Genomic DNA, 115,343 nt, shown 5'->3' with positions numbered 1-115,343 from the left:
ACAAGATGTTCATTGAATAAAGAAACGTTATTGAGAGTTATTAGGCGCCTTCTCTTTGTGCAAACTGTCATTCATATCCAGTATATTGTTTGCGTCAAACAGTTCAGGCGCCGGTCAATGATGTTCATTGCCCGGTGTGTCTCAATGATGGTCACCTGGTGGTGAATGTCATTCAATCAGTCGGTCGACTCTTGGGCTGCTTAATATAGGTAGTCTTCAGGCGGCGGATATTCGACTCGGCAAATCGGATGCCTGGAGTTTTCTATGAACGGTGACATGCAGACCCGGATAAAACAGCTGCTCTCACCCGCCATTGCGCGTGTGCAATGTATTGCCATCGTGTGTTGGCTGATTGTTCTCTCGGTCACGCCATATCTGCAATTCGGTCCGCCGGAAATGCTGCTGACCCTTGGCCTGCTGGGGGCGTGCGCATTGCAATACCGGGCGGTCGACTTCAGGGTCTGGCGCTGTGTGGGCATGGCATTCGTGATCATTGTGGCACTGTGCTTTTCAAGGGCGGGACATTTACGCACCGGGACGGACATCAACTGGTCACTCTCGGTCGCCGTGATGATTATCCTGTGTTCGACATTGTTAGTGGTGTATACCCGGGATTATCTTCTGGTGGCGGTACTCGCCTGGTGTATTCTCTCTCCCGCCCAGGGGGTCGATACCGACAGTGTTGCGACTGTGTTCATGACACTGTTCTTTATCACGTCGGTCAGTCTGGGCAGTGTGATGAATCACACTTACACGCGCACACTTCGTACCGTATTGAGTCTGGAACATCAGTTTCGTGAACTGTCGCTGACCGATGACCTGACCGCTATATTGAATCGCCGTGCACTGATGCAGGCACTGGATAATCATGTGCTGAATAACTCCGCGGGTTATTTTCTGATGCTCGACATTGATGACTTCAAAACGATCAATGATCAATTCGGCCACGACGCCGGTGATCAGGCGCTTCGCGTGATGGCTGGCTGTCTGCAAAAGACCGTGGGCAGTCTTGCCTTTGGGCGAATGGGCGGAGAGGAGTTCGGCGTGATCCTGCCAATGTGCAGTGAAGATGACGCTCGGGATTATGTGCTGAGCCTGCTGGACTGCATCAGGAAGTCATCCGCTGTGAGCCCGCTGACCTGCAGTGCCGGGCTGGCAGACATCCCGGCGGCAGCGGACAGCTCGGCAGTGCTCAAGACCGCCGACATCAATTTGTATCAGGCCAAGCGCGGCGGCAAGGACCGGGCATTCTGGCGAGGTGCGCAGATAGGCATTCTTCAACCCGGCAGCATGAGTCCGGAGTACGATGAAACCACCGCGTTGACCCGCTAGGCTCCGGCTTGCGTTCCGCCACCCGTGCAAAAGCCCGCAAGGTCCGCGACGTGCTTTTTACACCCCGGTTTGCTGCTGTCAGGCCCTTTCGCCCATAATCACGTTTTTCAAGTCGTATCGAACCCGCAGCAGGAGCCTCATGGAGCAATTTCGCAATATCGGCATCATCGGTCGCCTGGGCAGTGTTCAGGTGCTCGAGACCGTTCGCCGACTCAAGAGATTCCTGCTGGATCGCCATCTGCACGTCATTCTCGAAGAGACGATCGCCGAGGTCCTGCCCGGTCATGGCCTGCAGACCTCATCGCGCAAGATGCTCGGCGAGGTCTGCGACATGGTTATTGTGGTCGGCGGCGACGGCAGTCTGCTGGGTGCGGCGCGGGCACTGGCCCGGCATAACGTTCCGGTGCTGGGCATCAACCGTGGCAGCCTGGGCTTTCTGACTGACATACGCCCCGACGAGCTGGAGGTCAAATGCGCCGAAGTGCTCGATGGGCATTACCTGGTTGAAAACCGCTTCCTGCTCCAGGCCGAAGTGCGTCGCCACGGCGAGGCCATCGGCCAGGGCGATGCGCTCAACGACGTGGTGCTGCATCCCGGTAAGTCCACGCGCATGATCGAGTTCGAGATCTACATTGACGGGCAGTTCGTGTGCAGTCAGAAGGCCGACGGCCTGATCGTCGCCACGCCTACCGGGTCGACGGCCTATGCGCTGTCGGCAGGCGGGCCGATCATGCACCCCAAGCTCGACGCCATCGTCATCGTGCCGATGTACCCGCACACGCTCTCCGGGCGGCCTATCGTGGTCGACGGCAACAGCGAGCTGAAAATCGTGGTGTCCAAGGACATGACCATTTACCCGCAAGTGTCGTGCGACGGTCAGAATCACTTCACCTGTGCGCCGGGTGACACCATTACGGTCAGCAAGAAACCGCAGAAACTGCGTCTGATCCACCCGTTGGATCACAATTATTACGAGGTCTGCCGCACCAAGCTCGGCTGGGGCAGCAAGCTCGGCGGCGGGGGCGATTAATGCTCGATCCGGCGCGTGGCTATGATCTGATCGGTGACGTGCACGGGTGTGCCCATACCCTCGAGCACTTGCTGGAGCTTCTCGGTTACCGTCTGCAGGCCGGCGTGTGGCGCCATCCCGAGCGCATCGTCATTTTCCTCGGCGACATCATCGACCGCGGCCCGCGTATTCGCGAATCGCTGCACATCGTCCGCGACATGGTTCAGGCCGGTCAGGCGCTGTGCATCATGGGCAACCATGAGTTCAACGCGCTGGGCTGGGTGACACCGGCCCTGTCCGAAAGCGGTCACCAGTTCGTGCGCGAGCACACCCCGCGTCATGCGCGGTTGATCGGCGAGACCCTGGCGCAGTTCGAGCAGTATCCTGATGAGTGGAGCGAGTTCGTCAACTGGTTCTACGAATTACCGCTGTACCTCGATGCCGGTCGCTTCAGGGTCGTGCACGCCTGCTGGGATGCGACGCTGATCGATCCATTGCGTGGCCTGCATGGCACAGGGTGTATCGACAAGCATTTTGTCCAGGCGTCGGCGGTGCCCGGCAGCTTCGCCAGTAATGTCTTCAACCGTCTGCTGCGTGGCACCGACATGCGTCTGCCGCACGGCCTGACCCTGACTGGCGGTGATGGACTGACCCGCGAATTCTTCCGCACCAAGTTCTGGGAGGATGACCCGCAGACCTATGGCGACGTAGTCTTTCAGCCCGACGCGTTGCCCGAAGGGGTCGCCAAGACGCCGCTGTCCACGTCGGAGAAGAACGCCTTGCTGCGCTACGGCATCAATGAGCCGCTGCTGTTTGTCGGTCATTACTGGCGCAGCGGCATCCCTGCGCCTATCCGGCCGAACCTGGCCTGTCTGGATTACAGCGCCGTACTCTACGGCAAGCTGGTCGCCTATCGGCTGGACCAGGAAACACAGATCGATCCGGACAAATTCGTCTGGGTCGACGTGCAGCGTCCCGAGGTTTGAGAATGAGTCCTGTCGCTGTCCTGCGTTTGCCGCTGACCACCGACCTGAGCGGTTTTGTCAGGCTATTGCTGCGCTTGCAGATTCCTCATCGGGTCAGTGAAGAGGCTGGCGAGCAGGTCCTGTGGGTGCCGGACGCGCCGCGACTGGTCGAGGAAGTGCGCGAGTTGTACACGCGCTTCCCCGAAGGCGACGAGCACGTTCAGCTGGCGCAAGACATCGGGAGCTCGACCTACAAGCCGCCCGGCCTGATCGAGCAGTTACGCAACAGCCCGGTGACGGCCCTGGTGTTGCTGGTCACCTTGCTGGTGGCCGGCATGACGCTGCTGGGTGATAACCTCGAAGCCGTCCGCTGGCTGACCTTTCAGGATTTCCGCATCCATGGCGAGTACGCAACGTTTCTGCCGTTGTCCGAAAGCCTGGCGTCCGGGCAGTGGTGGCGGATCATCTCGCCCATGCTCATCCACTTCGGCATCCTGCATCTGGCCATGAACGGCATGTGGTTCTGGGAGCTGGGGCGGCGGATTGAAATTCGCCAGGGCAGCCTGTCGCTGCTGTTGCTGACCCTGCTGTTCTCTTCGGTTTCAAATTACGTGCAATACCTGTTCAGCGGCCCCAGCCTGTTTGGCGGACTGTCCGGCGTGCTGTATGGCCTGCTCGGGCATTGCTGGATTTTCCAGATGCTGGCGCCCAATCCGGTCTATCGCCTGCCGCGCGGGGTGTTGATCATGATGCTGGTCTGGCTGGCGTTGTGCCTGTCCGGGCTGGTGAGCATGCTCGGCTTCGGCGAAATCGCCAACGGTGCGCATGTCGGCGGGCTGATCATCGGTTGTGTCACCGGGCTGCTGGGTGGTGCGATTGCGCGCCGCAAGGCCTAGAATTACCCGCTATTTTCTGGAGTGCGCCATGTCGTCTTTTATAGAAATGATCGAAAACATCACCCCGGATATCTACGAGAGCCTGAAACTGGCTGTGGAAATCGGCAAATGGTCCGACGGTCGCAAGCTCACTCAGGAGCAGCGGGAGCTGTCCCTGCAGGCGCTGATCGCCTGGGAAGTGCAGAACCTGCCGGAAGACCAGCGCACTGGCTACATGGGGCCGCAGGAATGCGCCTCCAAATCGGCACCAGTGCCCAATATCCTGTTCAAATCGGATGCTATTCATTGATCGAAATTGGTCGCGGAGCAGTCAACAAAATGTCGGCGCGTCAGGATGACACGTCGTGTGTGCAATACGCTTTTCGCCTCGGCGAGACCGAGATAGCGGTCAACCCGCTGATCGGCAAGACGCTGCGTCTGGAGTTTCTCGGCGCCATTCATTGCAGTCATTGCGGGCGCAAGACCAAGTCCAGCTACAGCCAGGGTTACTGCTACCCGTGCATGCTCAAGCTGGCGCAGTGCGACCTGTGCATCATGAGCCCGGAAAAATGCCATCACGATCAGGGCACTTGCCGTGATCCGGCGTGGGGCGAGCAGTTCTGCATGACCGATCACATCGTGTACCTGGCCAACTCGTCAGGCGTGAAGGTCGGTATTACCCGCTCTACGCAGTTGCCGACCCGCTGGCTGGACCAGGGTGCAAGCCAGGCACTGCCGATCCTGCGCGTGGCAACCCGTCAACAGTCCGGCTTCGTCGAAGACCTGCTGCGCAGCCAGGTGGCTGATCGTACCAACTGGCGTGCCCTGCTCAAGGGCGATGCTCAACCCGTTGACCTCAAGGCCATTCGCCAGGAGCTGTTCGACAGTTGCGGCGCAGGGCTGCTGGGATTGCAAGAACGATTCGGGCTGCAGGCCATCCAATTGCTACATGACGCCGAGCCTGTCGAGTTTCGTTACCCGGTCGAGGCGTATCCGACCAAGATTGTCAGCTTCAATCTGGACAAGAACCCGATTGCCGAAGGCACGCTGCTGGGGATCAAGGGCCAATACCTGATTTTCGACACCGGCGTGATCAATATTCGCAAATACACGGCCTATCAGCTGGCCGTGCATCAGTAGAAGGATTCCAGCATGCGCACCGAACAACCGAAAATGATCTACCTGAAGGATTACCAGGCTCCCGAGTACCTCATCGATGAGACGAACCTGACCTTCGAACTGTTCGACGACCACTCGCTGGTCCACGCGCAGCTGGTCATGCGCCGCAACCCCGAGCGTGGCGCAGGCCTGCCACCGCTGGTGCTGGACGGCCAGCACCTGGAACTGGTTTCGGTCAAGCTGAGCGATGTCGAGCTGAGCGCCACGGATTATCAGCTGACCGACGACCACCTGACCCTGCACCCACAGGCTGACAGCTTTACGGTCGACAGCACCGTACGCATCCATCCGGAATCCAACACCGCGCTGGAAGGGTTGTACAAGTCCAGCGGCATGTTCTGCACCCAGTGCGAGGCCGAAGGCTTTCGCAAGATTACCTATTACCTCGACCGTCCTGACGTGATGAGCAAGTTCACCACCACCGTCAGCGCCGACAAGCAGGGCTTCCCGATCCTGCTGTCCAACGGCAACCCGGTGGCCAGTGGCGAAGAAGAGGGTGGCCGGCACTGGGCGACGTGGGAAGACCCGTTCATGAAACCGGCCTATCTGTTTGCGCTGGTGGCCGGTGATCTGTGGTGCATCGAAGACACATTCACAACCAAGAGCCAGCGGGAAGTGATCCTGCGCATTTATGTCGAGCCGGAAAACATCGACAAGTGCCAGCACGCCATGACCAGTCTGAAAAAGTCCATGCGTTGGGACGAAGAGACCTACGGTCGCGAGTACGACCTGGACATCTTCATGATTGTCGCGGTCAACGACTTCAACATGGGCGCGATGGAAAACAAGGGCCTCAATATCTTCAACTCCAGTGCCGTGCTGGCGCGTGCCGAGACGGCGACCGACGCGGCACACCAGCGTGTCGAAGCGATCGTCGCCCACGAATACTTCCACAACTGGTCGGGCAACCGCGTGACCTGCCGTGACTGGTTCCAGCTTTCGCTCAAGGAAGGCTTCACGGTGTACCGCGACGCCGGTTTCTCGGCCGACATGAACTCGGCCACGGTCAAGCGTATTCAGGACGTTGCCTACCTGCGTACCCACCAGTTCGCCGAAGACGCAGGCCCGATGGCGCACGCCGTGCGCCCGGACAGCTTCATCGAAATCTCCAACTTCTACACCTTGACCGTGTACGAAAAGGGCTCGGAAGTGGTCGGCATGCTTCACACCCTGCTGGGGGCTGCAGGCTTCCGCAAGGGCAGTGATCTGTATTTCGAGCGCCACGATGGCCAGGCCGTGACCTGCGACGACTTCATCAAAGCCATGGAAGACGCCAATGGCGTCGATCTGACCCAGTTCAAGCGCTGGTATAGCCAGGCGGGCACGCCGCGTCTGGCGGTCAGCGAGTCGTACGACGCTGCGGCCAAGACCTACAGCCTGACCTTCCGCCAGAGCTGCCCGACCACACCAGGCCAGCCTGGCGATCAGAAGCAACCGTTCGTGATCCCGGTCGAACTGGGGCTGCTGGACAGCAAGGGCGGCGAGATTGCCCTGCGTCTGGCGAACGAAACAGCGGCGACCGGCACCACGCGGGTGTTGTCGGTTACCGAAGCCGAGCAGACGTTCACCTTCGTCGATGTCGCCGAAAAGCCGCTGCCTTCGCTGCTGCGCGGCTTCTCTGCACCGGTCAAGCTGAGCTTCCCGTATGACCGCGATCAACTGATGTTCCTGATGCAGCACGACAGCGACGGTTTCAATCGCTGGGATGCCGGGCAGCAGTTGTCGGTTCAGGTATTGCAGGAACTGATCGGCCAGCATCAGCAAGGCCAGCCACTGGTCATGGATCAGCGTCTGATCACTGCACTGGGCACCGTGCTGGCGGATGATGGCCTGGATCAGGCGATGGTCGCGGAAATGCTTTCGTTGCCGGGCGAAGCCTATCTGGCCGAAATCAGCGAAGTGGCCGATGTCGATGCCATTCACGCTGCTCGCGAGTTTGCCCGTCAGCAGTTGGCAGAGGGGTTGTTCGACGGGCTGCTGGCGCGCTATCAGGCCAACCGTGAAGTGTCGAAGGTCACGCCTTATGTTGCCGAGGCCGCGCACTTCGCCCGTCGTGCGCTGCAGAACATCGCGTTGTCGTACCTGATGCTCAGCGGCAAGCCGGAGGTACTGGCAGCCACTATCGATCAGTTCGACACCAGCGACAACATGACCGAGCGCCTCACCGCGCTGGCCGTGCTGGTCAACTCGCCGTTCACTGCGGAGCGTGACAAGGCGCTCGCCGTGTTTGCCGAGAACTTCAAGAGCAATGCGCTGGTCATGGATCAGTGGTTCAGCGTCCAGGCAGCGAGCACTCTGCCGGGCGGCCTGCAGCGTGTGCAGGAACTGATGAAACACCCGGCCTTCAGCATCAGGAACCCGAACAAGGTGCGCGCCTTGATCGGTGCCTTCGCCGGGCAGAACCTGGTCAACTTCCACGCGGCAGATGGCTCCGGCTATCGTTTCCTGGCGGACCTGGTCATCGAACTGAACGCGCTGAACCCACAGATCGCCTCTCGTCAATTGGCACCACTGACCCGCTGGCGCAAATACAACAGCGCTCGTCAGGCGCTGATGAAAGCCGAGCTGGAACGCATCCTCGCCTCCGGCAAACTGTCGGCGGACGTGTATGAAGTAGTAAGCAAAAGCCTGGCTGAATAAGGGTTGCCCAGTGCCTGACAGGCACTTGTGACAAAGGCGCTGTCCGCTGCTGCGGACAGCGCTTTTTTTATGCGAACTGTGCGTCGCCGGTCGGGTTTTGATGTGACGCAGAGCGTCACGAAATGCATTACCACGCGGAGCGTGGGAACGAGAATTGTCGCGGCTCGAAAAATCTCACATGTGATGCATATCTATCTTTAGAAACATCTGCTACGTTGCTCACCTGATCCACGGCCAGCAGCAGAGGGGAGCGCCAATGCCTCGTAAAACCCAGGGCGACAACGCAGCGGTCCCGGCCAAGGTTTCCAAGAGCTCCACCGATTACATGCGTGAAATGCGCCTGCGGCTCAAGGAGGCGGGGCTGGTGAAGCGCGAATTCTGGATCCGGCCGGAAAATGTCGATGCCCTGCGGGGTATCGAAAAAGCCTTAAGACAGCCCTTTTTGGGCGACAGAATAAAACTGGAGGACTTCATGACCGAGAATACCCACTGGACCATCAGCTCTCTGCAGAAGGCCCTCAGCGAACTGGAACTGGTGACGAACGGCAAGATCGAGCTCGACGTGACCGAGGGCGATGCCTCGGGGATCAGGCTGACCATGGCCGACTACGGCGACCTGCCGATCTACATCGCCGTGGAAGGCGAGCAGATTCTCGCCGATGCGACCTTGATCGAAGTGAACAAGATCAAGAACGTACAAGTGTTCAACGATGTTGTCCTGCGCAGCCGCGATCTGTTTCCGTTGTCGTCGGTCGGCATCGAAAAGCTGGGCGGCGGTCAGGAAGTCTACTGCCTGTTCGGCGCATTGAGTGCGGCATCGTCGCTCACGGTCGTGGTGCAGGAAATCCTCACCCTCGCGGACAACGTCATTCGCGCGGCCGATGCTTTTGAAGATCATTTCATCTACTGAACAGCGCTGTCAGGCGGAGAACATTCATGACTACAAGTATCTGGAAAAAACTGGTGACCGCTGTTCGTGGCGGCGCTTCCGAAGTGGGCGAGTCGATTGCCGACGCCAACGCCATCCGTATTCTGGACCAGGAAATCCGTGACGCCGAGAACGCGCTGGTCAAGGCCCGCGACGGGCTGATTACTATCAAGGCCAAGCACAAACTCTCGGCACAGCGCCTTGAAGAGCACGCCACCAGCATCGCCAACTGGGAAGGTCGCGCCATGCAGGCCCTGAACAAGGGTGAAGAAGCGCTGGCCGTAGAATGCGCGAACAAGATCGCCGAAATCGAAGCCTTGCGTGATCAGGAGCAGGAGCTTGCCGACCAGTTCAGCAAGCAGGTCAACCTGCTGCAGGATCAGGTGATCAAGGCCGAGTCGCGAATCAAGAGCCTCAAGCAGCAGGTCGAGATGGCCAAGGCCCGTGAAACTGTACAAAAGGCCCGCGTCGCGACGGCCACCGCAACCGGTGGTGCCAGTGGCGCCGTGGAAACTGCAGTCGGCTCGCTGGCGCGCCTCAAGCAGCGCCAGGATGAACAGGACGCCAAGCTCGAAGCCGCTGAAGAACTGGCCAGCCAGTCCAGCGGCAGCGATCTGGAGCGTCGTCTGCAGGATGCCGGAATCGGTGCCAAAAGCGGCGGTGCGCAAGATGTTCTGGCGCGCCTGAAAGCCAAAAATCAGACGCCGGCTCAGTAAGCGCTGCAACAAGGCAGGCGAGGGTGGTTAATGGCGTTTTCCCGACGACTCAAGGTCATCCTCGTCCTGTCGGCCGTGTTGATTGCGGTACAGGCAATCAACTCGATCACCGGCAACAGTCTGGTCCATTTCGGTATCATGCCGCGCAGCCTCACCGGGTTGCGCGGCATTGTGTTTGCCCCTTTTCTGCATGGGTCGATTCAGCACTTGCTCAGCAATCTGTTGCCGTTCATTGTGCTGAGCTGGCTGGTGGCGACCGAGGGTGTCAGGCGTTATGCGTGGGTTGCCGGGCTGGTCTGCCTGCTGGGCGGGCTGCTGGTCTGGAGCTTCGGTCGCAGCAATATCCATGTCGGCGCAAGCGGTCTGATTTTTGGTTTGTGGGCTTATCTGCTGGCACGTGCGTGGTATCAGCGCAGTATCGCCAGCGTGATGATCGCGCTGCTGGTACTGGCCGCTTACAGCGGGCTGGTATTCGGCTTCGTTCCGGTGGCCGGCATGTCGTTTGAGTCACATATCGCTGGTGCACTCGCGGGCGTTTGTGTGGCCTGGCTGATGCATTCCAAGGCATTGCTGGCGGAGAACTGAGCCATTCGCGCGCAGGCAGTGCGCCTGTTGCGCCTGTTGCGCTTGAAGAGCGTTATATATCGTCACCCGTCGACTGCAAGGAAATGGATTATGAGTTGGTTCAAAAGGGCCATGGGCCTGGAAGCCCCCAAGGCATCAGGCCGGGACGGCGCACAACCGGTCAGCACGGTCTGTCCGTTGGGGCTGGCGTCCGGACGGATGCTGTGCCTGGACAGTTCACTGAAGCTGTTGCTCGACGGTCACTCGGAAGTGGTCGTCCCGGGCGATGAAAAGGTCTGGTCCGTAGGGCATATCGATCTTGGTCAGTCCATGGCGCTGCATCGTTTTTACCTCGATAACGAGGACTACTTTCTGCAAGTGGTCAGCGACGGCCCCAACCCGGAAGACGTGCAGGACATCATCCTGTTCGGCTACTACAGCGCCGAGCCGATCACCAGCAAGGATGAATTGCTGCGCCTGACCGGCCCGTCGTCGAAGATCGGTCTGCCGACCTACGAGCACGACGGTGAGGTCTTCGAGCGGCAATGGGGGACTTCACCCGGTCAGACCGAACTGACGCCACTCGATGAAGACATCGTCAGTCCTGACGCGACTTATCGCGTCAAGCACCTGAGCATGCTGTACGCCCGCGAAACGGGACTGATCAACCGCCGTGAGTTTCTGCTGTTTTCCGTAGAGGAAGACGAGGAGGGCAGCATCACGCTCACCACGGCGGTCGGCATAACGCTGCAATCCACTGATATCAACGTTCTTTGACAAGGAAATCCTCATGATCGACGCGCTGCGTATGTCGCTCAATGCCACCGCTGTGTTCGGCTTCGTCATGTACATCCTGGTGGCAGCGATTCTGTTCGCGCTGTTCCAGTTCATTTACAGCCGGATCACGCCACACAAGGAATTTGCGCTGATTCGCGAGAACAACAGCGCCGCCGCGCTGGCGTTGGGTGGTTCGCTGATCGGTTTCGCGCTGCCGGCCAGTAACATCATCAGCTACAGCATCAGCATTCTGGACGTGATCGTCTGGGCAGTGATTGCCGCCGTTGTGCAACTGCTGGCGTTCGGCGTTACCAGCCTGGTGCTCAAGGGCCTGTCGACGCGTATCGCCAAGGGCGAAATGGCAGCAGCCATCTATTCGGCCAGCGTCGCGATCAGCGTCGGTCTTCTCAACGCAGCCTGCATGACCCCGTCGGTCTGACGGCAGCCTTGAACAAGGAGACTCACGATGAGACGTAGTTCAGTAAAACTGGTGCTCGCCGGCGCGCTGCCGCTGGCCCTTGCCGGGTGCGGTCCGTCCGAGCAGAAGGATACCGTCAACGCCAAGGCCAACTTCAGTTCGGTGCAGGAGTGCGTCGACGCCAAGGTGCCGGTGAATGTCTGTTCGGATGCCTACATGCAGGCGTTGTCCGATCATCGCCGCATTGCGCCGACTTATGATGACAAGGCGTCCTGCGACGCGGACTTCGTCCCGGATTATTGCCAGGTCACCTCTGACGGCAAGTACATACCCAAGCTCGGCGGCTTCGAACTGGGCTTTTCCGGACAAGTGCCGAAAGAGGCACTGGACCGGGCCAATCAGGAAGTCAGCCAGTCTGCTCCGGCAGGCATGAGTGGCACCACCGGTCTGATGGCCGGGCTGCTGATCGGCAATCTGCTCAGCAACGGCTTCGGTAATAACCGCTACTACTCGCAGCCCATCTACCAGACGCGCGATGGCCGGGGTGGTTATTACAGCTCGTCCCTGCCCAGTCAGATCGATCGCGGCAAGACCTTCGGGCGCTCGACCCAGGCGCAATCCAGCCCGGATCGCAGCTACGGCAAGAGCACCCTGGGGCGCAACCTGGGCAGCTCGGGGGCCGGCTCGTCTTCGGTGTCATCGACCATCTCGCGCGGCGGCTTCGGCAGCCAGGCCTCGGCGCGCAGTGGCTGGGGTGGCAAGAGCAGCGGTGGCAGCAGCAGTTTCGGAGGCTGACGGTTCGCGGCATGAAAAAGATCAGCATCGAGGAACGTCCGGACTGGCGTTCGACCGCCGAACGTGAAGGGTTCAACTTTCACACCATCGACGGTGAGCGTTACTGGGATGAGCGCGGGTATTACCTGTTCAGCGAACAGCAGATTACCCGCGATCTCGAAGCGCCCACTCAGGAGCTTCACCAGATGTGCATGGACGCTGTGGCGCGAGTGGTGGACAGCGAAGCGCTGCTCCATCAACTGGCGATTCCGGAAGCGTTCTTCGACGTGATCCAGACCTCATGGAAGGAGGGACATCCGCATCTTTACGGGCGCTTCGATTTTGCCTACGACGGTACGGGCCCGGCGAAGATGTACGAAATCAATGCCGATACGCCGACCAGTCTGATGGAAGCCGGCGCGGTGCAACTGCTCTGGCTGGAAGAGCAGATGGCGCGCGGCGTGTTGCCTGCGCGTGCCACCCAGTTCAACTCGATTGCCGAGGACCTGGTTAGGGCCTTTGCCGAGTTTCCCGGTACGACTCCGTTCTACTTTTCGGCGATGTCCGGTTCCGTCGAAGACCGTGGCACCACCGATTTTCTGCGGCGCATGGCGGCACACGTTGGCATCGATGCGAGGCACATCGATATCGAAGACATCGGGCTCAGCGCTGACGGGCGTTTTGTCGACCTGGACGGGCGCTGGATCGAGCGCTTGTTCAAGCTGCACGCGTGGGAGCACATCTTTCACGAGGAATTCGGCCAGCACGTGTCAGCCAGTGGTACCCAGTTTGTCGAACCCGCGTGGAAGGCAATTCTCAGCAACAAGGGAATCCTGCCGCTGTTGTGGCAGTTCAACGAAGGCCATCCGAACCTGCTGCCTGCACACGTCGACCGGGACCCGAGCAAAGCGGTCCCCAAAGGCTGGGTGCGCAAACCGTATTTTTCCCGTGAGGGCGCTAACATTGAAATGCGCACGCCCGGCGATGAGGTGATCTCGGTCGATGGGCCCTACACCGATGCGCCCTACATTCTGCAGGCGTACTCGCCGCTCCCGCGTTTTGGCGACAGCTACACGCTGATCGGCTCCTGGGTCATCGGTGATCTTGCGTCCGGGATCGGTATTCGTGAAGACGACAGCCTGATTACCAAGGACACCAGTCGCTTCCTGCCACACGTCGTCATCGACTGAGCCCTGCCTGTCGTCACCCGGTGTTACTGGCTTCGAGCACGTAACACTCTTGTTGTTACCAAGCGTTCATATCCCCGCTAATAAACAGTCATAACGAGTTGCCTTGTGAGTGGGGTGTCTGACAATCAAACAGAGTGTGTCGTTGTTTTTTATTCTGGTCATCACGCGGGCGCACGACGTTTCAAATCTGTACCTTATATAAGTTGCGATCTGTTCTTTATGGCCTGTTGGCATTCACGTTGCATTACTGTGGGCGATTCCGGGTGCCTGTTCCATTGGTGTTTAACAGCGTGTTGTCCATTCTTCTTATTCTGTGAAGTTTCCTACAGACGTATACCCGGTAAATAACCTGTTCGCGATAAGAATACGTGAGCAACTCTGTTTGCCTGTTAAACACACGGTTATTGGCCAATCGTCAATAACCGTGTCGCCCTTACAACATGCCGTTTACACGGAACTATTCCCGGCCTGGACGCCAGACACGCGTCCCGACGTGGCCATGCAAGGAGAGCCCACATGCTCATGAAACAACGGCTGGGCGGCGCGCTGACGCTGCTGTTCGCGATCAACACCTGCCAGGCAGTCGATACCACGTTGCTCGGGAGCCGTTTGACCCCGCTGGGAGGCGAGAGGGCAGGTAATGCCACGGGGACCATTCCGCCCTGGACGGGCGGGATCACCCGGCCCCCACCCGGATACAAGGGCTCGGGTACTCGGCATGTCGATCCGTATGCCGCTGACAAGCCCTTGTTTACCATCACCCACGCCAATATGCAGCACTACCGCACGCACCTGACGCCTGGGCAAGTAGCGATGTTCGAAGCCTATCCCGACAGCTACCGTATGCCGGTATACCCGACCCGGCGTTCCGGATCGGCGCCGCAATGGGTGTACGACAACACCCGCCGCAATGCGCAGAAAGCCAGATTGATCGGCGGCGGCAACGGTTTCGTCGATGCCTACGGTGGCATTCCATTTCCCCTTCCGGAAAAGGGTATTCAGGCCGTGTGGAATCACATCGCCCGGTATCGCGGCCATTACGCGGTGCGGCGCACTTCGGAAGTCGCGATACAGCGCGACGGCAGTTTCAAGCTGAACACTTCGCGTCAGGAAGTGCTGTTTCGCTTCTACGATCCAGCGGGCAGCTTTGCCAGTCTGGATAACGTGCTGTTCTATTACCTGTCGTTTATCCAGTGCCCGACGCGTATGGCCGGTTCCGCCGTGCTGGTCCATGAAACACTGGACCAGATCCAGGAACCCCGCCAGGCTTGGACCTACAGTGCGCGGCAACGTCGGGTACGCCGGGCGCCGAGCCTGGCCTACGACATGCCGATCCCGGCCTCTGAAGGATTGCGCACGGCCGACGACACCGACATGTTCAACGGCTCACCGGATCGTTACGACTGGACGTTACTGGGCAAACGCGAGATTTATATTCCCTACAACAACTACCGGATTTCCAGCCCCGACATTACCTATCGACAATTACTGCAGGTGGGTCATCTCAACCCGGCCTATACGCGCCATGAGTTGCATCGTGTATGGGTGGTGGAGGGCACGCTCAAACCGACCGCGCGTCATGTCTATTCAAGACGCACGCTGTACCTGGACGAGGACAGTTGGCAGGCTGCAATCGTCGATCAGTACGATGCTCGGGGGCAGTTGTGGCGGGTTTCCATGGCGTACCTGAAGAACTATTACGAACTGCCGACGACCTGGTCCGCACTGGACGTTTTCCATGACTTGCAGGCGCGGCGTTATCACGTACAGAACCTCGACAATCAGGAGCCTGGCACCAGTGATTTCTCTCAGCCGGTGCCCAGCGTGAATGCTTTCAAACCAGCGGCCTTGCGGCGCAGGAGCATTCGCTGAAAGGCGTCTGGTCAGGCTGCCCGATCAACCGTCGTGATGATTCATCAATCACATTCAGCGCGCTTAACAAAAGATAACGACATGTCGATTGTCAGGCATTTGCAAAGCTGCCTAGGATGGCTGAGCTTCCAGACAGGTAACGCCCTACCGCTGCGGGCGTCGGCATCGACAAGAACGGTTCGGCACCGGCACCCGATAACAGCCACCTGATAATAATAAGAGCGGAAAAGTCCATGCGTGAGTCTTTCCATCGTCGCACCCGGTTATGCGCGGTCATGTCCCTGGCTATTGTTTCGTCATCTTTTTTTGCGCTGCCAGCCACGGCCGGGTCCGAGCCGGTATCTACTGCCGCAGCTGCAGACACTCCCGTTTACGCCATCGAGTCGGCCAAGGCCTCACGCACGTTGCTGCTGGACGTCGCCCATGCGGGTGCGCGGCTGGTCGTGGTGGGTGACCATGGGCATATTCTGCTTTCCGATGATCAGGGCAAGACCTGGAGTCAGGCCCGCGTGCCTACCCGCCAGTTGTTGACGGCCGTATTTTTTGTGGATGAACAGCATGGCTGGGCGGTCGGTCACGACGCCCAAGTACTGGCCAGTAGCGACGGCGGCAAGAGCTGGAACAAGCAGTTCGAGGACTTGAAGCGCGAGGCTCCGCTGCTGGATGTCTGGTTCAAGGACCTCGACAACGGCCTGGCCATCGGTGCCTACGGCCTGCTGCTGAGCACGGCCGATGGCGGGCAGCACTGGGAAGATGTCAGCGACCGGCTGGACAACGAAGACCAGTACCACCTGAACGGCATCGCTCAAGTCAAGGACGCCGGCCTGTTCATTGTCGGCGAAGCGGGCAGCATGTTTCGCTCCCGTGACGAGGGGCAGACCTGGGAGAAAATCGACGGTCCGTACCAAGGCTCGTTATTCGGCGTGATCGGCACGGCTCAGCCGTCCACGCTGCTGGCCTATGGTCTGCGCGGCAATCTGTTTCGCTCCAGCGATTTTGGTGACAGCTGGCAACCGATCGAACTGAAGGGCGCGCGCGGGCCGCTCGAGTTCGGTCTGGCCAGCGCCACGCTGCTGGCCGATGGCTCGCTGGTGCTGGTCGGCAATGGCGGCAGTGTCATGCGCAGCACCGATGACGGTGAAACATTCGCGGTCTTCAATCGACCTGATCGCATCTCGCTGGCCGGGGTCACCGGCAACCCTCAGGGCAATCTGATTCTGGTAGGACAGGGCGGCGTTCGCCTCACCTCGCCGACGGGCGCCGATACGACCCAACAATAAGACCTTTCAGGGCGGGGATATTCAGGCATGAGCACGCACCAACACGCGCAAGATTCGGATGAAAAGGCAACCTTCCTTGAACGCCTGATTTTCAACCATCGCCCGGCAGTGATCATCCTCTGCCTGCTGGCCAGCCTCTTTCTGTTCTGGCAAGCCACGCAGGTGCGGCCTTCCACCAGTTTCGAGAAGATGATCCCGCTGTCTCATCCGTTCATTCAGAACATGCTCAAGCATCGCAACGACCTGGCGAACCTTGGCAACACGGTGCGCATATCGGTCGAGGCGGTTGACGGCGACATCTTCTCCAAAGACTACATGGAGACCCTGCGCCAGATCAGCGACGAGGTGTTTTACATCCCCGGCGTGGACCGCTCCGGGCTCAAGTCGCTGTGGAGCCCCAGCGTGCGCTGGACCGAAGTCACGGAGGAGGGCTTTGCGGGAGGCGAGGTGATACCGCAGAGTTACGACGGCTCGGACGCCAGTCTGGATCAGTTGCGCAATAACGTGCTCAAGTCCGGGCAGGTCGGGCGTCTGGTCGCCAACGATTTCAGGTCGAGCATCATCGACGTTCCGCTGCAGGAGTTTTACCCGGACCCGGCAGACCAGGGCAGGTTACTGGCGCTTGACTATCAGCAATTCTCCCACCAGCTCGAAAAAAAGATCCGCGACAAGTATCAGGCGCAAAACCCCGACATCAGGATTCACATCGTCGGCTTCGCCAAGAAAGTCGGCGATCTGATCGATGGCCTGTTCATGGTGGTGATGTTCTTCGGCATCGCCTTTCTGATCACGCTGGTGCTGCTGATCTGGTTTACCCGGTGTATCCGCAGCACGGTGGCGGTACTGAGCACCACGCTGATTGCGGTGATCTGGCAATTGGGGCTGATGCATGTGGTCGGCTTCGGTATCGACCCTTATTCGATGCTGGTGCCGTTTCTGATCTTCGCCATCGGCATCTCCCACGGTGTCCAGAAGATCAACGGTATTGCCCTGCAATCCAGCGAGGCCGAAAACGCCCTGACCGCTGCACGGCGGACGTTTCGTCAGCTGTTTCTACCCGGCATGATCGCGATTCTGGCCGATGCGGTGGGCTTCATCACGCTGCTGATTATCGACATCGGGGTGATCCGCGAGCTGGCCATCGGTGCTTCCATTGGTGTGGCGGTGATCGTGTTCACCAACCTGATCCTGCTGCCGGTAGCGATTTCCTACGTGGGTATCAGCAAAAAGGCCGTGAGCCGCAGCAAGCAGGATGCGGTCTCCGAGCATCCTTTCTGGCGATTGCTGGCGAACTTTGCCAGCGCCAGAGTCGCGCCGGTTTCACTTGTGCTGGCGCTGCTGGCCTTCGGTGGCGGGCTCTGGTACAGCCAGAACCTGAAGATCGGCGATCTGGATCAGGGCGCGCCAGAACTGCGCCCCGACTCGCGTTACAACCAGGACAACGCGTTCATCATCAATCATTACTCGACCAGTTCCGATGTGCTGGTGGTCATGGTCAAGACAGCCCCAGAGGGGTGCTCGGCGTATTCGACCCTGTCAGCGATCAACGAGCTGGCCTGGAAGATGGAAAACACTCAGGGCGTGCAGTCGGCCATTTCGCTGGTGACGGTGTCGAGACAGATGATCAAGGGCATGAACGAGGGCAACCTGAAATGGGAGAGCCTGTCGCGTAACAAGGACGTGCTGAACAACTCCATCGCCCGCGCCGACGGTCTGTACAACACCGATTGTTCGTTGGCGCCGCTGCTAGTGTTCCTTAACGACCATAAAGCCGAAACCCTCGACCGTGCGGTGCATGCAGTGCAGGACTTCGCCAAACAGAACGACACGCCGGACCTGCAATTTCTGCTGGCTGCCGGCAACGCCGGCATCGAGGCCGCGACCAACGAAGTGATCAGGCAGTCCGAGCTGGTGATTCTGGTGCTGGTCTACCTCTGCGTGGCGGCGATGTGCATGATCACCTTCCGCTCATGGGCAGCCACCCTGTGCATCGTCCTGCCGCTGGTGTTGACCTCGGTGCTCGGTAACGCCCTGATGGCCTTCATGGGGATCGGCGTCAAGGTCGCGACCTTGCCTGTGGTGGCGCTGGGCGTGGGCATCGGCGTCGATTACGGCATCTACATCTACAGCCGTCTGGAAAGCTTCCTGCGCGCCGGCCTGCCGTTGCAGGAGGCCTACTATGAAACCCTCAAATCCACCGGCAAGGCCGTGCTGTTCACCGGCCTGTGTCTGGCCATCGGTGTGTGCACCTGGATCTTCTCGGCGATCAAGTTCCAGGCCGACATGGGCCTGATGCTGACCTTCATGCTGCTGTGGAACATGTTCGGCGCACTATGGCTGCTGCCCGCGCTGGCGCGGTTTCTGATCAAACCGGAGAAAATGGCGGGGAAGGTGGGGAATTCGTTGTTTTCGCATTGAGGCTGTGGCGGCCTGTAACTCGGTGTCCTATTCACTATCGTGCCAATGCGGAGCGTTGGAACGATCATTTAAAAATGTCCAGCATCGTAATGCTCTCGTTATTGAGGGTTCACGCGAGCAGGGTGATCATTCATGCAGTCAGGGATATTGGGGCCAATTGAGATCATTCCAGCCGATACCTCACCCGATCCGTCTCCCCAGTCCAGCGGTCCGCTCGCTGACGCCAGATCGTAAACCTCGGTCTCTGGAATCAACTCTCCAGTGCGATGATCGTAGAGCCGAAAAAACGCAGGGTATTCCCACCAGGGTAGCCACCTTCTTGGGACCTCACTATCCGGATGCGGCATCGAATGAAACATCATCGGAAGAACCCAGAATGGTTTGAACAGCTCTACTCGGTAACAGCCTCCAGGGCTTATGTCAGGTTCGCCAGAGCGTTCCGCTAATCCTTTTCCCACCATTCCGATGCGTTCCAGAGACTGCCTGCGATAGTTATGTAGGCCAGAAAAAATACCCAGCGTCCCGATGCCACTTTCATTGAGGCTTTACGCGAGTAGGGCGATCACCCATGCAATCAGGGAGATTGGGGCCAATTAAGATCAAACCGGACATTACCACTCCCGATCCACTTCCCCACGACAGTTTATCGCCCGCTGATTCCAGATCGTAAATCTTCGTCTCTGAAATCAATACGCCAGTGCGGTGATCGTAAAGTCGAAAAAACGCCGGGTAGCCCCACCAGGGAAACCACGTGGGTGGTTGATCTTCGTTGGGATCGGATTCTCGATGAAACATCATAGGTAAGACCCAAAATGGTTTAAATATATCTACTCGATAACATCCACCCGGACTTACATGCGGGCCGCTCGATTTTTCAGCCAGTCCTTTTTCCCACCATTCAGAAGCGATCCAGAGACCGCCTGCGATGATGACGTATGACAAAAAAAATACTATTGTGCGAGATGGTTTTTTCATAGCCATGTTCCTAGCTCAATGATTTGATCGGATTTCTTCCACATGATGTCCGAATAAATTATGAAGTCGCCCCCTTTGATTTGTTCTACACGATAGTTTCGAAAGTTTGCGTTTGTGATTGCAGCAAAGGGCCCATCTTTCAATCTGATTATCAAGTTTCCTTGAGGGTGCAAGGTTATGAGTGTTTCCGATTTGGTGAGTACGCGATCTTCTGTCCATGTGCCCAAGTATTGTATGCCATTGAAGTCGTAATGATCTCGGATATAAAGACCTACATGCTCAACGTGAAAGTAGTGTTGACGATGTTGGGTGCCAGAAATTTCCTTGCTGAAGGTTTTTCCTGTTACACCTACTTTCATCGTTGCAAAGCCCAATGCTCCGTACATATCATCCAGCGTGCTCCATGCACTACCGAATTTAGCGAAGTTTACTTGAGCACAAGCGTCCATTTGTCTGGCGGACATCGTTTTTGAACCCAGTTGGCAGTCAATGTGATCACGCCAGCCAGCTTCTTTTAGCAGTTCTTTCAATCGATTGACGGCGTTAGCTGTGTTCAATCTTGACTCAGCCACCTCAACAGCCTGCCTGCATCGCTCAAACTGCATTGCCCATTCCATCTTCACGATGCTTTCATCGCACTGCGCGGGAGACAGGCTCATTGGGTCTGGCTGCGTTTCTCGCTCCTTCCACTCCTCCGGCATCTCCCACGCTGGACTGTCAAACCATCGCTGCATCAGCGCTGCCGCCGTATTCCAACCCATGTTGCGCATGGCTCCGGGGATGCGAGAGAGGGCCAGGCTTTGAATAATGACTTCTTTGGCCGGGGTGTCTGTCGGGGCGTAGGTGTGTGAGGCGCCTTGGGGCAACGCGAAGTAGGTGTCGGGGCCCAAGGCGTTGGTGCGCTGGAAATCGTTCAGAGACATCGTGATCACTCCATGACCGGCCAGGGTGCGGTGGTTGCGAGTTGTAGAGCGATGACCGCAGGGCTTTTATGGCTGCGGCTGTAGCCCTGCAGGTCAAGCGCACCAACGGCAGTGCAGCGTTGATCTTGCATGACCACATAGCCCAGATGGCCAAGGCTGGAACGCTGTTGGTTGAACAGACGAAAACGTTCGTCGCATGCCATTGAGTTTCGCTGGCTCGGCAACGAATCAACGGCCTGCACACCGCCATCGAACGCACCTTCGCTGGCCAGCTCCTGATGATGACCAGCCGAAGTATCGGGCGCAGACTCCACTGCACTGGACCGCCTCTCGACCCGAAAGAAGCTTTGTTGCCTGGATATCAACCGGGCCCCGCAACTGGTCAGGTCGCCTTCCAGGGCGATGATGTTTCCGTCGATATGGAAGTTGTTTTCTTCGCCGAGAATTTTGCTGGCGCCATGCAGCGGACAGATGACGTCACAGCCCCTGTGTGCTATTTGGAAACCGTTAATACGCTTTGTTCGATCGCCGTTGATAACAGACCCTCCGTGGTCTGTGGTATCGCCCTGAACGATGGCCAGAAGTTTCATGCAATGCTCCCTGCACACTTTTTTATCAGCTGCACGAATCCCTGACGTTCGACAGGTTTAATCGACGTGTATGAACAGGCGCAGTGCGTTAATTAATGTGCAGGGAGAGATATCATTACTTTATATGTTCGCAAATAGCAGATCGCTATCTGGAGTGATTAAGGACTTAGCTTACGCCGGGCTAATAAATATCTTACTAATGGGCTGGATATTTCCCACGGGAATAGAAAGTTCAGCGGCGGGTTTCAGCAATCGTCAGGGTTCGCCATGCCTGATTGATAAACACGACGCATAGACAGGCGCAGGAAGTTCTCGATTCAGTCGAACCTGTCGATCAACCGCCCCCGAGCACCACACTCAGCGCATTGCGCGCATCGTCCAGTTGCACCAGTGACGCGTGGCGTGCGCCCAGCGCGTCGCGGTTCTGGATGGCGGTGAGGATCGCCTTGTGGCGTGGCATGGCCAGTTCGTGCAGGTTGGGGCGCTTGTTGGAGTATTTGAGCGCTTCGCGCAATGCCAGTGACAGCATGTTGCACAAGTGCGCCAGCAGATCGTTGTGGGTGGCGTCGGCGATGCGGCTGTGGAAGTCGAGGTCGGGTTGCAGCAGGTCTTCCGGCGTCGGTGCAGCTTCCATGCGCAGATAAGCTTCGTGGATCGATTCGATCTCTGCGTCGGTGGCATGCTGTGCGGCCAGCGCTGCAACCGCCGGCTCGATGACCGCGCGTACGCTGGTCAGCAGATGGAAGAACTCATTCTGCGGCGAGCTTTGCATGACCCAGTGCAGCACGTCCGGGTCCAGCAGATGCCATTCGCGGCGCGCCTTGACCACCGTGCCGACACGCGGGCGCGAATAGACCAGACCCTTGGCCACCAGAACCCGTGTCGCTTCACGCAGGACCGGGCGGCTGACGGCGTACTCTTCGCAGAGCATTGCTTCGGCAGGCAGCTTTTCGTCAGGCTTGAAACGGCCGGACACGATTTGCATGCCCAGTTCCTGGACAATGCGTGCGTGCATGCTTTTTCGGTCGGAAGGCTTTCGATAATCCATGGGAACGCTGGTCGGTCCTGGCGGTAATTGCTGGGCATCATACCATTGCGTAACACTTGCGGCGGCTGCCTGCGTCAGGCAGCCGCCGTTTCGTTTAGTGCGAGTGACGAGGGACTTCGGCGCCTCTGCAACCGACCAGGAAGTCGAAATCGCAGCCCTGATCCGCCTGCATCACCCGGTCTACGTACAGTTGACGATAGCCACCAAGCAACAGTTGCGGCGGTGCCTGCCAGTCGGCGAGGCGTGCCGCCAGTTCGGCTTCCGGGATGTCCAGATGCAGACGCCCGCCAGCGCAGTCCAGCTCGATCCAGTCGCCTTCCTTGACCACCGCCAGCGGGCCGCCGGCTGCGGCTTCCGGCGCCACATGCAGAACCACTGTGCCGTAAGCCGTGCCGCTCATGCGCGCATCGGAAATGCGCACCATGTCAGTCACGCCCTGCGCCAGCAGCTTGGCTGGCAAGCCCATGTTGCCGACCTCGGCCATGCCCGGATAGCCCTTGGGGCCGCAGTTCTTGAGCACCATGACCGAGTTGGCATCGATGTCCAGATCCGGGTCGTTGATCCGCGATTTGTACATCTCGAAATTCTCGAACACCACTGCGCGGCCACGGTGCTGCATCAGTGCCGGCGTCGCGGCCGAAGGCTTGAGCACGGCCCCCAGCGGCGCGAGGTTGCCGCGCAGCACGCAAATCCCGCCGTCGGCGCGGATCGGGTTGTCCAGCGCGCGGATCACCTGATCTTCGCCATAGATGGGGGAGTTGCAGGTGTTTTCACCGATGCTTTTGCCATTGACGGTCAAGGCATCCGGGTTGGGCAGCAGCTTGGCTTCGTTCATGCGCCGCAGCACGGCGGGCAGGCCACCGGCGTAATAGAACTCTTCCATCAGGAAGCGCCCCGAAGGTTGCAGGTCGACAATCGTCGGCATGCCCCGGCCCATGCGTGACCAGTCATCCAGATCCAGGTCGACGCCGATGCGTCCGGCGATGGCTTTCAAGTGGATGACGGCGTTGGTCGAGCCACCGATGGCCGCGTTGACCCGGATGGCGTTTTCGAAAGCGGCCTTGGTGAGAATCTTCGACAGGCGCAGGTCTTCGCGGACCATGTCGACGGCACGCATGCCGGACATGTGCGCCAGCACGTAACGCCGCGAATCCACCGCCGGAATGGCCGCGTTGTGCGGCAGCGAAGTGCCCAGCGCTTCGGCCATGCAGGCCATGGTCGAGGCCGTGCCCATGGTGTTGCAGGTGCCTGCCGAGCGCGACATGCCGGCTTCGGCGGAGAGGAATTCATCCAGGCTGATGGTCCCGGCCTTGTAGGACTCGTGCATCTGCCAGACGATGGTTCCGGCGCCGATGTCCTTGCCTTCATGCTTGCCGTTGAGCATCGGTCCGCCGGTGACGACGATGGCGGGGATGTCGCAACTGGCAGCCCCCATCAACAGGGCAGGGGTGGTCTTGTCACAGCCGGTCAACAGCACGACGCCATCGATGGGGTTGCCGCGAATCGCTTCTTCAACGTCCATGCTCGCCAGGTTGCGGGTGAACATAGCGGTAGGGCGCAGGTTGGATTCGCCGTTGGAAAACACCGGAAACTCGACCGGCCAGCCGCCTGCTTCGATCACGCCACGTTTGACATGCTCGGCGATCTGCCGGAAATGCGCGTTGCAGGGGGTCAACTCCGACCAGGTATTGCAGATGCCGATGATCGGCTTGCCCTGAAACTGATGGTCGGCAATGCCCTGATTCTTCATCCAGCTGCGGTACATGAAGCCATTCTTGTCGGCAGTGCCAAACCACTGGGCAGAACGGAGGGGCGGTTTTTTATCGGAGTCAGACATGATCGGCTCTCTTATTGTAAGACTTAATGGCGATACTGCTGGCTAAGGTAAGCCTAAAAAACGCGTATTGGAAGAGTTGTCAGTTTAAATAGTATTACTATATAGTCGATTGTAGACGAGGGATCATCCTGGCGCATGTGCAGCGTTATTCAGCCCCCAGGCACAGAGGCGATCCCCGCAGGTTCCATAACAAAAACAATGGGAGACCGCCTACATGAGCCAGGAACTGCGGCTTATACGCCGCATCACGCTGAAACTGATTCCTTTCCTTATCCTGCTGTACCTGATCGCTTATGTAGACCGCTCTGCCGTGGGCTTTGCCAAGCTGCACATGGGCGCGGACATCGGCATCGGCGACGCGGCCTACGGGCTGGGTGCCGGCCTGTTCTTCATCGGTTACTTCCTGCTGGAGATCCCCAGCAACCTGATGCTCGAACGTTTCGGCGCGCGTCGCTGGTTCGCGCGGATCATGATCACCTGGGGTGCGATCACCATCGGCATGGCCTTCGTCCAGGGGCCGCACAGCTTTTACGTGATGAGGTTTCTGCTCGGCGCTGCCGAGGCGGGCTTCTTTCCTGGTGTGCTGTACTACATCACCCAGTGGTTTCCGGTGCGCCATCGCGGCAAGATTCTCGGCCTTTTCATCCTTTCGCAACCCATCGCCATGATGATCACCGGGCCCGTTTCCGGCGGTTTGCTGGGCATGGACGGCATACTCGGCCTGCATGGCTGGCAGTGGCTGTTCATCGTCATCGGCACGCCGGCGATTCTACTGACCTGGCCGGTGCTGCGCTGGCTGCCGGATGGTCCGCAGCAGGTCACATGGATGGACCAGGCCGAGAAGGACTGGCTGACCGGTGAGCTGAAAAGGGATCTTGAAGAGTATGGCCAGACTCGCCACGGCAATCCGTTGCATGCCTTGAAAGACAAGCGCGTGCTGCTTCTGGCGCTGTTCTATCTGCCGGTGACCTTGAGCATCTACGGTCTGGGCTTGTGGTTGCCGACGCTGATCAAACAGTTCGGTGGCAGTGACCTGACCACCGGCTTCGTGTCTTCGGTGCCGTACATTTTCGGCATCATCGGCTTGCTGATCGTGCCGCGCAGTTCCGACCGCCTCAACGACCGTTACGGGCATCTGGCGGTGCTTTATGTGCTGGGCGCCATCGGCCTGTTCTGCAGCGCCTGGCTGACCATGCCGGTGGCGCAGTTGGCCGCATTGTGCGTCGTGGCGTTTGCGCTGTTCTCCTGTACGGCGGTGTTCTGGACCTTGCCGGGGCGGTTCTTTGCCGGTGCCAGTGCCGCAGCCGGTATCGCGCTGATCAATTCGGTCGGCAACCTGGGCGGCTACATCGGTCCGTTCGTGATCGGTGCGTTGAAGGAAATCACCGGCAGTCTGGCATCGGGCCTCTATTTCCTGTCGGGTGTCATGGTCTTCGGGCTGCTGCTGACCGGCATCGTTTATCACGTGCTGGAGCGCAAGCATGTGCTGCCAGTGTCCGACTTCGCGGCGAGTGCCAAGGCGAGATAGGTTTTCAGCGGCCCATTATTCTGGAAGGAGAATTTCATGCGGTTAGTACAGTTTGAATTGAGCGATGGCCAGCGCCGTGTAGGGCTGGTGGACGGTGACCAGGTGCGTGAGGTCCAGGGTGTCGAGAGTGTTCGCGAGCTGGCGCTGGCGGCGATCGAGGCAGGTTCGGCTCTGGCGCATCAGGTCGAGCAGCGTGGCGTTGGCGAGACGCACGACTATTCGCAGTTGCTTGAGGAGCTGCGGATCCTGCCACCGCTCGACCATCCTGATCCGGCGCACCTGCTGGTCAGCGGCACTGGACTGACACACCTGGGCAGTGCGTCGGCGCGCGACAAGATGCACCAGCAGTCCGGCGACGAAGCCTCTATGACCGACACCATGCGTATCTTCAAATGGGGCGTCGAAGGCGGCAAGCCGTCGGCGGGGCAGGCCGGTGTTCAGCCAGAGTGGTTCTACAAGGGTGACGGCAGCATTGTCGTACGCCCCGGACATTCTTTTTCGCTGCCGCCGTTTGCCGAAGACGGCGGGGAAGAACCCGAACTGAGCGGCCTGTACGTGATCGGTCATGACCGCAAGCCTTATCGACTGGGCTTCGCCATCGGTAACGAATACTCCGATCACGTCATGGAGCGTCGCAACTACCTGTATCTGGCGCATTCGAAACTGCGCGCCTGTTCGTTCGGGCCGGAGTTGCGCGTGGGCGACTTGCCGCAAAGCCTGTCGGGCACCAGCCGGGTCTGGCGCGACGGCAAGGTGCTGTGGGAGAAAGAGTTTCTCAGTGGCGAAGCGAACATGTGCCACAGCCTGGAAAACCTCGAATACCACCACTTCAAGTACGCACAGTTTCTCAGGCCCGGTGACGTGCATGTGCATTTCTTCGGCACTGCGACCCTGTCGTTCGCCGATGGCGTGCGCACACAGCCGGGCGATCGTTTCGAGATCAGTCAGGCCGAGTTCGGTCAGCCGCTGGTCAATGGCCTGGCACCGAGCGAGCCGGTGTTTCAGCCGGGCGGCATCGGCAAGTTGTAAGCGCAGAGGCGCAGTACCTGTTTGATTGCTCACCGTGCCAGCGCCCGGCGTTGGTACGGCTCTACTTCCGCTCCGACTGTATCTGCGCCTGCCTTTTGCCCTATCATTCGCGCTTTTGCTGGCCGGATGAATTTCATGACTACCACACCCACCACACTGCTCGCCGCCCTCGAAACCACCACCATGCTGGAAATCGACGGTCTGCACGCCTGGGAATTCTCTCTGGGCGAGGAACTGAACGTCGAATGCATGGACGGCCGCGAGCGCAAGGTATGGCGCTTCACCAAGGCGCAAGTCGACGCTGCGACCTTCGATGAGTCCCTGCAAAGCTGGGTGATCAATGACGGCAACGCCGATCACCGAATCATCTGCCTGGATGCCTTTACCCCCTCCGATGAAGATGATTCCGCGCAGGATTGAGTAAATGCGGGCTGGCGCTGTCATAGACCCCGACAGTGCCGTAACAGGCATCAATAACTTCGATAACAAGGGATGCCCCCATGCCCCATAAATTTCTGCCGTGGCTGGCGATTGCCAGTGCTATGAGCGCATTTACCCTGCAGGCCCAAGCCATGCCCGATACTGAATTGCTGATGGGTTCCTACACGCAAGGAAAGAGTGAAGGGATCTATCGTTTTGCCTTCGACAGCAAAACCGGGATGATCGACGCCAAGCCGCTGCAAGTGGTCAAAGCCGAAAACCCGTCGTGGCTGACCGTCTCCAGAGACCAGCGCTATCTGTTCGCGGTCAATGAAAACGGCCCTGGACAAAAAGACGCGGTCGGTAAGGTCAGCAGCTTCGCGATCGACCCGAAAACCCGTCAGATCACGCCGATCAATCAGGTTCAAAGCCGCGGTGAAGAACCGACGCATTCCAGCCTGAGCTACGACGGCCGCTACCTGTTCGTGGCCAACTACGCCGTAAACCCTGACCCGGGCGGCGCGCTGACCGTGGTGCCGGTGGGCAAGGATGGCACGTTGAGCGAAGCCGTTCAGGTGCTGCCGCTGGGGCCTGGAAGCAAGGTCAACAGTGAGCGGCAGATGTCGTCACATGTGCACCTGGCCGTGCCGACCCCGGATGACAAGTACGTGGTGACTGCCGACCTGGGCGCTGACAAGCTGTTCGTGTATCAATACGACGCAAGCCAGGCCAAGCCACTGCAGCCAGCCAAGGTGCCGTTCGTGCAGTTGCCGGGCGGTTCCGGACCCCGTCATACGCTTTTCAGCGGCGACGGCAAGCATGCCTGGCTGGTACTGGAAATGACCGCCCAGGTCGCGGTGTTCGACTACCATGACGGCGGCTTCAAGCAGACCCAACTGGTCGACATGAAGAACAAGGGCGTGGAAGAGAAAAACGGTGGTGGCGCCTTGCACACTTCACCGGATGGCAAGTTTCTGTACGTGACTAATCGTGGTGACGCGAATCAGGTCGTGGTGTTCCGGATCGATCAGGCCAGCGGCAAGCTCGAAGAAATTCAGCGGCGTTCCCTGGAAGGCAAGGAGCCACGCGAGTTCGCGTTTGATCCGAGCGGCAAGTTCATGCTGTTCGCCAATCAGAAGAGCAACCAGATCGTGACCGTGCGCCGTGATCCGCAGAGCGGGAAGATCGGTGAAACGGTACAGAAATTTGATGCAGATGCACCGTCTTATCTGCGTTTTCTGACCGATAAGTAAGCCGCCCCGGCTCCAGCCCGCGCGATACAAGGGCTGGAGACGTTATCATTCTTGATGATATGGGTTAGTGCTACAAAAGATTTCTGCTGAACCACCCTCGGGCGTAAGTTTGAGTCACGGCCATAACGGTCAGGACTTCAAACCAGCGTAAAGACAGACAAGAGGGGTGACCGACATGAATTTCAATCTTTTCTCCATCATCGCTGCATCTGCTATCTCGGCAAGCGTCGCTCTTCCGGCCAGCGCCAGCGTCGAAGTGAACGACAAGAAAGCTCACGCCGCTCAGACCTACACTTCGACCTACACCAGCAAATACCTGCAACAGAGCGCTAATTTCTACGCAGCGCTGGATCACAAATCCGCTCAATGATTCATAGCCGTCACGCTTTCGCGAGCATGTTCGCCCACACAGGTCCTGCGACCACTGCCCAATGCGTGGCAGACCATGCGGAGACTGTCAGGCGAGCCTGTTCGCGAAAGCGCTGATGGCACAACATTCAAGAGCGGACGCAGAGCGTCCAGAACGGCATTCCCACGCGGAGCGTGAGGAGCGATAACCAACTGCCGTGCCTCACGTCCCGCGTCACAGGTCTCTCAGTGACCCACTTCGATGGTGCTCAATCCATTGCCCTGACGACGCACCTTGATCTGCACCGGGATTCGTTCGTGCATTTCCTGCACGTGGGAAATCACGCCGACCTTGCGACCCTGCGCCTGCAAGCCGTCGAGGGCGTCCATCGCCAGTTGCAGCGACTCCGGATCGAGGCTGCCGAAGCCTTCGTCGATGAACAGTGACTCGATGCGCAAGGTGCTGGACGCCATGGAGGCGAGGCCCAGCGCCAGTGCCAGCGAGACAAGGAAGGTTTCCCCGCCGGACAGCGAGTGAACCGAGCGCAGTTCGTCGCCCATTTCCGTGTCCATGACCAGCAGGCCGAGCATGCTGCCGCCGCGTTTCAGGCGGTAGCGGCGCACCAGTTGCCTGAGCTGTGCATTGGCATGATGGACCAGCAGATCAAGGTTGTAGGCCTGGGCGATTTTGCGAAACCTGTCGCCTTCTGCCGAGCCGATCAACGACGCCAGACGTGCCCAGCGCAGGTATTCGCTGTTGGCATCGGCGATGCGCGCCTGCAGTTCGCTGTTGGCGTTGCGGCGACGCTGGTCTTCACTGAGCTCGGCACGCAAGTCGGCGCAGTGCTGCTCACTGAGCGCCGACTGTTCATGGGCCTGTTGCAGCGCTGCCGCCAGTTGCGCACTGTCGGTCAGGTCACTGTGTTGCGCCTGATGCTGTTGCAGGCGCTGATCGCGCTCCTGCAGCAACACTTTTGCCTGCTCCAGCGCCTTGTCGGTGCTGCTCAATTGCGCACGCAGTTGCTCGACATGCGCGTCGTCGTAGGTCAGCAAGGTGTCCAGGGCGCTATCGTCCAGCTGCGGATGCTGAGCACGCCATTCGCTGATCTGCACGTCAAGTTCAGCCAGTTCCTGTTGCAGGGACTGCTGTTGTTGCTGTCCGGACTTGAGCTCGGCAGCCAGTTGAATCAGCTGATTGTGGATGTCCTGCAGAGCCTGCGCCGCCAGACTTTCCGCCTGTCTGGCCTGCTCGATGGTCTGCTCCAGCGCCTGCTGCCACTGCTCTGCGCTGGCGTGGTCGCCCAGCAGACCTGCAAGCGTCTGCTGACTGGTCTGCTGTTGCTCGCCGAGCCGGGTGACTTCCTGCGCCAGTTCGGTCTGGCGGTGCAGGCGAGTCTGTTGCTCGACCTGCTGCTTCTCGATCTTCTGCTGGCGCTCGGTTTGCTCCTGCTGCTCTTCATGTTGCTGCTCCAGCTGATCGAGACGCTGGGTCACCTGCTGTTCAAGCCGCAGCACGGTTGCCGATGCATCGCTGCGCAGCCCTTCAAGCACCTGGGGCGATACCAGCGGCGTGAATGCCGTCAGTTCTTCTTCCAGTCGCTGCCCGTCGGTCTCCAGTTGCTTGAGCTGCTCGGCAACATGGCCCGCAGCGGTCTGGCTGGCTTCGGTCGCCACCTGAAGCTGCTGCTGCAGGCGCGCAGCGTCTTTTTGCAGGGTCAGCAAGGCTTGCTGACGTTGCTCGTCACGGCTGATGACTTCGCTCAGTTGACTCAACTGCTGGCTCAACCAGCCGTCGCGCTTGTCGGCGTCGCGGTCGAGCAACTGGGCGGCGAGGGGATGTGACTCCAGGTCCGGTGCCAAAGCCTGATGGCGCGCGGTGAGCTGCTCGTGCTGGCGCAGCAGCTCTTTCTGCCGGGCGATCACGCCGCCAACCTGCTCGCGCAACTGATTGCGTTGCTCGGTCAGCAGGTCCACGGCTTTCTGCGCGCTGGCCTGCTCGTTGTCGTCGTGTTGCGTGAGGCTTTCGAGCAGCGCCTCCGGCTGATGCCAGGGGTGTTCGATGCTGCCGCAGACCGGGCAGGGCTGGTCGTCCTGCAACTGCACGCGCAACTCCTCGACACTGGCGCTGCGGGCCAAGCGCTGGCGCTCCAGCAGTTGCCGGGTGACGCTCAGGGTCTGCTCGGCGACGGTCAGTTCATCACGAACGCGGATGCCTTCGCTGTTGAGCTGTTCGCGTTGCTGCTGGGCGCTTTGCTGTTGCTGTGTGAGGTCGGCAAGCTGCCGGTCGACGTCCTGCTGACTGGCCCACAGACGGGCCAGCTCCTCGAATGCACGTTGCTGTTTGCGGTTGTCCTGCAACAGGCTGCCGAGAATCTGCACCTGCTCGGTCACTGCCTCCACTTCGCAATCGGCTTCGCGGTACAGCAACTCCAGCGCGCTGCGTTGCTCGGTCAGTTGCTGATCGGCAGTGCTGGCACGTTGCTGCAGTGCCGGCAGCTCGCTGTGCCCGTGCTTGAGGCGATTGGCGATCAGGGTGAGGGATTTCAGGCGGTCACGCCACGCGTTCCAGGCCTGGGCCAGCGGCGCCAGTTCGCTGCTGTGATGCAGTTGCTCGGTAATACGCTCCAGACGTTGCGCTACCTGTTGTTGCTGATCAAGCAGGGTTTGCAGGCTGGTCTGGCCCTGGATGCAGAGCTGCTCGCTGTGCTGGTGCAGGTCGGACGCCTTGGCCAGTTCCTGGGCCAGGTGATTCAGGGTGTTCTGTGCCTCGAAAGCCTGCAGCAGCAGCGGTTTCGCGCTGCTGTGGGTTTGCTGGGCTTCCAGCAGGCTGGTCTGCGCCTGACTGCGGCGGCTTTCCAGCTGTTGCTGCTGTTCGTGCAGCGAGGTCTGTTGTTGCTGATGCTGGCGAATCTGTTCAGCCAAAGGTTCAAGCTGGGCGTTCAGCGTGACCCGACGCGCGAAACGATGGCGCTGCGGGCCCAGGCGTTCCAGCTGGCCGAGGGTCTGACGTGCACCGCTGTGGTCGTCCCAGGCCTGTTGCGCACTGTTCAGTGCCTCCTGGGCCGCGAGCTGTTCGTCACGCAGACGGTGCAGCTCGGTCAGCCACTGCTGTTTGATTTCCAGTTGCCGTTGCTGTGTCTGATGGGCCTTGAGCTGCTGCTGCGCATCGCTCAGGCGCTGCTCCAGTTCAGCCAGCAGTTCCGGGGCCAGCGGGATGATGTTGCTGGCCTGCGCGGTCAGGGTTTTCAGGGCGTCTTCGGCTTCCTTGCTCTTGCTGTAGGCGCGTCGACCGAGCTGACTGTAGATCGCGGTATTGGTCAGCTTCTCCAGCAGCTCGCTGCGCTCCTTGTCATCCGCCTTGAGGAACGCGCTGAACTCGCTCTGGGCGAGCATCACGGCGCGGGTGAACTGTTCGAAATTCAGGCCCAGGCGGTTTTCGATCAGTTGCTCGAATTCGCGTTTGCTCTGGTTGCTGAGGATTTGCTCGCTGTCCAGATCAGTCAGGGTCTGACGACTGGCCTGCAGTTTTTTGGTGGCATTGTCGCGCGCGCGATTGGTTTCCCAGCGCGCACGATAACGCCGCTGATCGATGCCGATGAAGTCCACCTCGGCGTAACCGCTGCCCGTACCACGGCGCAGCAGGGTACGCGGGTCGCTGGTGGTGATGTCGCCGTCGATGTCCGGGACCTTGGACTGGCCGATGTTACTCAGCCGCGGAATCGCCCCGAACAGCGCCAGGCACAAGGCATCGAGCAGGGTGCTTTTGCCCGCGCCGGTAGGGCCGGTGATGGCAAACAGTCCGGCGCTGGCCAGCGGCTCGGCAGTGAAATCGATTTCAAAGGGGCCGGCCAGCGAGGCCAGGTTTTTCAGGCGGATGGCGAGGATTTTCATGGCTGCTCGCTCTCCTGCTGGACTTCACGCAGCAGCGTGGCGAAGTCGGTCAGCGTCTGTTCGTCGACCTCGCTGCCGAAGTTGTCCTGCCAGGCACGGCTGAACAGTTCCTGAGGCGTGAGCTGGTCCAGTTCGATCAGCGTGGCGTCACCCTCGCTGCCGTCCGCGCTGCCTTTGCCGGCGTATTCGGCACCGATGCGCACCAGCCGCACGGCCTTGCCTTGAAGTGCGTTTTCGATCTGGTTGCGCAGGTCCGGCTGGGGTTCATCCAGACGCACGCGCACTTCCAGCCAAGGCTGGCGATCCGGGTCGGCGAGCAGGTCGATGTCCGGCAGCGCCTTGAGTTGTACCAGCAGGTCGGCCAATGGCGCAGGCCCGAGGCGTTGCAGGTTGACGGCACGAGGGATCAGCAACGGCTCGACACTGGTCAGCGTCTCACCGTCGCAATTGATCTCGAGAATCTGGTGCTGGTAGCTGATTTCCGAAAAGGACAGCGGAATCGGCGAGCCGCTGTAGCGAATGCGCTCTTCGCCGTTGACCCGCTGCGGTTTGTGCAGGTGGCCCAGCGCAACATAGGTGATGCTTGGCCCGAACAGGCTGGCCGGCAGCGCTTCGGCGTTGCCGATGATCAGGCTGCGCTCGGAGTCTTCCGAGACCGAGCCGCCTGCCATGTGGGCGTGACTGATGGCGATCAATGCCTGACCCGGCTGGCGCTTGAGGTCAGCCGCTGCGATCAGCAGCTCATGAACCCGGCCGATGCCACGCAGGTAGTCATCGCCCAGGGTCGGGCCGGTGACTTCGGCGGGACGCAGGAAGGGCAGCGCCAGGCACCAGGCCTTGATGTCGCCATTGGCGTCCGGCAATGGCAGCAGCAGGCGTTCGGCATCCAGCACGCCGTCGTCCAGCCACATCACCCTGCCCAGCGCGTGAGTACGCAAGCGGCGCATCAGGGGGGCGGGGAGCTCGATGCGCGAGCCGGAGTCATGGTTGCCCGCGATCATCACGATGGTCAGCAGCGGCTGCTGCTCATGGGCGTTGACGATGAAGTCGTACAGGCGTTCCTGCGCTTTGACCGGCGGGTTGACGGTGTCGAAGATGTCGCCCGCGATCAACAGTACATCCGGTTTACGGTCGGCCAGACGGGCCAGCAGCCAGGTCAGAAAGCAGCCGTGTTCGAAATCCCGCTCCTGGCCGTGCAGGTTCTGACCCAGGTGCCAGTCAGAGGTGTGAAACAGACGCATTGGTTTACCTTGTCGTATAGGGGTGTTGCCCGAGCTGCATCCTTATTTGGGATACAACGGCGGCAACCCGGCATCACCTGCCGGGTCCTGAATATGTTCGGCGGCGGGCAGCTTGCGCACCGCGCGCCAGAGGTCCTCGCCCAGCCACAGCTTGCCGGTTTCGCTGTAAAGCGCACCGTTGAGACCATCCAGGGCATCGGACAGCGGCACGAAGCGCGCAGCCATTTCGGCCAGGGTTTCCGGCTGCTGGCGTGCCCAGGCGTCGAGTGCCTGACGCGTGCCCTGCGGGTCGTTGGCCAGGCAGGCGCGTTTGAGGTCATCCAGTACCGTACGCGGGCTGGGCCCGGTCTGCACGGCCCGGGCGATTGCCGGCTGTCCACGGGCGCGCCACCACAAGCCGAAACCGAGCAGGGTGGTGCAGACCAGCAGCAATGTGCTCATCTGCCACGGCCAGACTGGCGGGCCGATCACGGTCACGCCGCCCATGTCATTGTTCACCGGTGTATCCACCGCCAGACCGGGGTTGCTGCTGATCTGCAGGGTGCGTGCGGGCAGGCTGCTGTGCTCCAGATGATCTTCGCGGGTATTCCACCAGGTCACTTCAACCGCAGGCAGGTCGATTGCGCCGGCGCGGGCGGGCACCAGAGCCTCGCGTTCCTCGCGCGTGCCGATCAGGCCGCGTTCGCTGGGCAGGTTGCGCAGTTGTGGCTGATCCGGATAACGCCGCAGACCGGGTACTTCTGTGGGCGGCAGGGGGGGCAGCTGCGCGCCCGCCAGCCCTTCGGCCTTGAGCGTCAGGGTACGGGTCAGCGAATCGCCGACCTGCGTAGTGCCGGGCTCCGGGCTCCAGTTTTCTTCCAGGTTGATACTGCGTGCCGGCAGCCAGGCGACATCGGCCGGGTAGTCGGCAGGCTTGGGCTTGACGGTCAACGGCACTTCGGCGGACTTGACCCGCACCGATCGGCCCGGCTGCGGCCCGAAAGGATTGGCGTCCTGGGCTTGCGAACCCTCGGCAGGCGTCTGCACCAGCGTGGCGCTGAACACTTGCGCCGGTATCTTGAGCACGCCGCTCTGCTGCGGGTAGATCGCGTAGCGTGTCTCGATCACCCCGTGGCGTACGCCGTTGATCAGCTTTTCGTAGGTGCGCGAGTCGCCGAGCTTTTCGACCCGTGCGTCCGGTACTTGCAGGGGGCTCAAGCTGCTGTCGTCGAACAGCGATACCGAATGGTAGACGCGCAGGGTCAGCACGGCCTGCGCCTGAACATACACGCTGTCCTGATCCAGGCTCGCTTCGATAAAGATCGACGCCAGATGGTTGCCCTGCTCCTGGGGCTCGCTCTGCATGACCTGCAGGGTCAGCGGCTGGCTTTTCAGCTCGCCCAGTTGCAGCGACGGAATCAACACGCTTCCGGTTTCGCGAGGCAGCAGGGTCACGATCCAGCGCGTCGTGGCCTGACTGCTGCCGTCCAGGGTTTTCAGGCTGTTGAGCTGACGCGTGTCACGCACCTCGAAACTGCTTTCCAGCGCGCTCATGTCCGGCTTGCCGAACTGCGTCACATCGTCGGTTTCCAGGGTCAGCTCGACGGTTTCCCCGGCGTTGAGGCGCGTGCGGTCAACGCTGGCGGTCAGTTGCGCAGCCTGCAGCGACAAGGTGACCAGGCTCAGCAGCAGGCCGGTCAATAAGGTGTACACGCGACTCATCGGGTCTTTTCCTGATGTTGCTGTTCGTAGCGAAATTTGCGCCGCAACAGTTCGCCCGGGTCATCCGGAATCTGCCTCAGCCACTGCTCCAGTTCCTGACGCCGCTCGCCGGTCATGGGGCTGTCGGCGGACTGTTGCGGCGGGCGGGTGGTCTGTTCGTCGTCCGTCGACTCGCCCGAGGTGGCCTGGCCGCTGGTGTCCGGCGGCAGGCTTTCGCTGGTGCCGGGTTGATCCGATCGGGACGGATTCTGCTCGGCTGGCGATGCGCTGCTATTGGGGTCTTGCGACGCCTGCTGACCTTCTTCGCCCTGATCGGCCTTGTTCTGTTCGTCCTGAGCAGGCTTCTGCTCGCCGGCCTGATCCAGCAGGCTTTGCACCAGCGCCCGATTGGTTTGCGCCGCAGGGAAGTCGGGCTGGCGGTCCAGGGCCTGCTCGTAGGCATCCAGTGCCGCTGCCAGTTCGCCGCTGCGAGCCAGGGCATTGCCGCGATTGTAGTGGTCGGCGGCGCTGTTGCCTTCGGCAAACTGCCGGGCGGCGCTGGCGTAGTCTTCCGCCTGGTACAACGCCACGCCTTTCCAGCGCGAGTCTTCGAAGCGTTGCGCGGCCTCGGCTGGCCGATGCTGTTCCAGCAGCCGCTGGCCCTGTTGATCGGGACGCAGCCACAGGTCCTGAAACTCGAACGCCTGGCTGTTCTGCGGAAACATGAACATCAATGGCAGGCAGAACAGCCAGCCACGCCGGCCGGCCAGTGCCGCGATCAACAGCAGCGGCAACAGCAACCAGTGGCCCTGATCAGCCCAGGTGTCGAGCTGGACGACCTGTCCGTCGCGGCTCATGTGTCGAGGGCTGGCCAGCAGACCGAGGCTGCGCAAGTCTTCTTCATCACCGCGTGCCTGACGATAGCTGCCACCGACCTGATCGGCGAATTCGTTGAGGCTGGTGCTGTCCAGACGCGGCACCAGAATCGCACCCTGGTCGTCCTTGAGCAGGCTGCCGTTCTCCTGCGTGACCGGCGCGCCTTCCGCCGTGCCGACTCCGAGGATGAGCAGCGGTGGCGATTGCCCGCGCAATACGGCACGGATGCCCTGACGTTCCTGTTCGCTGAGCGACGAGGTGATCAACAGAATCCGCCCCTGACCCAATGCGCCCTGTTTGAGCAGGTGCAGCGCTTTCTGCACGGCCAGATCAGCACGCTGGCCGGTCACCGGCATGATCGACGGTCTGATGGCTTCCAGCAGATTGTGGCTGGTGACCAGGTCATCGGACAGCGGCACCAGGGTATGTGCGCTGCCTGCGTAGACGACGATCGCGGTCTGCGCGTCGCTGCGCTTTTGCAACAGGTCCAGCAGCTTGCGTCTTGCCTGTTCCAGACGGGTAGGGGGCGTATCGGTGGCGAGCATCTGCGGGGTGAGTTCGAGAATCACCACCAACGGATCGACCGGTTTCTGGCTGATCTGTTCGACGCGCTGCCAGCTGGGGCCCAGCAATGCAAAAAGGGCCAGCAACCAGGCGAGCCCCAGCGCGACCCATGGCAGCTTGCTGTTGCTGCCGCGCCCACCGTTGAGCAACACCTCATGAAAGTGAACGGGCAGCAGCATTTGCCAGCGTCCGGCGCGTTTCTGCCGATGCCAGAGTCGCCAGATCAGCAGCGCCAGCAAGGGCGTGATCAGCAGCCATTCCGGGCGAAACCAGTGCGGCCAGAGCGCGCTGATCATCGCGACCTCCACAGGCTTTTGCAGCGCTCGCGCCAGTTGATGGACCGCACCATCGTCAGCAGGCGTTGCAGTGCGTTGTTCGGCCACAACTCACGCAGCACCAGTAGCACACTCAACAGCAGAGCCGTCGCCAGTGGCCATTGATAAAGCGCTTGTGCCGGGCGCGCCTGGGTGGGCTGCTGTGCAACCGGCTCCAGGGCATCGAGGGTGGCGCGGATCTTTTCCAGCTGGTCGCCATCGCGCGCGCGGAAATACTGGCCACCGCTGAGGCTGGCGATTTCCTTGAGCGTCGGTTCGTCCAGATCAAGGCTGGGGTTGAGGCCAAGCACGCTTTGCAGCGCGTCCTTGTCCGGGTCCGAGCCGATGCCGATGGGGTAGATTTTCACGCCTTCTTCGGCCGCCAGCCGCGCGGCGGTGATCGGATCGATCTGACCGGCGTTGTTGGCGCCGTCAGTGACCAGCACCAGCACGCGGCTGGTGGCCGGGCGCAGGCGCAGGCGTTTCAGGGCCAGGCCGATGGCATCGCCCAGTGCAGTGTTCTTGCCTGCAATGCCTATCCTGGCCTCGTCGAGCCAGATACGTACGGTGCGGCGGTCATAAGTAAGTGGCGCCTGGACAAACGCCTGGGTGCCGAACAGGATCAGACCGACCCTGTCACCCTTGCGGTCCTCGAGGAAGTCACCGAGCAGTTGTTGCACCAGCACCAGCCGGCTGACCTCGTCACTTTTCCATTGCATATCCGGGTAGTCCATAGAGCCGGACACGTCGACCGCCACCAGCAGGTCGCGGCCACTGGCGGCGACTGGCAGTGGCTCGCCCAGCCACTGCGGTCGCGCTGTGGCGATCAGCAGCAACAGCCAGATCAACAAAAACGGTGCACGTTGTCTCCAGACCGGCAGATTGGCTTTGGCGCGGCGACCGCTCAGGCCTTCGAGTTCACTGAGAAAGCTGACCTTGAGCGCGGGCTCGCCGCTGTCGGCCATGGGCAGCAGGGCGCGCATCAGCCACGGCAATGGCAGCAGGGCGAACACCCACGGCCAGACGAACTCAAACATGTTTGCGGATCCAGGTATCGACCGCTTGAGTCAGGCCGCTGATGGCCTTGTCGTCCAGTTTGCACTCGGGCTTGTAAGCGCCTTCGACCAGAATCATCCAGCGCGTCAGACCGGCAGCCGGGCAGCGGTTGTCGAGGAACGCCAGCCATTTGCGGCCGTTGAGGGTATGGCTCTGGCTGTGCGGGTAATGGTTACGGCACAGACGTTTGAGCAGGCCGTTGATCTGCTGCAGCCAGGCACCGGCCGGCGCGCCGTCATAGGGTTTCGGCAGGCTGGCCAGTTCCGCCAGCGCGGCGAGGCGAACCGGGTCCAGCGGTTGTTCACTGCGCACTTTGCGGGCCTTGGCCGGCAGCAGTTTGCGCAAGCGCCACAGCCCCCAGCCAGCCACGGGGAGCAGCACCAGCAGCAGCCACCAGCCCGGCGCAAGAGGCCAGAAGCCGACGGCTTCGGGCGCAATCAGCGGCTCCAGCTGATCCAGCGGATTCATTTGCGCTTCACCGGACGACGCGCATTGAGATATTCGCGAAGTTGTTCGACGAGCTCCGCCTGGGTGCTCAACGGCATGAGCAATACCCGCAGCTTCTGCGCCAGCAACTCCCAACGCGCCGTGCGCTCCTCGCCCTGTTGCCGATAGGCGCGGCGCAGTTCTGGGTTGAGGGTGTCGATCTCCAGTTGCGCGCCGCGTTCGGCAAAGCGCAGCAGACCGGCAGCGGGCAGGGCGCGGTCCAGTGGGTCGGACAGCGGCAGCAACAGCAGGTCGCTGTGCCGCGACAGCAGGCTCAGTTGTTGTTCCGCGGCATCGGACAGGGCGCGCTCGTCGCACAGGACGATGACCAGACTGCCGGGACGAAGCACTTCCCGGGCGCGACGCAGCGCAGTGCCGAACGCATCGCGGTCTGGCGGAATCTCGGTATGCAGCGACTGATTGACCCGCACCAGGCGGTTGAGCAGCTGCAACAGGCTTTGTTTGCTGCGTCGCGGCTTGATCTCGTAGTGTTCGTTATCGCCAAATACCAGCCCGCCGACCCGGTCATTGTGTTCCAGCGCCGCCCAGCCGATCAACGCGGCCGCCTGAGCCGCGAGTACCGACTTGAACATCAGGCCGGAGCCGAAGAACAGCCGTCGGCTCTGCTCCACCAGAATGAAGATGGGCCGCTCGCGTTCCTCATGGAACAGCTTGGTGTGCGGCTCCTGCGTGCGTGCCGTCACGCGCCAGTCGATGCTGCGCACGTCGTCTCCGGCCTGATAGACCCGCACCTGATCGAAGTCCACGCCACGACCGCGCAGCTTGGAATGGTGCAGGCCGATCAGCGGGCTGCGTTGGCTGGGGGTCGAAAACAGCTGCACTTCCCGCACCCGATGACGCATCTCGATCAGCTCGCTGAGGCTGACGCGGATGCCCGGCTGGGGGATCAGGTAGGGTTGCATGGGGTCAGGCGACGGCCACGACGTCGAGGATACGCTGAATCACGCGATCCTGATCGATACCGGCAGCTTCGGCCTCGAACGACAGGATGACCCGGTGGCGCAGCACATCGAACAGCACCGCCTGAATGTCTTCGGGGCTGACGAAGTCGCGTCCGGCCAGCCAGGCATGTGCACGGGCGCAGCGGTCCAGTGAAATGGAGCCTCGTGGGCTGGCACCGTAGGCAATCCATTCGGCCAGTTCCGGATCGAACTTGGCCGGGGTGCGGGTGGCCATGACCAGTTGCACCAGGTATTCCTCGACCGCATCGGCCATGTACAGGCCAAGGATTTCCTTGCGTGCAGCGAAGATCGCCTGCTGGCTGACGCGGCGCTCCGGTTTGGTTTCGCCATTCAGGGCTTCGCCACGCGCCTGTTGAAGGATCTTGCGTTCGACGGCGGCATCCGGGAAGCCGATCTTGACGTGCATCAGAAAGCGGTCGAGCTGGGCTTCGGGCAGCGGGTAGGTGCCTTCCTGCTCGATAGGGTTCTGGGTCGCCATGACCAGAAACAGCGGCGACAGGTCATAGGTGCTGCGCCCGACACTGACCTGCCGTTCGGCCATGGCTTCGAGCAGCGCCGACTGGACCTTGGCCGGCGCACGGTTGATTTCGTCGGCCAGTACCAGGTTGTGGAAGATCGGCCCCTGCTGGAACACGAAACTGCCGGTTTCCGGGCGATAGATTTCCGTACCGGTGATGTCGGCAGGCAGCAGGTCGGGGGTGAACTGAATGCGGTGGAACTGGGCTTCGATACCTTCTGCCAGCTCCTTGATCGCCTTGGTCTTGGCCAGGCCGGGAGCGCCTTCGACCAGCATGTGGCCGTCGGCAAGCAGGGCGATGAGCAGGCGTTCGATCAGCTTTTCCTGGCCAAGGATCTGCGTTGAGAGAAAAGTTCGCAGCGCAATCAGCGCTTCACGATGTTCCATCGGTGACGGTTCCTGGCAGGGTGAACAGCTGTGTCTGGTGACTGCTGAGCTGGGGGCGATACTTTAATCCATCCAGGCAGGTATCGACTAACGACTCCCGCGTTTTTTATTGCATTTAGAGAAGTGCCTGTCATTTATGCTGGCATTGTCCTACATGATCAATAGGTGTTCATGTAGGGCGATTGGCTCTGTTCGTCGAAGCCGCAGCGTCAGATTCGATAGAAGCTCGCCGCGTTATCCCACAGCGCCTGACCAGCGCCGCTTTCGCCCAGTGCGTCGATCAACAGTTCGATATCGTCGGGCCGGAATGGGCGGGGTGCGCGGGTCGATGGCAGGTCGGTGCCGAACATCAGGGCATTCGGGTTGGCGGCATGGATATCCCTGAGCGCCTCACGCACCGGAAAGTCCACGCGCCCGAAACCACAGGCCTTGATCCGTACGCCGCGCTCCGCAAGGCGCAGGACCACGGGCAGCCCTTCGGCACTCAGCCCCAGGTGGTCGATGCTGAGGGCCGGGAGTTTGCGCAGACGTGTTTCGATGTGCGCCAGTTCCCGCGAGTCGATGTACAGCTCCGAGTGCCAGCCTGCGTGTTCATGGACACGCACGGCCAGTTCCTCCAACTGGTCGAGCTGCTCCGAGCCGCCGCGCTTGAGGTTGAAGCGCAAGGCGCGCACGCCTGCCGTATTCAGGGTGTCCAGCTCTGCATCGGTGACGCTGGCGGGCAGTTGCGTGACACCGACGAAGCCCGGTCCCAGCAGGCGTAGTGCCTGAAGCAGATAACCCTGGTCAAAGCCCTGAAAGGAGCCCGACACAACGGCGCCGCCCTGAACGCCCAGAGGCTTGACCGTCGCAAGGTAGTCACTGACACCGAACGGCTCCGGCAGATAGCCGTTATTGGCGATCAGCGGGAAATGCGGATCGATGATGTGGCAGTGGGCGTCGAAAATGCGGTTCATGACACACTCCTGTTCGGCGAAGTGCTCACTCTAGCGCTTTTTCCCCGTCAGTTGATTGTGCTGCTGTACTCACCGACGTTTTCGAGAATGATCTGTAACGTCTGGTGCACGTCGTGCAACTCGCCTGCATCGGTGGCGTGGAGAATTTCATACTGATGGTGGCCATCGAGCTGCCTGGCGTCCTGCGGGTCGATTTCCACCAACAGGCGCTCGGCACTGAAGGTGACCTTCAGGCTGGACACATTCAGTGACTTGTCGTCGCTGATGGTGATTTCCACTTCGTTCTCGTCCGGGAAACGCGTCAGGGAAAACAGCATGCCGTTTTCTGCGTGGCAGCAGAGCAGTGCCATATCGTCGTATTCGTCGTCGCACGGGTTGGCGATGAGGCTGGCGGTCTTGATTTGCATGGTTGGCTCCGGGTCTGTCCAGGTGAGGCGTGAGGGGATTTTGCCAGTCCCGGGTAAATATTGTCGGGCGATATTGGCACCATCGTGCGCAGTGTATCGCGACCTGATGACCGAATATGTCGCAGCCTCGTAAGCAGTGTGCGCTCAGCTCTCGTTAAGCTGCATGACAGACGAGTGGTGTACGGTGTCGGGTGCGCGCAGCGTTTTTTCACCGCGATATACAAATGTGACTACCCTGACACAGCGCGCGTTACTACTTTAGCTTTACACTCGATCAGGTTATGCCCGCGCGATTGAATGCAAGGGCACACCGGTTTCAACACCTTCTTCAAGCCTCCCCAATAAAAGCCAAAGCGGAGTACCACAGATGGCGTTCTTCACCGCAGCCAGCAAGGCCGACTTCCAGCATCAACTGCAAGCGGCACTGGCTCAGCACATCAGCGAACAGGCACTGCCACAAGTGGCGCTGTTTGCCGAGCAATTCTTCGGCATCATTTCCCTCGACGAGCTCACCCAGCGGCGGCTTTCCGACCTGGCAGGCTGCACCTTGTCCGCGTGGCGCCTGCTGGAGCGTTTCGAACATGCTCACCCGCAGGTCCGTGTCTACAACCCCGATTACGAGCGCCACGGCTGGCAATCGACTCATACTGCCGTTGAAGTGCTGCATCACGACCTGCCGTTTCTGGTCGACTCCGTACGTACCGAGCTGAACCGCCGCGGCTACAGCATCCATACCCTGCAAACCACCGTACTGAGTGTGCGTCGCGGCGCTGCTGGCGAATTGCTCGAGATGCTGCCCAAGGGCACCACCGGCGAAGACGTGCTGCAGGAATCGCTGATGTACCTGGAGATCGACCGCTGCGCCAATGTCAGCGAGTTGAACGTGCTGGCGCGCGAGCTGGAGCAGGTGCTTGGCGAAGTGCGCGCTGCCGTCGAAGATTTCGGGCCGATGAAAGCGCGTCTGCACGAGCTGCTGGCCAGTATCGATGCCAACGAGTCCAACACCGACGTCGAGGAAAAGGCCGAGATCAAGGTCTTCCTGCAATGGCTGGTGGACAACCACTTCACCTTCCTGGGCTACGAAGAATTCGAAGTGCGCAACGACGCCGAAGGCGGCCAGTTGGTCTACGACGAGTCGTCTTTCCTGGGGCTGACCCGACTGCTGCGCCCTGGCCTGACCCGCGAAGAACTGCACATCGAAGATTACGCGGTGAAATACCTGCAGGAACCGGTGCTGCTGTCGTTTGCCAAGGCGGCGCACCCAAGCCGCGTACACCGTCCGGCGTACCCGGATTACGTTTCGATCCGGCAGATCGACGCGTCGGGCAAGGTCATCAAGGAATGTCGCTTCATGGGCCTGTACACCTCGTCGGTGTATGGCGAAAGCGTGCGGCAGATTCCGTACATCCGTCGCAAGGTCGCCGAGGTCGAGCGCCGCTCCGGTTTCGACGCCAAGGCGCACCTGGGCAAGGAACTGGCGCAGGTGGTCGAAGTGCTGCCACGTGACGACCTGTTCCAGACTCCGGTGGACGAACTGTTCACCACGGTCATGTCGATCGTGCAGATCCAGGAGCGCAACAAGATTCGCGTGTTCCTGCGCAAGGACCCGTACGGCCGTTTCTGCTACTGCCTGGCCTATGTGCCGCGCGACGTGTACTCCACCGAAGTACGCCAGAAGATCCAGCAGGTCCTGATGGATCGCCTCAAGGCCAGCGATTGCGAATTCTGGACGTTCTTCTCTGAATCGGTGCTGGCGCGGGTGCAGTTGATTCTGCGCGTGGACCCGAAGATCAACCTGGAAATCGACGTCGCCCAGCTGGAAAACGAAGTTATTCAGGCGTGCCGTTCGTGGAAGGACGACTACGCCAGTCTGGTGGTCGAAAGCTTCGGTGAAGCCCAGGGCACCAACGTGCTGGCCGACTTCCCGAAAGGCTTCCCGGCCGGCTACCGCGAGCGCTTTGCGGCGCATTCGGCAGTCGTCGACATGCAGCACGTACTGAGCCTCAGCGAAGCCAATCCGCTGGTGATGAGCTTCTACCAGCCACTGGCCGGTGGCCGCCAGCAATTGCATTGCAAGCTGTATCACGCCGATACACCGCTGGCGCTGTCCGATGTGTTGCCGATTCTGGAAAACCTCGGCCTGCGCGTGCTGGGCGAGTTCCCGTACCGCCTGCATCATGCCAATGGCCGCGAGTTCTGGATTCACGATTTCGCCTTCACCTACGGCGAAGGTCTGAACCTCGATATTCAGCAGCTCAATGACACCCTGCAGGATGCGTTCGTGCACATCGTGCGCGGTGATGCCGAAAACGATGCGTTCAACCGTCTGGTACTCACCGCCGGCCTGCCGTGGCGCGACGTGGCGCTGCTGCGTGCCTATGCACGCTATCTGAAGCAGATTCGTCTGGGCTTTGACCTGGGTTACATCGCCACCACACTGAACAACCACACCGACATCGCCCGCGAGCTGACGCGCCTGTTCAAGACCCGTTTCTATCTGGCGCGCAAGCTGGGTTCCGACGATCTCGACGACAAGCAGTTGCGTTTGGAACAAGCGATTCTGACTGCGCTGGATGACGTGCAGGTGCTCAATGAAGACCGCATCCTGCGTCGCTATCTGGACCTGATCAAGGCCACCCTGCGGACCAACTTCTATCAGGCCGATGCCAACGGGCAGAGCAAGAGCTATTTCAGCTTCAAGTTCAACCCGCGCCTGATCCCCGAGCTGCCCAAGCCGGTGCCCAAGTTTGAAATTTTCGTCTACTCACCGCGTGTCGAGGGCGTGCATCTGCGTTTCGGCAACGTGGCGCGTGGCGGCCTGCGCTGGTCGGACCGCGAGGAAGACTTCCGTACCGAAGTGCTGGGTCTGGTAAAAGCCCAGCAGGTGAAGAACTCGGTCATTGTGCCGGTAGGTGCCAAGGGCGGCTTCGTGCCGCGTCGCCTGCCGACCACCGGCAACCGCGACGAGGTGCAGGCCGAGGCAATTGCCTGCTACCGCATCTTCATCTCCGGGCTGCTGGACATCACTGACAACCTCAAGGAAGGCGCGCTGGTGCCGCCGGTCAACGTGGTGCGTCATGACGACGATGACCCGTATCTGGTGGTGGCTGCCGACAAAGGCACCGCGACGTTCTCGGACATCGCCAACGGCATTGCCATCGACTACGGCTTCTGGCTGGGTGATGCTTTCGCTTCCGGTGGTTCTGCCGGTTACGACCACAAGAAGATGGGCATCACCGCCAAAGGCGCATGGGTGGGCGTGCAGCGTCACTTCCGCGAACGCGACATCAATGTGCAGCAGGACAGCATCAGCGTGATCGGTATCGGCGACATGGCCGGTGACGTGTTCGGCAACGGCCTGCTGATGTCTGACAAGTTGCAGCTGGTCGCAGCGTTCAACCACCTGCACATCTTCATCGATCCGAATCCGGACCCGGCCACCAGCTTTGCAGAGCGTCAGCGCCTGTTCAATCTGCCGCGCTCGTCCTGGACCGACTATGACACCAGCATCATGTCTGCTGGCGGCGGGATTTTCCCGCGCAGCCTGAAAAGTATCGCCATCACCGAACAGATGAAGGCGCGCTTCGACATCAAGGCCGACAAGCTGACCCCGACCGAACTGCTGCACGCCTTGCTCAAGGCGCCGGTCGATCTGTTGTGGAACGGCGGTATCGGCACGTACGTGAAGTCCAGCGAAGAGTCGCACGCGGATGTCGGCGACAAGGCCAACGATGCGCTGCGCGTCGACGGCAACGAGCTGCGTTGCAAGGTGGTGGGCGAGGGCGGCAACCTGGGCATGACCCAACTGGGCCGTGTCGAGTTCGGCCTTAATGGCGGCGCGACCAACACCGACTTCATCGACAACGCGGGCGGTGTGGACTGCTCCGACCACGAAGTGAACATCAAGATCCTGCTCAACGAAGTGGTGCAGGCCGGTGACATGACCGAGAAGCAGCGCAATCAGTTGCTCGAAAGCATGACCGACGAAGTGGGCCACCTGGTGCTGGGCAACAACTACAAGCAGACCCAGGCGTTGTCGCTGGCAGCACGTCGCGCTTACGAGCGGATTGCCGAATACAAGCGCCTGATGAGTGACCTGGAGGCGCGTGGCAAGCTTGATCGCGCTATCGAGTTCCTGCCTGCCGAAGAGCAGATTGCCGAGCGGATTGCGGCCAAGCAGGGCTTGAGTCGTGCCGAGCTGTCGGTGTTGATCTCGTACAGCAAGATCGATCTCAAGGAAGCGTTGCTGGAATCCCGTGTGCCGGATGACGATTATCTGGCGCGCGATATGGAAACCGCGTTCCCGCCTTCGCTGAGTGCCAAGTTTTCCACGGCCATGCGCGGCCATCGCCTGAAGCGCGAGATCGTCAGCACGCAGATCGCCAACGATCTGGTCAACCACATGGGCATCACCTTCGTGCAGCGGCTCAAGGAGTCGACCGGCATGAGCGCTGCGGCGGTGGCCGGCGCCTACGTGATCGTGCGTGACATCTTCCACCTGCCGCACTGGTTCCGTCAGATAGAGGCACTGGATTACAAGGTTTCGGCCGAAATCCAGCTGGCATTGATGGATGAGCTGATGCGTCTGGGGCGTCGTGCAACGCGCTGGTTCCTGCGTAGCCGTCGCAACGAGCTGGACGCTGGCCGTGATGTGGCGCACTTCGGTCCGCACCTCGCCGCACTGGGTCTCAAGCTTGACGAACTGCTGGAAGGGCCTACCCGCGAGATCTGGCAGACGCGTTATCAGGCCTATGTCGAAGCCGGTGTGCCGGAATTGCTGGCGCGCATGGTCGCCGGTACGACGCATCTGTATACGCTGTTGCCGATCATCGAAGCCTCCGACGTCACCGGGCAGAACGCTGCCGACGTCGCCAAGGCGTACTTCGCCGTCGGCAGCGCGCTGGACATTACCTGGTACCTGCAGCAGATCAGCAGTCTGCCGGTGGAAAACAACTGGCAGGCTCTGGCGCGTGAAGCGTTCCGTGACGATGTCGACTGGCAACAGCGGGCGATCACCGTATCGGTTCTGCAGATGGCCGATGGTCCTTCGGAAATCGACGCGCGTCTGGCCCTGTGGCTGGAACAGCACACGCTGATGGTCGAGCGCTGGCGTGCCATGCTGGTCGAGCTGCGTGCGGCAAGCGGCACGGATTACGCGATGTACGCCGTTGCCAACCGCGAGCTGCTGGACCTGGCCATGAGCGGGCAGGGCATTACCGTGTAAGCGTGCTGTAAAAGGCTGTACCCATAAAAAACCCGCATCGAAAGATGCGGGTTTTTTTGTGCCTGCCTGATACGTTCGATCAGCCGATTACTGCGCCGCCGACAGGTGCTCGTAAAGAATCGTCGCACCCACCACGATCAACACGATACCGCCAACGATTTCAGCGCGTTTGCCGACCATCGAACCCAGTACCCGGCCCAGCATCACGCCGATAGTGACCATGACAGTAGTCGCGAGGCCAATGGCCAGGGCGGCAACCACGATATTGACGTCGACAAATGCCAGACCTACGCCGACCGCCAGTGCATCGATACTGGTGGCAAATGCGGTGACGGCGAGAATCCAGAAAGAATGCTGCCCCGGCTTTTCCTGCTCTTCGTCATCGTCGTGCTTGATGCCGTTGTAGATCATGTGCAGGCCGAGCACCAGCAACAGCGTGAAGGCGATCCAGTGGTCCCAGCTCTCGGCAAAACGCGCAGCCACTTGGCCGATGCCCCAGCCGATGACCGGAGTGATGGTTTCGATGGCGCCGAATATGAGGCCCGTGCGCAACGCTTCGAGAAAGCGCGGTTTATGCAGGCTTGCTCCTTTACCAAGGGCCGCAGCAAAAGCGTCCGTGGACATGGCAAGCGCGAGAAAGAGGAGGGAAATCGGGTTCACGGTTATATCCAGTCGGGCTATGAGTCAACGACGCAGCCACACGCCCGACTTTAGGCATGGATGCATCGTTGGTCTCGCCAACCAGAAGGTGTTCGCACCACGGCATGCTGCCGAGAATGTTGATACGAACGCTCTGTGACCGGAGTCAAGAGCAGGCTACTCCCCAACAAGGGCCGCCACTATAGCCATGTGAATGTGAAAAATATATGTACGAGGTCGAGTGAGGGCAAAAAAAACCCCATCACGAGGATGGGGTTCTTTTGCTGCTAGCTTTCGTGCTTAGACTTGAACGGCCGGGATGTTGGCGTTCGCAGCGGCTTCACGGAACTCGGCGATCTGATCGAAGCTCAGGTAGCGGTACACGTCCGCTGCCATGGTGTCGATCTGGTTGGCGTAACCCATATACTCTTCAACGGTCGGCAGGCGACCCAGAATCGAAGCAACGGACGCCAGCTCGGCCGAGGCCAGGTAGACGTTCGCGCCGTCACCCAGACGGTTCGGGAAGTTACGGGTCGACGTCGACACCACGGTCGAGTTCGGTTCCACGCGTGCCTGGTTACCCATGCACAGCGAGCAGCCCGGCATTTCCATACGTGCGCCAGCCTTGCCGTAGATGCCGTAGTAGCCTTCTTCGGTCAGCTGGTGAGCGTCCATCTTGGTAGGCGGCGACAGCCACAGACGCGTAGGCAGCTGGCCCTTGACCTGATCCAGCAACTTGCCCGCAGCGCGGAAGTGGCCGATGTTGGTCATGCAGGAACCGATGAACACTTCGTCGATCTTCTCGCCCTGTACCGAAGACAGCAGGCGTGCATCGTCCGGGTCGTTCGGCGCGCAGAGCACAGGCTCTTTGACGTCGGCCAGATCGATTTCGATGATTTCGGCGTATTCGGCATCCTTGTCGGCTTCCAGCAGCTCCGGGTTGGCAACCCAGGCTTCCATCGCCTGAGCACGACGCTCCAGGGTGCGAGGATCACCGTAGCCCTGTTCGATCATCCAGCGCAGCAGGGTGATGTTCGAATTCAGGTATTCGATGATTGGCTCTTTGGCCAGCTTGATGGTGCAACCGGCAGCCGAACGTTCGGCAGAGGCGTCAGACAGCTCGAAAGCCTGTTCGATGCTCAGGTTGTCGAGGCCTTCGATCTCCAGGATGCGACCGGAGAACGCGTTCTTCTTGCCTTTCTTCTCTACGGTCAGCAGGCCAGCCTGAATTGCGTAGTAAGGAATGGCGTGAACCAGATCGCGCAGGGTGATGCCGGGTTGCATCTTGCCCTTGAAGCGAACCAGGATCGATTCAGGCATGTCCAGCGGCATGACGCCCGTTGCAGCAGCGAACGCGACCAGACCGGAACCGGCCGGGAAGGAGATGCCGATCGGGAAGCGGGTGTGCGAGTCGCCACCGGTGCCGACGGTGTCCGGCAGCAGCATGCGGTTCAGCCAGCTGTGGATGATGCCGTCGCCCGGACGCAGGGAAACGCCGCCACGGGTCATGATGAAGTCAGGCAGCGTGTGATGCGTCTTGACGTCGATAGGCTTCGGATAGGCCGCGGTGTGGCAGAACGACTGCATGACCAGGTCGGTCGAGAAGCCCAGGCACGCCAGGTCTTTCAGTTCGTCGCGAGTCATCGGGCCAGTGGTGTCCTGGGAGCCGACAGTGGTCATCTTCGGTTCGCAGTAGGTGCCCGGACGAACGCCTGCTACGCCGCACGCCTTGCCGACCATCTTCTGCGCAAGGGTATAGCCCTTGGTGCTTTCGGCTGGCTGGTCAGGGGTCTTGAACAGGTCGAACTCCGGCAGGCCCAGTTCGGCGCGAGCCTTGCTGGTCAGGCCACGGCCAATGATCAGTGGAATACGGCCGCCAGCGCGGACCTCGTCGAGCAGTACCGGAGTCTTCATTTCGAAGGTGGTGATGACTTCGTCGCTGTCGTGCTTGCAGACCTTGCCGGCGTAGGGATAGACGTCGATCACGTCACCCATGTTGATGTTCGAGACATCGAATTCGATTGGCAGAGCGCCGGCATCTTCCATGGTGTTGTAGAAGATCGGAGCAATTTTGCTGCCGAAGCAGAAACCGCCGGCACGCTTGTTCGGGACGTAAGGGACGTCGTCGCCGAAGAACCAGAGTACCGAGTTGGTTGCCGATTTACGCGATGAACCCGTACCGACCACGTCACCGACGTAGGCAATCGGGAAGCCCTGACCGCGCATTTCTTCGATCTGCTTCATCGGGCCGATGGAGCCCTGAACGTCAGGAACGATGCCTTCACGGGCCATTTTCAGCATGGCCAGTGCGTGCAGCGGGATGTCTGGACGCGACCAGGCATCAGGGGCAGGGGACAGGTCGTCGGTGTTGGTTTCGCCGGTGACCTTGAAGACGCGCAGGCTGATCTTGTCGGCCAGTGTCGGGCGCTTCTTGAACCACTCGCCATCAGCCCAGGACTGCAGGACAGCCTTGGCGTGGGCATTGCCGTTCTTGGCTTTTTCCGCCACGTCGTGGAAGGCGTCGAACATCAGCAGGGTGTGCTTGAGTTGTTCGGCAGCGACCGGCGCGAGGGTGGCGTCGTCGAGCAGTTCAACCAGGGTGACGATGTTGTAGCCACCCTGCATGGTGCCGAGCAGTTCGGTGGCGCGTTTTTTGTCGATCAGGGGAGAAGTGGCTTCGCCCTTGGCCAGGGCAGACAGGAAACCGGCCTTGACGTAGGCAGCTTCGTCAACGCCTGGCGGAACGCGATTGGTGATCAGATCGACAAGGAAAGCTTCTTCGCCAGCCGGGGGATTCTTCAGCAGCTCGACCAGGCCTGCAGTTTGTTCGGCGTTAAGCGGCTGGGGCACGATGCCCTGGGCGGCACGCTCTTCGATATGTTTACGGTAGGCTTCAAGCACAGTATTAACCCTCATCAGTGGTCCCAAATGGGTGTCCGGGACGCTCATCCAGAAATCGCCCGTACCCACGCAAGGCTTATTGAGCCTTGTTGGCAGGGTATCGGTGATTCCTAACAGAAGCTGTTTTCAAAGTTTTACGCCTGCAGGGCGGGGGGAGTGGCGGTCGACACGGCCATTCGTGATGAGGGAATGGCCTGTCGACGCCGCACTGCGGGATTAACTTGACTGTGCTCGTGACGCTTTGAAAACAGCTTCCAACGGACATTGGCGCCTTAAAAGGCTCGCTGATTCTACGCCAAAACTTTGCCGAAGGTAAGTTAGCCCCTACATCTTCGGGGGTGAACTTGCTTAGACAAAGGGCTAACATGAGCCCTTGTTTCGCCTTCCCCAGTCCTGCCTGACATGCCCGATTACATTATCAAAACCCCCTGCGTCGGCCTTTGCTCCACTGTTTACGGGGATCTGGTGTGCCGTGGCTGCAAGCGGTTCCACCACGAGGTCATTCACTGGAACGGCTATAACGAAGATGAAAAAAGAGCGGTCTGGCTGCGTCTGGAGCAACTGCTGGTCCAGGTGATGACTGCCAAGCTCGAAGTCTTCGATGCCGACAAGCTGCGTGCGCAGCTCACCCAGCGCAAGATCCGTTTTGTGCCGCACCAGTCCGAATATTGCTGGGCTTACCAGTTGATCGCCCGTGGCGCGCGGGTGATCAGCCAGGTCGAGGCCTACGGTTTCGTGCTGTTGCCGGAGTTCCGCGACTGGACGCTGCCGGAGCTGCGCGATGCGATCGACCGCGAGTTTTTCCTGCTGTCCGAGGCGCACTATCAGCGCTATATCGCGCCAGGCTTTCTGCGCGACGCATTCGGCGCCTGACAACTCCGGCATGCTTTTGTGTCGCGAGGCATCGTTGCTCCTCGTATAATGCCCGGCCGTGCCTCTCCGTCATTCTGTGAGCCTATGTACCCGATCCCTGAAATCGAAGCCTTCCTGCTTTGCCGCACCCCTGACAGCTGGGTCCAGGCCGCACTGAGCAATCTGGACATCCTGCTGATCGACCATGCGAACAACGAGAAGAAGGCCGCCGGGGCAGCGTTTCAGTTCATGTTTCAGTACAACGACAAGTTCGACCTGTTGAGCAAGATGTCACGTCTGGCCCGGGAAGAGCTGCGCCATTTCGAGCAGGTCATCAGCATTATCAGAAAGCGCCAGATCCCCATGGCCAACATCAGCTCGGCCCGGTACGCCGGGGCGCTGCGCAAGCTGGTGCGCAATCACAACCCCTACCGGCTGACCGACGCGCTGATCGTCGGTGCCATCGTCGAGGCTCGTTCCTGCGAGCGCTTCGCGGCGCTGGTGCCGCATCTGGACGAAGAACTGGCCAAATTCTATGGCGGTCTGCTGAAGTCCGAAGCGCGACACTTTCAGGACTACCTCAAGCTGGCGTACAGCTACGGCGACAAGGCGGATGTCGATGCCAAGATCGAGGAGATCCGTCTGGCCGAGCGTGAACTGATCGAAAGTCCTGACGAAGAGTTCCGCTTTCACAGTGGCGTACCTGTCGCCGCCTGATTCCTCCCGCACGCACACTCGAAAACGACCGTCTTGCCAGCGGTCGTTTTTTTATGGGGATTTAGCAAGCATGCTAATAAATGCTTTGACAACGGCTGCCTAGGCAGTAATATTTTGCAATCACTGCCTAGGCAGCTATCTGGGTCAATCCGTGAAACATTTCAGCCCCGACAATTTCGAATCCAGCCTCATCGGGCTGCTGGTCGGTCGTACCAATGCGCTCAAAGACCGCATGCTCGACAAGTACCTGCTGCCCTATGACGTGACGTTCGCGCAGTTCAAGGTGCTGATCATCATTGCCCAGTTTTCCACCGATACCCCCGTGGAGTTGTGTCGGCACCTGTCGCTGGACAGCGGTTCGATGACCCGTATGCTCGATCGTCTGGAACAGAAAGGGCTGGTGGTACGCAAGCGTTCCGCGACCGATCGTCGTCAGGTGCGTCTGGCGCTGACCGAGCAGGGACAGGCGCTCTCCGATCTGCTGCCGCAGATTGGTGCGGACGCGATGAACGACACGTTCGCGGCGCTCGACAGTGAAGAGGTCGAGAGCCTGAGAAGAATTCTCACCAAGGTGCTGGTGGCTGCTGATGACCACATCACTCTGACTCGTTTGAGCTTCAACCCCAAAGCTAAAAGTTGAGCGGCCGAGGTGTTGGCAGGCGCGAGCCTGATCGCCGTCGTTCCGTCGCTTCGCTGATTAAAGGTAACTGCCATGGCCACTGCTGCCGCTGAAAACACATCTGCCCAGGCTCCTCAACAGGCGCCTAAGTCTGGCAAGCGCAAGTTCATGCTGATCGGGCTTGCCATTGTCGTCGTGATCCTCGCGCTGGGTATCTGGGCCTGGTACGAGATCTACGGCCAATGGAGCGAAGAGACCGACGACGCCTATGTCAATGGCAACGTGGTCGAAATCACCCCGCTGGTCACCGGAACCGTCATCAGTATTGGTGCGGACGATGGTGATCTGGTGCACGCAGGGCAGGTTCTGCTCAAGTTCGACCCGAGCGACGCCGAAGTCTCGCTGCAAAGTGCCGAGGCCAATCTGGGCAAGGTCGTGCGCCAGGTGCGCGGCCTGTACAGCAATGTCGATGGCATGAAGGCGCAACTGGCCGCGCAGCGTGCTGCCGTGCAGACCGCTCAGGACAACTACAACCGTCGTCGCAGCCTCGCCGCCGGGGGGGCGATCTCCCAGGAAGAGCTGTCGCACGCCAGAGACAGCCTGACCAGCGCGCAGAGCGCTCTGAACAACATTCAGCAGCAATTGAGCACCAGTGTGGCGCTGGTCGACGACACCGTGGTGTCCTCGCACCCGGACGTCAAGGCCGCGGCCGCGCAATTGCGTCAGGCCTACCTGGCCAACGCACGTTCGACGCTGGTCGCACCGGTCACCGGTTATGTAGCCAAGCGCACCGTGCAACTGGGGCAACGCATTCAGCCGGGCACCGCAACCATGGCGGTCATCCCGCTGGATGAGTTGTGGATTGATGCCAACTTCAAGGAAACCCAGTTGGGCAAGATGCGCATCGGTCAGCCGGTGGAGATCAGCTCCGACCTGTATGGCAGCGATGTGAAATACAGCGGCACCATCGACAGCCTGGGGGCCGGTACCGGCAGTGCCTTTGCATTGCTGCCTGCGCAGAACGCGACCGGCAACTGGATCAAGATTGTCCAGCGCGTGCCAGTGCGGGTGCACATCAACGCTGAAGAGCTGGCGAAGTACCCGTTGCGCATCGGCCTGTCGACCACGGTTGAAGTCAACCTGCATGATCAGAGCGGTCCGGTGCTGGCGCAACAGCCACGCAAGCAGGCCGCGTTCAGCACTCAGGTGTACACCGAGCAACTGGCAGACGCCGACGCGCTGATCGCCCGCCTGATTCATGAGAACAGTGCGCCCGGTGGCAAGACTGCCGTTCAGCGCTGAACCGCCAATCCGTGAGCCCCGGTCCGCTGGCCGGGGTGTCGCATTCGTCTTCAGGGATTTGCGATGAGCAACAACGCCCCCGCTTCCTTTACCCCGCCAAGCCTGTTGCTGTGCACCATCGGTCTGTCGCTGGCGACCTTCATGCAGGTGCTCGATACCACCATTGCCAACGTGGCGCTGCCGACTATCGCCGGCAACCTGGGGGTCAGCTCGGAGCAGAGCACCTGGGTGATCACCTCGTTTGCGGTCAGCAACGCGATTGCCTTGCCGCTGACCGGCTGGCTCAGTCGCCGCTTCGGTGAGGTCAAGCTGTTCCTGTGGGCCACTATTCTGTTCGTGATCGCCTCGTTTCTGTGCGGTATTTCCCAGTCCATGCCGGAACTGGTGGGCTTCCGGGCGCTGCAGGGGATGGTCGCCGGCCCGCTGTATCCGATGAGTCAGACCCTGTTGATTGCGGTGTACCCGCCTGCCAAAAGGGGCATGGCCCTGGCCTTGCTGGCGATGGTGACGGTGGTGGCGCCCATCGCCGGGCCGATCCTCGGTGGCTGGATCACCGACAGCTATAGCTGGCCGTGGATCTTCTTCATCAACATTCCCATCGGCCTGTTTGCCGTGCTGGTGGTGCGTACCCAGATGGCCAAAAGGCCGGTCACCACAGCGCGTCAACCGCTGGACTACATTGGCTTGCTGGCGCTGATCGTCGGTGTCGGCGCGTTGCAGATAGTGCTCGACAAGGGTAATGATCTGGACTGGTTCGAATCGAACTTCATCATCTTCGGCTCGCTGATTTCGCTGGTCGCGCTAGTCTTCTTCGTCATCTGGGAAATGACCGACAAGCACCCGATCGTCAACCTGCGCCTGTTTGCCTACCGCAATTTCCGCATCGGCACGCTGGTCATGATCGGCGGCTATTCCGGCTTCTTCGGCATCAACCTGATCCTGCCGCAGTGGTTGCAGACCCAGATGGGCTATACCGCGACCTGGGCGGGGCTGGCCGTTGCACCGATTGGCATCCTGCCGGTACTGATGTCGCCCTTTGTCGGCAAGTACGCGCACAAGTTCGACCTGCGGCTGCTGGCTGGCCTGGCGTTCCTGGCGATGGGGCTGAGCTGCTTCATGCGTGCAGGCTTCAACACCGACGTGGATTTCGAACACGTGGCCATGGTGCAGTTGTTCATGGGCATCGGCGTGGCACTGTTCTTCATGCCGACCCTGAGCATTCTGCTGTCCGACCTGCCGCCCGATCAGATCGCCGATGGCTCCGGACTGGCAACCTTCCTGCGCACCCTCGGCGGCAGCTTCGCAGCGTCGCTGACCACCTGGATCTGGATCCGCCGCGCCAACCAGCATCATGCCTACCTGAGTGAAAACATCAGCACCTTCGACCCCGCCACCCGCCACGCCCTCGACAGCCTGGGCGGCGCCAGCCCGCAAGCGTATGCGCAACTGGAGCAGACCCTCAACGCACAGGCCTACATGATGTCCACAGTGGATTACTTCTACCTGCTGGGCTGGATATTCGCAGGACTGATCCTGCTCGTCTGGCTTGCCAAACCCCCATTCGCCGCCAAGGCCGGGCCTGCGGCAGGGGGCGGACACTAGTTTTTTGTGCGCCTATCTGAACCGTGCCTTCGGCCAAACTGCTTTAAAGTGCTTTTTCAACCGCGATGGCACTGACATCGCAGAACCGCTGTGTGACGCAGAGCGTCACGAACTGCATTCCCACGCGGAGCGTGAGGAACGATAGTCAAAACAATCCCATGCCTTACCTGCTGCAGCCACTGCCGAAAAAGCGCTTTTCAACCGCGAAGGAACCCGACGAAGTCGGGCCGGAAACGGAGCTTGGGGGTTTGCCTACTTTGGCCCCATCAAAGTAGGTCGCCGAGGGGCGAAAAGGTGACCTGAGCCGAATCCCAATCCACCTGATGTCGCAGAACAGCCGCATTACCGCGTCATCAGTTCAACAGCGCAGTCGTCTCGGGCACAAAGTCGAACGAACTCAGATTGAATCCCTGACCATCCACCTGCAGCACCCAACCCTGACGATCCCAGTCACCCAGCACAATGCGTCTGGCGGCCTGATCGCCGATCTGCAGCTTATGAATCGCCGGACGATGAGTGTGGCCGTGGACCAGCGTACGCACACCGAACTGCTGCATGACCCGCGGCACCTCGTCCGGCGTCACATCGACAATATCATTGGCCTTCATACGGGTTTGTGCACGGCTTTCATTACGCAGCTTGCGCGCCAGCCTGTGGCGGGTGCCCAGCGGCAAATGGCGCAGAATGAACAGCGTCAGCGGATGGCGCAGATAACGGCGCATCCGCATATAGCCTTCATCGCGGGTGCACAGACTGTCGCCGTGCATCAGCAGCACCGGCTCACCGTTCAACTCCACGACACTGGGGTCGCTCAGCAGCGTGCAGCCCGCTGCCTTGCAAAAACCCTTGCCGAGCATGAAGTCACGGTTGCCGTGCATCAGAAAAATTCGTGTGCCGCTGTCGCTCAATTCGCGCAGGGCCTTGCAGATCGAAAGCTGGAACGGCGACATCGCGTCGTCACCGATCCAGGCTTCAAAGAAATCCCCGAGGATATACAGCGACTCGGCTTCGCGAGCGCGTCCTGCGAGCAGATCCAGAAACGCCCGGGTAATGTCCGGGCGCTCCTGTTCAATGTGCAGATCGGAGATCAGCAGTATCACTCAACGATCTCGGCTTTCTCGATGATCACGTCTTCTACCGGGACGTCCTGATGGCCGGCCTTGCTGGAAGTCGCCACGCCTTTGATCTTGTCGACGACGTCAGTGCCTTCGATCACTTCAGCGAACACAGCGTAACCCCAGCCCTGAACGGTCTTGGCGCTGTGGTTGAGGAAGGCATTGTCGGCGACGTTGATGAAGAACTGCGCAGAAGCCGAATGCGGCTCCATGGTGCGGGCCATGGCTACGCTGTACTTCTTGTTCGGCAGACCGTTGTCGGCTTCGTTCTGGATGCTCGGGCGCTTGTCTTTCTTTTCTTTCATGCCAGGCTCGAAACCGCCGCCCTGGACCATGAAGTTGCCGATCACACGGTGAAAAACCGTGTTTTCGTAGTGGCCGGCCTTAACGTATTCGATGAAGTTGGCGACGGTCAGTGGCGCCTTTTCTTCGTTCAGTTGCAGCACGATGTCGCCGTGGTTGGTAGTCAGCTTTACATTAGGCATTTCGGAAGTCGCTCTCTAGTCATGCATGAATGGGCAGATTATGACCCTGACGCGCAGTTTACAGACGAGGTTACATTTTTCAGCGCTTTTGCAGCTTTTATGCCTTCAAATACGCAGTCTGTTGTCAGGGACTTGACAGCTTCGGCTATGATAAGCGCTTTGATTTAGTCGGCCTACCCTGGCCGCGCACGTATGTCCAAGGATCCTATGAGCAAGCCCACTCCAGAACCCGCTGCCAATCCAAAGGCAGGTCCAGCCGTACCGACCAATTTCCTGCGTCCTATCGTGCAGGCAGACCTGGACTCGGGCAAGCACAGCAAAATCGTGACCCGCTTTCCACCGGAGCCCAACGGCTACCTGCACATCGGTCACGCCAAGTCGATCTGCGTGAACTTCGGTCTGGCCAAGGAGTTCGGTGGCGATACGCACCTGCGTTTCGACGACACCAACCCGGCCAAGGAAGACCAGGAATACATCGACGCCATCATGAGTGACGTCAAGTGGCTGGGCTTCGAGTGGGCCGGGGAAGTGCGTTACGCCTCGCAGTACTTCGACCAGTTGCACGACTGGGCGGTCGAGCTGATCAAGGCAGGCAAGGCCTATGTGGACGATCTGACCCCCGAGCAGGCGCGCGAATATCGCGGCACCCTGACCGAGCCGGGCAAGAACAGTCCGTTCCGCGAGCGTGGCGTCGAGGAAAACCTCGATCTGTTCGCACGCATGAAAGCCGGTGAGTTCGAGGATGGCGCTCGCGTACTGCGCGCCAAAATCGACATGGCCTCGCCGAACATGAACCTGCGTGACCCGATCATCTACCGTATTCGTCATGCGCATCACCATCAGACCGGCGACAAGTGGTGCATCTATCCGATCTATGACTTCACCCACGGTCAGTCGGATGCCCTCGAAGGCATCACCCACTCGATCTGCACCCTGGAGTTCGAAAGCCATCGTCCGCTGTACGACTGGTTCCTCGACAACCTGCCGGTGCCGTGTAAGCCGCGTCAGTATGAGTTCTCGCGCCTGAACCTGAACTACACCATCACCAGCAAGCGCAAGCTCAAGCAACTGGTCGACGAGAAGCACGTCAGTGGCTGGGATGACCCGCGCATGTCGACGCTGTCGGGCTTCCGCCGCCGTGGCTACACGCCGAAATCGATTCGCAATTTCTGCGAAATGATCGGCACCAACCGCTCTGACGGTGTGGTCGATTTCGGCATGCTCGAATTCAGCATCCGCGACGACCTGGACCACAGCGCGCCACGCGCCATGTGCGTACTGCGCCCGCTGAAAGTGGTCATCACCAACTACCCGGAAGGTCAGGTCGAAAAGCTGGAACTGCCGCGCCACCCTAAAGAAGACCTGGGCATGCGCGAGCTGCCGTTCTCGCGGGAGCTCTACATCGACCGCGACGATTACATGGAAGAGCCACCGAAGGGCTACAAGCGTCTTGAGCCCAACGGCGAAGTGCGTTTGCGTGGCAGCTATGTGATCCGTGCCGATGAAGCGATCAAGGATGCCGATGGCAACATCGTCGAGCTGCGTTGCTCCTACGACCCGGACACCCTGGGCAAGAACCCTGAAGGCCGCAAGGTCAAGGGCGTTGTGCACTGGGTGCCGGCAGCCGAAAGCGTAGAGTGCGAAGTGCGTCTGTACGATCGACTGTTCCGTTCGCCGAACCCTGAAAAAGCCGAAGAGGGCGCAAGCTTTCTGGACAACATCAACCCGGACTCCCTGCAAGTACTGACCGGTTGTCGCGCCGAGCCTTCGTTGGGCCAAGCGCAACCGGAAGACCGTTTCCAGTTCGAACGCGAAGGTTATTTCTGCGCGGACATCAAGGACTCCAAACCTGGTCGACCCGTCTTCAACCGCACCGTGACGTTGCGGGATTCCTGGACCTGATGCTGTACGTTTGAGGGGGAGCACGTGCTTTCTATCTACAACACGCTCACCAAGAGCAAAGAAGTTTTCAAGCCGCTGGATGGCAACAAGGTGCGCATGTACGTCTGCGGGATGACCGTGTACGACTACTGCCACCTGGGCCATGGCCGTAGCATGGTTGCGTTCGATCTGGTGACCCGCTGGTTGCGCTTTAGCGGTTACGAGCTGACCTATGTGCGCAACATCACCGATATCGACGACAAGATCATCAACCGGGCACGGGAAAACGGTGAGTCGTTTGACGCACTGACCGCGCGCATGATCGATGCCATGCATGAGGACGAGGCGCGCCTCAACATCCTCAAGCCGGACATGGAGCCGCGTGCCACCGATCATATCCCCGGCATGCACGCCATGATCCAGACCCTGATCGACAAGGGCTATGCCTACGCGCCGGGTAACGGCGATGTGTACTACCGGGTCGGCAAGTTTCAGGGTTACGGCAAGCTGTCACGCAAGAAGATCGAGGACCTGCGCATCGGCGCACGCATCGAAGTGGACGAGTCCAAGGAAGATCCGCTGGACTTCGTGCTCTGGAAAGGCGTCAAACCGGGCGAGCCGAGCTGGGAGTCGCCCTGGGGTGCCGGGCGTCCAGGCTGGCATATCGAGTGCTCGGTGATGTCGACCTGCTGCCTGGGCGAGACCTTCGATATTCATGGCGGCGGCAGCGACCTCGAGTTTCCGCACCATGAAAACGAAATCGCCCAGAGCGAAGCGGCCACCGGCAAGACCTACGCCAATGCCTGGTTGCACTGTGGCATGATTCGCATCAATGGCGAGAAGATGTCCAAGTCCCTGAACAACTTCTTCACCATTCGCGACGTGCTGGAGAAATACCACCCGGAAGTGGTGCGTTACCTGCTGGTGTCGAGCCATTACCGTAGCGCGATCAACTATTCCGAAGACAGCCTGCGTGAGTCGAAGGCGGCACTGGAGCGTTTCTATCACGCGCTCAAGGGCCTGCCGGTCGCCGAAGCTGCGGGTGGCGAGGCGTTCGTCGAGCGTTTCAGCACGGCGATGAACGATGACTTCGGTACGCCTGAAGCCTGCGCGGTGCTGTTCGAGATGGTCCGCGAGATCAATCGTCTGCGCGAATCCGACGTCACAGCGGCTGCGGGTCTGGCGGCACGCTTGAAGCAACTGGCCAGCGTGCTGGGTGTCCTGCAACTCGAAGCCGACGACTTTTTGCGCGCTGGCGCGGAAGGGCGGGTCGATGCGGCTGAAGTGGAGGCGCTGATTCAGGCGCGTCTGGCTGCGCGTGCCGCGAAAGACTGGGCCGAGTCCGACCGTATCCGCGACCAGATCACCGCCATGGGCGTGCTTCTGGAAGACGGCAAGGGCGGCACCACCTGGCGTCTGGCGGACTGATCAAGGACTATCCCTGAAACACTATCGTGCCCACTCCGCGTGGGCATGCTTTTCTGGACGCTCCGCGTCCTGTCCTCGATGACGTGCGGCCTGCCGAGCGTCAAACACTAAACGATCCGCTGTTCCCGCAACCGCTTGTACAGTGTGTTGCGGCTGACGCCCAGACGTTTGGCCAGCTGTGAAATATTCCCGCCTGCCGCTTGAAACAATTGGCCGAGGTCTTCGCTCGAGTGAAGGCGTGTGGCCGATTCCTGAGTCTTGCTCGGGGCATGGCATTCCTCGTCCGCGTGAGCATCGAGCAGAAAGTCCTCGGGCAGATGGTCAGTGCTGATCGGCTGTTCGTCGGCCAGTGCCAGCGCAACCTGAATCACACTGTTGAGCTGGCGCAGGTTGCCCGGCCAGGGGTGACGCTCGAACAACTCAAGCACTTCTCTGGAAAAGCCCGCGCGCTGGTGAGCATCACGGTGCCGCTCCCAGATTCGCTGGATAAGCGCATGTTTGTCAGTCCGCTCGCGCAGGGGCGGGAGTTCGATGCTCAGGCCGCTGATTCGGTAGTAAAGATCCTGGCGAAAAAGCCCCGCCTGGACCTGATCGCGCAGGCCTCGGTTGGTGGCTGAAATCAGCCGTATATCGACCGGATACAGCTCGCTGCTGCCCAATGGCTGAACGCAGCGCTCTTGCAGCACGCGCAGCAGTCGCGCCTGTACCGGCATCGGCATGTCGCCCACTTCGTCGAGAAACAGCGTGCCTTTGTCGGCCTTGCGGATCAGGCCGATGCTGCCTTTCTGGTTGGCCCCGGTGAAGGCGCCTCTTTCATAGCCAAACAGCTCGGCCTCGACCAGTTCGGCCGGGATCGCCGCGCAGTTGACGGCGATCAGCGCCTGGCTGGCGCGCGCACTGGCCTGATGCAGGGCTTTGACAAACACTTCCTTGCCGACCCCGGTTTCACCGTGAATGAGCAGCGGGATGTCTTTCTCCAGCAACCGCTGCGCCTGACGCACAGCCTTCTCGACCTTCGCGTCGCCCAGGCTGATCGCCTGCAGATCAAGGTTTCGTGGTGGTGCAGTAGGCACATGAGCAGCCTGCACGCAATGCAGCTTCAATGGTTTGCGAGTCGGGCGCTTGAGCAGGCACTGAAAGCGATTGTTGCCAAATGCATGCAGCGCAAACGGACGCGCTTCGGTCTCACTGAGCAATTGCAGGATCGGACATTTGAACAGCGTCTCGATGCTGACACCGGACGGAGTTTTCCCCAGCAGGGTGTCGGCACGTCGATTGGCACAGAGGATCTTGCCGCTCTCGTCGAAAATCAGCAGGCCGGCCCATTGGCTGTCGAGGTTGTTCAGGCCGGTATTGAAGATCAGCTGGAAATGAGAGTCACGAAACTGATCGAGGATCAGGCGGTTTTCCACCGACTGGCTCATCATTTTGACCATGCCCAGTGTGTGCGAGGGTGGCAGGAAGCTGTCACTGGACACATCCAGCACGGCGATCATGCGTCGATCCGCGTCGAAGATCGGTGAAGCAGAACCGGTCATGAAGCGATTGGCCTTGAGGAAATGCTCGTCCGGCTCGATATGAATGGCCTGCTCGCAGGCCAGTGCCGTGCCGATGGCATTGGTGCCCGTGCCGCGTTCGCTCCAGCTGGCACCGGGCATGAAGCCCTGAGCCTGCGACGATTCGACAAAACGCTGCGCACCCCATGACTTGAGCAACTGACCTTGCGGGTCGGCCAGGAGAATCAGACAGCTGGAGTTGCTGAGAATGTTTTCGTAGACCGGCAGGACCTCCTGATGGGTGGTCTGTACCAGTCCATGGTGGCGCTCCAGCAGCCTGGAAACCTCCGCCCCCGGCAATTGGCCGAATGAAGGGCGAGTCTGATGACTGAGGCCGAAGTCCCGGCAGCGGGTCCATGAATCCTGAATGATGATGTCGTGAGCAAGCGAAGCGCTGGTTTGAGACATGAGGATGCCTGCGAATGTGACGCATTGTTTTTGTTTTTAGGTCCCGTCGGCGTGACCATCCTTGCCCGCAACGTCCGTCCAGTGTCGTTCAGTTTTGTTCAAAGTCAATGTTCATTTTGTTCAAGTGTTCAGTTTTTTCTGTTCATTATTGTTCAGCTGTGAAAGCCGTTTCGTCCCATGAATACGGGCGAACGCTCTGTTTCGGGCGTCACCGGCAATCTGCCTGAGCTGGCACGAATGTCGCTATCTGCAAACAGTCACGCATTCACCCTTAAGAAAAAAACAACAAAGGGCACGCTATGTCACTCACGCTGGAGCATGTCAGTCGCGCTGTCGATGGTCAGGTCTGGATCGACAACGCCTCCCTGAGCTTTGAGCCGGGATCATTCAACGTTCTGCTGGGACGAACCCTGTCCGGCAAAACCAGCCTGATGCGCCTGATGGCCGGGCTGGACAAGCCGGACAGCGGGCGAGTGCTGATGAACGGGGTCGATGTCACCAATCGTCCGGTTCGTCTGCGCAACGTCTCGATGGTTTATCAGCAGTTCATCAATTACCCGAGCATGACGGTGTTCGAAAACATCGCCTCGCCGCTGCGTCAGGCCGGTCTGTCCAAAGACGTGATCCACAGCCGTGTGCAGGAAACCGCGAAGATGCTGCGCATCGAAAAGTTCCTGCAACGCCATCCCCTCGAACTGTCCGGCGGGCAGCAGCAGCGCACCGCGATGGCCAGAGCGCTGGTCAAGGACGCCGAGCTGATCCTCTTCGACGAACCGCTGGTCAACCTCGATTACAAGCTGCGTGAAGAGCTGCGTCAGGAAATGCGCGAGCTGTTCGCCGCTCGACACACCATTGCCATCTACGCCACCACCGAGCCCAATGAAGCGCTGGCGCTGGGCGGCACCACCACCATCCTGCATGAAGGTCGGGTGGTGCAGAGCGGCAAGACCCCTGAGGTCTATCATCGCCCGGCCACTGTGCTGGCCGCCGAGCTGTTCTCCGAACCGCCGATCAACCTCATGCCGGGCCGCATAGAAGGCAACGAGGTCAGCTTCGCCAATTTCGTGCATTTCCCGCTCAACGTCGACCTGCGTGCTGTCGGCGATGGCGAGTATCGTTTCGGCGTGCGCCCCAGCCATTTGAGCCTGGTGCCGTCCAACGATGATGATCTGGAACTGGCGGTCACCGTCGAGCTGGCGGAAATCAGTGGTTCGGAAACTTTCCTGCATGTGCGCAACGAGTTGTTCTCGCTGGTCCTGCATCTGCCGGGCGTGCATGCCTACGACGTCGATGCGGCGATTCGGGTGTACATCCCGACCCACAAATTGTTTGTATTCGATCAGCAGGGCGGCCTGATTCAGGCGCCGGGCCTGCGTATGGCGAGGGTTGCCTGATGGCCGAGATCCGCTTGCAGAATCTGGCGCACAGCTACAGCGCCAAGCCTGGTCCTGACGACTATGCAATTCGCGAGATGAGCCACGTCTGGGAGCAGGGCGGTGCTTACGCGCTGCTCGGGCCTTCCGGGTGTGGCAAGTCAACCCTGCTCAATATCATTTCCGGTCTGCTCAGTCCGTCGCAGGGGCAGGTGCTGTTCGACTCGAAAGTGGTCAATGAGCTGCCACCGGAACGCCGTAACATCGCTCAGGTTTTCCAGTTTCCGGTGATCTACGACACCATGACGGTGTTCGACAATCTGGCCTTTCCGTTGCGCAATCAGGGCCTGGACGAGGCGCGGATTCTCATCAAGGTCAACGAAATTGCCGATGTCCTCGACCTGCAGCCACTGCTGAAAAAGAAGGCGCGCAACCTCAGCGCGGACGAGAAGCAGAAAGTCTCAATGGGCCGCGGGCTGGTGCGCGATGACGTGTCGGCGATCCTCTTCGACGAACCGCTGACCGTGATCGATCCGCACCTGAAGTGGAAACTGCGGCGCAAGCTCAAGCAGATCCACGAGCAGTTCAATATCACCATGGTCTACGTCACTCACGATCAACTGGAGGCGTCGACCTTCGCTGACAAGATCGCCGTGATGTATGGCGGACAGATCGTCCAGTTCGGCACGCCGCGGGAACTGTTCGAAAAGCCGTCGCACACCTTTGTCGGCTATTTCATCGGCAGCCCTGGGATGAATCTGATTGACGTCACGCCGCAGCCGGGTGGGGTGGGTTTTGCCGATATTCACCTGCCGCTGCCTGAGTCTTTGCAGCAAAAGCTCGCCAATACGCCATGGAAAACTCTGAAAGCAGGTATCCGTCCTGAGTTCGTGCATGTCTGGGACGGACCTTATGACGATGCAATGTGCGCCGACGTGACCTATGTGGAGGACCTCGGCACCTACAAAATCATCACCCTGAAACTGGCCGGGCAACTGCTGAAGGTGCGTCTGCAGGAAGACAAACCGGTGCCGCAGGGCCAGGCCTGGATCAGCTTTCCGGGGCAATGGCTGATGCTCTATGCAGATGATTACCTGCTTGAAGCCGGCCCTGCCAGTGAGGTGTCCCATGCGTAAGGTTCAGAACAACAAGGCCTGGTGGCTGGTGATGCCGGTGTTTCTGCTGGTGGCATTCAGCGCGATTATCCCGATGATGACCGTGGTCAACTATTCGGTGCAGGACATCTTCGACCAGTCCAGCCGATATTTCGTCGGCACCGACTGGTTCCGGCAGGTCCTGCAGGACCCGCGTCTGCACGACTCGCTGCTGCGTCAGTTCATTTATTCGGGTTGTGTACTGCTGATCGAGATCCCGCTGGGTATCGCGATTGCCCTGACCATGCCGACCAAGGGGCGCTGGTCGTCGTTGTGCCTGATCGTGATGACCATTCCACTGCTGATCCCGTGGAACGTAGTCGGCACTATCTGGCAGATCTTCGGCCGTGGTGATATCGGCTTGCTGGGTTACACGCTGAACAACGTGCTGGGCATCAACTACAACTACGCCGCCAATGCCTCGGATGCCTGGGTGACGGTGCTGGTCATCGACGTCTGGCACTGGACCTCGCTGGTGGCCTTGCTTTGCTATTCAGGGCTGCGGGCCATTCCGGATGTGTATTACCAGGCGGCACGCATCGATCGTGCGTCAGGCTGGGCGATCTTCCGGCATATCCAGTTGCCGAAGATGAAAAGCGTGCTGCTGATTGCAGTGATGCTGCGCTTCATGGACAGCTTCATGATCTACACCGAGCCGTTCGTGCTGACCGGTGGCGGGCCGGGCAACTCGACCACGTTCCTCAGTCAGACCCTGACCACCATGGCGCTCGGGCAGTTCGACCTGGGGCCTGCGGCCGCGTTCTCGCTGGTGTATTTCCTGATCATTCTGTTGGTGTCATGGGTGTTCTACACCGCCATGACTCACAGCGAAAAGAATTGAGGGGCTGGTCATGAGTCTGCGCAAAACCATACCGCTGTGGATTTACCTGTTGTTTCTGCTGGTGCCGATCTACTGGCTGATCAACATGTCGTTCAAGACCAATACCGAGATCCTCGGAGGCCTGACCCTGTGGCCGCAGGATTTCACCCTGGCCAATTACAAGGTGATCTTCACCGACGAAAGCTGGTACAGCGGCTACCTCAACTCGCTGTATTACGTGTGCCTCAATACCGTGATATCGCTGAGCGTCGCACTGCCGGCAGCCTACGCGTTTTCACGCTATCGTTTTCTCGGCGACAAGCACCTGTTCTTCTGGTTGCTGACCAACCGCATGGCGCCACCGGCAGTATTCCTGCTGCCGTTTTTCCAGCTGTACTCGTCAATCGGCCTGTTTGATACGCATATCGCCGTTGCACTGGCGCACTGTCTGTTCAACGTTCCGCTGGCCGTATGGATTCTGGAGGGCTTCATGTCCGGCGTTCCGAAGGAGATCGATGAAACGGCCTACATCGACGGTTACAGCTTTCCCAAGTTTTTCGTGAAGATTTTCATTCCACTGATTGGCTCGGGTATCGGTGTCACCGCGTTTTTCTGCTTCATGTTTTCTTGGGTCGAACTGTTGCTGGCACGCACCCTGACTTCGGTGAACGCCAAGCCGATCGCTGCGGTGATGACTCGCACCGTCTCGGCATCGGGTATCGATTGGGGGGTGCTGGCGGCGGCAGGGGTGTTGACCATTCTGCCGGGCATGCTGGTTATCTGGTTCGTTCGCAACCATGTGGTCAAGGGCTTTGCTCTTGGTCGTGTCTGAGGAGACGAAAAAATGGAGTGGATGTCCTGGACACTGCCCACTGCGGCCTTCTTCATCAGCATTGCGGTACTGCTGGCAGGGATGACCGTATGGGAATTGCGCTCGGCAAGTATCGAGCGTCGTGGTTTTCTGCCGATTGCCACCACGCGTGGCGACCGTCTTTTCATTGGGCTTCTGGGCAGCGCTTATCTGCATTTGCTGGTAATCGGCGCGACGGACTGGAGCATCTGGATCGCTTCGGGGGCTTCCCTGGTGTGGCTGTTGGTGGTGATGCGTTGGGGTTAGAGAGCGGCCGGGCGCGGTTGCCGGGGTGATCCGGTCGGCGGCATTGGAAAAGCGGGACTACATGAAAGCAACCTGGAGATGACTATGTTCAATAAGAAAAACAAGCTGCAACATAGCGTGACGCTGGCAACCATGATCATGCTCAGCGGGTTGAGTGTGTCGGCATGGGCGGATCAGTACGAAGATGCGGCGAAGAAGTGGGCGGGTAGCGAATTCAAACCGAGCACGCTTTCCGATGCCGAGCAGTTGAAAGAACTGGAGTGGTTCATCGAAGCTGCCAAGCCGTTTCGTGGCATGGACATCAAGGTGGTGTCGGAAACCCTGACCACCCATGAATACGAGTCGAAGACCCTGGCCAAGGCGTTCACTGAAATCACCGGTATCAAAGTCACCCATGACTTGCTGCAGGAAGGTGATGTCATCGAAAAGCTGCAGACCGCCATGCAGTCGGACAAGAGCATCTATGACGGCTGGGTCAACGACTCGGACCTGATCGGTACGCACTTCCGCTACGGCAAGGCCCTGTCTCTGACGGATCTGATGGCCAGTCCTGAAGGCAGTAAAGTCACCTCGCCGACGCTGGACCTGAAAGACTTCATCGGCACCTCGTTTACCACCGCTCCAGACGGCAAGCTTTATCAGCTGCCTGATCAGCAGTTCGCCAACCTGTACTGGTTCCGTGCCGACTGGTTCGAACGTCCCGACCTGAAAAAGAAATTCAAGGACAAGTACGGCTATGAGTTGGGCGTGCCGGTCAACTGGTCGGCTTACGAGGACATCGCCAAATTCTTCAGCGAAGACGTCAAGGAGATCGACGGCAAGAAGGTCTTCGGTCACATGGACTATGGCAAGAAAGACCCGTCACTGGGCTGGCGTTTCACTGATGCCTGGTTCTCCATGGCCGGCAGCGGCGACAAGGGCTTGCCTAACGGCCTGCCGGTGGACGAGTGGGGTATTCGTGTCGAAGACTGTCATCCGGTCGGCTCCAGCATTACCCGCGGTGGCGACACCAACGGCCCGGCGGCAGTGTTCGCCACGCAAAAATACATCGACTGGCTGAAAGCCTATGCACCGCCTGAAGCTGCGGGCATGACCTTCTCCGAATCCGGTCCGGTGCCGTCGCAGGGTAATGTCGCGCAACAGATCTTCTGGTACACCGCCTTTACCGCCGACATGACCAAGCCTGGCCTGCCGGTGATGAATGCTGACGGTACGCCGAAGTGGCGCATGGCACCTTCGCCGAAAGGGCCTTACTGGAAAGAAGGCATGAAGCTCGGCTACCAGGACGTGGGTTCATGGACGTTCCTGAAGTCGTCCGACGAGAAAAAGCGTTTGGCCGCCTGGCTGTATGCGCAATTCGTGACCTCGAAAAGCGTTTCGCTGAAGAAAACCATCGTCGGCCTGACGCCGATTCGCGAGTCGGATATCAATTCCAAGGAGATGACCGAGCTGGCGCCCAAGCTGGGTGGTCTGGTGGAGTTCTATCGCAGCCCGGCACGCGTGCAATGGTCGCCTACCGGCACCAATGTGCCTGACTATCCGAAGCTGGCACAGCTGTGGTGGAGCCATGTGGCCGAGGCAGTCACCGGCGAGAAGACTGCGCAGGAGGCCCTCGACGGTCTGGCCAAGGACCAGGATGCAATCATGACGCGCATCGAGCGTTCCAAGGTTCAGGAAGCCAGCAAGTGTGCACCGAAGATGAATCCGGAAACCACTGCAGAAGCCTGGTACAAGAAGGCCGAAGAGAGCAACGGCAAGTTCCTCGCACCCCAGCGCAAGCTGGCCAACGAGAAACCCAAGGGTGAAACCATCGCCTACGCTGACCTGCTGAAGAGTTGGGAGGCAGGCAAGAAGTAAGGTTTTGTCGAAGTAAAAAAAACGGCACCTTCAAGGTGCCGTTTTTTATTGCTGCGGGCTGATCAGTCGTGCAGGGTTTCTGCCGCGTACAGCGTGTTTTCCAGCAGGCAGGCGCGTGTCATAGGGCCCACGCCGCCCGGAACCGGAGTGATCCAGCCGGCGCGGGGCAGGGCGGTCTCATAAACCACGTCGCCTACCAGCTTGCCGTCTTCCTGGCGATTGATGCCGACGTCGATGACGATCGCGCCCTGCTTGATCCACTCGCCTTTGACAAGGCCCGGCTTGCCGGCGGCAACCACCACCAGATCGGCACGACCCACGTGGCCTGCCAGATCCTTGGTGAAGCGGTGGGTGACCGTAACGGTGCAGCCCGCCAGCAGCAGTTCCATCGCCATCGGGCGGCCGACGATGTTGGACGCGCCGACGACGACGGCATCCAGACCGTACAGGTCGACACCGGTGCTTTCCAGCAGGGTCATGATGCCTTTGGGGGTGCACGGGCGTAGCAGCGGAATGCGCTGGGCGAGGCGACCCACGTTATAAGGATGGAAACCGTCCACGTCCTTGTCCGGGCGGATGCGCTCCAGCAGCAGCGAAGCGTCGAGGTGTGCAGGCAGGGGCAGTTGCAGCAGGATGCCGTCGACAGCGGCATCCTCATTGAGGCGGTCGATCAGATCGGTCAGTGCTGCCTGGGTGGTATCAGCGGGCAAGTCGTAAGCCTGGGAGATAAAGCCGACTTCCTCGCAGTCCTTGCGCTTGTGAGAGACATAGACCTGGGAAGCGGGGTCGTTGCCGACCAGAATCACCGCGAGGCCCGGCGTACGCAGACCTTGCTGGCTACGTTCGGCGACACGTTTGGCGATCTGCTGGCGCAGGCTGGCGGCGATCGCCTTGCCGTCGATTAGTTTTGCAGTCATGACGCGTGATTAACCATCGAGAGGAAAAAAATGAGCGCGCATTCTCTCATGACATGGCGCGAGGGCAAAGGCGATTGCTTTGCATATTCAGCTAACTCCTTTATCTAGCTGAATTTTTTTCAAAAAAAGGTTGACGGCCCCAGGGGCCGTCTATAAGATTCGTCGCACTTGCCGGGCAGAGCCCCAGCACTGGTTAAGCTAGCACTGGTTGATTCGGTCAGGCAGAGTTGCAAATCAGCTCGGTGTGATTGATTGAAAGCCTTTTAGTTTGTTATCGCAAGAGTACAAATTATATAAGTGCCCGTAGCTCAGCTGGATAGAGCATCCGCCTTCTAAGCGGATGGTCGCAGGTTCGAGTCCTGCCGGGTGCGCCATTCAAGGCAGCTTTGGCACAGCAAGTAAGTTGTATCGTCACGCGCAATATGGTGGGCGTAGCTCAGTTGGTAGAGCACAGGATTGTGACTCCTGCGGTCGTGGGTTCGAACCCCATCGTCCACCCCATATTAAGAAGGGCGCCAGATTCATAGTCTGGCGCCTTTGCTTTAAAAGTCTGAAATGCGGATGTGGTGGAATTGGTAGACACACTGGATTTAGGTTCCAGCGCCGCAAGGTGTGAGAGTTCGAGTCTCTCCGTCCGCACCAGGATAAATGTAGCCGACTCTCAATGCTTCGGTTGCAAAAAGGTACAAAAGAAAGCCGCCTAGTGCGGCTTTTTTTGTTTTGGCGTATTCGTTCCATCGCCTCGCTGGTCCGTCGGCCCTGTCGCCGCCGGTCGATCGAGGCGTGCTATGCAGATGGATTCGGTCATCGTCCGGTGCAGATGCTTCCTTATATAGGGGCCGTGCCAGACACGTCGCGAGTGATGCGAGGTGTTTTCCTTTCTCCTCCGGCTGCAGGCCGATTCCTTCTTGTTAACCCGCCCTTTTTCAGTAGGGTGACTTCTTGAGTTTGACCCACTAGAATGCATGCCCTTGATTCTGGGGTCGGAAACGGCCGGCTAACGTCTGTGCAACGAGGAATATCCATGCAAGTTTCTGTTGAAAATACTTCCGCTCTTGAGCGCCGCATGACCATTGGCGTGCCTGCCGAGCGCATCGAGACTGAAGTCAACAAGCGTCTGCAACAGACCGCGCGCAAAGCCAAGATCCCGGGCTTCCGCCCTGGCAAGGTGCCTATGAGCGTGATTCGTCAGCGTTACGAGGACGGCGCACGTCAGGAAGCACTGGGCGATCTGATTCAGGCTACTTTTTATGAAGCTGTGGTTGAGCAGAAGCTGAACCCGGCCGGTGCTCCTGCTGTAGAGCCCAAGTCGTTCGAAAAAGGCAAAGATCTGGAATACGTGGCTACTTTCGAAGTATTCCCGGAATTCACCGTTGCCGGCTTCGACAGCATCTCTGTAGAGCGCCTGTCTGCCGATGTGGCCGACAGCGATCTGGACAACATGCTTGAAGTGCTGCGCAAGCAGAACGTTCGTTTCGAAGTGGCTGATCGTGCTGCCCAGAACGAAGACCAGCTGAACATCGATTTCGTCGGCAAGGTCGACGGCGAAGTGTTCGCTGGCGGTTCCGCCACCGGTACCCAGCTGGTTCTGGGTTCCGGCCGCATGATTCCTGGTTTCGAAGACGGTCTGGTTGGCGCCAAGGCCGGTGAAGAGCGCGTTCTGAACGTGACCTTCCCCGAGGACTATCAGAACCTCGAGCTGGCCGGCAAGGCTGCCGAGTTCACCGTGACCGTCAACACCGTCTCCGAGCCAAAGCTGCCTGAGCTGAACGAAGAGTTCTTCAAGCAGTTCGGTATCAAGGAAACCGGTATCGAAGGCTTCCGCACCGAAGTTCGCAAGAACATGGAGCGCGAGCTGCGTCAGGCGATCAAGTCCAAGGTCAAGAATCAGGTCATGGACGGTCTGCTGGCCGCCAACCCGATCGAAGTGCCTAAAGCGCTGCTGGAAAACGAAGTCAACCGTCTGCGTGTGCAGGCCGTTCAGCAGTTCGGCGGCAACATCAAGCCTGACCAGCTGCCGGCAGAGCTGTTCGAAGAGCAGGCCAAGCGCCGCGTCGAGCTGGGCCTGATCGTTGCCGAGGTCGTCAAACAGTTCGACCTCAAGCCTGATGACGCTCGCGTTCGCGAAATGATTCAGGAAATGGCCTCCGCCTATCAGGAGCCTGAGCAGGTCGTGGCCTGGTACTACAAGAACGAGCAGCAAATGAACGAGGTACGCTCTGTTGTGCTTGAAGAGCAAGTTGTAGATACTGTTTTGCAGAAAGCTAGCGTGACCGACAAATCGGTCTCCTACGAAGAAGCTGTCAAGCCGGTGGAAGCTCCAAAAGCCGACTGATTTCTCTTTTCGTGCGAAAACACCCACAAGCCAGCCTTCGCGCTGGCTTGTGCGTATTCAAGACTCGACTATTTGGGAGTGAATGCAGGACATGTCCCGCAATTCTTATATTCAGCAGAACTCTGACATCCAGGCCGCTGGCGGCCTGGTCCCGATGGTTATCGAGCAGTCCGCCCGTGGCGAACGCGCCTATGACATCTATTCGCGCCTTCTCAAGGAGCGAGTCATCTTTATGGTTGGTCCGGTAGAGGACTACATGGCCAACCTTATCGCGGCACAGCTGCTCTTCCTTGAAGCGGAAAACCCGGACAAGGATATCCATCTCTACATCAACTCGCCGGGCGGTTCGGTGACTGCAGGCATGTCGATCTACGACACCATGCAGTTCATCAAGCCGGACGTTTCGACCATCTGTATCGGTCAGGCTTGCAGCATGGGTGCATTCCTGCTGGCCGGCGGTGCAGAAGGCAAGCGTCATTGCCTGCCCAACTCGCGGATGATGATTCACCAGCCGCTGGGCGGTTTCCAGGGTCAGGCGTCGGATATCGACATCCATGCCAAGGAAATCCTGCACATTCGTCATCGTCTCAACTCGCTGCTGGCGCATCACACCGGCCAGAGCCTCGAAACCATCGAGCGCGATACCGAACGTGACAACTTCATGAGCGCAGAGCGTGCAGCCGAATACGGCCTGATCGACTCGGTGATCAACAAGCGTCAAATGCCTGCCTAAGCGGCTCAAAATGTAGGGGGTCGGCACAACCGACCGCCTGCGGACTTGAAAAAGCCCGCAATAGCCTTCATCTTGTGTTGCAAGCCTACCGGATTGGATCGATCGAATGACTGACACCCGCAACGGCGAGGACAACGGCAAATTGCTCTATTGCTCCTTCTGTGGCAAAAGCCAGCATGAAGTGCGCAAATTGATTGCCGGCCCCTCGGTCTTTATCTGCGACGAGTGCGTCGACCTGTGCAACGACATCATCCGTGAGGAGGTGCAGGAAGCTCAGGCCGAAAGCAGCGCGCATAAATTGCCTTCGCCCAAAGAAATCAGCGGCATCCTTGACCAGTACGTAATCGGTCAGGAACGTGCCAAAAAGGTTCTCGCAGTAGCGGTGTATAACCACTACAAGCGTCTGAATCAGCGTGACAAGAAGAACGACGACGTCGAGCTTGGCAAGAGCAACATTCTGCTGATCGGCCCTACGGGCTCCGGCAAAACGCTGCTGGCCGAAACACTGGCTCGCCTGCTCAACGTGCCGTTCACCATCGCCGATGCCACCACCCTGACCGAAGCCGGTTATGTGGGTGAGGACGTCGAAAACATTATCCAGAAGCTGTTGCAGAAATGTGATTACGATGTCGAGAAGGCCCAGATGGGTATTGTCTACATCGACGAAATCGACAAGATTTCGCGCAAATCCGACAACCCTTCGATCACTCGTGACGTGTCCGGCGAAGGCGTGCAGCAAGCCTTGCTGAAACTGATCGAGGGCACCGTGGCTTCCGTTCCGCCTCAAGGTGGTCGCAAGCATCCACAGCAGGAATTTCTGCAGGTGGACACGCGCAATATCCTCTTTATCTGCGGTGGCGCCTTCTCGGGCCTGGAAAAGGTCATTCAGAACCGTTCCACCCGTGGCGGCATCGGCTTCAACGCCGAGGTTCGCAGCAAGGAGGAGGGCAAGAAGGTTGGCGAGTCGTTGCGTGAAGTCGAGCCTGACGATCTGGTCAAGTTTGGCCTGATCCCAGAGTTCGTTGGTCGTCTGCCGGTGCTTGCAACGCTGGACGAGCTGGATGAGGCTGCTTTGATACAGATCCTCACCGAGCCGAAGAACGCACTGACCAAGCAGTATGCCAAGCTGTTCGAGATGGAAGGTGTGGACCTCGAGTTCCGGACCGATGCGCTGAAGTCGGTTGCCCGTCGCGCGCTGGAGCGCAAGACCGGTGCCCGTGGCCTGCGTTCGATTCTGGAAGGCGTTCTGCTCGACACCATGTACGAAATTCCTTCGCAGAGCGATGTGAGCAAGGTAGTGATCGATGAGAGTGTCATCGATGGCTCATCCAAGCCGCTGTTGATATACGAAAACAGCGAGCCGCCTGCCAAGGTTGCTCCCGACGCATAAACGCATGTTCAGATGCGTGTGAAGTAACACTGAAGGGGGCCTTGTTGGTCCCCTTTTGCATTTTTAGTCCGTTCATTCGTATTGTATGAAGAAACTGATCTTTGCGGGTCGCGCCTCTAGAGCTTGTTTTTTTCGGACGCTACCCCCATCTTGGCTTCAAGCTAATTCCATCTGTCCCGGCCTATTGGCCGCCGTAGAGGCGAAATCATGAAGACCACTATTGAATTGCCTCTCTTGCCATTGCGTGATGTCGTGGTTTATCCGCACATGGTTATCCCGCTGTTCGTGGGGCGCGAGAAGTCTATCGAAGCCCTTGAAGCGGCAATGACAGGCGACAAGCAGATCCTGCTGCTCGCGCAAAGAAATCCGGCTGACGACGATCCTGATGAAAAGGCTCTGTACAGTGTCGGCACCATTGCCACCGTATTGCAGTTGCTCAAGCTGCCCGATGGCACCGTCAAGGTGCTGGTCGAAGGCGAGCAGCGCGGTTCGGTAGAGCGTTTCATCGAAGTCGATGGCCACTACCGCGCAGACGTCGCGCTGATCGACGAAGTCGATGCACCGGACCGTGAGTCCGAGGTGTTCGTGCGCAGCCTGCTGGCTCAGTTCGAGCAGTACGTGCAACTGGGCAAGAAAGTCCCTGCAGAGGTCCTGTCGTCGCTTAACAGCATCGATGAGCCTGGCCGCCTGGTCGACACCATGGCGGCGCACATGGCGCTCAAAATCGAGCAGAAGCAGGAAATCCTCGAGATTATCGACCTGTCAGCCCGTGTCGAGCACGTGCTGGCCTTGCTGGATGCCGAAATCGACCTGCTGCAGGTCGAAAAGCGCATTCGCGGTCGTGTGAAGAAGCAAATGGAGCGCAGCCAGCGCGAGTACTACCTGAATGAGCAGATGAAGGCCATTCAGAAGGAACTGGGCGATGGCGACGAAGGCCACAACGAAATCGAAGAGCTGAAAAAGCGCATCGACGCTGCGGGCCTGCCCAAGGACGCTCTGACCAAGGCGAATGCCGAGCTGAACAAGCTCAAGCAGATGTCGCCGATGTCGGCCGAAGCGACAGTGGTGCGCTCCTACATCGATTGGCTGGTTCAGGTGCCGTGGAAGGCACAAAGCAAAGTGCGTCTGGACCTTGCGCGCGCCGAAGCGATTCTCGATGCCGACCATTACGGTCTGGACGAGGTCAAGGAACGCATTCTCGAATACCTCGCCGTGCAAAAGCGCGTGAAGAAAATTCGTGGTCCTGTGCTGTGTCTGGTAGGTCCACCGGGTGTGGGCAAAACTTCCCTGGCCGAATCCATCGCCAACGCGACCAATCGCAAATTCGTGCGTATGGCATTGGGTGGCGTTCGAGACGAGGCTGAAATTCGTGGTCATCGCCGGACTTATATAGGTTCGATGCCAGGAAGATTGATACAAAAGATGACAAAGGTGGGTGTTCGCAACCCGCTGTTCCTGCTTGACGAAATCGACAAGATGGGCAGCGACATGCGTGGCGATCCGGCGTCGGCATTGCTCGAGGTACTTGATCCCGAGCAGAACCACAATTTCAACGATCACTACCTTGAGGTCGACTACGATCTTTCGGACGTGATGTTCCTGTGCACGTCGAACTCGATGAACATTCCGCCAGCGCTGCTGGACCGGATGGAAGTCATTCGCCTGCCGGGCTACACCGAAGACGAAAAGATCAACATCGCCGTCAAATACCTCTCGCCCAAGCAGATTCAGGCCAACGGCTTGAAGAAAGGCGAGATCAGCTTTGACGAGGAAGCGATCCGCGACATCATCCGTTATTACACCCGCGAAGCGGGCGTACGCGGGCTTGAGCGGCAGATTGCCAAGGTCTGCCGCAAGGCGGTCAAAGAGCACGCGATGGAAAAACGTTTCGCGGTGCAGGTCACGGCCGACATGCTCGAGCACTTCCTGGGCGTGCGCAAGTTCCGTTACGGGCTGGCAGAGCAGCAGGATCAGATCGGTCAGGTCACCGGTTTAGCGTGGACTCAGGTGGGCGGCGAATTGCTGACCATCGAAGCGGCGGTCGTATCGGGCAAGGGGCAGTTGATCAAGACCGGTTCGCTGGGTGATGTCATGGTCGAATCCATTACAGCAGCCCAGACCGTGGTTCGCAGCCGTGCCCGTAGCCTGGGCATTCCAGCTGATTTCCACGAGAAACACGACACGCATATCCACATGCCGGAAGGCGCCACGCCGAAGGATGGACCGAGCGCTGGCGTTGGCATGTGCACTGCACTTGTCTCGGCGCTTACACAGATTCCTGTGCGGGCAGATGTGGCAATGACCGGTGAAATTACCCTGCGTGGTCAAGTGCTGGCGATTGGTGGTTTGAAGGAAAAACTTCTGGCCGCCCACCGTGGTGGAATCAAGACGGTGATCATTCCAGAAGAAAACGTGCGTGATTTGAAGGAGATTCCTGACAATATCAAGCAGGATCTGCAGATCAAGCCCGTTAAATGGATTGACGAAGTCCTGCAAATTGCGCTGCAATACGCGCCGGAGCCTTTGCCGGACGTGGCTACAGATCTGGTCGCCAAGGAAGAAAAGCGCGAGTCTGACTCTAAGGACAGAATTAGCACGCATTAAGACTGGGCAGGCTTCCTTGACAGCTTTTTAGAGCCCTTGTTATAAAGCGGCTCTTTAAAGCAATCACCGGCAAGCCTTCCAGCGCTCGTTTTGCTTAACACCTAAAACTTAGAAACATACTCAATATAGAGATAAGGGGACTTAGAGTGAACAAGTCGGAACTGATTGATGCTATCGCTGCATCTGCTGATATCCCGAAAGCTGCTGCTGGCCGTGCGCTGGACGCAGTGATCGAATCCGTCACTGGCGCTCTGAAGGCTGGCGACTCGGTTGTTTTGGTTGGCTTTGGTACGTTCTCCGTGACTGATCGTCCTGCTCGCATCGGTCGCAACCCTCAGACTGGTAAGACGCTGGAAATCGCTGCTGCCAAGAAACCAGGTTTCAAAGCCGGTAAAGCCCTTAAAGAAGCTGTCAACTAAGCCTCTCTATGCCTTTGCCCGCTGGATCGGACCTGTCCTGATCCAGTAGCGGAGCGGTGGTGCATTCGGTTGCGACACCGAAGGGTTCGAGCCCTACCGCTTCGTCAGTTACGAGAAGGCGCATCCTCGGATGCGCCTTTCTTCTATCCGCTTTCTACCCACGCTCCGCGGTTGGTTAGTCAGTACAACCGTTTTGGGGGACGCAATGCTGCAGAACATCAGGGACAATTCACAAGGCTGGATTGCCAAGACAATTATCGGAATCATCATCGCCTTGATGGCCTTCACCGGCATCGAGGCGATGTTTACCGCGACCAGCAACAAGCAGAACGCGGCTGAAGTCAACGGCGAGGACATCTCTCAGAATGAGTTGAGCCAAGCTGTCGACATGCAGCGCCGCCAGTTGGCTCAGCAGCTTTCGCAGCAGTTGGGCAAGGATTTCGATCCTGCCATGCTGGACGAAAAGCTGTTGCGCGAATCAGCCCTCAAGGGTCTGATCGATCGCAAGCTGCTGCTGCAAGGCGCGGCGGATGCCAAGTTCTCGTTTTCCGACGCGGCACTTGATCAGCAGCTTTTGCAGACGCCTGAATTTCAGGTGGATGGCAAATTCAGCGCAGACCGTTTCGATCAGGTGATTCGCCAGTTGGGTTACAGCCGTATGCAGTTCCGCCAGATGCTTGGTCAGGAAATGCTCATTGGCCAGGTGCGTGCAGGTGTTGCCGGCAGTGCCTTTGTAACCGACGCACAGGTTGAAGCCTTCGCACGCCTCGAAAAGCAGACCCGTGATTTCGCCTCGCTGACCCTGCCTGCCGATACCTCGGCGGTCAAAGTGACCGATGATGAAGTCAAGGCTCACTACGACGAGCATGCCAAGGAGTTCATGAGCCCTGAGCAGGTCGTACTCGACTACATCGAATTGAAGAAGTCGTCCTTCTTCGACAAGGTGCAGGTCAAGGATGAGGACTTGCAGGCGGCTTATCAGAAGGAAATTGCCAATTTGTCCGAACAGCGTCGTGCGGCACACATCCTGATCGAAGTGAACGACAAGCTGAACGAAGAGCAGGCCAAGGCGAAGATTGAAGAAATCCAACAGCGTCTGGCCAAGGGTGAGGATTTCGCGGCGCTGGCCAAGGAATACTCGCAGGACCCTGGTTCGTCGAACAAGGGCGGTGATCTGGGCTACGCAGGCAAGGGTGTCTATGACCCGGCTTTCGAAGAGGCATTGTATGCCTTGAACAAGGACCAGGTTTCGCAGCCGGTGCGTACCGACTTCGGCTGGCACCTGATCAAGCTGCTGGGCGTTGAAGCACCTTCGGTGCCGACCTTCGCCAGTCTGAAAGGCAAGCTGACCAACGATTTGAAATCGCAGCTGGTCGAGCAGAAGTTTGTCGAAGTGACCAAGCAGCTGGAAGATTCTGCGTTCGAATCGTCCGACCTGTCCCAGCCGGCACAGGACCTGGGTCTGAAGGTTCAGACCACTGCACCCTTCGGTCGTGAAGGCGGCGAAGGCCTGACAGCCAACCGCGCGGTCATCCAGGCGGCATTCAGCCCTGAAGTGCTGGAAGAAGGCGCCAACAGCAACACACTGGAGCTGGATCCGGAAACGGTCGTGGTGGTGCGTTCCAAAGAGCACCTGCAACCACAGCAGTTGCCACTAGAGAGCGTTGCCAGCTCGATTCGCGCTCAACTGGTCAAGGAGCATGCTTCGGCAGCTGCCAAGACCAAGGGTGAGGCCCTGCTGGCCGGTCTGCGTGACGGCAAAATCCCGTTGGCGGCCAAGCAGGAAGGTCGTGACTGGAAGATGATGGAAGCTGTTACTCGCAGTCAGGAAGGGGTTGACCCGCAAGTGCTGCAGACGCTGTTCCGCATGCCCAAGCCGACAGGTAAGGACAAGCCGGAATTCGCCAGCATCACTGCTTCTGATGGCAGCTTCGTGATCGTCCGTCTCAATGGCGTCAATCAGGCGGCTGCGCCGACTGATGCAGAGAAGGCACAGTACCGTCGCTTCCTCGCCTCCCGTGAGGGGCAACAGGATTTCGCGGCGTACCGTGCACAGCTGGAAAGCAAGGCGAAGATCGAGAAGTTCTGATCTCGAAACGCGCAACAAAGAAGGCCGCTCATTGAGCGGCCTTCTTTTCGAGTGCGGGAAAGTGCCGCTCGCGAGGAGCGGCGTTTACCGTATTACTCGTCCATGCTGCCCATCGCGGTGGTGTTGAAGCCGCCGTCGACGTACATGATTTCACCGCTGATGCCCGACGCCAGGTCGGAGCACAGGAACGCGCCGGCGTTGCCGACTTCGTCGATGGTGACGTTGCGACGCAGAGGAGTCTGCGCTTCGTTGGCAGCCAGCATCTTGCGGAAGTTCTTGATGCCTGACGCGGCCAGGGTACGGATCGGGCCGGCCGATACGGCATTGACGCGAGTACCTTCCGGGCCGAGGCTGCCGGCCAGGTAACGAACGCCGGCTTCCAGGCTGGCCTTGGCCATGCCCATGACGTTGTAGTTGGGCATGGTGCGCTCTGCGCCCAGGTAGGACAGGGTCAGCAGGCTGCCGTTACGGCCCTTCATCATTTCGCGACCGGCTTTGGCCAGGGCCACGAAGCTGTAGGCGCTGATGTCATGAGCGATGCGGAAACCTTCGCGCGTGGTGGCTTCGGTGAAGTCGCCATCGAGCTGGTCGCCCGGCGCGAAGCCGACCGAGTGAACGATCACGTCCAGGCCGTCCCACTTCTTGCTCAGTTCTTCGAAGACCTTGTTGATCTCTTCGTCGCTGGCCACGTCGCAAGGGAAGCACAGCTCAGGGCCCGAACCCCAGCCTGCGGCGAACTCTTCGACACGACCCTTGAGTTTGTCGTTCTGGTAGGTGAAGGCAAGCTCCGCGCCTTCACGATGCATGGCGGCAGCAATGCCGGATGCGATGGACAGTTTACTGGCGACACCGACGATCAGGACGCGCTTACCGGCGAGAAAACCCATGTGTTGTTCCTCTTCAGGTTAATCGACAGCTACCGGCGCCAAAAAGGCGGCCTCCAGCAGCTGCTGTGTATAAGGATGTTGCGGTGCGGCAAAGATATCCTGCGCTGCACCCTGTTCGACCACTTGGCCTTGCTTGACCACCATCAACTGGTGGCTCAGCGCTTTGACGACAGCCAGGTCATGGCTGATGAACAAATACGTCAGGTTGTACTTGGTTTGCAGCGAGCGAAGCAACTCGACGACCTGACGCTGTACGGTCCGGTCGAGGGCCGAAGTCGGCTCGTCCAGCAAAATCAGCGCCGGCTTCAAGACCAGTGCACGTGCAATTGCGATCCGCTGGCGTTGGCCACCGGAGAACTCGTGAGGGTAGCGGTGCCGGGTATCCGGGTCCAGACCAACCTCCCTGAGTGCTTCGATGATCGCCGTCTGCTGTTCGGCGGCCGTACCCATGCCGTGGATTCGCAAGCCTTCGCCAACGATTTCAGCCACCGACATGCGTGGGCTCAAACTGCCAAACGGGTCCTGGAAAACCACTTGCATCTGCCTGCGCAGCGGACGGATCTGCTGTTGCGACAGGGATTCTAGCGCGTTGCCCTTGAACCGTATGGTGCCTTGGCTGCCGATCAGTCTGAGAATCGCCAGGCCCAGCGTCGATTTGCCCGACCCGCTTTCACCGACAATACCCAGTGTTTGCCCTTCCGGCAGGCTGAAACGTATGCCGTCCACCGCCTTGACGTGGTCGACCGTGCGCTTGAGCAGGCCTTTCTTGATCGGGAACCAGACTTTCAGGTCCTCGATTTCAAGCAGCGGAGCACCTGCGGGGTTGGTCGAAGGACCGCCGCTGGGCTCGGCGCTGAGCAAAACCCTGGTGTACGGATGTTGCGGCGAACGGAACAATTCTTCGCACGATGCCTGTTCGACGATGCAACCGCGTTGCATGACACATACTCGATTGGCTATTTGCCTTACGACGTTCAGATCGTGGCTGATAAGCAGAAGTGCCATACCCAGGCGAGCCTGCAACTGCTTGAGCAATTCGAGGATTTTCAGCTGTACCGTCACATCCAGCGCGGTGGTCGGCTCATCGGCAATCAGCAGCTCGGGTTCGTTGGCCAGGGCCATGGCGATCATTACACGCTGACGCTGGCCACCTGACAGCTCGTGTGGCAGCGCTTTGAGGCGTTTGCGTGGCTCAGGGATGCCAACCAGATCAAGCAGCTCTAGCGTGCGCTCGGTGGCCGCCTTGCCGGTCAGGCCCTTGTGCAGGCCCAGGACCTCGTTGATCTGTTTTTCCACCGAATGCAGCGGATTGAGTGAGGTCATCGGCTCCTGGAAGATCATGGCGATCCGGTTGCCACGGATCGTGCGCAGTTTTTTCTCTTCCACTTTCAGCAGGTCTTCACCCGCATAGCGAATCGTGCCGCTCGGGTGGCTGGCGATGGGGTAGGGCAGCAGGCGCAGGATCGAGTGCGCGGTGACTGACTTGCCCGAGCCGCTTTCGCCGACCAGCGCGAGCGTTTCACCGCGACGAATATCGAAGCTGATGTTCTCGACCACGCGTTGCCGCGAATCGCCCGTCACGAACTCGACCGCCAGATCGCGGATTTCGATCAGATTGTCATTGTTCATCTTATTTCCTTGGGTCGAAAGCATCGCGGGCGGACTCGCCGATGAACACCAGCAGACTCAGCATGATGGCCAGCACAGCGAAGGCGCTGATGCCCAGCCAGGGCGCCTGCAGATTGGATTTGCCCTGGGCTACCAGTTCGCCCAGTGACGGCGAACCTGCCGGCAGGCCGAAGCCCAGAAAGTCCAGCGCTGTCAGCGTGCCGATGGCGCCGGTCAGAATGAACGGCAGAAAGGTCATGGTCGACACCATAGCGTTGGGCAGAATGTGGCGGAACATGATCGCGCCGTTCTCCATGCCCAGCGCCCGCGCGGCCCTTACGTATTCCAGATTGCGGCCGCGCAGGAACTCGGCGCGTACCACGTCCACCAGACTCATCCAGGAAAACAGCAGCATGATGCCCAGTAACCACCAGAAGTTGGGTTGTACGAAGCTGGCGAGGATGATCAGCAGATACAGGACCGGCAGGCCCGACCAGACCTCGAGGAAGCGCTGGCCCAGCAGGTCGACCCAGCCGCCATAGAAGCCTTGCAAGGCACCGGCGATGACGCCGATGATCGAGCTGAGGATGGTCAGGGTCAGGGCGAACAGTACCGAAATCCTGAAACCGTAGATCACCCGAGCCAGGACGTCACGGCCCTGATCATCGGTGCCCAGCAGGTTCTCCCGCGAAGGCGGCGCCGGGGCAGGGACTTTCAGGTCGTAGTTGATGCTCTGGTAGCTGAACGGGATGGGCGCCCACAGGGTCCAGCCATCCTTCGCAGCGAGCAGTTCCTTGATGTACGGGCTCTTGTAGTTGGCTTCCAGCGGGAATTCGCCGCCGAAGGTGGTTTCCGGGTAACGCTCGAATACCGGGAAGTACCAGCTGCCGTCATAACGCACGGCCAGCGGTTTGTCATTGGCGATCAGTTCGGCGCCCAGGCTCAGGCCGAACAGAATCAGGAACAGCCACAATGACCACCAGCCACGCCTGTTGGCCTTGAAGCGTTCGAAGCGACGGCGATTGAGAGGAGACAGCTTCATATCAATGCTTCCTGCTTTCGAAGTCGATGCGCGGGTCTACGAGGGTGTAGGTGATGTCGCCGATCAGCTTCACCACCAGCCCCAGCAGGGTGAAGATGAACAGCGTGCCGAACACCACCGGATAGTCGCGGTTGATCGCGGCTTCAAAGCTCATCAGGCCCAGGCCGTCCAGCGAGAAGATCACTTCCACCAGCAGCGAGCCGGTGAAGAAGATACCGATGAACGCTGACGGGAAGCCGGCGATCACCAGCAGCATCGCGTTGCGAAACACATGGCCGTAGAGCACCTTGTGGTTGCTCAGGCCCTTGGCTTTGGCCGTGGTCACGTATTGCTTGCTGATTTCGTCGAGAAAGCTGTTCTTGGTCAGCAGCGTCATGGTGGCAAAGTTGCCGATCACCAGCGCGGTGACCGGCAATACCAGATGCCAGAAGTAATCGAATATCTTGCCCAGTGTGCTCAGTTCGTCATAGTTGTTGGAGGTCAGCCCGCGCAGCGGGAACCAGTTGAAGTAGCTGCCCCCGGCAAACACCACGATCAGCAGAATCGCAAACAGGAACGCCGGAATGGCGTAGCCGACGATGATTGCCGAGCTGGTCCACACGTCGAACTGGCTGCCGTGGCGCGTGGCCTTGGCAATCCCCAGCGGGATCGACACCAGGTACATGATCAGGGTGCTCCATAACCCGAGGGAAATGGACACCGGCATCTTCTCGACAATCAGGTCGATGACCTTGGCATCGCGAAAGAAACTGTCGCCGAAATCCAGCGTGGCGTAGTTCTTGATCATGATCCACAGGCGTTCCGGCGCCGACTTGTCGAAACCGTACATGCGTTCGATTTCCTTGACCAGTGCCGGGTCCAGGCCTTGCGCGCCGCGGTAGTTGGAGCCGGCCACCGAGACTTCGGCGCCGCCTCCGGCAATCCGGCTGGTGGCGCCATCGAAGCCTTCGATCTTGGCGATCATCTGTTCGACCGGGCCACCGGGCGCAGCCTGAATGATGACGAAGTTGATGATCAGGATGCCGAGCAGGGTAGGAATGATCAGCAGCAGCCGTCGCAGAATATAAGCCAGCATGTTATTGCTCCGCGTTCGCAGGCTTGGCCTGATCAGGGGCTGACGGGGTTGCGGTCACCGGTTTGACATCCGGCTTGGCCCACCAGGTCATCAGGCCGATATCGGAAAGCGCTTTGGCCCTGGGATGGTCGAGGTGATTCCAGTAAGCCACCCGCCAGGTCTTGATGTGCCAGTTCGGGACGACGTAAAAGCCCCACAGCAGCACGCGGTCCAGCGCCTTGGTATGGGTGATCAGGCTTTGCCGTGAGTCGGCGTTGATCAGGCCGTTGACCAGCGAGTCCACCGCAGGGTCCTTGAGGCCCATGAAGTTACGGCTGCCCGGGTTGTCGGCGCTGGATGAGTCGAAGTACACGCGCTGCTCGTTACCGGGCGAGCTGGACTGCGGATAGCCCGTGACGATCATGTCGTAGTCCCGCGAGCGTAGGCGGTTGATGTATTGCGACACGTCGGCCCGACGAATCACCAGTTCGATACCCAGGTCGCTCAGGTTGCGCTTGTAAGGCAGCAGAATGCGCTCGAACTCGGTCTGGGCAATCAGAAACTCTAGTTTTACCGGGTTGCCCTGCGCGTCGACCATCTTGTCGTCGACGATCTTCCAGCCCGCCTCCTGCAACAGCTGGAAGGCCCGACGCTGCTGCGGCCGGATCATGCCGCTGCCATCGGTGACCGGCAGGGTGAAGGGTTCGCTGAACACGCGATCCGGAATCTTGCCGCGCAACGGTTCGAGAAGCTTGAGTTCTTCGGCGGACGGCAGGCCGCTGGCGGCCATTTCCGAGTTGTCGAAATAACTTTTGGTGCGGCTGTACGAGCCGTTGAACAGCTGTTTGTTGGTCCACTCGAAGTCCAGCAGCAGAGTCAGCGCCTCGCGGACCCTGACGTCCTGAAACACCGGCTTGCGCAGGTTGAAGACAAAACCCTGCATGCCGGTCGGGTTGCCGTTGGGCAGCTCTTCCTTGATCAGCCTGCCGTCGCGCACTGCGGGCGTGTCGTAGGCGGTCGCCCAGTTCTTGGCACTGGTTTCGATCCAGTAGTCGAATTGCCCGGCCTTGCCGGCCTCCAGCGCGACCGTGTTGTCGCGGTAGTAGTCGGTGGTCAGTACGTCGAAGTTGTAGAAGCCCTTGTTGATCGGCAAGTCCTTAGCCCAGTAGTCCTTGACCCGCTCATAACTCACCGAACGGCCGGCCTTCACCTCGGCGACCTTGTAAGGTCCACTGCCCAGCGGGAAGTCCAGGTTGCCTTTGCTGAAGTCGCGATCAGCCCAGAAATGCTTGGGCAGCACCGGCAGCTGGCCAAGGATCAACGGCAACTCGCGGCTGCCCTTGTGCTTGAATTTGAACAGCACACGCAACGGATCTTCGACGATGACCTGGTCGACGTCGGCGTAGTAGCCCTTGTACATGGGCGAGCCATGCTCCATCAGGGTCTTGAAGCTGAATTCGACATCGTCGGCGCGGATCGGGTGGCCGTCATGAAAGCGCGCCTCGGGCCGCAGATAGAAACGCACCCAGCTGTTGTCCGGGGATTTCTCGATCTTGCCCGCGACCAGCCCGTATTCGGTGAACGGCTCATCCAGGCTCGAGCGGGCCAGGGTGTCGTAGATCAGACCGATGTCGTCTGCCGGTACGCCCTTGTTGATGAACGGGTTGAGACTGTCAAAGCCGCCGAAGCCTGCCTGGCGCAGCATGCCGCCTTTGGGAGCATCCGGGTTCACGTAGTCGAAATGCTTGAAATCAGCCGGGTATTTCGGCGCTTCGTCGTACAGCGTCACGCCGTGCAGTGGCGCAGCCTGTACCGTGCAGGCGAGGCTGGCCAGCAGCAGACCGGCTGCCTGCGAGCGCAGGGAGTGCAGAGGGTTCATCGGGGCTTCTCCAGAGTCTTGAGCCACCACGCACGCAGCCCCAGGGTGTAGGGCGGGGTAGTGACCATGGCGAATCGGTTGCGATAGGCAAGCCGATGATTGTTCAGATACCAGTTGGGAATGCTGTAGTGCTGAGACAGCAGTACGCGGTCCAGTGCCCGCGCTGCGGCGACCTGTTCGTCGCGGGTCTGTGCGGCCAGCAGTTTGTTAAGCAGGGCATCGATCACCGGGTTGGATATGCCCGCGTAGTTCTTGCTGCCGTTGATCGCGGCCTGACTGGAATGGAAGTATTGCCACTGCTCCAGACCGGGGCTCAGGGTCTGTTGCAGGGTCATCAGAATCATGTCGAAATCGAAACGGTCCAGACGTTGTTTGTACTGGGCGCGGTCGACGGTGCGCAGCCCCGCATTGATCCCCAGGCGACGCAGGTCTTCGATGTAAGGCTGCAGAATGCGTTCAAGGTTGGGGTTGACCAGCAGGATCTCGAAGCGCAAGGGTTGCTTGTCGGCATTGAGCAACCCCTTGTCCGACAGCGTCCAGCCTGCCTCGGCAAGCAGCTTCAGGGCCTTGCGCAAGGTCTCGCGCGGGATCCCGCCGCCATCTGTCTTCGAAGGAGTGAACGGCTGTGTGAACAGGCTGGCGGGCAGTTGATCGCGATAGGGCGCCAGGAGCAGCCATTCGGCCCCGGTCGGCAAGCCCGTCGCAGAAAATTCGCTGTTGGGGTAGTAGCTGATCGAGCGGTCATAGGCGTCGCTGAACAGCGTGCGATTGGTCCATTCGAAATTGAACAATAGCCCCAGGGCTTCGCGCACGCGGATGTCGGCAAAGGCGGCACGCCGGGTGTTCATGAACAGGCCCTGGGTCTGGGTCGGTATGCGGTGCGGGATCTGCGCCTTGATCACCTGACCGTTGGCCACCGCAGGGAAGTCATAGCCATTGGCCCAGTTCTTGGCCTGATGCTCGATGTAGATGTCGAATTCGCCCGCCTTGAACGCTTCGAACGCCACGTCGCTGTCGCGGTAGAACTCGACCTCGACCCGGTCGAAATTGTATTTGCCCCGGTTGACCGGCAGGTCCTTGCCCCAGTAATCCTTGACCCGCTCGAACACCAGCTGTCGCCCGGGCTGCACGCGGGTGATGCGGTAGGGGCCGCTGCCCAGCGGCGGGTCGAAGGTGGTCGCCTTGAAATCCCGGTCTTTCCAGTAATGCTGCGGCAGCACCGGCAGTTCGCCCAGGCGCAGGATCAGCAGCGGGTTGCCGGAGCGCTTGAAAACAAACCGGATGCGATGACGATTGAGGATGTCGACACGCTGCACTTCCTGCAGGGCGGTGCGGTATTGAGGGTGACCGTCCTTGAGCAGTGTCCGGTAGGAAAACGCCACGTCGTAGGCGGTGATGGGTTTGCCGTCGTGGAAGCGCGCCTGCGGGCGCAGGTTGAACACTACCCAGCTGCGGTCCTCGCTGTATTCCACCGACTGGGCGATCAGCCCGTAACTGGATGTCGGTTCGTCGCCGGACGGGTCGTACTGGCCTGTGCCGACCATCAGCGGTTCGTTCAGCTCGTTGACGCCATACTGCAGGAAGTTGCCGGTCGAGACCGGGCTGCTGCCCTTGAATGTGTAGGGGTTGAGTGTGTCGAACGTGCCGAAGGCCATCATTCTCAGGGTGCCACCTTTCGGCGCCTCGGGATTGACCCAGTCGAAATGAGTGAAACTGGCCGGGTACTTGAGAACGCCAAACTGCGCATAACCATGACTTTCAGTGATGGCTGCGTTGGCGCAGAAGCTCAAGGCCAGGCTGATGGTTAGCAGGAAGGGACGTATCACGATCCAGGCGGCTTGGGCTTTCGGGTCGCTAACAGTAACAGCTTGTTCCTGCTGGAAAAAGACTGCAGGTGATGGCACTGGCGGGGCTGCGTCGGCCACCCGCCCCAAGGTTATCGAAGGGCAAGTGGCCGGGATCATCAGTGTGGCAGGTAAACGGTCAGGGTCTGGCCGGGTTTGAGGGCCTGCCCGCTACGTGGATTCCAGCGCTTGAGATGTTGCATCTCGACGTTGAAGCGCTTGGCGACCAGGTACATCGAGTCGCCTTTCTGGATCTTGTACTGCATGGATTTCTTTTCGCCGTCCTTGCCACCGGTGCTGGCGACCGCCTTGCTGGCGGCTTTGCCTGCAGGTTTGCTGGTGTCCTGCATGACCAGCGCCTGCCCGACCTTGAGCTTTTTGCCGGTCAGCTTGTTCCAGCGTTGCAGGTCCTCGACATCAACCTTGTTGGCCTGCGCGATGGTGGTCAGGTTGTCGCCACTTCTGACCTTGTAGGTGCGCGTCCGGGCCGGCTTGTCGTTGCTGGCCAGCGCCTCGAACACGGGTTGTGAATTCTGCATGCCGGGCTTGACCGGTATGCTCAGCGACTGACCGATCTTCAGGCGGTTGCCGGACAGCTTGTTATTGCCCTTGAGCGAGCTGACCGTAACCTGATAACGACTTGCCAGGCTTTCCAGGGTATCGCCCTTACGCACCCGGTAAGGCTGCCAGGCGACCAGTTCTTCCTGTTTCATGGTCAGCAGGCTGGCCGTCAGCAGTTGCGCCTTGGAGGTGGGCACCAGCAGGTGCTGGGGGCCATCGACGGTCAGGCGCTTCTTGTAGGCGGGGTTGAGCTGGATAAGCTCGTCTTCGTCAATGTCGGCGGCGCTGGCCACTTTGGACAGGTCGACACGCTTGTTGAGCTCGACGACTTCGAAGTAGGGCTGGTTGGCGATCGGGTTCAGATTGACGCCATAGGCTTCCGGCGACAGCACCACCTGGGACAGGGCCAGCAGCTTGGGTACGTAGTCGCGGGTTTCCTGCGGCAGCGGCAGGTTCCAGTAGTCGGTCGGCAGGTTAAGCTTGTCATTGCGCTCGATGGCGCGGCTCACCGTGCCTTCACCGGCATTGTAGGCGGCGAGGGCCAGCAGCCAGTCACCGTTGAACATGTCGTGCAGGCGGGTCAGGTAATCCAGTGCAGCAACGGTCGAGGCCTGGATGTCGCGACGTCCGTCGTAAAAGCTGGTCTGGCGCAGGTTGAAGTAACGCCCGGTCGACGGGATGAACTGCCAGAGGCCGACCGCCTGGCTGCGCGAAACGGCCATCGGGTTGTAGGCGCTTTCGATGACCGGAAGCAGGGCCAGTTCCAGCGGCATGTTGCGTTCTTCAAGGCGCTCGACGATGTAGTGCATGTACAGGCTGCCGCGCTCGCCAGCGTTTTCCAGAAAGGAAGGGTTGTTGGCGAACCACAGGCGCTGCTGATCGATGCGGGGGTTCTGATCGTTGCCTTGTTGCAGTTGAAAGCCCTGACGCATGCGCTCCCAGACATCCTGTGGAGGTGCGAGAGGGGTGGCAGGCTTGTGAGACAGAAAAACCGGTTTTTGCTTGATGCCGGCGGCCAGGTTAGGCGCGCGATGGCTACTGACCGGGTCGACGCTGGCGGTGCTCTGGCAACCGGCCAGAAGGGCACTCGCGGTGACAGCCATGGCCTGAGCCAACCGAGTCAATGCGTCCGAATGTGAAGGCTTGCTGGTAGATGACGACATTGTTCGGGGGGTACATCCAGACGAAAATGTCGGGCGATTCTAGGAAGCAGCCTGCCGTCGGTCAACCTTTCAGAATTTTATTGCGGTTTTACGGTCGGGTCAGAACTTATCTTTCCATGCCCTCAAGCAGGCAAAGACCGCACTCTGCGAGGTGTTTTGCCCGCCGCTCCGTTCGTCCGCTTTTTCTTTAACGGATGTTTCCCCGGTACGCAGAAAGGGATTGGTGCGTTTTTCCAGTGCCAGATTTGACGGAAGACTGATGCGATTTTCGCTGCGCCAGCGTGTCACTTCGGCAAGGCGTTCGGCAATATCGACATTGTCGGGCTCGACGGCCTGTGCAAAGCGCAGATTGCTCAGCGTGTATTCGTGAGCGCAGTAGATCAATGTGCTGTCCGGCAGCTCGGCCAGGCGGTCGAGCGAATCGTGCATCTGTTGCGGTGTACCTTCGAACAGCCGTCCACAGCCGGCGGCAAACAGCGTGTCGCCACTGAAAAGCAGGGGGTGCGTGGCGTCCTCATGATAAAACGCGATATGACCCAGCGTATGGCCTGGAACCGCATGCACCACAAATTCCAGGCCCAGAACGGTCAGCCGGTCATTGTCGACCAGCGCGATGTCGCGCGCCGGTATGGTCTCGGTCGCAGGGCCCAGCACGCGCGCGGCATTCGACTGCTTGAGTTCCGCAACACCGCCCACATGATCATTGTGGTGGTGCGTGATCAGAATATCGGTCAGCCGGTAGTCGGGATTCTGCGCCAGCCAGCCCAGCACCGGCTTTGCGTCGCCCGGATCGACGACAGCGCACTGCTGGCTCGAAAGGTCTTGTAACAACCATATGTAGTTGTCATTGAAAGCAGGAAGGGCGTGGATCTGTATCATGGCGCAGTTCGCATAGCGGCGGACAATGGTGCATCTTAGAGTCTGTTGCCGCTGTATGCGAGCACCTCTGGAGGAGAACTCATGACCGATGAAGCGTTCGCTCAGGCTGATCCTGAGTGGCTTGCATTGATCCGCGCTGCCCGCGAATGGCTTTCCGGGCCGCTCGGGCAGCTTCTGCTCGAAGAGGAACGGCGCGTTCTCGACGAAGAACTGGGGCGATATTTCGGTGGCTATCTGGTGCATTACGGCCCATCGGCGCAAACCCCGCCGTTGGCTCCCCAGGTGCAGCGCAATGTACGCCTCGGTGCGCCGTTGCCGGGTGTCGAGATCGTCTGTGAGGAACAGGCGTGGCCATTGAGTGAGCACGCGGCCGATGTCGTGGTGCTGCAGCACGGCCTGGATTTCTGCCTGTCGCCCCACGGCCTGCTGCGCGAAGCGGCCAGCAGCGTGCGGCCAGGCGGGCACTTGCTGATTATCGGCATCAACCCCTGGAGCACCTGGGGCATACGCCACGTTTTCGCCCGGGATGCGTTGCGCAAGGCACGCTGCATTTCATCCTCGCGGGTCGCTGACTGGCTGAATCTGCTGGGCTTCGCGCTGGAGAAACGGCGCTTCGGATGCTATCGTCCGCCCCTTGCTTCAGCAGCATGGCAGTCGCGTCTTGCAGGGCTTGAAAGCCTTGGCGAGGGACGTCAGAGCCCTGGTGGCGGCTTCTACGTACTGGTAGCGCGCAAACTGGTGGTAGGTCTCAGGCCCTTGCGCCAGGTGCGCCGCGACCCCATCGGCAAGCTGATCCCCATGCCGATGGCCAAGGTCAGCCGCAATACTCAGGATCAGGCTTGAATAACGCCTTGCTGCACATGAAGCCCATCATTCTGGAAAGGTCGTAATGAGCGATAGTGTTGAACTCTTCACCGATGGTGCCTGCAAGGGCAATCCCGGCCCGGGCGGGTGGGGAGCCCTGCTGGTGTGCAAGGGCGTCGAGAAAGAGCTGTGGGGTGGCGAAGCCAATACCACCAACAACCGTATGGAACTGACCGGTGCGATTCGCGGGCTTGAGGAACTCAAGCGCCCCTGCGAAGTGACGCTGGTGACCGACTCTCAGTACGTGATGAAAGGCATTACCGAGTGGATGGCCAACTGGAAGAAGCGCGGCTGGAAAACCGCCGCCAAAGAGCCGGTCAAAAATGCCGATCTTTGGCAGCTTCTGGATGAACAGGTCAGTCGCCACACGGTGAAATGGCAGTGGGTGCGTGGGCATATCGGCCACCCTGGCAACGAGCGTGCCGACCAGCTCGCCAACCGTGGCGTCGACGAAGTGCGTGGCATCCGGCACGGCTAGACGCACAAGGGCTTGCAACGGCCGCTGCGTGCTAGAATCGCGGCCTGTACATGAGGCAACAGTCAATGGCATTGCAAAATCTGGATAACAGATCGATCGTCCTGGATACCGAAACCACCGGTATGCCGGTGACGGATGGTCACCGCATCATCGAGATCGGTTGCGTCGAGTTGATCGGTCGCCGCCTGACCGGTCGGCATTTTCACGTTTACCTGCAACCTGATCGCGAAAGTGACGAAGGCGCGATCGGTGTTCACGGCATCACCAACGAGTTTCTGGTCGGCAAGCCGCGGTTTGCCGAAGTCGCCGATGAATTCTTCGAGTTCATCAAGGGCGCGCAGCTGATCATTCACAACGCAGCGTTCGACGTTGGTTTCATCAACAACGAATTTGCCTTGATGGGTTCGCAGGACAGGGCGGATATCACTCAGCACTGTTCGATTCTCGACACCCTGATGATGGCGCGAGAGCGTCACCCGGGTCAGCGCAACAGTCTGGATGCACTGTGCAAGCGCTACGGCGTCGACAACTCGGGTCGTGAGCTGCACGGCGCATTGCTCGACTCCGAGATTCTGGCCGACGTCTATCTGGCGATGACCGGCGGGCAGACCAGCCTGTCGCTGGCTGGCAATGCCTCCGACGGCAATGGCTCGGGCGAAGGCTCCGGCAACCGGGGCAGCGAAATTCGCCGCCTGCCCGCCGATCGCAAGCCTTGCCGCATCATTCGCGCCTCTGAAAGTGAGCTGGCCGAGCATGAAGTGCGTATGAGCACCATCGCCAAGGCTTGCGGTGCTTCTCCACTCTGGGTACAGATGCTGGAAGCGGGAGCACAGGCATCTTCCTGACAGCAAGCGGCAAAGGTGACATGAACGTGGCACATCCTGCTTTGAGCATTCGGGTTGCAGACGAGTGCTTCGAGGACTACATCCTCAACAGCGAATTCACGTTTACAGTGCTTGGCTATGCCCAGCCGCGTATTGGCGAGCGCGTGGATTCATGGCCGGTCGAGCTGGTCGAGCCGTACAGCAAGAATTACGGCATCGACTCTCAGGAATTTGCCGATCATCGCGACGCCGCTACCAGTTCGGTGATGGTTGCCTGGCTGGATGACCATCCCGTCGGTCATATCGTGATGAGCACTCACTGGAGCGGCTTTGCCTACATCGACGAGTTGGCAGTAGACGAGTCGGCGCGCCGTCATGGCGTCGCACGCTCATTGCTCGACGCCGCGCAATTCTGGACTCGCAAGCGCAATCTGCCGGGCATCGTTCTGGAAACGCAGAACAATAATCTGGGTGCCTGCAGGCTGTACGAGAGTTGCGGCTACGTAGTCGGAGGGGTGGATCACATGCGCTATCGGGGCATCGATCCGAACACTCGTGAAACGGCAATTTTCTGGTATCTGATCTTTTCGGACTGACAGCTTCCCGCTGGCCATGCAGCCTGAGCGGGAATGCTGCCGGTGTTACGTGGGTGTGCGGGTGATCTTTATGCCTGATTGCACCAGCTCAAAGTCCTCACCACCCAAATGCTTGACCCGGTCGCCGATTGCCAGTCTGTAGGTGATCACCGGTTGCCCGCCCTGCGCCGCATCCGGCTGCGATTCCTGGAACTCATGAACCGGATAAACGCGACCTTCGGCGTCCCTGGCATGAAATTGTCCGACGAGAACTGAAGCCATTTGCTCTGTAACCTCTGAAACTGAATATAACTGCTGGTTTACGAATCCATCGAGGCTAGTAGACCACTGATCTATAGGTGAGTTTGCCTTCGAGGGAAAAAATAATCCCTGCTGTTCAAGTGCGTAGGGAATTGACTGGCGCACAGGTCGTCTAAACCCGGCTTCTGTTCTATACCTAACCTTCCCTTGAATCAGATGACGGATATTTCCATGAGCCAGGTTCACACCATTGCCGTATTGGTCGGCAGTCTGCGAAAAGAGTCCATCAACCGCAAGATCGCTCTTGCTCTGGCAGAACTGGCACCTGCCAGCCTGAAACTGAATATCGTCGAGATCGGCGACTTGCCGTTGTACAACGAAGACATCGATGGCGACTCACCGCCGCCTGCATACACCACCTTTCGCGAGCAACTGGGCGCTGCCGACGGCGTGCTGTTTGTCACGCCGGAATACAACCGCTCGGTGCCGGGTGCTCTGAAGAACGCCATTGACGTAGGCTCGCGTCCTTACGGCAAAAGTGCCTTCAGCGGCAAGCCGGGCGCAGTGATCAGTGCCTCGCCGGGTGCTGTCGGTGGCTTTGGTGCCAACCATCATCTGCGCCAGTCGCTGGTGTTTCTGGACGTGCTGTGCCTTCAGCAGCCCGAAGCCTATCTTGGCGGTGCCGGGAGCTTTTTCGACGAGTCCGGCGCATTGTCCGATAAAACCAGGCCCTTCCTGCAGAAGTTCATCGATGCCTTCGCTGCCTGGGTCGACAAGAACGGCAGGGCTGCCGCCAACTGATTTTTTTGACGAAGCGCGTCTGCCGATCTATTGCTTTATGTAACGCAGGCGCTTCGGTCCATCCCCATAAGCTGTTTCCTTTTCTCTGTCACGCGCCTGGGCGCTGTGCGCAGAGGCGCCCTCCAAAGGAAACAGTACATGTCAGCAGCTCCCTATTTTTTCAGCGACACTCTGCGCGCGCGATTCACACAAGACATTCATGACGCCGTCGGACAGTCCCGAATCAGCCGTGACGACGGTGCGTGGTTGCAACTCTTGGCTGCCGAAAGTAGCGAGCCAACCAACGATGCGCTTCCCCGAGTCGACAGACTGCTGATAAATGACCAGTTGCCCGTTAATGCGGAATTGGCCGCAGCCTTGTTCATCAGCGATGCAGCTAACCCCTTGGCACGGGTCTTTCTCAGTACCCTGACCTTCGGCATCGAGCAGTTCGAGAGCCGCAGTGCGCTGTTCAGCGCCTTGCAGCAACGATTCGACGATATTACTGCCGTGTCGATCGTCGAGAGCCAGCGCATCGAGGGCTCGCTGTTTGACGCGTGCACGCAGACGGTCATGCGCCAGCAAGCCGGACATCTGCAGCGTCTGGCGGCCGGATTGGAGGCGCTGCCCGATCTTCGAGAGGCGACAGGGAAGGCCTTGCAGGATGTGCTGGTAGAAAGGGGCATCGACGCCGTTGCCCAGACTGTCCAGCTTGTGCACACGGCGCCCGGTGCTGCTCCGGCAGCGTCTACAGTCATCGGGACTCAGTACCTTACCGATGCCGCCATGCAGGCGTTTTCCTACGAAGCTCTACCGGAAGGCCAGACACGTCGCTATCTGGATGCCAAGGGGGTGGCGTTGCCCGAGGCACTGGCAATCGTTTTCGATCATGCTCTGGCAGACTCGGCTGCTTCAGTCGGCACTGCGTATGAGCAATTGCTATCTGACTATTGGACGTCTCAGGGGCAGGGCGGGCGCACGCGCCGCGACCTCACCGCTGATGCGCTGGTCGAGTGCTTTCGCCAGCATCTGTTATCGGGCAGGGCGCATCGCACCATGACCGAGGCTGAATACCGCTGCCTGCTGACCCTGCTGCCTTCGCAGTCTGGCGCGCCCGTTGCGCCGGTGCCGAGGGTCAGCAGGTTATCAGTCGTCGTGGCCGGCCAGGACCCCGTCAAGCTGGTCGGCGTATTCCTCATCGATTTCCCCGGAGAGGCGTCACCGGCGGCGTTTCTCTATTCGTCGCAGCCGGGCTTCCTGCGCTTTGGCGATCAGGCTCAGGCCATTGAGCATGTGCTGAGGGGGCCTTCACGCGCCGGGCTGTTGTTTTATTCATCGCTGAACGATCATTCCGTCATCAGCCTGGAAGGTCAGCTTGAGCTGCGTTATGACACGCTCACCGAGGACTTTTTCAGCGAGTTCATCGATGCCCTGATCGCCCTGCAAAAGCGCGACCTGCGCTACGTACTTGACCTGCCAGCCCTTCACTCCGAAAAAAATCCGGCGCGGATCGACGATGCACTGGACATCCGCAAGCTGCTCGATGGTCGGCTATTGAACATGCACGACGCAGGGCGCTGGCGTCAGGACCGGCTTGGCTTTGACAGCGTCTGGGGCCCCGCTGCCCAGAGCAGTGTCGGTGAGCGGCCGAACGTGATTTCAGATCCGTCCTACAACTGGATGGGCAAGCTGAAAAAGCTCGACACCTTGCTCGGCAGCATCGATGCCATGCATGCCGGTGCAGATGGCTGCATGCATCGCGCACTCAACCTTTATCTGGCCTTGATTGGCGGTCCGCTTCTGGATGCCCGCAAGCTCTGGGTATTGGCGGATGTCGCTGAGGCCAAGCCGGTGCCAGTGCTGACGCTGGCGCTGGACCGGGTGTGCGGTTACGCAAGCGCTCCTCTGACTGACAGCGTTGTTCTCGCAGGACAGATCACCCCGGTGGCGGGTCAACCTGTGCAACGTCTGCCCCTGGCATTGCTTGAGCAGATACTGATCTGCGTGCAGGCAGATTTTGCCCAGCGCTTCGAGGCGCAGATCAGCGAGTTCTACTCACGCACGATTCGCCAACGGGACACCAGCATGCATCCCGGCGTGATATCAGCTCTGGTTCGGGAGTACTCGCTACGCCTCGAATTGCTGGTTGAAAGGCGCACGGCCACGCTGCCTGTGGTTTTCATCGACAACATACAGCAGGTCATCGACAGGCCGTTGCCGGCACTTCGGGAGGGGTTGGGCGAGGCGCGCGTCGATGCATTCGGGGTGACGGTCGAGTACGACCCGCAGGCGCCTGCCATCAAGGTACCCAATGCTTTTGTGGTTACTGGCAGGCGTCCCGATAGCCAGCCCGTCCTGTGGATACTGGAGCAGGGAATCATCTGTTTCGAAACTCGGCAGTTACTGAAAGTGTATGTAGCCGGGCGACTGGCAGGTATAGAACTGGGCTCGCAGGTATCAGGGATAATCGCCGAACCTGACCGACGCATGTTACTCGACCAGCGTACCCGTCGAGGGGCGCTTGAGCTCAAGGTCGTCCTGCAACCCATTGAAGGGCATTTTATCGAGGCATTGCAGCGCGACGAGGTCGAGCGCCAGCAGCGTACGGTGGCGGATCTTTACCGGCAGTCCATAGCCTGGCAGGTGCCATCGGAACTGTTCGTCAATCTGCTGAGTGCCGCAGAGCGGGATGACCGAAATCGCCAGGCCCTCAACTCTTTGGGAGTCGCCATTCAATTCATCATTTACAAGGCGCTCGTACCTTCATGGGTCAGCGATGCGTCGAAGCATGATCAGGTCATTCTGGTCGAGGTCCTGCGACGGTTTTATGTGACCTGTGCCGGCGAGAAGGACTTTCTGTTCGATATTCCAAGCTTCTACGATTATTCCCTCGAGCAGCTCAAACGCAGGATCGACAAGGACTTCGCAGAGCCCCGTCCTGATCCTGAAAATGTGCGTGTTTCCCTGACGCACTATGTTCCCGCCCCGGTGGCACCAGGCGAGGTGCCCCAGTCGGTGCCTGCGGCAGTCCAAACCGTCAGCGAAAACCTGGTGGAGTTTGCAATCAACCGCTTTCTGTCCAGGCAGGACGGGGTCATTCTGCTCTCCTCAATGGATGACACGCCGCTGAACGCGGCCCTGACACCGGCGTATCTACGCGAACTGGTGGCGTCGCTGGACATCGCCGCGAGTTACCGCACGATGCTGGACTCGGTACTGTCCGAGACGACGCCGAATTACCTCGAACGCCGCAAACTGTTCGTCGAGCAGGTTCCTTCGCTGGATATCTTGCGAGCCTTCACCTCCAAGCTGAAAAACGAGCTGTCCGAGCAGGCGTATCGGATTGTCGAAAACGTATTGACCATGCCTGATGCGGTCGCGCGCCTGCCAGTCAATGGCTGCCAGATAATCATCAGCCCCTTGAAGCTGCTACCGGCCAAGGAGGGCTGGGAACCGACATCGGTACTGAATACCTACGTGATGGGGCCAAAGGAAAATCAGCCGGGACCGTGGGTGCTTTACGCGCCCTTGCATGACGAATTCGTGTTCAAGGAGTACGCAGATCAGGCTGCGCTGGTACTGGACATACACACCTCGGCGTATTTTCAAGCGTACATTCTGGACCGTATCGACCCGGATTTGCGCAAGATTTACGACAACGGTGGTTTCATGGAACCACACCTGCCTTTCAGCACCGAGTCCTCTTTCGACGTGCCTTTTGAGCGTCCTGCCCCTGTCACCGTGCACATAGATCCCTATGAGGGCAACTGCCTGTTGCTGATGTTCAAAGGTGCGCTGGATATCCTGAAGCTGCAGGTCAAGCAGTACAGCGTCACCAATGCCGAACATCGCCGCGCGGCGACGCAGTACCTGTTCACGCTCGGCGCAGAGCAATTCATGGCGCTCATGCCCGGACGCCTCGGGGCACTGATTGGCATCATTCAGGGACAGACATTGTTGAATCTGTCGCTCATCTCGGCAACGGATCAGCAGTGGGGGCAGGCTATCTCGGAGTTCATGACTGCCTTGAGCGTGATGATTTCTTCCGGACAGAACCCTGCGGAAGTCGCATCCCTGACAGCTCGAGAGAACAGTACTCTGGTGGATGACGCCACGTCGCCCGACCCGCTGGTGCAATTGATCGATGGCGCTGACACGTTCGAGTTCTCCTGGGGTAACAGCTCCCTGACACAACAGATACGGGAGCGCTTGCGCGAGTTCGAAGTTCACGACATGGCCTTGTACACGCTGCAGCGCGACGAGCTGTTAAGCGTCTACCGGGATCCTGTTACCAGCAGGTCGTATGCAGCCATCGGTGGGAAAACCTATGAGTTGCAGTCCGATGAAGATGGCTGGTTCATCGTATCGGGCAGCAAAATCGGCCCCTCTGTGAGCCTGGATGCGGATCAGCAATGGAGGCTGGACATCCCGGGCGGGCTGCGCGGCGGCGGTGGGGCGCTGACCCGAATGGAAGGCAGCCTGGTCGACGACCTGGTTGACGAGATCATGGTTGTCAGCGCTCGAGGCATGCCCGAGATTCGTCATCGTCACCGGGATATGGCCCAATCTATCGAAGATGCCTGCCTGCAGGCGCGGAGCTATCTGGAAAACGCCTTGGACAACCTGACCAGACGCTTGCCGGACAACACCCTGGATCCGCGTGCGGAAAAAATATTAAGCGATTTTTTTGCTCAGAAGGTGCCTGACGATCGACTGCGTGAAGTCACTAAAAAGGCGGTCACCGACCTGTATCAGGAGTTGATTGACCCTTCGATGTCGCCCATAGACTCGAAACGCTATGTCATCGGCGTCAATCGAATAGGTAACGAGTCGGCCAGCGCATTCATTTTCGAGGCAGACCCGGCGCGACGGATTTTTCTGACAGAGCAGTTCTTTCGACTGCCGACCTATCGATTGAAGCTCAGCGCGCAACGGGCCGGGGAATTCAAGTTTCCTCAGCATTACCGGGCCGCGATCCTGATTCATGAGTTATCGCATATGGTGCTGAAAACGGACGACATTGCTTATGTGGACTCGCAGGCCCCGTTCATTGACTTGCTTGAAGATGCACCGAACTATCGACTGCGGATCAGGAATGAACTGATTTATCAGCAGCAAAAGACGCTGTCCTTTCAGACTGATCGCGACAAATTGTTCAAGCAGCTGGAGGAGGATTCATGGCGCGACCTGAGGCGCACGGACGGCAACGGAAAACAGACCATTTTGCGCATCTCTGGCAAGAGCACGCTGGAAAAAGCGCGTGACGTATTTTACGAAGACGTCCACAAACGGACCGACATCATGCTCAAAAATGCCGACTCGGTGGCCTTGCTGGTCACGTTGCTGGGGCGAGAGCGATTTGTGAAGCCCTGACGCGCTGCCCCCTGCATACCGCATCGCGCGGCTTCTGCGTCAGACTAGATAATGACGCAGTTCCCGGGCGATCAGCAGGCGCTGGATCTCGCTGGAGCCTTCGTATATCTGAGTGATGCGCGCGTCCCGGTAGTAACGCTCGACCGGATAGTCCTCCAGGTAGCCATAGCCGCCATGAATCTGGATCGCCTTGGAGCACACCCACTCGGCCATTTCAGACGCGAACAGCTTGGCTTGAGACGCTTCCGACAGGCACGCCTGCCCGGCGCTGCGCAGCCGCGCAGCGTGCAGGGTCAGCAGGCGCGCGGCGTTGATGCGGGTGTGCATGTCGGCCAGCAGATTGGCAATGCTTTGATGTTCGATGATCGGTTTGTCGAACTGCACGCGTTCCCGCGCATACGCCAGGGCTGCTTCGAAGGCGGCGCGGGCGATGCCCAGTGCCTGCGCGGCGATGCCGATGCGGCCGCCTTCCAGGTTGGAGAGGGCGATAGACAGGCCCTTGCCACGCTCACCCAGCAGATTCGCAGCCGGGATTCGGCAGTTATTCAAGGTGACTGCGCAGGTGTCCGATGCGCGGATGCCCATCTTGTGCTCGCTGCGATCCACCACGAAACCGGGGTTCTCGGTCGGCACCAGAAAGGCTGACAGGCCCTTTTTGCCGAGCGACGGGTCGGTCACGGCAAACACGATAGCCAGTTGTGCCCGTTTGCCATTGCTGACGAACTGCTTGGCGCCGTTGATCACCCACTCATCGCCCTGCAACTCGGCACGCGTCCGCAGATTGTGGGCTTCAGAACCTGCATGCGGTTCGGTCAGACAAAAACAGCCGATGGCCCGGCCTGTGGCCAGTTTTTCCAGCCAGGCATGCTTCTGCTCGTCGGTCCCGTAGTTGAGAACCGGCCCGCAGCCCACCGAGCTGTGAACACTCATCAGCGTGCCGGTGGCAGCGTCGGCGGCAGAGATTTCCTCAACCGCCAGGGCGTAGGCGACGTAATCGATGTAGGTGCCACCCCATTGCTCCGGCACCACCATGCCGAGCAGGCCCAGCTCACCGAGCTTGGCAACCAGCGCGTCATCGATCCAGCCGGCTTTTTCCCAGACCTGGGCATACGGAGCGATTTCATTGCGCGCGAAGTCGCGCGCCATGTCGCGGATCATTACCTGCTCTTCAGTCAATTCAAGGTCGTGCACGGCTCAATTCTCCAGACCGTTGAAGAAACTCTGCACCTGCGCGGCACTGACGTCCTGCGCGCTGGCGTGTTTCCATTGCGGCTTCTTGTCTTTACCGATGATCAGCGCGCGTATGCCCTCGATCAGGTCACCGCGTTCGAACCATTGGCGGTCCAGATGCAACTCCATGGCGAAGCAGGCCTGCAGCGGCAGATGACGACCGCGGCGCAGCATCTCCAGGGTTACGGACATGCCCAGCGGCGAGTGAGCTTTCATTCGACTGACGGTGTCCAGCGCCCACTCACGGGTGTCGCCGATGACCACCTGTTGCAGTTGTTCGAGCATGCTGGGGATATCCGGCAAGCCAAAAAAGTGGTCGATGGCGTGGCGCAGGGCTTCCAGCGGCGGGGAGGGCAGACGCTGAGTCGCCAGCTTGGCCAGTGCACCCTGCAGGTCCTTGAGTGGGGTCGACCTCCACTTCAGATGATCGAGCATATGATCGAGGCGCGGCAGCAGTTCGCTGTTCATGGACCAGTTGGCAAGGCCGCAGTACAGCGCATCGGCGGCACCGATCTGTGACCCGGTCACGCCCAGCCAGGTACCCAGTTCGCCCGGCAGCCGCGAGAGAAAATAACTGCCGCCGACATCAGGGAAATAACCGATGGCCACCTCCGGCATGCCGAGGCGACTGCGCTCGGTGACTACGCGCAGGTCGGCGCCCTGGACCAGCCCCATGCCGCCGCCCAGCACCAGACCATCCATCAGGGCCAGTACCGGCTTGCGGTAACGGTGAATGACCAGGTCCAACTCGTACTCTTCGGCAAAAAATGTGTGATGCAGATCCTGGCCGTTCTTATGGCTTTCATACAGCGAACGGATGTCGCCACCGGCGCAGAACGCCTTGCCGCCTGCGCCACGCAGGACCACTGCATGAACCGAGGGGTCGTCGGCCCAGCGGTCAAGTTGCTGGCGAAGTGTGCGGACCATGTCCAGATCGATTGCGTTCAGGCCTTCCGGACGATTGAGGGTCAAGTGTCCGATGTGGTTACGCACGTCGATGACGATCGAATCCCGGCTGGCGGATGGTCGAACCGGGCGGGCGGATGAAACCTGTGAACTCATTCTGAACTCCTTGTTCGGTTGCGCTTTTTTCTTATTCGAGCTTTCGAGCGTCGCAGAAGATCCTAGCAGCGCAAATGTGCAAAGCAAAACTGCGTTTAAGCATAGTCTGAAGTTTCAGATATCCACTGTTTTAGCGCATTCGCGGGTGTCTGAGCGTCGCTGTATCGGAATGACCGACGCGAATCATTGCCTGGCGGATGAGTATTATGACTGTCATTAATGTCACAAAAGGGAATTCCTCAGGTGTACCCCATGAAAGTCCCCGTGCCAGCCATTTATGAGCGATAAGTATGCCCCGCGCGAGTGGGCTGCCCATGAGCGTCCGACCATGCCCGGCTCGCCGTCGACGCCGCTGCATTCGACTGCGCGGCGTTGGGCTTTTGCCGTCGTGGGGGTGATCGTTGCGCTGACTGGCGGCCTCGGCAATGCGCTGGTGGTCGCCAACCTGCCGTATCTGCAGGGCGCGCTTGGGGCGACCTCGCAGGACATCGCCTGGCTGCCAGCGGCCTACATCATGACCAACGTGTCGATGAATCTGCTGCTGGTGAAGTTTCGCCAGCAGTTCGGTCTGCGCGCGTTCACCGAGCTGTTTCTGGTGCTGTACGCGCTGGTGACGCTGGCGCACCTGTTCGTCAACGACATCGATTCGGCCATCGCTGTACGGGCGGCACACGGTATGGTCGGCGCTGCGCTCAGCACCCTCGGGCTGTATTACATGATTCAGGCCTTCCCGCAGAAGTGGCGGCTCAAGGCCCTGGTATTGGGGATTGGCACCGCCCAGCTGGCAACGCCGCTGGCCCGGCTGGTGTCGGAAGATTTGCTGCAGATTGCCCAATGGCGTGGCCTGTATCTGTTCGAACTGGGCATGGCGTTGCTTTCGCTGGGCTGCGTGCTGATGCTCAAACTGCCGCCGGGCGATCGTTTCAAAGCGTTCGAGAAGCTCGACTTCCTGACCTTTGGCCTGCTGGCCACCGGCTTCGCACTGTTCTGTGCGGTGCTGTCGCTGGGGCGTATCGAATGGTGGCTGGAAGCGCAATGGATTGGTATCGCCTCAGCGGCATCGATTGCGCTGATCTGCGCCGGATTGGCCATCGAGCATAACCGCAGCAATCCGTTGCTGATCACTCGCTGGCTGGGCAGTGGGGCGATTCTGCGTCTGGGCCTGGCCGTTATCCTGTTTCGTGTGGTGCTGTCCGAGCAGTCGGTCGGCGCTGTCGGTTTTCTTCAGGCACTGAACATGGGCAGTCAGCAGTTGCATACCTTGTATCTGGTGATGTTGCTCGGCAGCGTTTCGGGGCTGGCGGTCAGCGCGCTGACCATCAACCCTGCGCATCTGATCAAACCCTTGCTGATCTCCCTGGCGATGATGGCAATCGGTGCCTGGATGGACAGTCACTCCACCAACCTGACCCGCCAATCGAACATGTACCTCAGCCAGTTTCTGTTGGCGTTCGGCGGCACGTTCTTCCTCGGGCCTACCCTGGTGCTGGGGATCAGTGGGGTGTTGGCGAACCCGCGCAACATGGTCAGCTTTTCGGTGTTGTTCGGGATCACTCAGAACATCGGCGGGCTGATCGGGTCTGCTGCATTGGGCACCTTTCAAGTGGTGCGCGAGAAGTTTCATTCCAGCCACGTCGTTGAACACCTGACCCTCATCGACCCGCTGGTGCAGGCGCGGCTGCAGAGCTACAGCGCCAGTTACAGCTCGGTGATCGGCGACCCGGCGTTGCGCAACAGTCAGGGTATCCGCGCCATGGCCACGGCAGCGACCCGGGAAGCCAACGTGCTGGCCTACAACGATGTGTTCATGCTGATCGCGCTGATTGCGGTGCTGACCATGATCTGGATTTCAGCCCGGGTCCTGTGGCTGAAAATGACCACTCAACCTCTGGCGCTGGCACCCGTTGCACCTGCTGCTTCGCCCACCGTATCCAACTCCGGCGTTAAATCTTCATGACCGAATCCAAGACCCCAGATACCGAAGCCCCCCGCAGTTCTCTGCCACCTGCACCGTTGACGTCCCCGGTGACCAGCAAGCCGCGCTCGACCCGCAAGCGCGTCGTGTCTTCCGTGATTTTCGGCGCCGTCGCCCTGGCCGGGGTGCTGGTGGTGTTGTATGCCTGGCAACTGCCGCCGTTTGCCAGCCCGATCGAGAGCACCGAGAACGCGCAGGTCAAGGGCCAGACCACGCTGATCGGACCGCAGCTGAGCGGGTATGTCTATGAAGTGCCGGTGCAGGACTTCCAGTTCGTCAAGGCCGGTGATTTGCTCGTGCGTCTGGATGACCGTATCTATCGTCAGCGCCTGGATCAGGCCAATGCCCAACTGGCTGTGCAGAAGGCCTCGCTGGCCAACAATCTGCAACAACGGCGCAGTGCCGAGGCAACCATCGGCCAGCGCCAGGCCGAACTGCAGAACAGCATCGCCCAGAGCCGCAAGAGCGCTGCCGATCTGCGGCGCAATCAGGCTCTGGTGACCGACGGTTCGGTTTCGAAAAGCGAGCTCGATGTCACGCGTGCTGCCGATGCGCAGGCAAATGCCGCCGTTGCCGAAGCCAGGGCAGTCTTGCAGATCGCCCGTGAAGACCTGCAGACAGTCATCGTCAACCGTGGCTCGCTGGAAGCCTCGGTCGCCAATGCGCAAGCGGCTATCGAACTGGCGCGCATCGACCTGGACAACACCCGTATCGTCGCCCCGCGCGACGGGCAGTTGGGGCAGATTGGCGTACGTCTTGGTGCCTATGTCAATTCAGGCGCGCAATTGATGGCGCTGGTGCCCGAGCAGCGCTGGATCGTGGCGAACATGAAAGAAACCCAGATGGCCAACGTGCGCCTGGGCCAGCCGGTGAGCTTTACCGTCGATGCGCTCGACGGCCATGAGATGCACGGCCACGTACAAAGAATTTCGCCCGCCGCGGGCTCGGAATTCAGCCTGTTGCCCGCCGACAACGCCACCGGCAACTTCGTGAAGATTTCCCAGCGTATTCCGGTACGCATCACGGTCGATGCCGATCAGCCTATGCTCGAGCACCTGCGGCCAGGGATGTCGGTGGTCGTGAGCATCGACACCAGCGCGGACGGCGATGTGCCGCCTGACCCGGCTGTGCGCTGAACCTTTGGATGATCATGACAGCAGGGACTTTGCTCACTTTGAATATCGTGCCGACGCTCCGCGTCGGCATGCAGTTCATGACGCTCTGCGTCACACAGCGGTTCTGTGACATCAGGTGAGTTGGCGTTCGACTCAGGTCACCTTTTCGCCCCTCGGCGAGTTACTTTGATGAGGCCAAAGTAACCAAAGCCTTTCGCTCCGTTTCCGGCCCGACTTCGTCGGGTTCCTTCGCCCTGTCACTGATCCGGGGGTCGCCGCAACGGGCCATCCATGGCCCGGTGCGGCTAGCCTGGCGTCCTGCCAGGCTACCCCCGGATCAGCGCCAGGACTCAGCCGTCACTGACGTCGCACTCTGCGTCGTCAGTGCCGTCGCGGTTGAAAAGCACTTCATTGGCAGCGGAGGGTGGGTAAGTCATAGCATTGTTTTCGCATCAGAGATTGTTGACGCATAGCGTCACGAACGGCATGCCGACGCAGAGCGTCGGCACGATAGTCAAGGGGGGCAGACGCAACAGGCATCAGAACAGCTTGCTGAACACCCAATACAACGAACCGGACAAGAGGATCGCCGCCGGCAGGGTCAGCACCCAGGCCGTGGCCAGATTGCGCAGGGTACGCATTTGCAGCCCCGAGCCATTGGCGACCATCGAACCGGCCACGCCGGACGACAGCACATGGGTAGTGGATACCGGCAGCCCATACATGTCCGCCGCGCCGATCGTGAACATCGCCACGACCTCTGCCGACGCGCCCTGGGCGTAAGTCATGTGCGTCTTGCCGATGCGCTCGCCCACGGTCACCACGATACGCTTCCAGCCAACCATCGTGCCCAGCCCCAGGGCGATGGCCACGACAATCTTGACCCAGGTCGGAATGAACCGCGTGGCGCTGTCGATCTGCCCCTTGAACGCTTCAAGCTTGGTCTTGGTGTCCGCGTCGAAATCGCCGACCTTGTTTTTCTCCATCAGGCGGATGCTTTCCGAGGTCAGGTACATGTCGTTACGCACGTTGGTCACGGCTTCGGCAGGCACCTTGGACAGCGAGCCATAACTGGCGACCTGATCGCCGATCTTGCCAGCCATGACCGCCAGCGCAGGGATCAGCTCAGGACTCGCTTCCTTGCTGACCAGGTAATCCGACAGCGTCTTGCGCGCATCCCCTGGGGCCGGTTGAGGGACGCTGCGGATCAACGCCTGCTGGGTTACTTCAGCCACCGCAGCGAACTGAGTAGCCTGTTCGGCAGGCATTGTGCGATTCAGCGCATACGCCATCGGCAGGGTGCCGACCAGAATCAGCATGATCAGGCCCATGCCTTTCTGCCCGTCGTTGGAGCCATGCGCAAACGACACGCCGGTGCAGGTCACAATCAGCATGGCGCGAATCCACAGCGGTGGCGGCGCATTGCCTTCTGGAGCCTTGTACAGCGCGCGGTTCTTGATGAACATGCGCATGGCCAGCAACAGCAACGCTGCACAGCCGAAACCTACCAGTGGCGAAAGCAGCAGTGAATAGCCGATCTTGGTGGCTTGCGACCAGTCCACGCCGCTGGTGCCGTCGCGACCGTGCATCAGGGCGTTGGCGATGCCGACCCCGATGATTGAACCGATCAGAGTATGCGACGAGGACGCCGGCAGACCCAGCCACCAGGTACCGAGGTTCCAGATGATCGCCGCGATCAACAGCGCGAAGATCATCGCGAAGCCTGCCGATGAGCCGGTTTGCAGAATCAGTTCCACCGGCAGCAGAGCGATGATGCCGAATGCCACCGCGCCGCTGGAAAACATCACGCCGAGGAAATTGAAAAAACCCGACCAGACCACTGCAAAGCCGGGCGGCAGGGAGTGGGTGTAGATTACCGTCGCGACCGCGTTGGCCGTGTCATGAAAGCCGTTGACGAATTCGAATCCCAGCGCGATCAACAACGCCACACCCAATAGCACGAACGGGGTCCAGGTGGTGACCACCGTGCCCATGTCGTCTACGTCCTGTTTGAGGCTGTAGCCGGTGAACAGCAAGCCTGCGATAAGTATGGTGAAGAAAAGTATCATGGTCATTCGGCTGGGCTTGCGACCGAATTGACTCGCTGACAGGCTCTCCTTGCCGAGAGCGTCCGGAGACAGTGCGTTTGTAGCCATGTTCGCAATCCTGGATTGAAAGAATATTGACATGGTCATTGCAAAATGTGACAGCGGTGAGACATGTAACAATTGATTGCGCTTTTGCGCCGGTTTTCTGACAACCGGCGTGTACGGCTGCTGATTCAGTAATCGCCGCGCTTGCGGAATGCCCAGCGCCCGGCGACCAGGGTGAAGGTAGCGACCAGTGCCACCAAAATCCAGAAACCTTCAGGGTCAGACGCCAGCGGCACGCCCCCCACGTTCATGCCGAAAAAGCCGGCGACGATGTTGATCGGCAATGCCAGAACAGTTACCACGGTCAGGGTAAACAGGGTTCTGCTGCTCTGTTCGTTGAGGTTGGCGGCAATTTCTTCCTGCAACAGTTTGATGCGCTCGCCCAGCGCGGTAAGGTCGTTGATCACCAGCGAGGATTCTTCGATGGACTGACGCAACGCCTGGACATCCTGCTCGCGCAGCCATTGCGGAGGTTTATGCAACAGGCGCATCAACGAGCCGGGTTCCAGCGCCAGCAGGCGTTGCAGGCGTACCAGCACGCGGCGCATGGCGCCGAGTTCGGAGCGATTATTGCTCAGTCGTTGCGAAAGCAACTGGTCTTCAATACGGTCGACGTTGACGCTGGTCTTGCGCAGGAACTGCGTCAGCACTTCGCCCTGGTCGCTCAGCAGGTGGGCGAGGAGCTCCAGCGGTGAGTCGAATTGTTCGCCGCGCTTGACCGCCGAGCGCAGCTTGTCCACCGAGCGCAGCGGCTGCAGCCGGGCGGTGACCAGCAAACGCTGGCGGGCACAGACCCACAAGGTGGAGATGTCAGTCGAGAGTCTGTTGAAGTCGAACACAACATCGTTGACCACTGCCATCAACGTGGCGTCCACGTGCTCGATCCGCGTCGAGCGCGAGCCCTCGTGCAATGCTTCGAAAAATTCTTCCGGAAGATCCAGCTGGGTTTTCATCCAGCGCTCGCAGGCCGCGTGCGAGAGGTTCAGGTGCAGCCAGATGAAGTCGTTCTCTTCGGGAGGGTTTTGCAGGTAATCCAGCGCGGCGGCTGACCCGATTTCCTGGCCACTTTCACCGTGGCGAAAACGAAAGCCGTAGAGCAGACCGAAAAGGTCGGAGTCTTGATGATGGTGCGCGATACTGTGGTTCATGGCTGTCCACGTGCGGCCTGGCCCGGGCAGGGAGGCGAAGGCCGCATGATGACAAGGCGTTATTTCATATTTGTGACAGCTTGTTACCGGGTGTGTCATCTGTCATAGCGGGAAGCGGCTGCGTGTGCAGCCGTTCAGTCAATTGACAGCTCGCTACAGCATCGACAGCGGTCAGACCATCGCCAGCGGCACCTTGCGAGTGGGCGCGGGCCATGCCAGATCGATATCGGCCAGATCGCGCTCGGTCAGGCGAATCTGCTCGGCAGCGATGTTCAGACGAATGTGTTCCGGGTTGGTCGCCTTGGGAATGGCGATCATGTTGTCCTGACGCAGCACCCACGCCAGGGAAATCTGCGCCGGTGTTGCATCGTGGCGTTTGGCGATTTCGTGCAGGGCAGGGTGGTAGAGCAGATCGCCAGCCTGGCCGATCGGGCAGTACGCCATCAATGGCAGATGACGGTCCGCGCTCCACAGCATCAGGTCGAACTCGATGCCGCGTTGCTCCGGGTTGTAGAGCACCTGATTGGTGGCACAACGCGGGTTGTTGAGCTCGATCATGTCCGGCACATCAAAGTTGGAAACACCCCAGGCGCCGATTTTGCCCGCTTCACGCAGACGTTCGAACGCCTCGACCGTCTCGGTCAGCGGGTACTGACCGGGCCAATGAAGCAAGTACAGGTCGATGTAATCGGTGTTCATTCGCCGCAGGCTGGCCTCGCACGCGGTCGGAATACCGGCGTGGCTGGCGTTGTGCGGGTAGACCTTGCTGACCACGAATACCTTGTCCCGCTGTCCGGCAATGGCTTGCCCGACAATTTCCTCGGCAGCGCCATCGGCGTACATCTCGGCGGTGTCGATCAAGGTCAGGCCCTGTTCGATACCGAGGCACAGGCCGGCGATTTCTGCCGAGCGCTGATGCCCTTTTTCACCCATGTGCCAGGTGCCCTGACCCAGCACTGGTACGGTTCTGCCTGCCAGCTCCAGTGTGCGCATGTGACCCCCTGCAAATAAATAAGCAGCTGAATGAGCGGTTGAATAAGCAGGTCTCAGGCAACAAGAGGCGCACGAGGTTCCCTGCGCCCGCCAATCGCACTGCAGATTTACACCCGGAACTGCTTCAACAAGGTGTTCAACTCTTCGCTCAACCCTCGCAGGTGCAGGCTGGCCGAGGTCGATTGCTCGGCGGCCAGTGCGGTGCTCTGGGACAGTTGCGCGGCCTGGGTAACGTTCTGGTTGATGTCATCCACCACGTGCGTCTGCTGCAGGGTGGCGCTGGCAATGGAAGCATTCAGGCTGTTGAGGTTGCGCAGCGCCTGACTGATGGAGGTCAGGCTCTGGCCGGCCTGATTGGCCTGCTCTATGGTCAACTGCGAGGAGCGGCTGCTGTCACCGATTACCCTGACCGCGGCATCGGAATGCTTTTGCAGGCGTTCGATCATTGACTGGATTTCTGCGGTCGACTTCTGCGTGCGCTGGGCCAGCAGACGCACCTCGTCGGCCACCACGGCAAAGCCTCGGCCCTGTTCACCGGCGCGCGCCGCCTCGATGGCAGCGTTCAGCGCCAGCAGGTTGGTCTGCTCGGCAATCGAACTGATCACTTCCAGTACGCTGCCGATCTGCGTGCTCTCGCTGGCCAGACTCTGCATCACTTCCACGGCCTGACCGATGGTGCTGGAGAGGTGTTCGATCTGGCGCAGGCTGTTATCGATATTGATTTGGCCCTGTTGCGCCTGCGACTCGGCAGCGCGCATTTCGCTGGCGGCATGCTCAGCGTTCTTGGCTACATCCTGCACACCGTAGGTCACTTCGTTGACCGCCGTGGCAACCAGGTCCATTTGCTGCGACTGTTTCTCGCTGCGGTTCTGCGCCTGTTCGGCGTCGCTGCCCAGATCAGTCGACGCCTGGCCCAGCGCCACGGCCGAGTGCTGCAACTTACCGACGACATTGCGCAGCTTGGCGACAAAGGCGTTGAAGTGCGTGCCCAGCTCAGTGATTTCATCCTTGCCGTGGGTTTCCAGCGTGCGTGTCAGATCACTCTCGCCACTGGCGATATTCGCCATTGCCCCGACGGCCGCTCTGAGTGGGCGCACAATGCTGCGCACGATCATCACCAGCAGCAAGACCATGACCAGCACGATGCCGGCGATGAACATCCCGGCATTCCACAGCTGCGTCTTGAACTCTGCCGCCACGTCATCCACGTATACGCCGGACCCCAGAATCCAGCCCCATGGCTGAAACAGCTGCACGTAAGAAGTCTTTTTCACCGGCTCGCTGGCACCGGGCTTGGGCCAGCGGTAATTCACCATGCCGGCACCCTTGGCTTTGACCAGCGTGACCATTTCGTTGAACACCGCAAAGCCGTCCGGGTCCTTGATGGTCGACAGATCCTGACCTTCAAGTTTGGGGTTGGTGGGGTGCATGATCATCACCGGGCGCAGGTCGTTGATCCAGAAGTAGTCGCTCTGGCTGTAACGCAGGCTCTTTATCTCTTTCAAGGCTTGCTGTTGCGCAGCCTCGCGGGTCATGCCGCCCGCGGCTTCAAGCCCCTGATAAAACGACAGGATGCCGCTGGCCGTCTGCACCACATGCATGGTTTTCTCGGCCTTGGCCTGATACAGGTCGGTATGCAGCTGTCTGAGCAGTGTCGCCGAGAGGACAAAGAGCATCAGCACTGAAACCACAAGAATCAGCCACAGACGGCGACTGATGGACAAACTGCGCATACTCATGATCGGCATCCCTTGCATTATTTTTCTTCTGATGACTTTGGCTCGCGCGGCGCGCGATTCAGGGTCTTTCAAGCATCTCGGCGCGTCACGTCCAAACATGAGCGGTCGGTCACATTTTTTAGCGGCGTACACGGGTATGGCAAAAGGCTTACAGCAACAGGCGCGATTGGCTCTATCGACTGACCCTCAGTGAATGTAGGATCCAATTCAACAGCTGCAGCGAAGGAACGCCGCAGTGATCAGGGACGATCGACCATTGCCAGGAGGCTACTGACAGGATGTCGGAATGGTCATGTTGCAAAACCACCCGCTTCGGCGGGTTTTTTGCGTCTGCAGGAAATCCGGGTGGGTTCAGCGGTCCGGCTCGCAGCCTTTGAGCACCAGCCTGAGGATGGTCCGGGTTGCCGCCTCGTAATCAGTGTCCTGCAGTTTTGCCTTGCCGGTGACCGTTGCGATCTGCCAGTCGAAATCGGCATAGGTCTGGGTCGCGGCCCAGATGGTGAACATCAGGTGGTGAGGATCGAGCGGGGCGATCTGTCCGCTGTCGATCCAGGCCTGGATGCATTCGATGTTGTGCCGGGCCTGGCCGTTAAGCTGTTCGATCTGCTGCGCTGTCAGGTGCGGAGCGCCATGCATGATCTCGCTGGCGAACACTTTCGAGGCGAAGGGCAGGTCGCGGGAAATCTGGATTTTCGAACGGATATAGCGGCTCAGGACTTCGGCAGGTACGCCTTCGGGATTGAAGGGCGTCGACGCACGCAGAATGGGCTCGATGATGCTTTCCAGCACCTCGCGATAGAGGTTTTCCTTGGACTTGAAGTAGTAATAGACGTTGGGCTTGGGGACACCGGCCTTGGCCGCGATATCGCTGGTCTTGCTGGCGGCGAAGCCTTTGTCGGCGAATTCCTCGCTGGCAGCGCGCAGGATGAGTTCTTTGTTGCGCTCGCGGATACTGCTCATGACCCGGTTATTCCCTTGCCTGCATGGCGGTCGCGCATGTTAGCACCGGGTTTGCGCAGCGCTCAATGTTGACGGCCCGGGGCAGAGTTGCACCGGGCCGTTTACTCAGACACTCATCAGTTCCTGGACTCTGGCGGCCAGGGCATCGATTGCAAACGGCTTGGTCAGCACGCGCATTCCTGGCCCGAGTTGTTCATCACCGATGGCAGCGTTTTCCGCGTAGCCGGTGATGAACAGGGTCTTCAGATGCGGGCGGACCTCGCGTCCGGCATCGGCCATTTGTCGTCCGTTCATGCCACCCGGCAAACCCACGTCAGTGATAAGCAGATCGATATGCACATCCGAACGCAGCAGCTTGAGGCCGGCCAGGCTGTCGGCGGCTTCGATCAGCGTATAGCCCAGGTCGCCGAGGGCATCGGTGAGCAGCATGCGCACCGTGGGTTCGTCGTCCACGATCAGGATGGTTTCCCCGGACTGGGTGAACTCGAACGGTGCCTTGTGCACATCGCCTTCGTCCCTGGCCGCAGTACCCTCGTAGCGGGGCAGGTACAGCGATATTGCGGTGCCCTTGCCGACCTCCGACTGAATGAGCACCCGTCCGCCAGACTGATTGGCAAATCCGTAAATCATCGACAGACCCAGCCCTGTGCCTTGGCCAATGGGCTTGGTGGTGAAGAAGGGATCGAATGCCTTGGCGATGACATCAGGCGTCATGCCGGTACCGGTATCGGTCACGCACAGCGACAAATAGTGGCCCTCGGGCATATCGTGTGCGCGTGCCACATCGCCGTCTATCCAGCGGTTGCTCGACTCGATGCTGATGCGGCCGCCGTCCGGCATCGCATCGCGGGCGTTGATGCACAGGTTCAGCAGCGCGTTTTCCAGCTGGCTGGCATCGACCAGTGTCGGCCACAGCTCCGTGGCGCCTATGGTCTCGACCACGATGCTGGGGCCGACGGTGCGCTGGATCAGGTCGGTCATGCCTTTCATCAGCCTGTTCACGTCGGTCGGCTGCGGGTCCAGGGTCTGGCGTCGGGAGAAGGCCAGCAGCCGGTGCGTCAGGGCCGCTGCACGTTTGGCCGCGCCTTGGGCGGTCACGATGTACTTGTCGACCTCGCCCCAGCGGCCTTGCTCGATCCGGGTACCCATCAGTTCCAGAGCGCCGGAAATACCTGCCAGCAGGTTGTTGAAGTCGTGGGCGAGGCCACCGGTCAGTTGCCCTACCGCTTCCATTTTCTGTGACTGGCGCAGCTTCTCTTCGGCTTGCATGAGTTCGGTGGTGCGCGATGCCACGCGTTGCTCAAGTGTGTCGTTGAGTGCCCGCAGCGCAGCAGTGGCACGGTCGCGTTCGGCTGCCACGGCGCGCCGCTCGTCAACGTTGATGAGCACGCCGGGGAAGCTCAAAGGCGTGCCGTCCTCGGCCCGGTCGACCCGGCCGTTGGCTTCAATCCAGTAGTAGATCCCGTCGGTACGACGAACACGGTACTGGTGGGCGTAAACACGCCCGTTGGTGATGACCGCATTGATCGCATTGATCAGGCTTTGCTTGTCTTCAGGGTGAACAGTGGCAATGACTTGCTCCAGGCTCAGGCCTTCACGGCCCAGCGCGGCATCCAGGCCGAATGCCTTGGCGAAGGCTTCGTCCACGGTGAAGCGATCGGTCGGCAAGTCCCAGTGCCAGGTGCCGATGATTGCACCGGCGGCCAGAGCGAGCTGAACGCGGTCGACGTTTTCGCGTGCAACGGCCTCGCTGGTGCGCAAGCGCTCCTCGGCGTCGCGTCGTGCAGTCACATCACTGAAGATGACCGCAATCTGCCGGTCAGCCGGTTCACCGACACGCACCGCCTTGACTTCAAACCAGCGTTCGAAAGCCTTGGCATAGTTCTCGAAGTTGGCAGGCTCGCCGGTTTTGGCGACGTGCCCATAGGCTTCGAACCAGAACCGCTCCAGGTCCGGCGCGAACTCGGTCACCCACTTGCCGCGCAGATCGACACCGGCCTGACGTTCAAAGGCGGGGTTGGCTTCGATGAAACGGTAGTCAACCGGGCTGTCATCGGCATCGAACTTGACCTGAATGATGGCGAATGCGGCTTCGATGGTCTCCAGCATGGCCCTCGAGCGCTCTTCGCTCTGGCGCAGTGCCGTTTCGGCCTTGCGCATCTGCGACATATCGAGCATTGCACCGATCATGCGCACTGCCTGGCCGTCGATATCGCGTATCACATGGCCGCGGTCCAGTACGTCGGCATAGGACCCGTCCAGACGACGAAAGCGGTATTCATCCGTCCAGGCAGTGCCATTGCCATCGATCACGGCATGAATGGAGTTGTACACGCGGGTACGATCGTCGGGATGGATCTGGCCCATCCACCAGTCACCGGACTTGTCCAGCGTTGCCAACGGGTAGCCGTAGGCCTCTTCCAGCGCGTCGTTCCAGAGCACCAGATTGGCTGCAAAGTCCCAATCCCATATCGCGTCATTGGTCGCCTTGGCGGCCAGCCGGTGCCGTTCCTGGGCTTCTTCGGTCGCGCGGCCCGCCAGATGTTCGGGCGTGCGGTCGCGCAGGATCTTCACGAAGCCGAGGTGCGTATTCTTTTCATCGTAGAGTGGCATCATCTCGCCTGATGCCCAGAACAGCTGGCCGTCCTTGCGCAGGTGCCAGCGCTCGTCCGACGCCCGGCCTACACTCAGCGCAAGCTGCATCTCATGGTCGATCCGGTCGTTGGCCACATCCTCGCGCGTAAAGAAACGTTCGGCGCTCTGGCCAACCATCTCATCCTGGTTCCAGCCCAGAACCTGCTCTGCGCCCGGGTTCCAGTCGGTAATGATGCCTTCGCGATCGGTCAGGATCATGGCGAAATCCATCGCGCTGTCAAAAACTGCGCGCTGGCGTGCCTCGCGGCCGATGGCTGCGGGTCGACAGGTATTCGTTGCGGCGTCGATGCCGGCTTCTTCAAGCATTCTGCGCAGGTCCACGATCTGCGCTTCAAGCTCTTCTCTAGTCAGGTCTTTCAGAGCGCCTCCCGCTCACACGTTATGTTTGGCATGGGCGGGCACTTGCCGGTGGCCTGCTTTGCACGTTGAATCCGGTCGTTATTCAGATCTGCATTTGC

88 protein-coding genes, 3 tRNA genes and 1 pseudogene are annotated in these 115,343 nt (G+C 59.6%); 53 read left to right on the top strand and 39 right to left on the bottom strand.

The genetic code is table 11. The features are described from left to right. The first annotated feature begins 264 nt into the window (after positions 1-264). The 17 genes from BLR20_RS22540 (at position 265) to BLR20_RS22460 (ending at position 18,937) form a co-directional block, all read left to right on the top strand. On the top strand, positions 265-1,332 hold the full coding sequence (locus BLR20_RS22540; RefSeq protein WP_032614223.1) for a GGDEF domain-containing protein: 1,068 nt from the start codon (positions 265-267) through the stop codon (positions 1,330-1,332). Positions 1,333-1,471: 139 nt separating this feature from the next. Continuing rightward, a complete protein-coding gene (locus tag BLR20_RS22535) occupies positions 1,472-2,362 on the top strand; it encodes an NAD(+) kinase (RefSeq protein ID WP_003409651.1) in 891 nt (296 codons plus the stop codon). Then, positions 2,362-3,327 (top strand): metallophosphoesterase, encoded by a 966-nt coding sequence (locus BLR20_RS22530; protein ID WP_003409653.1) that lies wholly within the window; start codon positions 2,362-2,364, stop codon positions 3,325-3,327. Before BLR20_RS22535 ends, BLR20_RS22530 begins: the two co-directional genes overlap by 1 nt. Before the next feature lie 2 nt (positions 3,328-3,329). Then, positions 3,330-4,202: a rhomboid family intramembrane serine protease gene (locus BLR20_RS22525; RefSeq protein ID WP_010435669.1), complete on the top strand. Its 873-nt coding sequence runs from the start codon at positions 3,330-3,332 to the stop codon at positions 4,200-4,202. 28 nt (positions 4,203-4,230) lie between these two features. Further along, on the top strand, positions 4,231-4,491 hold the full coding sequence (locus BLR20_RS22520) for a YeaC family protein (protein WP_002554502.1): 261 nt from the start codon (positions 4,231-4,233) through the stop codon (positions 4,489-4,491). Next, entirely contained in the window at positions 4,488-5,321 is an 834-nt protein-coding gene (locus tag BLR20_RS22515; RefSeq protein WP_024639083.1) for a DUF2797 domain-containing protein, read from the top strand. Before BLR20_RS22520 ends, BLR20_RS22515 begins: the two co-directional genes overlap by 4 nt. 12 nt (positions 5,322-5,333) lie before the next feature. Further along, entirely contained in the window at positions 5,334-8,000 is a 2,667-nt protein-coding gene (gene pepN / locus BLR20_RS22510; RefSeq protein ID WP_054993568.1) for an aminopeptidase N, read from the top strand. 256 nt (positions 8,001-8,256) lie between these two features. Continuing rightward, on the top strand, positions 8,257-8,910 hold the full coding sequence (locus BLR20_RS22505; RefSeq protein ID WP_054993567.1) for a YjfI family protein: 654 nt from the start codon (positions 8,257-8,259) through the stop codon (positions 8,908-8,910). 26 nt (positions 8,911-8,936) lie between these two features. After that, entirely contained in the window at positions 8,937-9,644 is a 708-nt protein-coding gene (locus tag BLR20_RS22500) for a PspA/IM30 family protein (protein ID WP_003409660.1), read from the top strand. Positions 9,645-9,674: 30 nt separating this feature from the next. Beyond that, complete coding sequence (locus BLR20_RS22495; RefSeq protein WP_054993566.1) at positions 9,675-10,229, top strand: rhomboid family intramembrane serine protease; 555 nt, start codon at positions 9,675-9,677, stop codon at positions 10,227-10,229. 90 nt (positions 10,230-10,319) lie between these two features. Further along, a complete protein-coding gene (locus BLR20_RS22490; RefSeq protein WP_032614231.1) occupies positions 10,320-10,985 on the top strand; it encodes a DUF2491 family protein in 666 nt (221 codons plus the stop codon). Between the two features lie 13 nt (positions 10,986-10,998). Next, a complete protein-coding gene (locus BLR20_RS22485) occupies positions 10,999-11,424 on the top strand; it encodes a DUF350 domain-containing protein (protein ID WP_032614232.1) in 426 nt (141 codons plus the stop codon). A gap of 27 nt (positions 11,425-11,451) precedes the next feature. After that, the gene (locus BLR20_RS22480) at positions 11,452-12,198 is read left to right on the top strand and encodes a DUF1190 domain-containing protein (protein WP_054993565.1); all 747 of its coding nucleotides are present in this window, start codon (positions 11,452-11,454) and stop codon (positions 12,196-12,198) included. Between the two features lie 11 nt (positions 12,199-12,209). Then, the gene (locus BLR20_RS22475; protein ID WP_054993564.1) at positions 12,210-13,367 is read left to right on the top strand and encodes a glutathionylspermidine synthase family protein; all 1,158 of its coding nucleotides are present in this window, start codon (positions 12,210-12,212) and stop codon (positions 13,365-13,367) included. Between the two features lie 516 nt (positions 13,368-13,883). Continuing rightward, positions 13,884-15,239, top strand: coding sequence for a DUF1329 domain-containing protein (locus tag BLR20_RS22470; protein ID WP_010435696.1), 1,356 nt, complete (start codon positions 13,884-13,886; stop codon positions 15,237-15,239). A 233-nt stretch (positions 15,240-15,472) separates the two neighbouring features. After that, positions 15,473-16,519 (top strand): YCF48-related protein, encoded by a 1,047-nt coding sequence (locus tag BLR20_RS22465; protein WP_050788914.1) that lies wholly within the window; start codon positions 15,473-15,475, stop codon positions 16,517-16,519. A gap of 27 nt (positions 16,520-16,546) precedes the next feature. Then, a complete protein-coding gene (locus tag BLR20_RS22460; RefSeq protein ID WP_010435701.1) occupies positions 16,547-18,937 on the top strand; it encodes an efflux RND transporter permease subunit in 2,391 nt (796 codons plus the stop codon). Between the two features lie 98 nt (positions 18,938-19,035). On the opposite strand, the pseudogene BLR20_RS28165 reads toward BLR20_RS22460, so the two are convergent. From BLR20_RS28165 to BLR20_RS22430, 6 genes and pseudogenes are all read right to left on the bottom strand, one after another. Continuing rightward, positions 19,036-19,475 (bottom strand): annotated as a pseudogene (locus BLR20_RS28165) (hypothetical protein). Continuing rightward, positions 19,472-19,912 carry a hypothetical protein gene (locus tag BLR20_RS22450; protein ID WP_074595050.1) on the bottom strand — a complete coding sequence of 147 codons (441 nt, stop codon included), beginning with the start codon at positions 19,910-19,912 and terminating at the stop codon, positions 19,472-19,474. The pseudogene BLR20_RS28165 and the gene BLR20_RS22450 overlap by 4 nt, the downstream one beginning before the upstream one ends. Then, complete coding sequence (locus tag BLR20_RS22445) at positions 19,909-20,835, bottom strand: DUF6402 family protein (protein WP_054993563.1); 927 nt, start codon at positions 20,833-20,835, stop codon at positions 19,909-19,911. The genes BLR20_RS22450 and BLR20_RS22445 overlap by 4 nt, the downstream gene beginning before the upstream one ends. Positions 20,836-20,840: 5 nt before the next feature. Continuing rightward, positions 20,841-21,425: a PAAR domain-containing protein gene (locus tag BLR20_RS22440; protein ID WP_054993562.1), complete on the bottom strand. Its 585-nt coding sequence runs from the start codon at positions 21,423-21,425 to the stop codon at positions 20,841-20,843. Positions 21,426-21,759: 334 nt separating this feature from the next. Further along, positions 21,760-22,473: a FadR/GntR family transcriptional regulator gene (locus tag BLR20_RS22435; RefSeq protein ID WP_010435709.1), complete on the bottom strand. Its 714-nt coding sequence runs from the start codon at positions 22,471-22,473 to the stop codon at positions 21,760-21,762. A gap of 94 nt (positions 22,474-22,567) precedes the next feature. After that, entirely contained in the window at positions 22,568-24,310 is a 1,743-nt protein-coding gene (locus BLR20_RS22430; protein ID WP_032614243.1) for an IlvD/Edd family dehydratase, read from the bottom strand. A 214-nt stretch (positions 24,311-24,524) separates the two neighbouring features. Between BLR20_RS22430 and BLR20_RS22425 the strand changes: the two genes are divergently transcribed. The 5 genes from BLR20_RS22425 (at position 24,525) to BLR20_RS22405 (ending at position 28,910) form a co-directional block, all read left to right on the top strand. Continuing rightward, positions 24,525-25,838, top strand: coding sequence for an MFS transporter (locus tag BLR20_RS22425; protein WP_032614245.1), 1,314 nt, complete (start codon positions 24,525-24,527; stop codon positions 25,836-25,838). Between the two features lie 36 nt (positions 25,839-25,874). Further along, positions 25,875-26,867: an AraD1 family protein gene (araD1, locus tag BLR20_RS22420; RefSeq protein WP_054993561.1), complete on the top strand. Its 993-nt coding sequence runs from the start codon at positions 25,875-25,877 to the stop codon at positions 26,865-26,867. Positions 26,868-27,002: 135 nt separating this feature from the next. Continuing rightward, positions 27,003-27,287 (top strand): DUF5629 family protein, encoded by a 285-nt coding sequence (locus BLR20_RS22415; RefSeq protein WP_010435716.1) that lies wholly within the window; start codon positions 27,003-27,005, stop codon positions 27,285-27,287. Positions 27,288-27,367: 80 nt separating this feature from the next. Then, complete coding sequence (locus tag BLR20_RS22410; protein ID WP_054993560.1) at positions 27,368-28,540, top strand: lactonase family protein; 1,173 nt, start codon at positions 27,368-27,370, stop codon at positions 28,538-28,540. A gap of 175 nt (positions 28,541-28,715) precedes the next feature. Beyond that, entirely contained in the window at positions 28,716-28,910 is a 195-nt protein-coding gene (locus BLR20_RS22405; protein ID WP_010435723.1) for a hypothetical protein, read from the top strand. Between the two features lie 224 nt (positions 28,911-29,134). On the opposite strand, the gene BLR20_RS22400 is transcribed toward BLR20_RS22405, so the two are convergent. The 10 genes from BLR20_RS22400 to BLR20_RS22355 form a co-directional block, all read right to left on the bottom strand. Further along, a complete protein-coding gene (locus BLR20_RS22400) occupies positions 29,135-32,779 on the bottom strand; it encodes an AAA family ATPase (RefSeq protein ID WP_054992413.1) in 3,645 nt (1,214 codons plus the stop codon). Beyond that, positions 32,776-34,020 (bottom strand): exonuclease SbcCD subunit D C-terminal domain-containing protein, encoded by a 1,245-nt coding sequence (locus BLR20_RS22395; RefSeq protein WP_032614251.1) that lies wholly within the window; start codon positions 34,018-34,020, stop codon positions 32,776-32,778. The genes BLR20_RS22400 and BLR20_RS22395 overlap by 4 nt, the downstream gene beginning before the upstream one ends. Before the next feature lie 42 nt (positions 34,021-34,062). Further along, entirely contained in the window at positions 34,063-35,721 is a 1,659-nt protein-coding gene (locus BLR20_RS22390) for a BatD family protein (RefSeq protein WP_054992412.1), read from the bottom strand. Then, complete coding sequence (locus BLR20_RS22385; RefSeq protein WP_054992411.1) at positions 35,718-37,436, bottom strand: VWA domain-containing protein; 1,719 nt, start codon at positions 37,434-37,436, stop codon at positions 35,718-35,720. The genes BLR20_RS22390 and BLR20_RS22385 overlap by 4 nt, the downstream gene beginning before the upstream one ends. Continuing rightward, positions 37,433-38,491, bottom strand: a complete 1,059-nt coding sequence (locus BLR20_RS22380) for a vWA domain-containing protein (protein WP_054992410.1) — start codon at positions 38,489-38,491, stop codon at positions 37,433-37,435. The genes BLR20_RS22385 and BLR20_RS22380 overlap by 4 nt, the downstream gene beginning before the upstream one ends. Then, on the bottom strand, positions 38,484-38,978 hold the full coding sequence (locus BLR20_RS22375) for a DUF4381 domain-containing protein (RefSeq protein ID WP_032614258.1): 495 nt from the start codon (positions 38,976-38,978) through the stop codon (positions 38,484-38,486). Before BLR20_RS22375 ends, BLR20_RS22380 begins: the two co-directional genes overlap by 8 nt. After that, positions 38,975-39,919, bottom strand: a complete 945-nt coding sequence (locus BLR20_RS22370) for a DUF58 domain-containing protein (protein ID WP_003318876.1) — start codon at positions 39,917-39,919, stop codon at positions 38,975-38,977. The genes BLR20_RS22375 and BLR20_RS22370 overlap by 4 nt, the downstream gene beginning before the upstream one ends. A gap of 4 nt (positions 39,920-39,923) precedes the next feature. Beyond that, positions 39,924-40,883, bottom strand: a complete 960-nt coding sequence (locus BLR20_RS22365; protein WP_003342804.1) for an AAA family ATPase — start codon at positions 40,881-40,883, stop codon at positions 39,924-39,926. A 209-nt stretch (positions 40,884-41,092) separates the two neighbouring features. Next, on the bottom strand, positions 41,093-41,839 hold the full coding sequence (locus BLR20_RS22360; protein ID WP_054992409.1) for an amidohydrolase family protein: 747 nt from the start codon (positions 41,837-41,839) through the stop codon (positions 41,093-41,095). 47 nt (positions 41,840-41,886) lie between these two features. After that, positions 41,887-42,246 carry a hypothetical protein gene (locus BLR20_RS22355; RefSeq protein WP_054992408.1) on the bottom strand — a complete coding sequence of 120 codons (360 nt, stop codon included), beginning with the start codon at positions 42,244-42,246 and terminating at the stop codon, positions 41,887-41,889. A gap of 367 nt (positions 42,247-42,613) precedes the next feature. Between BLR20_RS22355 and BLR20_RS22350 the strand changes: the two genes are divergently transcribed. Next, a complete protein-coding gene (locus tag BLR20_RS22350) occupies positions 42,614-47,470 on the top strand; it encodes an NAD-glutamate dehydrogenase (RefSeq protein ID WP_010435754.1) in 4,857 nt (1,618 codons plus the stop codon). An 87-nt stretch (positions 47,471-47,557) separates the two neighbouring features. Here the strand turns inward: BLR20_RS22350 and mntP are convergent, their stop codons facing one another. Together mntP and acnB are read right to left on the bottom strand one after the other, a co-directional pair. Then, positions 47,558-48,130 (bottom strand): manganese efflux pump MntP, encoded by a 573-nt coding sequence (gene mntP / locus BLR20_RS22345; protein ID WP_010435757.1) that lies wholly within the window; start codon positions 48,128-48,130, stop codon positions 47,558-47,560. 279 nt (positions 48,131-48,409) lie between these two features. Next, a complete protein-coding gene (gene acnB, locus BLR20_RS22340; protein ID WP_010435760.1) occupies positions 48,410-51,010 on the bottom strand; it encodes a bifunctional aconitate hydratase 2/2-methylisocitrate dehydratase in 2,601 nt (866 codons plus the stop codon). A 402-nt stretch (positions 51,011-51,412) separates the two neighbouring features. Between acnB and BLR20_RS22335 the strand changes: the two genes are divergently transcribed. The 5 genes from BLR20_RS22335 to BLR20_RS22315 all read left to right on the top strand — a co-directional run bounded on the left by BLR20_RS22335 (position 51,413) and on the right by BLR20_RS22315 (position 56,102). Further along, a complete protein-coding gene (locus BLR20_RS22335) occupies positions 51,413-51,883 on the top strand; it encodes a DUF1289 domain-containing protein (RefSeq protein WP_002554470.1) in 471 nt (156 codons plus the stop codon). An 84-nt stretch (positions 51,884-51,967) separates the two neighbouring features. Beyond that, a complete protein-coding gene (locus BLR20_RS22330; protein ID WP_010435763.1) occupies positions 51,968-52,579 on the top strand; it encodes a MiaE family protein in 612 nt (203 codons plus the stop codon). 151 nt (positions 52,580-52,730) lie between these two features. Beyond that, positions 52,731-53,219 carry a MarR family winged helix-turn-helix transcriptional regulator gene (locus BLR20_RS22325; RefSeq protein ID WP_010435766.1) on the top strand — a complete coding sequence of 163 codons (489 nt, stop codon included), beginning with the start codon at positions 52,731-52,733 and terminating at the stop codon, positions 53,217-53,219. 72 nt (positions 53,220-53,291) lie between these two features. Further along, positions 53,292-54,500, top strand: coding sequence for an HlyD/EmrA/EmrK family protein (locus BLR20_RS22320; protein ID WP_010435768.1), 1,209 nt, complete (start codon positions 53,292-53,294; stop codon positions 54,498-54,500). Between the two features lie 42 nt (positions 54,501-54,542). Continuing rightward, positions 54,543-56,102, top strand: coding sequence for a DHA2 family efflux MFS transporter permease subunit (locus BLR20_RS22315; RefSeq protein ID WP_260676607.1), 1,560 nt, complete (start codon positions 54,543-54,545; stop codon positions 56,100-56,102). Positions 56,103-56,455: 353 nt separating this feature from the next. Here the strand turns inward: BLR20_RS22315 and lpxH are convergent, their stop codons facing one another. Together lpxH and BLR20_RS22300 are read right to left on the bottom strand one after the other, a co-directional pair. Then, positions 56,456-57,202, bottom strand: a complete 747-nt coding sequence (lpxH, locus tag BLR20_RS22305; RefSeq protein WP_054992407.1) for a UDP-2,3-diacylglucosamine diphosphatase — start codon at positions 57,200-57,202, stop codon at positions 56,456-56,458. Next, positions 57,199-57,702: a peptidylprolyl isomerase gene (locus BLR20_RS22300; protein ID WP_010437159.1), complete on the bottom strand. Its 504-nt coding sequence runs from the start codon at positions 57,700-57,702 to the stop codon at positions 57,199-57,201. The genes lpxH and BLR20_RS22300 overlap by 4 nt, the downstream gene beginning before the upstream one ends. Before the next feature lie 207 nt (positions 57,703-57,909). Between BLR20_RS22300 and BLR20_RS22295 the strand changes: the two genes are divergently transcribed. Then, positions 57,910-59,604: a glutamine--tRNA ligase/YqeY domain fusion protein gene (locus tag BLR20_RS22295; RefSeq protein WP_010437156.1), complete on the top strand. Its 1,695-nt coding sequence runs from the start codon at positions 57,910-57,912 to the stop codon at positions 59,602-59,604. Between the two features lie 24 nt (positions 59,605-59,628). Beyond that, positions 59,629-61,011: a cysteine--tRNA ligase gene (cysS, locus tag BLR20_RS22290; protein WP_032612057.1), complete on the top strand. Its 1,383-nt coding sequence runs from the start codon at positions 59,629-59,631 to the stop codon at positions 61,009-61,011. Positions 61,012-61,118: 107 nt separating this feature from the next. On the opposite strand, the gene BLR20_RS22285 is transcribed toward cysS, so the two are convergent. Next, complete coding sequence (locus tag BLR20_RS22285) at positions 61,119-62,975, bottom strand: sigma-54-dependent Fis family transcriptional regulator (protein WP_054992406.1); 1,857 nt, start codon at positions 62,973-62,975, stop codon at positions 61,119-61,121. A 299-nt stretch (positions 62,976-63,274) separates the two neighbouring features. Between BLR20_RS22285 and BLR20_RS22280 the strand changes: the two genes are divergently transcribed. The 6 genes from BLR20_RS22280 (at position 63,275) to BLR20_RS22255 (ending at position 69,296) form a co-directional block, all read left to right on the top strand. Next, positions 63,275-64,369: an ABC transporter ATP-binding protein gene (locus tag BLR20_RS22280; protein ID WP_032612054.1), complete on the top strand. Its 1,095-nt coding sequence runs from the start codon at positions 63,275-63,277 to the stop codon at positions 64,367-64,369. Next, positions 64,369-65,484, top strand: a complete 1,116-nt coding sequence (locus BLR20_RS22275; protein ID WP_032612053.1) for an ABC transporter ATP-binding protein — start codon at positions 64,369-64,371, stop codon at positions 65,482-65,484. The genes BLR20_RS22280 and BLR20_RS22275 overlap by 1 nt, the downstream gene beginning before the upstream one ends. Then, entirely contained in the window at positions 65,477-66,343 is an 867-nt protein-coding gene (locus tag BLR20_RS22270) for a carbohydrate ABC transporter permease (RefSeq protein ID WP_002552729.1), read from the top strand. The genes BLR20_RS22275 and BLR20_RS22270 overlap by 8 nt, the downstream gene beginning before the upstream one ends. Positions 66,344-66,353: 10 nt before the next feature. Continuing rightward, entirely contained in the window at positions 66,354-67,154 is an 801-nt protein-coding gene (locus tag BLR20_RS22265) for a carbohydrate ABC transporter permease (RefSeq protein ID WP_004414065.1), read from the top strand. 12 nt (positions 67,155-67,166) lie between these two features. Then, positions 67,167-67,439 (top strand): DUF2160 domain-containing protein, encoded by a 273-nt coding sequence (locus BLR20_RS22260; protein WP_010437138.1) that lies wholly within the window; start codon positions 67,167-67,169, stop codon positions 67,437-67,439. An 84-nt stretch (positions 67,440-67,523) separates the two neighbouring features. After that, positions 67,524-69,296, top strand: a complete 1,773-nt coding sequence (locus tag BLR20_RS22255; RefSeq protein WP_054992405.1) for an ABC transporter substrate-binding protein — start codon at positions 67,524-67,526, stop codon at positions 69,294-69,296. Between the two features lie 62 nt (positions 69,297-69,358). Here BLR20_RS22255 and folD read toward each other — a convergent pair whose 3' ends face one another. Further along, positions 69,359-70,213 (bottom strand): bifunctional methylenetetrahydrofolate dehydrogenase/methenyltetrahydrofolate cyclohydrolase FolD, encoded by an 855-nt coding sequence (folD, locus tag BLR20_RS22250; protein WP_010437123.1) that lies wholly within the window; start codon positions 70,211-70,213, stop codon positions 69,359-69,361. Between the two features lie 297 nt (positions 70,214-70,510). On the opposite strand from folD, the gene BLR20_RS22245 reads away from it, so the two are divergent. The 9 genes from BLR20_RS22245 (at position 70,511) to BLR20_RS22205 (ending at position 79,783) form a co-directional block, all read left to right on the top strand. Then, positions 70,511-70,587 (top strand) — tRNA-Arg (locus BLR20_RS22245). 51 nt (positions 70,588-70,638) lie between these two features. Continuing rightward, positions 70,639-70,714: transfer RNA gene (locus tag BLR20_RS22240), tRNA-His, on the top strand. A 56-nt stretch (positions 70,715-70,770) separates the two neighbouring features. After that, positions 70,771-70,855: transfer RNA gene (locus BLR20_RS22235), tRNA-Leu, on the top strand. Between the two features lie 382 nt (positions 70,856-71,237). Then, the gene (tig, locus tag BLR20_RS22230; RefSeq protein ID WP_003315274.1) at positions 71,238-72,548 is read left to right on the top strand and encodes a trigger factor; all 1,311 of its coding nucleotides are present in this window, start codon (positions 71,238-71,240) and stop codon (positions 72,546-72,548) included. 91 nt (positions 72,549-72,639) lie between these two features. Continuing rightward, positions 72,640-73,281, top strand: a complete 642-nt coding sequence (gene clpP, locus BLR20_RS22225) for an ATP-dependent Clp endopeptidase proteolytic subunit ClpP (RefSeq protein ID WP_002552734.1) — start codon at positions 72,640-72,642, stop codon at positions 73,279-73,281. A gap of 106 nt (positions 73,282-73,387) precedes the next feature. After that, the gene (clpX, locus tag BLR20_RS22220; protein ID WP_032612051.1) at positions 73,388-74,671 is read left to right on the top strand and encodes an ATP-dependent Clp protease ATP-binding subunit ClpX; all 1,284 of its coding nucleotides are present in this window, start codon (positions 73,388-73,390) and stop codon (positions 74,669-74,671) included. A 207-nt stretch (positions 74,672-74,878) separates the two neighbouring features. After that, positions 74,879-77,275 (top strand): endopeptidase La, encoded by a 2,397-nt coding sequence (gene lon / locus BLR20_RS22215; protein ID WP_003409729.1) that lies wholly within the window; start codon positions 74,879-74,881, stop codon positions 77,273-77,275. Positions 77,276-77,421: 146 nt separating this feature from the next. After that, entirely contained in the window at positions 77,422-77,694 is a 273-nt protein-coding gene (locus tag BLR20_RS22210) for an HU family DNA-binding protein (RefSeq protein ID WP_002552737.1), read from the top strand. A 205-nt stretch (positions 77,695-77,899) separates the two neighbouring features. Further along, a complete protein-coding gene (locus tag BLR20_RS22205) occupies positions 77,900-79,783 on the top strand; it encodes a SurA N-terminal domain-containing protein (protein WP_054992404.1) in 1,884 nt (627 codons plus the stop codon). Positions 79,784-79,875: 92 nt separating this feature from the next. Here BLR20_RS22205 and fabI read toward each other — a convergent pair whose 3' ends face one another. From fabI to gloB, 8 genes are all read right to left on the bottom strand, one after another. After that, positions 79,876-80,670: an enoyl-ACP reductase FabI gene (gene fabI, locus BLR20_RS22200; RefSeq protein WP_003368564.1), complete on the bottom strand. Its 795-nt coding sequence runs from the start codon at positions 80,668-80,670 to the stop codon at positions 79,876-79,878. An 18-nt stretch (positions 80,671-80,688) separates the two neighbouring features. Then, positions 80,689-82,299 (bottom strand): ABC transporter ATP-binding protein, encoded by a 1,611-nt coding sequence (locus BLR20_RS22195; protein WP_010434407.1) that lies wholly within the window; start codon positions 82,297-82,299, stop codon positions 80,689-80,691. A 1-nt stretch (position 82,300) separates the two neighbouring features. Continuing rightward, entirely contained in the window at positions 82,301-83,320 is a 1,020-nt protein-coding gene (locus BLR20_RS22190; protein WP_003315267.1) for an ABC transporter permease, read from the bottom strand. A gap of 1 nt (position 83,321) precedes the next feature. Further along, entirely contained in the window at positions 83,322-84,395 is a 1,074-nt protein-coding gene (locus BLR20_RS22185) for a microcin C ABC transporter permease YejB (RefSeq protein ID WP_032612042.1), read from the bottom strand. Between the two features lies 1 nt (position 84,396). After that, on the bottom strand, positions 84,397-86,253 hold the full coding sequence (locus BLR20_RS22180) for an extracellular solute-binding protein (protein WP_054992403.1): 1,857 nt from the start codon (positions 86,251-86,253) through the stop codon (positions 84,397-84,399). Then, positions 86,250-88,079 carry an extracellular solute-binding protein gene (locus BLR20_RS22175; protein WP_032612039.1) on the bottom strand — a complete coding sequence of 610 codons (1,830 nt, stop codon included), beginning with the start codon at positions 88,077-88,079 and terminating at the stop codon, positions 86,250-86,252. Before BLR20_RS22175 ends, BLR20_RS22180 begins: the two co-directional genes overlap by 4 nt. A gap of 137 nt (positions 88,080-88,216) precedes the next feature. Further along, on the bottom strand, positions 88,217-89,821 hold the full coding sequence (locus tag BLR20_RS22170) for a lytic transglycosylase domain-containing protein (protein ID WP_010434394.1): 1,605 nt from the start codon (positions 89,819-89,821) through the stop codon (positions 88,217-88,219). A 99-nt stretch (positions 89,822-89,920) separates the two neighbouring features. Beyond that, complete coding sequence (gene gloB / locus BLR20_RS22165; RefSeq protein WP_054992402.1) at positions 89,921-90,700, bottom strand: hydroxyacylglutathione hydrolase; 780 nt, start codon at positions 90,698-90,700, stop codon at positions 89,921-89,923. 81 nt (positions 90,701-90,781) lie between these two features. On the opposite strand from gloB, the gene BLR20_RS22160 reads away from it, so the two are divergent. The 4 genes from BLR20_RS22160 to BLR20_RS22145 all read left to right on the top strand — a co-directional run bounded on the left by BLR20_RS22160 (position 90,782) and on the right by BLR20_RS22145 (position 93,462). Then, positions 90,782-91,543 (top strand): methyltransferase domain-containing protein, encoded by a 762-nt coding sequence (locus BLR20_RS22160; protein WP_054992401.1) that lies wholly within the window; start codon positions 90,782-90,784, stop codon positions 91,541-91,543. Between the two features lie 46 nt (positions 91,544-91,589). Then, positions 91,590-92,042, top strand: a complete 453-nt coding sequence (rnhA, locus tag BLR20_RS22155) for a ribonuclease HI (RefSeq protein WP_010434387.1) — start codon at positions 91,590-91,592, stop codon at positions 92,040-92,042. 65 nt (positions 92,043-92,107) lie between these two features. Continuing rightward, positions 92,108-92,887: a DNA polymerase III subunit epsilon gene (gene dnaQ / locus BLR20_RS22150; RefSeq protein WP_032612033.1), complete on the top strand. Its 780-nt coding sequence runs from the start codon at positions 92,108-92,110 to the stop codon at positions 92,885-92,887. Positions 92,888-92,907: 20 nt separating this feature from the next. After that, entirely contained in the window at positions 92,908-93,462 is a 555-nt protein-coding gene (locus BLR20_RS22145) for a GNAT family N-acetyltransferase (RefSeq protein WP_010434385.1), read from the top strand. 45 nt (positions 93,463-93,507) lie between these two features. Here BLR20_RS22145 and BLR20_RS22140 read toward each other — a convergent pair whose 3' ends face one another. Further along, positions 93,508-93,723: a hypothetical protein gene (locus BLR20_RS22140; RefSeq protein WP_010434382.1), complete on the bottom strand. Its 216-nt coding sequence runs from the start codon at positions 93,721-93,723 to the stop codon at positions 93,508-93,510. A 210-nt stretch (positions 93,724-93,933) separates the two neighbouring features. Here BLR20_RS22140 and BLR20_RS22135 point away from each other — a divergent pair, with 210 nt between their 5' ends. Then, positions 93,934-94,503, top strand: coding sequence for an NADPH-dependent FMN reductase (locus tag BLR20_RS22135; protein ID WP_017278088.1), 570 nt, complete (start codon positions 93,934-93,936; stop codon positions 94,501-94,503). 138 nt (positions 94,504-94,641) lie between these two features. Continuing rightward, on the top strand, positions 94,642-99,855 hold the full coding sequence (locus tag BLR20_RS22130; protein WP_054993331.1) for a dermonecrotic toxin domain-containing protein: 5,214 nt from the start codon (positions 94,642-94,644) through the stop codon (positions 99,853-99,855). A gap of 39 nt (positions 99,856-99,894) precedes the next feature. Here BLR20_RS22130 and BLR20_RS22125 read toward each other — a convergent pair whose 3' ends face one another. Then, positions 99,895-101,046: an acyl-CoA dehydrogenase family protein gene (locus tag BLR20_RS22125; protein WP_054993330.1), complete on the bottom strand. Its 1,152-nt coding sequence runs from the start codon at positions 101,044-101,046 to the stop codon at positions 99,895-99,897. 3 nt (positions 101,047-101,049) lie between these two features. Further along, entirely contained in the window at positions 101,050-102,147 is a 1,098-nt protein-coding gene (locus BLR20_RS22120; protein WP_054993329.1) for an enoyl-CoA hydratase/isomerase family protein, read from the bottom strand. A 277-nt stretch (positions 102,148-102,424) separates the two neighbouring features. Between BLR20_RS22120 and BLR20_RS22110 the strand changes: the two genes are divergently transcribed. Both BLR20_RS22110 and BLR20_RS22105 read left to right on the top strand, forming a co-directional pair. Continuing rightward, on the top strand, positions 102,425-104,104 hold the full coding sequence (locus BLR20_RS22110; RefSeq protein WP_074595046.1) for an MFS transporter: 1,680 nt from the start codon (positions 102,425-102,427) through the stop codon (positions 104,102-104,104). After that, entirely contained in the window at positions 104,101-105,258 is a 1,158-nt protein-coding gene (locus BLR20_RS22105) for an HlyD family secretion protein (protein WP_054994308.1), read from the top strand. Before BLR20_RS22110 ends, BLR20_RS22105 begins: the two co-directional genes overlap by 4 nt. Positions 105,259-105,776: 518 nt before the next feature. On the opposite strand, the gene BLR20_RS22095 is transcribed toward BLR20_RS22105, so the two are convergent. The 6 genes from BLR20_RS22095 to BLR20_RS22070 all read right to left on the bottom strand — a co-directional run bounded on the left by BLR20_RS22095 (position 105,777) and on the right by BLR20_RS22070 (position 115,191). Beyond that, entirely contained in the window at positions 105,777-107,393 is a 1,617-nt protein-coding gene (locus tag BLR20_RS22095) for an inorganic phosphate transporter (RefSeq protein WP_054993245.1), read from the bottom strand. 125 nt (positions 107,394-107,518) lie between these two features. After that, on the bottom strand, positions 107,519-108,538 hold the full coding sequence (locus tag BLR20_RS22090) for a transporter (RefSeq protein WP_003315246.1): 1,020 nt from the start codon (positions 108,536-108,538) through the stop codon (positions 107,519-107,521). A gap of 171 nt (positions 108,539-108,709) precedes the next feature. Further along, entirely contained in the window at positions 108,710-109,531 is an 822-nt protein-coding gene (locus tag BLR20_RS22085) for an aldo/keto reductase (protein WP_010429680.1), read from the bottom strand. 107 nt (positions 109,532-109,638) lie between these two features. Continuing rightward, complete coding sequence (locus BLR20_RS22080) at positions 109,639-111,270, bottom strand: methyl-accepting chemotaxis protein (RefSeq protein ID WP_050549110.1); 1,632 nt, start codon at positions 111,268-111,270, stop codon at positions 109,639-109,641. 351 nt (positions 111,271-111,621) lie between these two features. Further along, positions 111,622-112,230 (bottom strand): TetR/AcrR family transcriptional regulator, encoded by a 609-nt coding sequence (locus BLR20_RS22075; protein WP_032612020.1) that lies wholly within the window; start codon positions 112,228-112,230, stop codon positions 111,622-111,624. A gap of 105 nt (positions 112,231-112,335) precedes the next feature. Continuing rightward, the gene (locus BLR20_RS22070) at positions 112,336-115,191 is read right to left on the bottom strand and encodes a PAS domain-containing hybrid sensor histidine kinase/response regulator (RefSeq protein WP_222943695.1); all 2,856 of its coding nucleotides are present in this window, start codon (positions 115,189-115,191) and stop codon (positions 112,336-112,338) included. Between the last annotated feature and the right edge of the window lie 152 nt (positions 115,192-115,343).

This window comes from Pseudomonas congelans (genome assembly GCF_900103225.1).
In the GTDB taxonomy this organism is placed as follows: domain Bacteria; phylum Pseudomonadota; class Gammaproteobacteria; order Pseudomonadales; family Pseudomonadaceae; genus Aquipseudomonas; species Aquipseudomonas congelans.
Note: the sequence above shows the minus strand (reverse complement) of the source record. Positions and strands in the feature narration are given on the sequence as shown.

Bases quoted from the DNA above. Each gene is read 5' to 3' on its own strand.
- BLR20_RS22540 (WP_032614223.1), top strand. From the start codon at position 265: ATGAACGGTGACATGCAGACCCGGATAAAACAGCTGCTCTCACCCGCC.
- BLR20_RS22535 (WP_003409651.1), top strand. From the start codon at position 1,472: ATGGAGCAATTTCGCAATATCGGCATCATCGGTCGCCTGGGCAGTGTT.
- BLR20_RS22530 (WP_003409653.1), top strand. From the start codon at position 2,362: ATGCTCGATCCGGCGCGTGGCTATGATCTGATCGGTGACGTGCACGGG.
- BLR20_RS22525 (WP_010435669.1), top strand. From the start codon at position 3,330: ATGAGTCCTGTCGCTGTCCTGCGTTTGCCGCTGACCACCGACCTGAGC.
- BLR20_RS22520 (WP_002554502.1), top strand. From the start codon at position 4,231: ATGTCGTCTTTTATAGAAATGATCGAAAACATCACCCCGGATATCTAC.
- pepN (WP_054993568.1), top strand. From the start codon at position 5,334: ATGCGCACCGAACAACCGAAAATGATCTACCTGAAGGATTACCAGGCT.
- BLR20_RS22505 (WP_054993567.1), top strand. From the start codon at position 8,257: ATGCCTCGTAAAACCCAGGGCGACAACGCAGCGGTCCCGGCCAAGGTT.
- BLR20_RS22500 (WP_003409660.1), top strand. From the start codon at position 8,937: ATGACTACAAGTATCTGGAAAAAACTGGTGACCGCTGTTCGTGGCGGC.
- BLR20_RS22495 (WP_054993566.1), top strand. From the start codon at position 9,675: ATGGCGTTTTCCCGACGACTCAAGGTCATCCTCGTCCTGTCGGCCGTG.
- BLR20_RS22490 (WP_032614231.1), top strand. From the start codon at position 10,320: ATGAGTTGGTTCAAAAGGGCCATGGGCCTGGAAGCCCCCAAGGCATCA.
- BLR20_RS22485 (WP_032614232.1), top strand. From the start codon at position 10,999: ATGATCGACGCGCTGCGTATGTCGCTCAATGCCACCGCTGTGTTCGGC.
- BLR20_RS22480 (WP_054993565.1), top strand. From the start codon at position 11,452: ATGAGACGTAGTTCAGTAAAACTGGTGCTCGCCGGCGCGCTGCCGCTG.
- BLR20_RS22475 (WP_054993564.1), top strand. From the start codon at position 12,210: ATGAAAAAGATCAGCATCGAGGAACGTCCGGACTGGCGTTCGACCGCC.
- BLR20_RS22470 (WP_010435696.1), top strand. From the start codon at position 13,884: ATGCTCATGAAACAACGGCTGGGCGGCGCGCTGACGCTGCTGTTCGCG.
- BLR20_RS22465 (WP_050788914.1), top strand. From the start codon at position 15,473: ATGCGTGAGTCTTTCCATCGTCGCACCCGGTTATGCGCGGTCATGTCC.
- BLR20_RS22460 (WP_010435701.1), top strand. From the start codon at position 16,547: ATGAGCACGCACCAACACGCGCAAGATTCGGATGAAAAGGCAACCTTC.
- BLR20_RS22450 (WP_074595050.1), bottom strand. From the start codon at position 19,912: ATGAAAAAACCATCTCGCACAATAGTATTTTTTTTGTCATACGTCATC.
- BLR20_RS22445 (WP_054993563.1), bottom strand. From the start codon at position 20,835: ATGTCTCTGAACGATTTCCAGCGCACCAACGCCTTGGGCCCCGACACC.
- BLR20_RS22440 (WP_054993562.1), bottom strand. From the start codon at position 21,425: ATGAAACTTCTGGCCATCGTTCAGGGCGATACCACAGACCACGGAGGG.
- BLR20_RS22435 (WP_010435709.1), bottom strand. From the start codon at position 22,473: ATGGATTATCGAAAGCCTTCCGACCGAAAAAGCATGCACGCACGCATT.
- BLR20_RS22430 (WP_032614243.1), bottom strand. From the start codon at position 24,310: ATGTCTGACTCCGATAAAAAACCGCCCCTCCGTTCTGCCCAGTGGTTT.
- BLR20_RS22425 (WP_032614245.1), top strand. From the start codon at position 24,525: ATGAGCCAGGAACTGCGGCTTATACGCCGCATCACGCTGAAACTGATT.
- araD1 (WP_054993561.1), top strand. From the start codon at position 25,875: ATGCGGTTAGTACAGTTTGAATTGAGCGATGGCCAGCGCCGTGTAGGG.
- BLR20_RS22415 (WP_010435716.1), top strand. From the start codon at position 27,003: ATGACTACCACACCCACCACACTGCTCGCCGCCCTCGAAACCACCACC.
- BLR20_RS22410 (WP_054993560.1), top strand. From the start codon at position 27,368: ATGCCCCATAAATTTCTGCCGTGGCTGGCGATTGCCAGTGCTATGAGC.
- BLR20_RS22405 (WP_010435723.1), top strand. From the start codon at position 28,716: ATGAATTTCAATCTTTTCTCCATCATCGCTGCATCTGCTATCTCGGCA.
- BLR20_RS22400 (WP_054992413.1), bottom strand. From the start codon at position 32,779: ATGAAAATCCTCGCCATCCGCCTGAAAAACCTGGCCTCGCTGGCCGGC.
- BLR20_RS22395 (WP_032614251.1), bottom strand. From the start codon at position 34,020: ATGCGTCTGTTTCACACCTCTGACTGGCACCTGGGTCAGAACCTGCAC.
- BLR20_RS22390 (WP_054992412.1), bottom strand. From the start codon at position 35,721: ATGAGTCGCGTGTACACCTTATTGACCGGCCTGCTGCTGAGCCTGGTC.
- BLR20_RS22385 (WP_054992411.1), bottom strand. From the start codon at position 37,436: ATGATCAGCGCGCTCTGGCCGCACTGGTTTCGCCCGGAATGGCTGCTG.
- BLR20_RS22380 (WP_054992410.1), bottom strand. From the start codon at position 38,491: ATGTTTGAGTTCGTCTGGCCGTGGGTGTTCGCCCTGCTGCCATTGCCG.
- BLR20_RS22375 (WP_032614258.1), bottom strand. From the start codon at position 38,978: ATGAATCCGCTGGATCAGCTGGAGCCGCTGATTGCGCCCGAAGCCGTC.
- BLR20_RS22370 (WP_003318876.1), bottom strand. From the start codon at position 39,919: ATGCAACCCTACCTGATCCCCCAGCCGGGCATCCGCGTCAGCCTCAGC.
- BLR20_RS22365 (WP_003342804.1), bottom strand. From the start codon at position 40,883: ATGGAACATCGTGAAGCGCTGATTGCGCTGCGAACTTTTCTCTCAACG.
- BLR20_RS22360 (WP_054992409.1), bottom strand. From the start codon at position 41,839: ATGAACCGCATTTTCGACGCCCACTGCCACATCATCGATCCGCATTTC.
- BLR20_RS22355 (WP_054992408.1), bottom strand. From the start codon at position 42,246: ATGCAAATCAAGACCGCCAGCCTCATCGCCAACCCGTGCGACGACGAA.
- BLR20_RS22350 (WP_010435754.1), top strand. From the start codon at position 42,614: ATGGCGTTCTTCACCGCAGCCAGCAAGGCCGACTTCCAGCATCAACTG.
- BLR20_RS22335 (WP_002554470.1), top strand. From the start codon at position 51,413: ATGCCCGATTACATTATCAAAACCCCCTGCGTCGGCCTTTGCTCCACT.
- BLR20_RS22330 (WP_010435763.1), top strand. From the start codon at position 51,968: ATGTACCCGATCCCTGAAATCGAAGCCTTCCTGCTTTGCCGCACCCCT.
- BLR20_RS22320 (WP_010435768.1), top strand. From the start codon at position 53,292: ATGGCCACTGCTGCCGCTGAAAACACATCTGCCCAGGCTCCTCAACAG.
- BLR20_RS22300 (WP_010437159.1), bottom strand. From the start codon at position 57,702: ATGCCTAATGTAAAGCTGACTACCAACCACGGCGACATCGTGCTGCAA.
- BLR20_RS22295 (WP_010437156.1), top strand. From the start codon at position 57,910: ATGAGCAAGCCCACTCCAGAACCCGCTGCCAATCCAAAGGCAGGTCCA.
- BLR20_RS22285 (WP_054992406.1), bottom strand. From the start codon at position 62,975: ATGTCTCAAACCAGCGCTTCGCTTGCTCACGACATCATCATTCAGGAT.
- BLR20_RS22280 (WP_032612054.1), top strand. From the start codon at position 63,275: ATGTCACTCACGCTGGAGCATGTCAGTCGCGCTGTCGATGGTCAGGTC.
- BLR20_RS22275 (WP_032612053.1), top strand. From the start codon at position 64,369: ATGGCCGAGATCCGCTTGCAGAATCTGGCGCACAGCTACAGCGCCAAG.
- BLR20_RS22270 (WP_002552729.1), top strand. From the start codon at position 65,477: ATGCGTAAGGTTCAGAACAACAAGGCCTGGTGGCTGGTGATGCCGGTG.
- BLR20_RS22265 (WP_004414065.1), top strand. From the start codon at position 66,354: ATGAGTCTGCGCAAAACCATACCGCTGTGGATTTACCTGTTGTTTCTG.
- BLR20_RS22260 (WP_010437138.1), top strand. From the start codon at position 67,167: ATGGAGTGGATGTCCTGGACACTGCCCACTGCGGCCTTCTTCATCAGC.
- BLR20_RS22255 (WP_054992405.1), top strand. From the start codon at position 67,524: ATGTTCAATAAGAAAAACAAGCTGCAACATAGCGTGACGCTGGCAACC.
- folD (WP_010437123.1), bottom strand. From the start codon at position 70,213: ATGACTGCAAAACTAATCGACGGCAAGGCGATCGCCGCCAGCCTGCGC.
- tig (WP_003315274.1), top strand. From the start codon at position 71,238: ATGCAAGTTTCTGTTGAAAATACTTCCGCTCTTGAGCGCCGCATGACC.
- clpP (WP_002552734.1), top strand. From the start codon at position 72,640: ATGTCCCGCAATTCTTATATTCAGCAGAACTCTGACATCCAGGCCGCT.
- clpX (WP_032612051.1), top strand. From the start codon at position 73,388: ATGACTGACACCCGCAACGGCGAGGACAACGGCAAATTGCTCTATTGC.
- lon (WP_003409729.1), top strand. From the start codon at position 74,879: ATGAAGACCACTATTGAATTGCCTCTCTTGCCATTGCGTGATGTCGTG.
- BLR20_RS22205 (WP_054992404.1), top strand. From the start codon at position 77,900: ATGCTGCAGAACATCAGGGACAATTCACAAGGCTGGATTGCCAAGACA.
- fabI (WP_003368564.1), bottom strand. From the start codon at position 80,670: ATGGGTTTTCTCGCCGGTAAGCGCGTCCTGATCGTCGGTGTCGCCAGT.
- BLR20_RS22195 (WP_010434407.1), bottom strand. From the start codon at position 82,299: ATGAACAATGACAATCTGATCGAAATCCGCGATCTGGCGGTCGAGTTC.
- BLR20_RS22190 (WP_003315267.1), bottom strand. From the start codon at position 83,320: ATGAAGCTGTCTCCTCTCAATCGCCGTCGCTTCGAACGCTTCAAGGCC.
- BLR20_RS22185 (WP_032612042.1), bottom strand. From the start codon at position 84,395: ATGCTGGCTTATATTCTGCGACGGCTGCTGCTGATCATTCCTACCCTG.
- BLR20_RS22180 (WP_054992403.1), bottom strand. From the start codon at position 86,253: ATGAACCCTCTGCACTCCCTGCGCTCGCAGGCAGCCGGTCTGCTGCTG.
- BLR20_RS22170 (WP_010434394.1), bottom strand. From the start codon at position 89,821: ATGTCGTCATCTACCAGCAAGCCTTCACATTCGGACGCATTGACTCGG.
- gloB (WP_054992402.1), bottom strand. From the start codon at position 90,700: ATGATACAGATCCACGCCCTTCCTGCTTTCAATGACAACTACATATGG.
- BLR20_RS22160 (WP_054992401.1), top strand. From the start codon at position 90,782: ATGACCGATGAAGCGTTCGCTCAGGCTGATCCTGAGTGGCTTGCATTG.
- rnhA (WP_010434387.1), top strand. From the start codon at position 91,590: ATGAGCGATAGTGTTGAACTCTTCACCGATGGTGCCTGCAAGGGCAAT.
- dnaQ (WP_032612033.1), top strand. From the start codon at position 92,108: ATGGCATTGCAAAATCTGGATAACAGATCGATCGTCCTGGATACCGAA.
- BLR20_RS22145 (WP_010434385.1), top strand. From the start codon at position 92,908: ATGAACGTGGCACATCCTGCTTTGAGCATTCGGGTTGCAGACGAGTGC.
- BLR20_RS22140 (WP_010434382.1), bottom strand. From the start codon at position 93,723: ATGGCTTCAGTTCTCGTCGGACAATTTCATGCCAGGGACGCCGAAGGT.
- BLR20_RS22135 (WP_017278088.1), top strand. From the start codon at position 93,934: ATGAGCCAGGTTCACACCATTGCCGTATTGGTCGGCAGTCTGCGAAAA.
- BLR20_RS22130 (WP_054993331.1), top strand. From the start codon at position 94,642: ATGTCAGCAGCTCCCTATTTTTTCAGCGACACTCTGCGCGCGCGATTC.
- BLR20_RS22120 (WP_054993329.1), bottom strand. From the start codon at position 102,147: ATGAGTTCACAGGTTTCATCCGCCCGCCCGGTTCGACCATCCGCCAGC.
- BLR20_RS22110 (WP_074595046.1), top strand. From the start codon at position 102,425: ATGAGCGATAAGTATGCCCCGCGCGAGTGGGCTGCCCATGAGCGTCCG.
- BLR20_RS22105 (WP_054994308.1), top strand. From the start codon at position 104,101: ATGACCGAATCCAAGACCCCAGATACCGAAGCCCCCCGCAGTTCTCTG.
- BLR20_RS22095 (WP_054993245.1), bottom strand. From the start codon at position 107,393: ATGGCTACAAACGCACTGTCTCCGGACGCTCTCGGCAAGGAGAGCCTG.
- BLR20_RS22090 (WP_003315246.1), bottom strand. From the start codon at position 108,538: ATGAACCACAGTATCGCGCACCATCATCAAGACTCCGACCTTTTCGGT.
- BLR20_RS22085 (WP_010429680.1), bottom strand. From the start codon at position 109,531: ATGCGCACACTGGAGCTGGCAGGCAGAACCGTACCAGTGCTGGGTCAG.
- BLR20_RS22080 (WP_050549110.1), bottom strand. From the start codon at position 111,270: ATGAGTATGCGCAGTTTGTCCATCAGTCGCCGTCTGTGGCTGATTCTT.
- BLR20_RS22075 (WP_032612020.1), bottom strand. From the start codon at position 112,230: ATGAGCAGTATCCGCGAGCGCAACAAAGAACTCATCCTGCGCGCTGCC.
- BLR20_RS22070 (WP_222943695.1), bottom strand. From the start codon at position 115,191: ATGCTTGAAGAAGCCGGCATCGACGCCGCAACGAATACCTGTCGACCC.